Below are 115,343 nucleotides of genomic sequence, written 5' to 3'. Positions count from 1 at the left end.
CCCTTTATCCATCATAATCAGCCTATTCCCAAGATCAAGCGCCTGCTGCATATTATGAGTGACCATTAATGTTGTCAACTTATACGTTTCTACAATTTGCTTTGTCAGCTGCGTAATCAGCTCCGCACGTGATGGATCGAGTGCGGCCGTATGCTCATCAAGAAGAAGGATTTTCGGTTCAGTGAAGGTTGCCATTAATAAAGATAAGGCCTGTCTTTCCCCTCCCGATAATAAACCAACCTTTGCCTCCAAACGATTTTCTAATCCGAGATGAAGTGTTTCTAGCTTCTCTTTAAAAAATTCCCGTCTTGCTTTCGTCACTCCTCTTTTTAACCCGCGAGAGGATATTCTTGAATAAGCAATCGCTAAATTCTCTTCAATCGTCATAGCCGGTGCGGTCCCAGCCATCGGGTCCTGAAAGACGCGGCCAATAAGCCTTGACCTTTTAAACTCTTTCACGGCTGTCACGTCTTTTCCGTCAATAACGACCTTGCCAATATCAGGAATCAGCTTTCCGGATATTAGGTTCATAAGTGTTGATTTCCCTGCCCCATTGCTGCCGATGACAGTCATGAAATCACCGGGCTTTAAGTGTAGGTTCATATGCTGCAAGGCTATTTTTTCATCAGGTGTCCCTTCATTAAAAACTTTATGAATTTGATCTAATTGCAGCAATATGCTCACCACTCTCATTTGCTTTTTGTACAACTTGAGCCATTCTCCGTTTTTTACGCTGTTTTTCACGCTGCTTATCAAGCATCTTCGGCAGAATCAGCGCACAAACAACGATAAAGGCGGTAATCAGCTTCATATCACCCGTCTCAAGAAAATCGACTCTTAATGCCAGTGTGACGATAATTCTGTATAATATAGCTCCGCCAATTACAGCAAATGTAGCCCGGACAATCGTCTTTGCTCCGAAGATCGCTTCCCCAATAATAACGGATGCAAGACCAATAATAATCATTCCAATTCCCATCCCGACATCACTGAAGCCGTTGTATTGCGCAACAAGTGCACCGGATAATGCGACAAGAGCATTGGAAATGCCAAGACCAACAATTTTTAATAAATCAGTGTCCGCTGAGAAGCTGCGGATCATCGTTTCATTATTTCCTGTTGCACGAATCGCTAAGCCAAAATCTGTCTTTAAGAAAAGATCAATCACTACTTTAACAATGATGGCTAATAGAAGCATAATGATGAGAATTCCCCACGTATTTGGAACGAAGCCGGTTGCTGAAAATAATGCTTGAATGCCATTATCCAGCCCTAACCCTTTCCAAAATGCCGTCAATTTTGTGACTACTGTTTCTTCCGATAATAGCGGAACATTTGATTTCCCCATTATTCTTAAATTAATTGAATATAAGGCAATCATCATAAGGATCCCTGATAATAGAGGGTTAATTTTCCCCTTCGTATGAAGAAGGCCAGTCATGCACCCTGCCGCAAATCCGCAAAGGATTGCAATAAACGTAGCTACAAATGGATTTGTTCCCCCAACGATAAGGACTGCAGCCACGGCAGCACCAGTAACGAAGCTCCCATCCACTGTTAGATCAGGAAAATCTAATATTCTAAAAGATAAATAGACTCCTAATGCCATTAATGCATAAATTGCACCTGCTTCTATCGAGCCAAAGATGGCTGTTGGCATCTTCATCTTCCTCTCTGAATTGATATGCGCAAGCGCCTTCGGAACAATCAAAGGACAATTGTTCCTGCGATGTTTATCGCAGAAGCTTTCCTTTGTGCTCACCCCCGACAAGCACAAGACAAGCCTTTTAGAAAGGTGTTCTTTACCTTTCTAGAATAATTGGCTTGTGACCTCGATGTCGACAAAAACGCGACGTCCTGTCGCATTGTCGACACTAGTACGTCCTGTACGTCGGGGGTAGGCGCTGAGCTAGACATTTATTTATTTATTTATTTTTCACCATCGTAAAATTCACCGATTTTTTCCCACTCTTGCTTCACTTCAACGCCTTGTTCTTCAGCTGCTTTTTTATTGATTACTAGCTTTAAGCTGCTTGGCAGTTCAACTGGTAGCTCTGACGCTTTTTTATTTCCCTTCAAAATTTCCGCAGCCATTTTACCAGTTTGGTAGCCAAGATCAAAATAATTAAATCCGCTTGCCGCTACAGCCCCGCGTTTCATAGAGTCAAGCTCACCTACAAAAAGGGGAATTTTTTTGCTGTTTGCTACAGAAATAACCGATTCCAATGCGGAAACAACAGTATTATCAGTCGGTACATAAATCGCATCGACACGTCCAACTAAAGATTCAGCAGCTTGTTTTACTTCAGCAGATGTTGAAACAGTTGCTTCTACAACTTTCGCACCAAAACCTTCTGCAAGCTCTCGAACAGCTTTTGCCTGCACTTCAGAGTTTTGCTCGCCTGAGTTAAAGATGACACCGATGTTTTTTGCACCAACTTCTTCAATCATAAACTGAACCGTTTTTGCTGTTCCATCTGGATGATTATCCGTTGTCCCTGTAATATTATCTCCTGGCTGATCCAATGCTTTTACTAAACCTGCCCCAACCGGATCAGTAACAGAAGTGAAAAGAATTGGGATTTCCTTTGTCGCATTTAATGCACTGACAGCACTTGGTGTCGCATTAGCAAAAATTAAATCCACTTTATCCCCTACAAAATTATTAGCAATCGTTAACGTATTATTCATATCTGCTTGTGCATTTTGCATAAGGAATTCAGCGTTCTCTCCATCTTTGAAGCCTTCATCCTCCAATGCTTTCTTAAATCCTTCTGTCGCCGCATCCAAAGATGGATGCTCCGCAAACTGCGTAATTCCAATCTTATATGTTTTCTCTGCTTCTTTATTAGAACCTTTACTCTCTGTATTTGTCTGATCGCTCCCGCATCCGCTTAGTAATGCTATACTTGCTAAACTAGCCGCAGCGAGTAATTTAACCTTTTTTAACATTATTTATTTTCCTCCCTTATGTTTTAACACTTTGGTGCTTTTATGCTTTTTCGCTTTTATTCACTAAATTATAATTCTATTAATAGTAATAATTCAAGTACTTTTTACTATTTTCAAAAAATTAATAGAAAAGCGGAAGCGCCTTGGTCACCCCCGACAAGCACAAGACGATTGGCTCGGAAAGGTGTACTTTACCTTTCTGGGACAATTGACTTGTGACCTCGAGGGGGTAGGCGCTGGAGCTGGACAATAGAAAAGAACATAGCACAAAAGCCATGTTCTTATCTCCCTTTAAAATTTGGTTTTCTTTTTTCAGTAAAGGCTGCGAGGGCTTCGACGCGATCCTCTGTCGGAATAATGACTTCGTATGCTTTTCTTTCAATTTGCAAACCTGTCTGCAGATCACCATTCATTCCCTGTTTAACAGCAAATTTTGCTTGCTGGAGTGCTAGCGGTCCGTTTGCAAGCATTTGATCTGCTAGTTCAAAACAGACATTTAAGAGATTTTCTTTTTCTGATACCTTGTTTACTAGTCCATATTCTAGCGCTTCCTCAGAGCTTAACCGTTTTGCCGTTAAAATCAATTCCATTGCTTTTGCCTGGCCAATTAATCTTGGCAATCTTTGTGTTCCGCCGGCACCTGGGATTATGGCTAGGCTCGTTTCGGTCAATCCCATGGATGTTCCCGCTGCCGCTATTCGAAAATCACAAGATAACGCTAATTCCATGCCCCCTCCAAAAGCAAAACCATTTATCGCTGCAATCGTTGGCTGTGGAAGCTGGTCAATTAAGGAAAATACTTCGCCAATTTTATAAATATTACGGCGAACCTCCGTTTCAGTCAGCGTTTTTCGTTCTTTTAAATCAGCCCCAACACTGAAAGCCTTTTCTCCTGAACCGGTAAAAATAACAATTCGGACGTCTTGATTCGTGCGTATTCCCTCAACAACAGCTTGCAGCTCTGCTAACGTATCGTAATTAAAGGCATTTAATGCATCTGGACGATTGAGCGTAATAAGTGCAATATGCTCCTTTATCTCTACAACGATTGTACTCATTTGCCTCACCTCATTTTGATATTAACTAGCATTAAGACACTCTAAATAATTCGCTAGGAACTTTGAAAACCCTTTCAAATAAAAAAAGAAAAGAGCATTACTTCTCCGATAAGACTACTTAATATATTCATCACTGACCTTGATAACGGACATTTCATCAGAACTCTGACCAAATTCTGTCCGACCTTACCTTTTTCCATAAAAAAAGCGTTTCCCGTAAGAAACGCTCATGAGCTTAGTAGATTAAGTTTAAAAACTCGTCTTTCGTAATATTCCCGAAATAATATTTAATTTCAATATCTTCAAGTGACTTTTCAATAGCTGATTTTTCATAGCGCTGGCCAGTTAGTTTTCCTTCAAGCTCGGAAACGTCCCCTACCCCGAAGAAGTCACCGAAGATTTTGCAGTGCTTGATCATTCCGCTTTCAACCTCAAGCCGGACATCAATTTGTCCAATCGGAAAGCGGTGAGAGTGCTGTAAATTAAATTTAGGAGATTTGCCATAATTCCAATCCCAGTTTTGATATCTTTCCTTTGAAAGCTGGTGGATTTTCTCCCAATCCTCGGAAGTCAACTTATATTCTTGTATTTCCTTCCCGCCAAAAATATTTTTTAGCAATAATTCACGGAATTCTTCGATCGAGATTTTCTCTGTTAAAAACTCGCTAATATTTGCTACTCGGCTGCGAATGGATTTAATTCCTTTCGACTCGATCTTATCCTTTTTAACCTTTAATGCGGAAACGACACTATCAATTTCTGAATCCAATAGAAGTGTTCCATGGCTAAACATTTTTCCCTTTGTAGAGAATTGCGCATTCCCCGAAATTTTTCTGCCTTCAACAGTCAGATCATTTCGACCGCTTAAATCAGCATTGACCCCAAGTTTTTTTAGTGCATGTACAACAGGTTCTGTGAACTTACGAAAATTATGAAAGCTCTCCCCATCATCTTTCGTAATAAAGCTGAAGTTTAAATTTCCTAAATCATGATAAACCGCACCGCCGCCAGATAATCGGCGGACAACATGGATCCCTTTGTTTTCTACATATTCTGTATTAATTTCCTCAATTGTATTTTGGTTTTTTCCAATAATGATGGACGGCTCATTTATGTAAAATAGCAAATACGTTTGTTCTTTATCTAAATTTTTTAATGCATACTCTTCAATAGCAAGATTAATTCTTGGGTCTGTAATACCTTTATTATCTATAAATAACACGAAATTCACTCCTTATAATGTTACAGACCATTGATAGGAAGCTAGGGAGATCAGTCGGCTGTATTTAGTGGCTGCCTCTTCTTTCAGTTGTTCGATTTGGCCGAAATGAGGCAAATGGGTGAGAAGGAGCTGACGGACATTCGCTTTACTCGCTAAAGTTCCTGCATCCACGCTTGTCATATGTCCAGCATTCTTCCCATTCTGATTCCCATAAAAATTACATTCACATACTAATAAATCTGCCCCGCTGCTAAAGGATACAAGCTCTTCCTTATAGGATGTATCAGCTGTATAGACAATTGATTTCCCTTCGGCTTCAATTCTCATTGCATAGCATGGTACAGGATGGTCTGTCAGTAAAAATTGTACCGTAAAAGGCCCAATTGTTAAAGCTTGATCCGGCTCATAAGCTATCCCTTTTGTAATGTTTTTATATGATAGCTTTGCAAATTCTGCTTCATCTTGCGAATGGCCATAAATCGGAAGACAGTCCATTTCCTTTCCTAGGAATCCTTGTATGAGCCTCGCGTGCTGTAAAACACCTATATCAGCTGTATGATCAGGATGATAATGTGAAAGAATCACTCCGTTAAGATCTTCTGGCTGAAAAAAGCTTTGCATCTTCGAAAGAACACCACTACCACAATCGATTAGCAAATGGAATCCATTATGCTCCAACAAGTATCCCGAACTTGCCTCATTCGCCTTCGGGTAACCGCCCCAGTAGCCAATTACTGTGAATTTCACAAAAATCCCTCCTTTAACTAAAAGCGCAAGCGCCTTGTCCAGTCGCATTATCGACACTAGTACATCCTGTACATCATGGCTAGGCGCTGGAGCTAAATAATTCCTACCAATATTTTTAATATACCCGAAAAAGCCCATTTTTTCATTTTATTCATTTTGTATTGAAACAGTTGTTGACAGACACCATCTGTTATAATACAATGAAAACAAATAATCTAACTAATCAAAAAAATAGGAGGCTTCAAAAAATGATCCAAAACATTTTAGATTTTTTTAGAAATTTACCGGCAAAACAATGTGTTGAGTGTAAGAAGCCTATTGCTGAACAGCATGAATGTTATGGAAATAAATGTGATCATTGTTTAGGTGTAAAAGACATTTAAATGAATCTATCAAAATAGTAAAACCAGCCGTCTAAACGACGACTGGTTATTTTTTTGTTCCAATATTTTATTATCCTATTCTGTTACAGCAGAAAAGCGCTTTTTAAACATACTTGTGAAATAAACAATGGTTCCTGTCGTAAATACGAGAACAAAAATGCCTAATATCCCGGCATTATGCCACATAAACTTGAAATCACCACTTGAAATGATAGCCTTAAATCCTGAAACAGTGTATGTCATTGGCAGGAATGCATTAATTGGCTGTAAAGCTTTTGGTATCAATTCAAGCGGAAAGGTTCCTGCACTTGTTGTCAATTGTAAAATCATAATAATAATCGCTATAAAGCGTCCTGGATCTGCAAAAAGTGTAACAAAAAATTGAACTAAAGCAATAAACGTTAAACTTGTGATGATGGCAAACAAGATGAACAATGGCACACTTTGCACTTCTATTTTCAAACCGACAAGCAAAATAAAGACTGCTATTAACGCTTGAAATACACCAACTCCAGCTAAAGTAAAGAATTTACTTGCAAACCAGCTAACGCCATTGCGTGGAACATCTGCTGGTTCACGTAAAGGGAAAACAATCGATAATAAAAGGGCACCAACGAATAGTCCTAAAGATAAGAAGTATGGAGCAATTCCTGTCCCATAATTAGGAACTTTATTAAGCTTTTCATCCTTAACTTTCACAGGACCGCCCATCATTTCATATGTTTTGTCGGTTGTGTGGACAGAAGATGCTTTATCGGCTCCATCTTTTAGCTTACTAGCCAATTCAGAAGCTCCGTCAAGTAGGGTTATATTCCCTTCTGTAAGTTTCCCTGCGCCTTCTTTCAACAGATCTGTCCCTTCTTTAAGCGCACTTGATCCGTTCTCCAATTGACCTAAACCGCCAGCTAAAACATTGGCACCATTCGCAAGCTCAACAGCTCCTGCTCTCGCTTCAGCAAACTTTTGGCCGAATGTTTCCATTCCTGCTTGAAACTCAATTTCACCTTTTGTTATCTCATTTGCCCCTGCTTCAAGCTTTACGCTTCCTTTTGCCAGCTCGTTTATTCCTTGCTGAAGCTGTTTTTGACCGCTATTTAAATTTCCAATATTAGCTGCTAGCTCTGAGCCGCCTGCAGAAATTTTTCCAGCTGCTCCAGCAAGCTGAGTAGTACCCGTTTTCAGCTGATTTAAAGCCCCTTCTAACTCCAGTCTTTGCGGAGAATTTTCTGGAAGCTGGCTAATGACTCCTTGAAGCTTTTGCTGGAGAATGTCTACTCCATCACTTACTTGTTCAGCTTGTGACTGCCATTGTTGCAAAGAGGCAGATAGTGTTTTTGCACCTGTTTCAATTTGCTCAGTCCCAGAAACAATAGCAGGAAACTTTTCATTCACTGCTTGTAATCCTTCCCTCGTTTGACTTATACCAGTAGCTAATTGTTCATGTCCGCCTTGTAAATGCTTAGCCGCAGTTTCTAATTGCTGATGTCCCTCTTGCAACTGTTCTAAACCGCCAGCAAGAGTTTGTGAACCCTCAGCAAGCTGTTTAGAGCCCGCATTGGCTTTCCCTACTCCTTGGCTGAATTCAATTGATTTTTCCGCTAACAATGAAAACTTATCATGCAATGTTGCAGAACCTTTCTTAAGCTCTGCTGCACCATCTCTGATTTTTGCCGCTCCATCACTTGCGTGCTCCATTCCATCAGCTAGCTCATTTATTTTGTCAAACATTGTTTCAGAATACGTTTCGATGACTTTTTCAGAAACCGAAGCTTTAATTTTTTCCATTGCTTTACTACCTATTTGAGCAGAAAGAAAATTTAAGCCTTCATTTGGTACAAATATCAGCTTTAGCTTTTGCGGATTCTCATCGAGAAGGGTTGTTGAGTTAGTAGAGAAGTCTTCTGGTATTTCTATTAACATATAATACTTCTGATTCTTTAAATCTTGATAAGCCTGTGCCTTATCAAGAATTTTGTAGTTAAAATCATGACTATCGGTTAATTTAGCAACAAGCTCATCACCAAGACGAATGTCTTTTCCCTCAAAGACTGCTCCTTTGTCATTATTTACAACCGCAACAGGCAAATCATTGAGATGGCCATATGGATCCCAAAACGCCCAAAGAAACGTTCCGCTATATAAGACAGGAATAAGCATAACCGCGATAATAGGAATAAGTAGCTTTTTATTACGTAAAATGCCGATTAATTCCTTTTTAATTAGATTATTTTTCAAAACTATCACTCCCCAAAAAAATATTGACCATTTCGTTCATTTAGTCATAATTCACCAAAAAATAAGGACTATCCTTTTGATAATCCTGTAAAAATGTATTGTTCAAATATCCTGGCTATTTCTTCTTTCTCTAATGGCTTATGTCGTTTCTCCCAATCAAAAACTAATGAAAAATACAGCTTAAGCATAATAAAGGCAGTCAACTCAGGATCACATGGCTGGATATTCCCTTTTTCAACTGCAAGAGAAATTTTGTCCTTTAAGTAATGGATGATCGCCTCTTCTAATCTCTCCATTACTTCCATGACAGCTGGAGTCCCCATCTCCCTTGCCTCTTGAATCAATTTAATCGTCAGCTGATGCTTCCTGCGAAATTCCAAAATTTTATAAAGAACACGGTGGACATTTTCATGAAAAGAAAGAGATGGATCGATTACTTCGTCAGCCGTCAGCTTCATTTCATTAATAAGGGAATGAATAATCTCATCGAATAATTCTTCTTTATTCTTAAAGAATGTATAGATCGTCCCCTTTCCTACATTGGCAATTTTCGCTACTTGATCCATCGTTGTCGCCTTATAGCCAAATAAAGAAAAAGAATGAGTCGCGGCTTCAATAATCTGCTGCTTTCGGTCTATCACCATTTCTTCACCTCACATTATGACCAAACGAACAATTCGGTCATTTAGTACGAATATAAAATATCATATAGACAATTAAAAATCAATAAAAAAAGCCGGCAAAGCCCAGCTTTTTATTCTTTATGCTTATTGTTTCAATTCTAAAAAGGATAAAACTTTATCAATGGCCGCTTCTCCTTGATCTATACAATCAGGCATGCCTAAACCTTCAAAGGAGCTGCCGGCAATAAATACGCCGGGAAGCTCATCTTTCAGATGTGCTTTCACTTTTTCAATCCGTTCTTTATGGCCGACAGTATATTGCGGCATTGAATCCTTCCATCTTGAAATAACTGCAAAATCAGGCTCCATCGTAATATTCATCGTTTTGTTCAGGTCCTCTAGGACTACTTTAACTAATTCATCATCTGATAAATCAACGACCGCTTCATCACCCGCCCTGCCGACATAGCAGCGTAGTAGAGCTTTTTCAGATGGAGTGGAATGTGGCCATTTTTTATGTGTCCATGTACAAGCCGTAATTGTGTAATCACTGTTTCTTGAGACAACAAAACCTGTTCCTTCAATCTTTTCAACCGCTTCTATTGGAAAAGAAAGGGCAATCGTCGCCACAGAAGTCGATGGCATTTCCTTAAACAAGTTAAAAAACTGATATTGAGAGAAGATCGATTGCGTTACATGATGTGGGACAGTCATGATGATACTGTCGGCAGCGATCGCTTCCCGACCATGTAGCTCAATGACATATTTCCCTTCCGCTTTTTGTATATTTTCCACTCTGCAGCCTTTTATGACAGAATCCCTTTCTAATTTCGATTCAATGGCATCGACAAAAGATTGCAGCCCTGATTTTATCGTTAAAAAGATGCCTTTATCTTTTTTCTTTTCTTTCCTGCTTTTTGACTCCGGCGGGGTTAATTTCTTCATCCCCAATATTAAACTTTTATATTTTTGTTCAACCTGATAAAACTGCGGGAAGGTTGACATAAGACTGAGTCGATCAATATCACCTGCATAAATACCTGAAAGCAAAGGTTCAATTAAATTTTCAACTACTTCGTCCCCTAATCTTCTGCGAAAAAACCTTCCTAAAGACTGGTCTTCCGCAGGATTCGAACGCGGCAATATAAAGTCTGAAGCTGCCCTAACCTTCCCTGTTAAAGAGAATAATCCTGTCGTCACAAAAGGAGCCATTTGCGTCGGAATTCCCATTACCGATCCCCCAGGCATCGGATGGAGGCGCCCATTAACTAATACATATGATTTACCAGCCGTATTGCTAATAAGCTGATCCTCCATGCCTACTTCCTTTGCAAGTCGCGATGCACTTTGCTTGCGGGCAAGGAATGAATCCGGTCCGCGCTCAATGACAAAGCCACCGCGCACAACTGTTTGCATTTTTCCTCCAAGCCGGTGGGTAGCTTCAATTATTTTGACATCTAAAGGAAGTCCTTTTTCACGTACCTCCTTTTGCAAATAATAAGCAGCTGTTAAGCCTGTAATTCCACCGCCGATAATGACAACACTTTTCTTTTGTGCCGACAAGGTTCTCCCCTTCTTTACATTAGTTTCGCTTATTTTAATTTCTTTAAAATCACATCTGCCATTGCTTCAATAAATTCCGGCTGATCATTTGGCATAGCCGGGCGATAATAATTGGCACCAATTTCATCCGTAACCACTTTACATTCGTAATCATTGTCATATAAAACTTCAAGATGATCAGAAACGAAGCCTACAGGCGTATAAACAAATGCCTGATAACCTTCCTTTTCATAAAGCTCTCTCGTTAAATCTTGAACATCTGGCCCTAACCACGGCTCTGGCGTATTTCCGGCACTTTGCCATCCAACTGCATAGTTTTCCACTCCAGCTTGTGCTGCAATAAGATCAGCAGTCTCCTGAAGCTGCTTTGGATAAGGATCGCCCATTTGCAGAATTTTTTCCGGCAGACTATGAGCTGAGACAATTAAGACAGCCTTTGCTTTTTCCTCTGATGACATGCCTTCAAAAATTTGCTTCACACGGTCCGCCCAATATTGGATGAATTTTGGCTCATCATACCAGCTTTCGACGGAATGAATGATTGGTCCGCCCAGCTTCTCCGCTTCTTCCTTCGCTCTGCCATTGTATGACTTCACGCTAAACGTAGAAAAATGAGGGGCAAGGACAATGCTGACAGCTTCTTGAATGCCGTCTTCATTCATTTGTTTCACAGCGTCTTCAACAAATGGCTCAATATGCTTTAATCCAAGATACATTTGAAATTCATATTCATCCTGAACTTTATTTAAATGCGCTTCAAGAGCTTTCCCTTGATCCACCGTAATTTTTGCAAGCGGGGAAATGCCCCCAATCGCTTCATATCTCCCTCGCAGTTCATCAAGCATCTCCTGGGAGGGCTTCCTTCCTCTACGGATATGCGTATAGTAACGCTCTAAATCCTCTTCCTTGTATGGAGTTCCGTACGCCATAACAAGTAAGCCCATTTTCTTCCTGGTCATTCAATCACCTCTTGAAAAATCTAATACATGTATGAGTAATGTACCTTTATTTACTTAATTTAGAAGCGGAGTATTCATGAACAAAAGCTGTTAATTTCTTTAATGTTTCTGGTTTTACTTCTGGGAATACGCCATGTCCAAGATTAAAGATAAATCCTGGTTGAGCCATACCTTGATCTAAAATCGCTTTCGCTCTTTCTTCAATTACTTCCCATGGAGCAAGCAAAATCGCTGGATCAAGATTTCCTTGAACCGCTTTTGTAATGCCTCTTTCTCTCGCTTCTTGGATTGAAAGTCTCCAGTCAAGACCTACAACGTCTAATGGAAGGTCATGCCATTCCATTGCAAGATGGCTCGCACCAACACCGAACATAATAAGCGGTACATTCTCTTCTCTTAAACTTGAGAATATTTTGTTCATCGTCGGTTTAATGAACTGGCGATAATCCGCCACATTTAAAGCACCAACCCAAGAGTCAAAAATTTGCACGGCTTTTGCCCCTGCTTTAATTTGGGATTTCACATATGTAATCGTCATTTCAGTAAGTTTGTCCATTAAGGCATTCCAAGCTTCTGGCTCGGCATACATGAAGGCTTTCGTTTTATTGTAATTTTTAGAAGGACCGCCTTCAATCATATAGCTGGCAAGAGTAAATGGCGCACCAGCAAATCCAATTAATGGCACATTTAATTGTTCTTGAGTAAGAATTTTAATCGTATCTAATACGTAAGGTACATCTTCTTCTGGATGGATTTCACCAAGTCGGTCAACATCTGCTTTCGAACGGATCGGATTTGCAATGACCGGACCTACTCCAGACTTGATTTCCACATCTACCCCAAGAGCTGGAAGCGGTGACATAATATCTTTATATAAAATAGCTGCATCATTGTTATATTGATCAACCGGCAATTTTGTTACATAAGCACATAGCTCCGGCTGATGAGTAATTTCAAATAAGGAGTACTTTTCTTTAATTGCTCTATATTCTGGCTGAGACCGTCCTGCTTGACGCATATACCAAACAGGAACGTGCTCTGTTTTCTCCCCTCGAGCTGCTCGTAAAAATGTATCATTAAATTTTCTTTCCATGTGAATAAAATCCCCTTTCAAAGACTATCTGAATTCTATTGTAATATATATATTATAATAAGAAAAATTCTGGTAACTTTTCATCCATACTTACTGTATCCCTTTCTACTGCTGTTGTATAGTTAACTATAGGAAATGTCGAAAATTTGACGAATTTGCTAAGCTTTTTTCAAAAAGTAAAAAGAGGTGATGGAATGTATATTTACATGACAAACGGCACATTTGACTTTTTGCAAAAATTAAAAGATAAATATCCGAAAGAAAAGATGCTGCTTATGCAAAATAATGAAGGAGCTGTACTTATACACGAAACCTTCAAAAAAACCTTATTTAGTGCACCGCGCCGTTACGAGGTCATTGAAAGCATAGGCAATTTGGAAAATACCGGTTTTGTCGCATTGCATCATATTCCCGTAACAGATGATGACAAACCAACTTTTGAATATCGTTTCAAAAATAATGCGAAACAGCTTCAGTCATTCCAAGGCTTCACAGCTTTAAGAGTGCTGCGTCCAATAAAATCAAATATGTATGTCGTTCTCACCTTGTGGATCGATGAAAAATCTTATATTGGCTGGGAAAAATCACAAGTATATCAATCATTCTTTCAAGATACGAAAGCTATTTCAACGCAAACAAAAATGTTTATGGGCTCAGCTTATGTAAGTAAATATTATATAGCTGAAGAATAGAAAAGCGGAAGCGCCTTCGGAACAATCAAAGTGCAGATTGTTCCTGCGAAGATTATTCTAAGGGGCTTTCCTAAGTGCTCACCCCCGACAAGCACAAGACGAGCCTCTCGAAAAGGTGAGCTTTACCTTTCTGGGAGGATTGGCTTGTGACCTCGAGGGGGTAGGCGCTCCTCCTAAAAGCTAGCGCTTTTACTCGTGCGATGATTATGCTGCCGAAGCATTCCTTGTGGAGCTAGACATTAATAAAAACAAAGCTGTCCGACTTTTGGTTTACCCATTTGTCTGACAGCTTACTTTTATGTATTAACTAATTGATTTTTCATACAAGAGTACTATTACGTTCTATTTAATCTTTCCTTTGTCGTTTCATAGCAAGTGATGCAAAAGAATACCCAAAAGAAGCCTAATGCAAAGCCAGCTGCCACATCTGATGGATAATGGACGTGCAGAACAATGCGGCTGATTCCCATTAATAGAATGAAAATTCCAGCTGCAATGGCAACGAGCCATTTCAATCCTTTCGATTGCAAAGCACTCATTATAAAATAGGCGATGAATACATAAAGGATCATGCCCATCATCGCATGACCGCTCGGGAAGCTGAAGCTTTTTACGTGAACAAGATGTTCGAGCTCCGGACGGGGCCTTGCTATATAATCCTTTATCCACATATTTAACAGATTGCCAATTGCAATCCCTAGGACGAACACAGCCATCCCTGCATAGTCTCTCTTTTTCCCCCATAATCCAGCAATGACGATTAAAGAGATCATCCCAATTCCAATTGTCGAACCAATTCTATTTAACAATTTAAAAAATGGATAAGAGCCTTCAGTAAATACACTCGTAATAAAATGACTAACATTGCTGTCAAATTGTAAAGGCTCTCCTCTCTTAACGACTATGAAAAAATAGATAAATAAACACGCCGCTAATAGGACAAATATATAAGCAGCTTTAGACTTACTCCAATCCATTTTCATTAAACCTCATTTCTTCATTTTTCCTATTTTACATCAATTTTTAAAAATTTCATAAGCACCACGGAGGGTTTTCATTCCTATTTAATATAAGAATAGTGCTATAATTATTAATGTTCAAAAAGAGAGGAGAGAAGCTAATGCTTAATCAATTATTTGCCAAATTAGAAAATAGTTATGAAGAAATGGTTTCAATCAGAAGGTATTTACATCAGCATCCAGAACTCTCATTTAAAGAAGTTAGAACAGCAAATTATATTAAGACCTATTATGAAAAACTAGGAATTGACGTTAGAGGAAATGTCGGTGGGAATGGCGTTGTCGCAAAAATATACGGGAGTAGGCCTGGTAAAACTGTTGCTTTAAGGGCAGACTTTGATGCCTTACCAATTCAAGACGAAAAGGATGTGCCATATAAATCACTTGTCCCGGGTGTCATGCATGCTTGCGGACATGATGGACATACTGCCACACTGCTCGTTCTTGCCAAATCCCTACATGAAATGCGTGATGAGCTGGAAGGAACATACGTAATGATTCACCAGCATGCCGAGGAATATGCACCAGGCGGAGCGATATCGATGATTGAAGATGGCTGTTTAGAAGATGTCGACGTTATATTCGGCACCCATTTATGGGCATCTGAGCCAACTGGTACAATACAATATCGTGTTGGTCCGATTATGGCAGCAGCAGACCGCTTCGAAATTACGATACAAGGGAAAGGCGGACATGGGGCACAGCCACACAAAACGAAGGATGCAATTGTCACCGCTTCCCAATTAGTCGTAAACTTACAGCAAATTGTCAGCAGAAAAGTAAACCCAGTCGATTCTGCGGTTGTTACTGTTGGTTCCTTTGTTGCTGAAAATGCGTTCAATGTCATTGCCGATAAAGTAAAGTTAGGCGGTACGGTTCGTACATTTAATGAAGATGTTCGTGCTAATATTGAAAAGGAAATTGAACGTATAATAAAAGGAACATGTTATACAGCGGACAGCACATACGATTATCTGTATGCAAGAGGCTATCCAGCTGTCATTAACCATGAAGAGGAAACAGATTTCCTGATTCAATGTGCACAAAATATTGAAGAAGTAAAGGTCATTGAAGAAACGGAACCACAAATGGGCGGAGAGGATTTCGCTTATTATCTTCAGCATGTAAAAGGAACATTCTTCTTTACGGGTGCGAAGCCAGAAAATACTGATGAAAATTACCCGCATCACCACCCTAGATTTGACATTGATGAAAAAGCAATGTTAATCGCAGCAAAAACACTAGGTTCGGCCGCCATGCATTGTCATACAATACATAATGCCGAAGAAAAAGTCAGTGTAATCGAATAATGTAGAAAAGCGAAAGCGCCTCGGTCACCCCGACAAGCACAAGACGAGCCTCTCGGAAAGGTGCTTTTTACCTTTCTGGGAGGCTTGGCTTGTAACCTCGAGGTCGACAAAAACGCGACATCGCACGACCAAAAGCTTCACTTTTGGTCGTGCGATGATTATGCTGTCGAAGCGTTCCTTGTGGAGCTAGACAAGAAAAAACAGCCTCAAGCTAATCTAGCTTTGGGGCTGTTTTCAATATACGTATATGATAGGCATTTTTCGCGGTCTCACCGAGATGCTCCATTAAATTATTATTGGCATAAGCGCCTACAGCGGCCCCAATACCTGGGACTAACTGAAGCATTTTCACAAAATCGATATAATCACGATATTCTTGCTGAAATTCTCTCCAGTCCATTTCCACAATCTCATCTTTTCTCTTTTCCCATTCTTCAACAATCTGTAATGTTTCTTTCCTCTTTTCATCACTTGAAAAAGCCAGCTTGAAAACATGAAGAAGAAACAATCGTTCTTCATATTCATTTGTATCAAAACCGTATATGGATGCTGCTTCAAAGAGAAATTTCATTTTTATTGTTAATAGCAAAGGAAAGTCGGCCAAACCGAGCAGAAATCCCCCTGCTCCAGTCCCTGCCCCTTCAACAATGGCTGTTTTTTTATAAGCCGATAGTTTTTCAGCAAGCTTTTCATCCTTTTCCTCAAGCGTGAGCCTTAAGAATTGGTTTTTTCTTGTTGTTAGATTGGAGCCGACAAGTGTGGCCTTAACCATATTTTTAATACTGTCAGTCAGGATCTGGTGGGCTTTTTCTGGAATTAGGTTATTTACTTTAGACTGTGCCTTTTTTGATAGCCGATTTAATATCCCGGATTTTTTTAATAATTTATATTTCCACTCTTCAATCTCTTCGTATGCCTTTAATTCATACTCTTTCATTTGCCCCCCCACCCTTCTATCATAAATAGTTTCAGTTTTTTACAAATTAAGACTTCAGCTTTTTCGTCACGTAAATATTCGTAAAAATATAAGCAAAGCCACATCCAGCGAGTAGTGTGATAATCGCTGCCAGCCCATCGCCTTTCATAAAAATGGCGATTGCTAAAATGAACGATTGTAAATATAAAACCTGTGATAATAGCTTTTTAAATGCCTTTTCTTTAAACTCCTCTTTGAGCGGATATAATAGGACCCAAAGTTTACTTTGGTGATGATTCCATAGTGGAATGAGCTGAAAGCCGGTTAAATAAATAAAGAGGACAGCAACAAGCGCTTGACCTAAACCGAAGGAAATAAAATAAACTACTCCGATACAAATAAGTGTCAGACGAATAAAAAGGCCTAAATAATCTCCTGCCCGCAAAAAGGTTCTCAAATAAAGGTGATTAAACGTTTCATTTTGACCAAATGGCAGCTTCCCAAATACCCAATCAAGCCATTTACGTCTCTTGACCTCGTTCCTCAACTGTGGAACATCTGTGAACAAATTGGCAAGCCGGTAAAAAGAAGTCATTCGCCTTTCTTCCAACTCAATTAAACGCTCCCATTTTAGCCCTTTTTCCATTATATTCCGATCATAAAAAATTGATAAAACCAATAGGAGAACAACTTCAGGCATAAGAAACATTATTCCCGCACCAGAAAAAAGCAAGAATAAAAAAACCGTATTAATTGCATACCTAACGATGGAATCAAATAGGTGCACCTTAGTTTCCGTAAAGTATAATGTTTTCCAATGTATGGAGATATTTAATGCTTTCATCAAAATCATTGCGAATAAAAATGGCAAGTACTTTTTAAAATCTCCATCATTCACCCTTGCATACATTGGCATAAATACACCAAGACCCATAAATAATAAATATACATGCATACAAAAGCTTACAATGATCGATCGCCTAAAATAATGCGAAAGCTTGTTTTCTAGCGGAAGCAAAAAAATACGGTCAGCGTCTGTAAGAAACGTAAAAATCGGACTGTATGTTAACAATAATGCAAGAATGATTGCCATAATCGGAGCAGCTGGGAAATTGTCAGGAACTGTTTTTAACCACTCCTGATAATAGTACGCAGCTGTTCCTAGTAAAAAAATCATTACAATGACAATATGCCCGTTAAAAATATAACGTGAGTAGCGTGAAATCTCTTTTATTCTTTTATTAAAACGGTCTTTCCAAAGATTCTTCTCATCAAACATAATCTTCTTCCTTTGTTAACTGAATATAAATATCATCAAGAGTTGCTTTAGGCATAGAAAATTGCACTCTCAATTCAGCCAGTGTTCCTTTCGCTCTCACTTTTCCCTCATGTAAAATAACAAACCGATCGCAATATCTTTCAGCGGTAGCAAGAATATGAGTTGACATCAAAATCCCCGCACCGTCCTCTTTCATTTTTTTCATCAGATCGAGTAATGATTGAATGCCAAGAGGATCCAGTCCAACAAAAGGTTCATCGACAATATATAATGAAGGCTGAACTAAAAAAGCGCACATAATCATCACCTTTTGCTTCATTCCTTTTGAAAAGTGCGCTGGGAACCATTTGAGACGCTTTTCCATGCGAAACTCTTTTAAAAGGCGATTCATCCGTTCTTTATATTCTTCCCTTTTCAGCCCATAGGCCATCGCCGTAATTTTTAAATGCTCCTCTAGCGTCAGCTCCTCATATAAAATAGGAGTTTCTGGGACAAAGGTGAATTGCCTGCGATATCCTTCTTTATCTTCGTGGAATTTCCTGCCATTGATCGTTATGACTCCACTATGTGGTTCCATTAATCCAATTACATGCTTAATCGTTGTGCTCTTCCCTGCCCCATTTAGACCAATTAAGCCGACAATTTCTTTTTCATTTACTTGAAATGAAACATCCTTTAACACGGGATTTTTCGTATAACCACCCGTGACATTTTCAATTTGCAAAAGCGCCATATTAAAACGTCCTTCCTTATTTACTAATCCCATTGTAAAAAAACGAATAGATAGTTGTCCAATTTTCCAATTTCAAAATTTCTTTTTGCAATTATGTATATGAGATGGGAAAGCGGGTATTCTAATCTATGAAGGGGAAACAAGCTATTTGATAAAGAATTATCAAATTTTGAAATGAGGTGTCTGTCGCAGACAATGAACATTTCAATATAAGCTGTTAGCTTTCAAACGTTCTAATAATAAGGGGATGGTTACATTGGGCAATGTTCTGATTAACCAAGAAGATCTAAGCGAAAACAACACTTTGAAATGAGGTGTTTGTTAAAGACAATATCCTGCTTTATACGTTTTAACGAAACATATAAAGAAATAGGGGATGGTCAGCTTGAACAAAGATCGAAAGTCTCTAGAAGTAAACACAGATCTCGAAAAATGAGGTGTTTATCAAAGGGAATATCCTGAAATAGACGTCATTGTAAAGCATTCCCCTTCGCAGAAGGCGGGACTCCCATGCGGATCCTGCCTTTTCTCCTTTTATCAATTATGATAATATAGGGAAAAATATGTATATAACCTATTTCGGTAAAAGGAGCGCGAAGTTAATGAGTAATTGTATTTTTTGCAAAATTATAAATGGTGAAATTTCATCCGCAAAGGTATTTGAAAACGAACATGTTCTGGCATTTCTAGATATTAGCCAAGTGACAAAAGGACATACGTTAGTCATCCCGAAATCACATAAAGAAAACATTTTTGATATGGATGCAGAGACGGCAAGAAACCTCTTTGAAGCTGTACCGCAAATTGCTAATGCAATAAAGGACGAGCTGAATCCCCTGGGCATGAACATTTTGCAAAATAGCGGCAAGGATGCTGGACAAGAGGTATTCCATTTCCATTTTCACTTAATCCCTCGCTTTGGAAATGGAGATGGCTTTGGAGCTGTATGGAAAACACACCATTCAGAATATAGCATGCAAGACCTGCAGGAAATCGCACAAGGAATCAATAAAAAAGTGGAATCGAAATAAGTATCATCTACATACATTCAGCCTTCTCTTCCTTTAGAGAAGGTCTTTTTTTATTTTTTCGTAAAATTCTTAATTTACCCTGTACAAATTGAATTTTTTTGTTACCATTATCTCATTACAGCGTTAAGGCAAAATAATGTCAATTTTACTTTTGGGAGGGGCTAAAATGAAAAGAGCACTAAATTTTTATGCAGGACCAGCAGCGCTGCCGCTGCCAGTATTAAAAGAAGCCGAAAAGAACTGGCTTAATTATAATGGCAGCGGAATGGCTGTAATGGAATTAAGCCATAGGAGTAAAGAATATGATGCGATCCATCAAAAAGCTCAAGATTTATTAAGAAGTGTTCTTTCTATTCCAGACAGTTATGAGGTCCTTTTTCTTCAAGGTGGGGCTAGTCTTCAGTTTTCAATGGTGCCGATGAATCTCTTGACTTCGGGAAAAGCAGGAAATTATGTATTAACAGGCGTATGGTCGGAAAAAGCGCTGCAAGAAGCGGAAAAAGTTGGTCAAGTTTGTGTGGCTGCCTCCAGCAAGGAAGAAAATTACCGTCACATTCCTAAAATCAATGAAATTAAGCTTTCCGAAGACGCGGCCTATTTACATATTACGAGCAATAATACGATTTACGGCACGCAATGGGATCATTATCCAACAAATGAAGCCGTACCATTAATTGTTGATATGTCCAGCGACATTATGAGTAAAAGATTAAATATTGAAAACTTCGACTTAATCTATGCTGGGGCTCAAAAAAATTTAGGCCCATCTGGCGTAACGATTGCAATCATCAACAAGAAACTTTTATCTCATTCGAATCCTTCTTTACCGACAATGCTCAATTACAATACATTTGCGAAACACGATTCGCTTTATAACACACCGCCAACACTTGCGATATATCTTTTAAAGCTTGTTCTTGAATGGGCCGAGCAAGAAGGCGGCTTATCTGTCATTGAAAAAAGAAATGAGGAAAAAGCGAAAATCCTTTATAACTGCATTGACGAAAGTGAAGGCTTCTATAAAGGCCATGCCGAAATAGACAGCAGATCTAAAATGAATGTAACATTCACACTAAAAGATGAGGAGACATCGAAACAATTCCTTCAGCAAGCAAAAGAAGCGGGCTTTATTGGGCTGGGTGGGCATCGTTCTGTCGGCGGCTGCCGTGCATCTATTTATAATGCAGTTCCCGTCGAACATGTAGAGCAACTCGCTGAGTTTATGAAGACATTTCAATATAAATATTGACAGAAAATTTTTGATCTAATTATGGGTGTAATATGTTATAATGAATAAAAGTTTCTCGCTGCAGGCTATGAGTGCACTGGAGGAGAAACGAATATTAATAGCTTAGTAGAGCAGAGGAGTAGATGAGAAATGAATACGAAGAATCTTGTGGCCCTTGCCCTTTTAGTTGGTATGGGGGCTGTATTGCACGCAGTAGTTCCTGGTTTTTTCCTTGGAATGAAGCCGGACATGATGTTAACGATGATGTTTTTAGGAATTGTGCTTTTCCCAGATAAGAAGAGTGTTTTGCTTCTTGGTATAACTACTGGACTAATTGCAGCACTAACAACATCATTCCCTGGCGGTCAAATTCCAAATATCATTGATAAACCTGTTTCTGCATTTATATTCTTAGGATTATATTTAGCGGTTAGAAAGTTCAACAATTCGATTGTCAGTGTAGCGATTTTAACAGCTTTAGGCACAATTGTATCTGGAATCGCATTTTTAACATCGGCGTTATTAATTGTTGGTCTGCCTGGACCATTCACTGCATTGTTCGGAGCAGTTGTCTTGCCAGCAGCGGCCGTTAATACGATTGCCATGATCGTTCTTTACCCTGTAGCACAATCAATAATTAAGAGAACAAAATTAAACAAGCAAACGATTATTATTGATGAAAATAATGGTCGGGAACGTAAGTCAATTGATTAATACATCATAAAGAAAACCCGCTAATGCGGGTTTTTTTACGTTAAGAATGCATAAATTATCAACGAAGAAGTTGATTCGATGCAGTTGCCAATTTTAGGAATCAAGTACAACGGACTGGATGTCCTAGTCGGGCGAATGCCACAGGACAAGGAACACTACGGCAGCAATACATCGCACGACCAAAAGCAGAGCTTTTGGGAGGACGTGGCTGCCATGAGCGCGGTAATGCAACTAATCCCCTGTCTCAGCCTTTCCAAGGCTCGTCATTTGGCGAGTTTTCTTTATTTTAAGCTATACATAATGACTCCCAATAACAGCAAAACGGTCCCCCCTGCTCCGAGGGCAGCGGCTCTCTTTTTTAATATATATTTAGGCGGGTAAAATCCAGGCTTCCTCATTGCCAGCATACAGTAAATACCACCAGCAAGGAATACAAACCCGATTGTAAAAAACACTCCTGTCACACTTGACATGCGGCCCCTCCTTTTCTTTCACAAAATGAGTATAAGCCCTTATTATTAATCTTTATGCTTGATTATCGGTCTGTATGTAAATGGATGATCTACGAATGGTTTTGACTCTTCAATCAAGACAGTGGGGCCCCCTCCTCTTGACCCCAGGGACCCATTATTCGGAATCTTTGAAGTAAAGATGATAAACGTAGTAAAATGATGTTAAACAGAAGCAAGAGGTGATCATAGTGAATTCAAAATCATTTCTAATCGGATTAATTGTTGGCGGTGCAGCAGCAAGTATCAGTGCATTATTAACAGCCCCCCATTCAGGCAGGGAAACAAGAGAAAATGTAAAGGCTAATGCTGAATGTATCAAAAATCAAATGGCGGAGCTAAAAAACCAGTTAATTGCTTTAAGTAATTCAGCTGTTTCAGCTACTAAAGAAGGAAAAGAAGCGATTACGGCATTGTCATCTGATATAAAAACGGTTATTACAGAATGGAGGCATGATATACTTCCACACCAACAAAATCTGCAAAATGAAATTAAGCGAATCGAAGAGGCCATCGATAATCTAGAAAAGGTCTTGAAATAAATAATCAAAATTGGCCAGAATTCATTCCCTTATTTCGCTCCAATTTACCGCGTTAAATCGTTTTATCTTTACTATTAGCATAAAATAAAAATAATTTTAAAAAATCCTTCTTTATTTTAAAAAAAAGAAGGATTTTTCCTTTTTTAGCCGAAAATAAATATATTAATAAAGTGTCATTTGCCAATTTTGTAATAGTTATTATATTTATCCGTAAATAAAACAAGCCTTTTACCCTTCTAAAATTGTAAAATAATTTTAGATAAAAATAACTACATGAAGTAATTTCTAAAAATTATGTAAATTTTCTTCTTTATTAATTTTTACTTTATTGGCATAATGAAAGTAGAGAACTAGAAAAGTAGGTGAATTGTTTTATGTCAGACAAATTGTATTCAATGAAGGAAGCGATGCTTTTTAGCCAAAGAATCGCACAACTGAGTAAAGCGCTATGGAAATCAATTGAGAAGGATTGGCAGCAATGGATTAAGCCTTACGATTTAAACATTAATGAGCATCATATTTTATGGATCGCTTATCATTTAAATGGAGCTTCTATTTCCGATGTCGCTAAATTTGGGGTGATGCACGTATCAACTGCATTCAACTTTTCGAAAAAGCTTGAAGAACGCGGATACCTAAAATTTTCAAAAAAGGAAAATGATAAAAGAAATACGTATATTCAAATTACCGCTGAAGGAGAGAACATTTTATTAAAGCTCATGGAGGAGTATAATCCTGACCAAAATGCTGTTTTTACAGGGGCAATGCCTCTTAGGGATTTATACGGGAAATTTCCTGAAGTAATTGAAATTATGGCCATTGTAAGAAATATATACGGAGATGACTTTATGGAGATTTTTGAAAAGTCATTTAATAATATCGAAAATGACTTTGTAGAGGAAGAAGGAAAGCTTCTGAAAAAAGAAACATTTCTTCAAGAATCAGTGTAAATTTCACTGATATTTGCTGAACTCTTCCATAAGTGTCAAGAATAAGCCTTGTCTTTTACATGCTTGTACAACATCTTCTGGCCGAAGCCCGTCATGTAAACCACTTATAAATTTGTTATAAAGCGGATGAAAATAGACAAAACCTTCCGCTTTTTGTTCTTCCAATTCTTTGCTCAACGTTTCACACATTCTATAGAATTTAGTAACGTCCTTCTCACCTAAAGAATGATCAACAATTAATTTGTAAAATTCAAAATTTTTATTATCAATAATTTTTAGGAGAAGCTTTTGATGATACTCTAATTTGCTGATTTTTTCCAAAACTTTATTCATATCCACAAAACCTTCCTCCTCTGACTTTATTTTTAAATATTTCCATTGAAATTAACTATAGCATATTTTCGACAAGAACCATGGTTTTTTCCTATTGATTTTTTTTTACATTCGTCGTAAAGTATCTTAGTAAGTTCGAAGAAAAGAAATTTACAAGATTTAACTAATAAAAATGACTTCTCCTTATGGAGGGATGATACGATGAATACTTGGAAGACGATTAACTTTTCTCGACAGTATGGATCACACAGACTTTTTATCTTGTCTTCCTTAACAATGCTTTTAACGTTTATTTTTGCTTACATTCCTGCCCAGTTTTTATTTAACGCGAAATCATTTCAAGACAATCATTTTGGTTTATTTTTACTTGGGCTTTGGCTAATCTATCCAATTCATAAACTGCTCCACTACTTACCGATTGCACATCAAACAACTAAAGTTAAAAAAGCGCTGTCAATGAAGTTTGGCCTTTTACCAGTCATTCACATAAAGGTTTTCGAGCCGATTACAAAATGGCAATTTATCTTTGCATTATTTACACCATTTATCGTGATTAATTGTATTTTAATTTATGGTTGCTATCTTTTCCCACATTATGCACATTATTTAACCATTTTACTTGCTTTTCATACAGGTCTTTGCTTGCCAGATTTTATTTGTGCAAAGAATGTGCTTTTTGCACCAAATTGTTCATATATTGAAGAGAATGATGATGGAATTGAAATATTGCTGCACAAAATCAATAAGTAAAGTTGGAGGTGTCCAAATATGGATGCCTTTTTCAACTGATAAACTAGATGAATAGTCTTAAAGACTATCTTTTTTCATTAAATTTTGTTATTGTAAAAATATATGATCGGTTAAGGCTGTCTGAAATGCTATCGGCTAAATAGCGCAGACCCTACCTTTTTCTCACAAATGTAAAGGAGGGAATCTTCGGTGATCTCCATCTTTTTTATTATTTTTGCTGTCTTTATCTTATATAATATTAACAAAATGACGAATTCACTTTGTATACAAAAGGAAATCCCTGAGGAACGACAGCCTAAAGTATTTAGAACGATAAATATTTTAATTACCATTCTTCTTATTTCCTCATTTGTTGAAATTCTTTATACGTAAATTAGAAATCGTAAGCGACGATTATGCTGAAAAAGCCTTCTTTGTGGAGCTAGACAAAAAAAGCGGCGGGATTATTATTTCCCGTCGCTTTTTTCCTTATACACGTTAAGAAAGGTGAATCAAAATTAAATGAAGCATGAACAACCAACGATAATTAACAAGATAAACAAAACAACGATTAACGAAAATCCTCCGCCAAATCCTACTCCATCCATATTGTTTTCTCCTCCCTTCATGTTGCTAAAATATACTATTCATGAAACCCTTAATTCGAATAGGCTCATGTCATTGGTATCCTAAAATATATAGCCCAAGTCTTATGCGCATACCCTAATAGTCTATATATATAATATGTTGTAAAAACACTTGCGATTGTCATTTACCTAATTATTTTGCAAATATATAGAAAATTACAATTATTCAACTTCAAAGGTTATTGTTTTTGTTCTCTAAAACATTTATGGTATAGTATGTTTTATGAAAATGGATATTGAAAAAAATTTACCTAGGAGTGTTCAACATGAAGAAGTGGATGGTTGCCCTTACATTATCTACTGGGGTATTAGCCTTAAGCGGCTGTAACAGTACGAATGCGGATAAATCAGATGTTGTTGTTCAAACGAAAGCTGGAAATATTACAAAGGACGAGCTTTACGAGGCAATGAAGGAAAAAACGGGTGAAGCTGCACTGCGCGAGCTAGTTTATGAAAAGGTTCTTTCCGACAAGTACAAGGTGACTGACAAAGAGGTAAATGATCGAATAGCTGAAGTGAAAAAAGAGCTTGGTGCTAATTTTGAAATGGCTCTTTTACAAAATGGCTATAAAAATGAAGATGAATTAAAGGAAACTTTCCGAACAGGCTTAATGCAAGAAAAAGCGGCTATTAAAGATATTAAGGTAACTGAAAAGGAAGTAAAGGAATACTACGAAAAGAATTATAAGTCGGAAATTAAGGCGCGACATATTCTTGTTGAAGATGAGAAAACAGCGAATGAAGTGGAGAAAAAGCTTAAAGAAGGAGCTAAATTTGAGGATTTAGCGAAGGAATATTCAAAGGATCCAGGTTCTGCAGCTAATGGCGGAGACCTCGACTGGTTTGGCCCAGGTAAAATGGTTCCTGAATTTGACAAAGCTGCGTTTGCATTAAAGGTGAACGAAATCAGTGCTCCAATCAAATCCGAGTTTGGTTACCATATCATTGAAGTTACGGATAAAAAAGAAAAGAAACCATTTGATGAAGTAAAAGATAAAATGGAATATGATTTAAAGGTTTCTAAATTAGACCCCGAAAAAATCCAAAAAGCAATGGATCGTGAATTAAAAGATGCCAATGTAAAAGTTGATGACAAGGATTTACAAAATACATTTAAAGACGCTGATGGTTCTAAATAATTTTCTAAAACAAAGCGGAGGCTCCTTGGCCTCCGCTTTGCTTTTAGCATTATTCACCCAAGTGACTGCTGTCCAGCTCTTCTTTCCTTCCTTTCCTTTTCAATTCGTTCCATATAAACTCTTCCTTCCAGCTCAATACTTTCATTTTCGGCTTGGCGTTCCTCTCGGCCAGTTTTGATCGCCATATAAGCGCTTAAGATAATACCAGCTGCCACAAAGAAAACCCAAAAAGGAATAATCATATCATTCATCCTCTCTACGCTAAACGGTTGTCCCATTCTTTAATAAATATGTATGTTTTTTTCATGTAAAATATGAATAAGCTGAATCCTTTATATGAAAAAAATCGCCCTACTGAATAGCAGAAGGACGATATTTCTTACTTATTCATGAAAGATAGGTTTATAGAATGCACGATTATCAAGGGCAAAGACTCTTTCCGTGAACTCACCTGGTTTGACACGGTCAAGCGCCCGATCAAGCATGTTCATCTTTGCATCTAGATTATCAATATAATGAAGAATTTCAGCCTCTTTAATTAGCGGAGGCTTAGGGCTCCCCCATTCAGCTTTCCCATGATGAGAAAGGACTAAATGCTGAAGAATCAAAACTTCCTCTCCAGCTATAGATAGCTCTTCAGCAGCTTTGCCAATTTCATTAACCATGATCGTAATATGACCAAGTAAATTTCCTTCTATCGTATAAACTGTAGAGATTGGACCCGACAATTCAATCACTTTACCTAAATCGTGCAGAATAATGCCAGCATATAAAAGGTCTTTATCTAAGCTTGGATATAGGCTTACGATCGCTTTCGCTAAATCGAGCATGGAAACGACGTGATAGGCTAAACCTGAAACAAATTCATGATGATTTTTCGTCGCTGCCGGATACTCCAGAAATGCCTCCTGATGCTTTTTCACAAGATGGCGAGTAATTCTTTGGACATTCGGATTTTTCATTTCAAAAATATATTGCGTTATTTTGCTCGCCATTTCATCCGTACTTAATGGAGCTGTTTCGAGAAAGTCAGCAAGCTTAACAGGATCGCTTTGGGCAGCCGGCCGTATTTGTCTAATTCTAAGCTGATTGCGTCCCCGATAATTCAAAATGTCACCAGACACTTTTACAATCGTTTCGGGTAAATAGTTTTTCTCATCACCGTCTGAAACATCCCAGAGCTTCGCTTCTATTTCTCCGCTTTGATCTTGAAAAATAAGAGTTAAAAAAGGCTTACCATTACTGGCAATTCCTTTTGTCGCATTTTTTATAAGTAAAAAAAGTTCGATTTGTTCACCAACATCATAATAGACAATTCCTTTAGACATAAATGCGCCGACGCTCCTTTCTATTTACCTAGTATAACATAGACAATTTAACTTCTGATAGAAAACATTCTAGAGGTTTGTCTGTAATTTTAGATAACTAGATTCCTTCGACATAATTGACTCACTTATTTCTTGACCGATTACAAGCACTTGCTCCTCTTGAAAGTAATTCAGCATATGCTTTTGACAAGTAAAGAATAGGATTTGACGCCCTGTTAAGCTCTTAAGTAGCTGAATAACTTTTTCTGTTCTTTTATAATCAAAATTAACAAAGCTGTCATCAATGATAATTGGAAAGGCAAATTTTTCATAAATCGTTACAGCAAGTGCAAGTCTTAACGAAACATAGACTTGTTCAGCAGTTGCTTGACTTAATTCATTCGCCTCAAAGATGAATTGATCCTTCTTTTCTAATAGAAAGCCGCTCCCTTCCTTTTTCGGATAAATTCGCACGTATGCCCCATCCGTTAAAAATAGTAAATATTCTTCTGCTTTTTCCAGCATTTTCGGCAGCCTTGCCTGTTTAAAGCGCTCGATTGTCCTATCTAATATTTCCTTAGCGAGCGCATATTTAGCCCATTCCTTTGCAGCACTTTCAAGTTCCGTTTTCTTTAGCTTAAATAAATGTAAAAGCTCGGTATACGTTCCGCCCTCTTCTAACAGTTGGATTTTATAATAAACCTCCGCAAGGCGACTTTGTAATGAAGGAATCGTTTCCTTTATAGATTCAAGCTTTTCATTTAGCGAGTAAGAAAGTTCATCTAGGTTTTGGACAGTTTTAAAGTCTTCCATCTCTGCCTCTTGAATTGAAAATAGATTAAGCTGTTTTTGCAATTGCTGCAGCTGCTCCTCAAGGTTCCGTTTTTTTTCGTCCAGCTTACCTAATTCACGAAACCATTCTTCATGGATAGCATTCGCCAGCTGGAAGAGCTGTTCCTTTTCCTCTTGAAAATGCTGCCATTCAAGCTGATATTTCCTTCGGTCTTCCGCGAGCTCTGTATGCTTCGCCTTTTTCCCTGCGAGCAATATTTGGTTTTCCGTTTCTTCCTTTAAGCGACTCCTTAACATAAAGGCGGCTTCCTGAACATTTGAAAAAGGCTGGCCTAAACATTCTTTGCTCAAGATTTCTATCGCCTGAGTGATTGCAGTGATTTTTGACGTGAGCAATTGTTGCCTTTCAACAGCTGCTTTGCGTTCCCGATAGAGTTTTTTTAGCTGTTCGATTAATCTAAAAGCTTCCGTTAAATAGGCAAATGCGACGTCCTGTGGTAAATAGAGTCCTTTTCCAAGTTCGATCATTTCCTTTTCCGCCTTCAGCTTTGCCATTTCCCACGCTTCATAGTCCATAATTACTTTCTCGTATTGGCGGTTACTTTCCTTCCACCTCATTTTTAATTGAGATAGCTCGGCTAAAATGTCATCATCTACCTGCAATTTCTCTTCGATAAAATGGTCATCATGCCAAATCGGAGCTTTTATTTTTTGTAAAAGGAGCTTTTCCCTGTCTTCTATTTCAGCTATTTCTTCTTTAATAAAGTCAACATCCGCTTTTGCCGGCTTTTTAGTTAATAAATATAGCGAAAAAAGAATGCCAATGGCTCCGAGAGTAATAATCGGCCAACTGTATTGGACAACTCCCCAAGCAAGGAGAAATAAGAAGAGCAAGGATAAAAACGTATATTGGACTCGTTCCTGTTTTATTTTTTGGCGATCCTTTTTCTCATGATTTACGAGCGTCTTATGTAGTTGCTTCCTTCTCTCCTCAGTCTCATTCAAAGCTGCTTCGAGCTCATGTTTATTTCCCGCTGCATGTAATTTTTCTTCAAGGTCCTTTCTATCTTTTTCAGAAAGAAGCCGTTTTTCGAATGCATTTATACTTTTTTCAATTTCCTCAAGCTCTTGCTTCTCTTCATTAAATTTCTCATCAAGCTCAAGCTTTTTTGCCTGTACTCGCCGATAGTTTTCTTCTGCTGCTACAATTCTTTCCTTCATAAAAACACTTGTATTAACAGACGTTACACTGTCCTCGTCGATGGATAAATAGAGCTTTTCACGTAAGATTGTTTCTTCTTCGTTCATTTGTGCCTGTTTGTCTAGCTGCTCTCTTTCCTCTGCTTGAAGCCTTTCCAGTAAACTCAAATTATCAATGGCAGAGAGAATTTCTTGCTCTTTAAGTAAAATTTGTGTATTTACGGATTGATTCTTGATTTCATTTTGTAACCCGTTTAGCCTGCTATTAATGCTTGAAAGCTGTCCCTCAAGCGGCTTCATTAGTTCTTCAAGGCGTTCAAACCTTGAAATACCATCAATCGGGAACTGCAGATCACCGATATTCGTTAATTCTTCCATTAATGCTTGTTCCTCGATCTTAAGAGGCTGCATGCTTCTCCAAGCCTCAAGCTTTAAATTTCTATTATGTAGCTGCGCTTGTTCTGCTTGTTTATTGGCTATTTCACCTTCTAGCTTTTCTTTTTCCTTAAGAAGGCTCCAATATTGCTCATTTTGCTGCTCTGCACTTTTTAATTCTTTTTGTAGCTGATTGAGTTCTTTAAGCATTTCATTTAATACAGGTTTTCTGCCATTTGGTTTAAAGCGGCTTTCCAATTCCTTTTGCAGCATATTCTCAGCTCGAGTGAGCTTATCTGTTCCTAATGCTCCAGCTGAGAATAAAAACTTGCCAATGTCCTCTCCTTTCATTTGGTGAATATTTTGCAATCCATGCAAATTAAAGGAAAAAATCGACTGAAAAAGTGATTTATCTACTTGCTGCAGAAGTTCTTTCAAAAGCTCTTCGTCACCTGTTGTCCCGTCGTCTAGTAAAACTGTTACATCTCCCGTCGCTTTTCCTTTTACCCGTTCAATGACAACTCTGCCTTTTTCGGGAAAATCAACCGTCAGCTTTCCGCCAAATTTGGACCCCTTTTTCGGTTCATAGGTACGCTCCGTTTGTAGTTTAGTCGGAAAACCGAATAGAATGCTATGAATAAATGACATGATCGTCGATTTACCAGCTTCATTTTCCCCATAAATGACTTGCAGCTCCTGCATATCTGAAATTTCCAAATCAACTAGCTTTCCATAGCCATAAATTTGTAATCCCGTAATTTTCATCCCTTCACCTCCTCATATAATAAATTTACTAATAGGCTTTCCGCTTCTTCAGCAAGCGCTTCCTTCTCTTCATCTGCTATCTTTTGGAGAAGCTTTTTAGCCTCTGGATGATCATACAAAGCGGAGAGGCTGTCATCTAGTCCCTCTAGTTGGCTTGAAGTCTGAAAAAGCTCAGCAAAAAAATCAGAATCCTTTGCTAATTGATCACGGTTCCATTCATTTTTCTCGTTAATCTTGATATCTGAAATCCACACAAATGCTTCTTCGTCTTTTTCCTCATCTTGTAAAACTTCCAGCAGTTCACCATTTATAATGCTTTTCAAATCCTGTTTAGAGAGATGGACTTGGTCAATAATTAAAGATACCATTAAACCTATTTCGTCTTTTCTCATTTCCTGTATGAAATTTCTGCATAAGTGATAGATGTCTTGGAAGGTGGATGCGTGAGAAGCGTCTAGCAATAACTCCTCCCAAATAACCGCTGATGTTTCGATAAATTGGCAATCGGCACTATCATTTGTTAATTCAACAAGATAGCACCCCTTAATCCCTGTTTCTTTGCGGTTCCTTCCTTGAATATTTCCTGCATAAATAATAGGGGGATTTGAAGAGTGTAAAACAGCGCGTTTATGGATATGCCCAAGAGCCCAGTAGTCGAAATCCTTTTCAAGTAAATCCTTTATCGTAAAAGGAGCATATTTATCATGTTCCTTGCTGCCTTCTAAATTTCCATGAAGAATACCGATATGAAAATCTGCCCCTTGTTTTTTTGAATAATGTTGAATCATCCGCTCATACACATGCCGTCTCGGATAGCTGAATCCATATAGGTGGACAGAAGCTCCACCAGCGTGCGAAAACTTTACAGTCTCCACCTCATGAGAGAAGATGTGGACATTATCTGGCATAGATAAATGTGTCCAGCTTCCATCCATATGATCATGGTTTCCATGAACAGCATAGACAGGGATATTGTTCTCCGCCAGGCGTTCCATTTCTTTGAGCAATCTAATTTGGGCGCGAATACTCCGATCTTCCCCATCAAATAAATCACCAGCAAAAATAACAAAGTCAACTCGGTGGCTTAATGCAGCATCAACTATTTTACTTAATGATTGAAAGGTGCTTTCTTGAAGCTGCTTAAAGAGGCTAGCGGGCAAGCTTTTTAAACCAACCATCGGGCTGTCCAAATGCAAATCGGCTGCATGAATAAATGTCACCTTTTTCATTCTAATACCTCACGATTTCCTTTTTCCTTATTTTAACCTATCTGCAATACGAATGCACGTTCGAAAACTTATCCGCAAACACCTATATTATTGCTAATAAACTCTTGTCTCTAATAGGCAGAATTCTTATAAGGACAAACATACTTTTTGCAAATTTTAGATGATTGTCCATTCCCACTGAATCGGGATGAATATAAATATGGTAACAAAGGACATGTAAGGGGGAATGTCTTAATAGAGAACGGGGAGAGAATATAAATGACCTTCGAGATTGGTTTAACTATATTTGTTTTTATCATGACGATGCTAATCATTTTTTGGAGACCAAAAGGGTTGAATGAAGCTTGGCCAGCGTCGATTGGTGCAATTGTGATTTTATTAATGGGCAGCGTATCAAAAGAAAATATTCTTGATATTATTGATAAAATCGGCGGTGCATCGATTACAATTATGGCAACGATTGTCATGGCAGTCATCCTAGAAAGCTTCGGGTTTTTCCATTGGGCTGCTGCTCGGCTTGCTAATTTGTCTAAAGGCTCGGGCTATCGGCTCTATTGGTATATTCAATTGCTATGTTTTTTAATGACCCTATTATTTAACAATGATGGCAGCATCTTAATTACGACTCCATTATTAATCATCCTGCTAAAAAACCTTCAGCTAAAGCCTCAACAAATGATTCCCTACCTTTTAAGTGGAGCTTTAATTGCTACTGCCTCAAGCGCACCAATTGGAGTTAGCAATATTGTCAATTTAATCGCTTTAAAAATTATTGATATGACGCTTTATATGCACACAGCGATGATGTTTGTTCCGGCAACAACGGGTTTATTATTCATGGCATGGATCATGTATCTTGTTGTAAGAAAAAAGTTGCCAAAGGAATTACCTGTTATTAATGATAAAATTGATGAGGTTTTTTTCTCCAGACACTTCCATCCTCTGAAAAAATCATTATCGGTTGAAACGAAGAAGAAAAGAACAAAGTTAATGTTAAAGGTTTTACTATTTGTTTTCATTATGCGCTGTTTGCTATTTGTAGCATCTTATTTTGCTATCCCAATTGAGTTAGTCGCTGTACTTGGGTCGTTCAGTTTACTCTTATGGAGATGGTATCACTTAGGTACAAGCCCAGCAGATATTCTTAAGAAAACACCATGGCATATTCTCATCTTTGCCTTTTCCATGTATGTCATCATTTACGGACTCAATAATGTTGGTCTAACTGCTTTACTTGTGCAGACATTCGAACCTATCGTTAATAAAGGATTGTTTCAGGCAAGCTTTATGATGGGAGGATTAGTCTCCATCCTTTCCAACTTCTTCAATAATCATCCCGCTCTAATGATTGGAACGATCGCATTGACTGAAATGGGCCTGGATCCGATTACATTGAAGACCATTTATTTAGCGAATATTATTGGCAGTGATATTGGATCATTATTACTGCCAATCGGAACACTTGCTTCCCTTATGTGGATGCACATTTTAAGGAAACATAAGATTAAAATTAAGTGGAAGGATTATTTAAAAATAACGATCATTGTCATTCCACTAACAACAATCGTCACTTTATTTCTGCTCTTTTACTGGGTGCAATTGGTGTTTGCGTAAAGAAAAGCGGATACGCCTTCGGAACAATCAAAAGACAGATTGTTCCTGCGAGGATAACTCCAAGGAGCTTTCCTTTGTGTTCACCCCCGACAAGCACAAGACGAGCCTTTCAGAAAGGTGAGCTCTACCTTTCAGGATCGGCTTGTGACCTCGAGGTCGACAAAAACGCGACGTCCGCATCGCTAAGTCGACACTAGTACGTCCTGTACGTCGTGGGTAGGCGCAGAAGCTAGACATGCACAAAAAGGCTCTGCTTTGTAAAGTGCAGAGCCTTTTCACTTTATTCATTTTTCGTAAGCTGCAATGCTTTTTTAATATCTTTAAAGGAGTTCGATCTTCCATACATTAGAACCCCGCCTTTATAAACCTTCGCTCCAAATATAGCGAGAATCACTATAGAGATGATGAGAATTGCCATACCTAATAAAGGCTCCCAAACTGGCAACGAGAGCATCCCTACACGCATAAACATAAGCATAGGCGTGAAAAACGGAATATAGGAAGCAATCGTAATAAAGGTTGTATCTGGCTGGCTAAGACCGAACAAAGCGATCATAAAGCCTGCAACGACCATCATCGTCATCGGCATTATCATTTGCTGTACATCTTCAATGCGGCTAACGAGTGAACCTAGGAAAGCTGCTAAAGTTGCATATAAGAAATATCCTAATAAAAGGAAGGCGAGAGCATATATAATAGTCGAAATTGGAATATGGCTGAAACCGAAAAATTCGAAAAAGCCGCCTTCCATCGTTTCTAAGTTGCTTTTGACAAAATAATAGCCAACAATGAAAAGGACACCCATTTGCGTTAAGCTTAACAAAGCAATTCCGATTATTTTGGCAAACATTTGCTTCACAGGCGCTACACTTGAAATAAGTATTTCCATGACACGTGATGATTTCTCTGTCGCTACTTCCATAGCGATCATATTCGCATACATAAGGACGGAGAAATAAATAATGAATAATAAGACGTAGACAAGTCCTCTTGCCTCATTCAATTCTTCTTCTGTTTTGGCGTTTTCCTCGAGTGCCATTTTACTAAATGCTACTGGCTCATAAAGCTTACTCAATTGTTCTTGCGTTAAATTTATTTTTGAAGCCGTAAGCTCTGTTTTTATCTGTTGCAAATAGTGCTGAAACTCTGATGACAATGTCGTGTCAGCAATGCTTCTCGCTTTATAAATTGCCTCAAAGCTATGCTCCTCATTATAAGATAGTTTAAGCAGGCCATTATATTCTCCCATTTTGACCGCATCTTCCGCCTCTTGTTCTGTACCTGTAAATACTTCTATTTGAATAACACTGTGATTTACTTTAAGCTGTTCCATTAATGGATGAAAGAGCTCTCCAGTTTCGTCTAAAACAGCGATTTTTTCTTTAGCGTCTTTTCCATCATTGAAAAAATCCATAATTTTTGACATATTCGTTAATCCAGCAACAATAACTAGAGAAAGTAATGTCGTAATAATGAATGACTTCGTTTTTAGCTTTGAAAAGTACGTATGCCCGAGGATAATCCAAAAATTACTCATAAGAAGCACCTACCTTTTCAATAAAAATATCGTTCAGTGAAGGTTCTTCTAAAACGAATTTCCGAATGAAACCTTTCCCAACTATTTCGTTTAATATCCCTTCAGCAATCTCTTCTCTTTCAATTTGTAAATGGATGCCCTCTGTCGTTTGCCGTGCCCGAGTTACACCAGGAAAGTTTTCCAAAAAGGCTAAATTAAAATTAGCATGAATCACTAAATTCTTTTTGCCAAAAGAACGTTTAATTTCTTTCAATGCCCCTTGAACAACTGGCTTTCCTTTATGCATAATACATAAATGCTCACACATTTCCTCCACATGCTCCATTCGGTGTGAAGAGAAAACAATCGTTGTCCCCTTACCCTTCAATTCGAGAACTGCATCTTTCAACTGCTCGACATTGACAGGATCTAAACCACTGAATGGTTCATCAAGTATTAACAGCTTCGGGCGATGAATCACCGCAGTAATGAATTGGATTTTTTGCTGGTTTCCTTTGGAAAGCTCCTCGACCTTTTTATTCGCATATTCAGGCACTTTAAAACGTGTAAGCCAATAGTCTAGCTCCTGTAAGATATTTTGCTTCTGCATTCCTCTTAGTCTAGCCAAATAAACAATTTGATCCTTAACCTTTAGCTTCGGATATAATCCTCGTTCTTCAGGCAAATAGCCGATTATCGGACTTGTTGAATAATCAATCTCTTTTCCGTCCCAAGTGATTTTTCCTTCACTTGGATCAATTAAGCCCAGGATCATTCGGAAGGTTGTTGTCTTCCCAGCTCCATTCGCCCCAAGAAATCCAAACATTTCCCGATCCGGAATAGCGAGTGAAAGATCATCAACTGCAGTAAATTTACCGAAGCGCTTTGTCACATGTTCTAACATCAATCCCATAAGTAATTCCTCCTATCCACTCCCTTATACGATTGGCATTGGAAAAAGGTTCAAATTTTTTTATAAAATGTAGAGAAAACTTTGCACAAATCTAAAAATTATGAAAAAATACTAGTACTATCAGATTTTTTTCATAAGGGGGGGAAGAAATTAAAATGAAAACATATAAACTAACGGTTTTTGAGAAAAGCGGGGAAAAGTTGCTTGATGAAGCCTTTCAAGCGGGGGATGATGCTGCCGCCAAAGGAAGCGGGAAACAGATGCTAACAGACAAAGGCTATGAAGAAAAAACATACCGCTGTACTTCACCTGCCGGAAAACTTATTTTGTTTCAGTCCTAATTATTTATTCGGAACATGTCAAATAGAAATGCGAAAAGCAAAGAGAAACCTCTTTGCTTTTTGCATTCCCTTATCGCTTTATTCGTTCATTTCTGTTAATTCTTTATGGACTTGATCTCTCAATGCCATCTTTAGAAACTTGCCGACTGATGTTTTTGGAATTTCATTTAAAAATAAAATCTCGTCTGGGAGCCACCATTTGGCAAATTGCGGTTTTAAGAATTCAAGCAGCTCTTGTTTGTCTGTTTTTCCTTTAAAGGCGTCCTTTAAAACAACACAAGCGACAGGACGCTCCTGCCATTCCTCATGCGGGACAGCCACAACTGCCGCCTCGAAAACAGCTTCATGTGCCATTAACGCATTTTCCAGGTCAACTGAGGAAATCCATTCCCCGCCGCTCTTAATCAAGTCTTTTGTGCGATCAACTATTTTCATAAAGCCTTCTTCATCAATAGTAACCACATCCCCAGTGTAAAGCCAGCCATCTCGGAATCCATCCGCCGTTCTTTCATCCTTATAATATTCCGATGCAATCCATGGGCCACGAATGGCTAGCTCACCCATTTCCTTTCCATCCCAGGATGCCTCTCCATCTTTTCCGACGATTTTCATTTCAAGTCCAGGGACTAGAATACCTTGCTTTGACTTAAGATCAAGGCGCTCTTCATAGCTAAGCTCTTCTTGATAGCTTTTTAAAGTCGAAATGACAACGAGCGGACTTGTTTCTGTCATGCCATATGCATGCATGAAAGGAATATTATGCTTCTGCTCAAAGGCTTTAATCATTCCTTTCGGCGCAGCAGAGCCGCCACATAGAATAGAGCGTAACGACCTCATGTCATATTCGTTCTCATCTAATTCTTTTAACAATCCGAGCCAAATGGTTGGAACACCGGCAGTAATCGTAACTTTTTCCTCCTGAATTAATTCCGCTAATAGCTTTGGTGTAAAGTACGGACCAGGCATGACTAAATTTGTGCCAAACCACACCGCCGCAAACGGCAAGCCCCATGCGTTGACATGGAACATCGGTACTACAGGCATAGCAATATCCTTTTCACTCACGCCGGCACTGTCAGCCATGCCAAGTGCCATACTGTGGAGAACGATACCGCGATGAGAATAAATAACTCCCTTCGGATTCCCTGTTGTGGCAGAAGTATAGCACATTCCGGCAGGGGAATTCTCATCGAGATCATCAGGAAACTCATAGTCTCCCGTTGCCTCAGCTAGTAATTTTTCATAATGATAGACAGGCGAAAGACTTGTTTCAGGGAGCTCTTGATCATCAGTCATAATGATGAACGCTTTAACACTAGATAGTTTATCTTTAACGGCTTCAATTAGTGGAACAATATCTGAATCTATTAATAACACTTTGTCTTCCGCATGATTAATAATATAGACAATATGCTGAGGAGAAAGGCGAATATTTACCGTATGAAGAACAGCACCGCTGCATGGAATGGCAAAATACGCCTCCAAATGACGATGGTGATTCCAGGCAAGTGTCCCTACCTTATCTCCTCTTTCGACTTCAAGCTTTTGCAAGGCTTCGGCAAGCCTCCTTGTCCGCTCGGCTATTTCCTTGTATGTAAATCGCTGAATGCCGCTAGCTGTTCTTGAAACTACTTCTTTCTTCGGAAAAAACCTTTCCGCCCTCTTAATCATTTGCGTCATTGTCAAAGGTGTTTGCATCATCATAACGATTCCTCCCTTTATTAAAACGCTTACACTTCATTAAAGAAGTGTATGATCTTTTATACCTAAAACATTCTATCTATTTTTAGAAAACCCTTTTTTATTTTTTGTAATATTCTTAAAATAACCATAAAAAAATCCCAGCCTTTTAAGCATGGGATTGATTAGTAGCAAATAATTCACTTAATATCTTCAATTTATCTTCTGTATATTTTTCAAAGCTTTCATTGTATGTTTTCGGATCTTTTGGATTAGCAAAGTGGGTAATCTTTCCTGTTAATGGATCGACAAATTTACTTGCTGCTCCACAACCAAGACCTATGATCGTTTGCTGCTCCTCCATAATCATAATATTATAGATGCTATCTTGATTTGGCAGCGAGTAGCCAACATTTTCAAGGTTGCCGAGAATATTTTTTTGTCGATATAAATAATATGGAGTGTAGTTATGCTCCTTCGTCCACTTCTCAGCCATTTCCATCATTTTTTCAATTTCCCCGCGGTCTGCTACTTTATATTTTTCCTTGTTTTTCGTCATTTCCGAGGCACGTTTGAAAGAGAGTGTATGGACAGTAAGTGATTCAGGCATGAGTTTTTCTGTTTCATTAAGCGTGTGAGTAAATTCTGGCACGCCTTCACCTGGAAGTCCGATAATTAAGTCCATATTAATATTATTCATGCCCATTTGACGAGCCAAATGGAATTTTTCTATCGTTTCTTCAACCGTATGATGTCTGCCAATGGCCTTCAACGTCTCTTGAATATAGGACTGCGGATTAACGCTGATTCGATCAATTTTCCACTTTTTCAACACTTCCAGCTTTTCTGGTGTAATCGTATCTGGTCTGCCCGCTTCAACCGTAATTTCCCGGATTTTATCAACATCTGGGAAAGAAGTGTACATTTCTTCATACAGCATATCCATTTCTTCCGCTGTAATACTTGTTGGTGTGCCCCCACCGTAATAGACAGTCGTAATTTTTATTTTATTTTCTTTCAGCCATTCGCCTACTCTTCTCATTTCGTAATGAAGACCGCCGAGGAATGAATCAACCGATCCTTGTCGTCCATTGATGGCATATGCCGGGAATGTACAATACGCACATTTTGTCGGACAAAAAGGAATGCCGATATAAATGCTTACTTCATTTTGAAGCTCATATAAATCAGGGACAACAGCCAGCTGTCGATCAACAATTTGCTGCATAAGATGAATTTTTTCATCTGTAATTAAATAGTCCTCTTTTAACTGTTGATGAGCAACCGCTTTTGGCGTTTTTTTCTGCATATGGCGATGGAGCAGCTTTGTTGGTCGGATCCCCGTTAAAATGCCCCATTTTTGGGTAATACCGGTCCATTCTTGAAGCACTTTTAAATAAACATGAGAAACAGCATATTTAATTTGTTTAAACTGCTCCTTCTCAGATTCAGACGCTATTACTAATGTTTCATAGAAAGCTGACTTCTCAATTTCTTCCTTATCTAATAGCAGTGCATTTACACGAATCGATGACCCAATTTCGAGGTCAATAGTAATCTGCACATCCACATTTTGCTGAGCATGAAGATAAACTTCGCTTTCTTCAAAAAATAAATTGGCTATTAACTGAAGCGGACGCTGAAATCGTTCATCTTGTAATCCTAAAACTGAAATTTGCAATGCAATCACCTTTTAATAAATATAGTAAAACCATCAAACTTATAGGATGGAAGTAGAGTTTTATCATAGTAAAGCTTATATCAGTTTACAGAAACAGCAGTATAAGGTCAATAAATTGTAGATGGTATAAAAATTAAAAAAAGAGCTAATCATATGAGATCAACCCTTTCGATTTATATTATTTTAATAAGTTCATTTTACGCAAAAATTCGATTGGCTGCTGCTTTCTGAAATGCTCTTTCACCATATAGGCGACACCGTGCTGATTATTCGGACGGGTAACCCAGTCAGCTGCTTTTTTTACTTCGGTAGGGGCATTGCCCATTGCGACCCCTAATCCAGCCTCTTCTATCATGCCAAGATCATCAATTCCATCCCCAATTACGACCATCTCACTGCGAGCTATTTCTAAATGATCGGCCAAGTATAATAAGCCATTTAACTTTGATACGCCTGCTGGCATGATGTCGATCCGATACTTATTTAATTGAAGAACTTCAATTTCATGGAACATCCCTTTTATAGCCGCCTGAGCATCTAATAAATCAGTCTCATCTTCAAAATACACTTCAATTTTTGGCGGATTGACTGGATCGTCAAGAATCGTATCGCTTAATGAATCGACAAACTGCTGCGAGTAAAAAATTGGATCCCCTGATGAAAATACTGTTTTTGCTAATAAATTATGATTAAGTCTTGACTTATTGGCAAGTGAAAATTTTTCATGAACTAAACGAATTTGGCAGGAAAACCCTTCAAGCAGCCGGACAATCTCATATGTTACTTCCTCCGCAAGTCGCCTAACAAAAATTGGTTTATCACGTGAACTAGCAATATAGGCACCGCTATGGGCGACAATTAATGAATCTAGCTTTAATGCCTTTGCTACTTTTTTTGCAGAGGGAAAGCTTCTAGAAGATACTAATGTTACGTAGATTCCTTTTTGCTGAACATATTCAATGGCTTCTTTTGCAGATTTATGAAGTCTTCCATTTGATTGGAGAAGAGTACCGTCAATATTTATCGCCAATAGCCTGTATATCATCGTATTGCCCCCTATTCGTGGAGTAAAAATTGTCCTATTACACTTTTATGAAAAAAGAAAAAGGAATAGAACAAACCGTGTAAAAACTTCACTCTATATGCTTATTGAACAATATTAATAAAACTCGCGGCTCGATTTGTCCGTTAAAACAGCGAAAACCGCCCCTAATTACATAAGGAGCGGTTTCCAAATTAAGTATTATCCTAGTGGTCCGTAAAGCTCTTCAAGCGGCTTCATAATTATTTTATTTAGCTCGGCAATTATCATGCTCATTCTTTGTTCTGCTTCCATCAGTTTTGATATTTTGGCATTTTGCTGAACAAGTGCTACTGTATGTTGTGCCTGCTCCACTTCTGCTTGAGAGATATCCTGTCCCATCATTTGCTTTTGCTGCAGCTGCATTTGGATTCTTCTAAAGTTATCAAACATCGCTTTTGCCGAAGGATCAGCATTGACCTCATCATACGCTTGCTTCAAAATTTTATATTCATTGCTTTCTCTAACTGCTTTCTCAAGTTCATAGGCGGAATCAAATAAATTAACGGCCATTTTCAAACTCCTTTCCGAATTAGGCATTCACCCTACTATAACAAAATATGCCACTCATTGCGAAGCGTGTATCCGAAAATTGGTAAACTACTCTAAAGCACAACGGCTAAAATCCCTTGAAAGAGCCCAATAAACCCACCGATCATTGCCCCTAATAAAGTAATCATTTTTAATTCGCTATTTATAATGGTTAGAACCATTTCTTCCAGTCTCTCGACAGGGAATGCTTCTACTTGCTCCCGAATAATTTCTTGTAATCGAAGCCTTTCCATTAACATGTCTACGCGGCCTGTTAGCCATCCTCCAAACAACTCAGTACTCCTAGGCACCATTGTATCAATGATTTCTGCCCGGTAAGCTTCACTCCATTTAGAAATCGGTGCATGAAATAATTGTTCTAATTTTAGTATATTGCTAATGCTTTTCTTCACAAAAGAAAGGACATCTTCTTTATTAAATTGCTCTTCAATCTTAGCCGCTTCCCATTCAAGAATTTTATCCCATTCTTTTTTTAATAGCTCAGTGATAATATCAGCTGTACCCTCATTCTTTAAAAACTTGATAATTTCCGGCTGTATCCTATCTGCAATTTTGATGTTCCCCATAAACATTTGCATCATGCTTCCAAGGACCCCGCTTCGTTCCTTTAAAAAATCATCGGCCATTTTTTGAATCCGCAGATTTCCTTCAAGGCTTGAAAAATAATCGATCCCTTTTTGAAGAATAAACTTGCTGATTTCAGGGATTTTTCCATTAACCGTTTCAATCACCTTTTCAGGGATAAACATTTTTAATGGCTGATGTCGATATTTCTCCAGCACACTTTCAAATTTTTGCTCAACAACCTCATTCAAATGCTTTTCCGTTTTCTCGTGGACATTTTTTATCCCTAAGCTATCCAATAATTGTGCTGGGCTTTTCTCACTAATTAAGAAATGATCCAGTTCCCTTTGAACAACTCCTGTCATTTCCTTTTGAAAATTTTCATTTAAAAATTTCCTTTTAATACTTTCAGGTGTTAAAAGATGGTTAACGACCATCTTCCCCATTTGTACTGCAAGCTCGTCTCGGCGTTTTGGGATTAAACCAGGAGTAAATGGAACTCTCCACTTTCCAATATATAAAGCTTTATGGGGCCTAAAGAGCATTTTTATAGCAAGGTAATTGGTGAACCCATTAATAACAGCCCCAATCGTTACCATTAATAAAATTGTCAATAAAATTTTCATATGATTGAACATCTACCTTCCTTCGAGACTACCGAACCATTTTAAGCTTTTTTACATACGATACTTTATCAGCTTTTGCCTAATTTTTCATTATTAATGCACCATAAATTTTTTATAAATGAGGAATGATCATGACTTTATCATTATTACCAATTACGATTGTTCCGACTAAATCGTTTCAAAAAAAGGACATTTCGATAAAATTTAGCCATTCTCTCGTTGATTACTGGAGAATAAACACGAAAAAACCATTAATCATCGCCGCCGGTACTCATCAAGTGTTAGTGAATATAGAGACTGCTGCTATTACAAAGGATGAAATCTTCGTTAGTGATGACGTGCTCAATGAGCTCATGCTTCCACTACAAGAAAGAGCCTTTATAGCTCATTTCATTCATAAAGAAAATATGTTATTTATCGGTCCGATCATTGGTTTATTAACTGAGGTGCATTTATCTGATGATGGTGAGCCGCATTTCCGGTCTATTCACGGCTTTTGTAAGGAATTGCAAGACTTAGTATTAGAAGTTGGCGGCTTTTTCTATGTTTTTTCACTTAATGATTATTCAAATGGAAAAATAGCAGGCTATACTTTACAAAATGGAAGATGGGAAAAATCTGAAGTTCCTCTGCCGGATGTCATTTATAATCGCATCCATTCGCGAAGATTGGAAGCCAGCGGGATTTCCCAACAATTCAAGGATTATGCAATAGCTCAACAAATACCCATATTTAATCATCAATTTTTGTCTAAAGAAAAAGTTCATTCCTTTTTATTTTCTGAGGAATTTTTACTTCCATATCTTCCTGAAACCATGCAGGCTGATGAAGCTTCACTAAAAATATTAAGCCAAAAACATGAAGTTATATTTATTAAACCCATTCATGGAAGCCAAGGAAGGAATATTATTAAAGTTTCTAAAGATGATGAGAACCTACTAGCACAATTATCCTCAGCCAATGGGTCTGACAGCTCTTACGTCTTTCATGATTATAGTCAATTTTATAAGTGGATTCACCCATTTCTTACAAAGCGAGCATATATTGCTCAAGCCGGAATTCCACTTATGAAATACAAGAATAATCAGCTTGACTTTCGGATCCTCTGTCATCGAAATTTTCAAAACAGGTGGAAAGCTACATCTGCAGTAGCGAGGATTTCTGCTGATCACCATTTTGTTTCTAACATTGCTAGAGGCGGCGAACTAATGAAGCCTGTACAATTATTATCCACATTTTCCAATCGGCAAACTGCCATACAGCAGCTTGCTCTTATGAAGGAGCTAGCCGTGGAAACCGCAACGATTATTAGCCAAAATACGGATGGTTACGTTGGAGAGCTTGGAATCGATATTGGCGTAGACGAAGGCGGAAAGCTTTGGATTATTGAAGTAAATGCAAAGCCATCGAAAAACTTTGAGGAGCCGGACAAAAAGATTCGTCCTTCCGCAAAGGCTTTATTGGAATACTGTACATTTTTAGCCTTTTCCAATAAAGAGAAATATAGATTTTAGGATGACTATGACGTCTAACTGCAGGAGGTATATTAAATGCTTACATTCGGTCTGATGACATTACAAATTACGAATGAAAAAACATATTTTTATGAAATTGCCAAAAGAGCACATCAACTTGGCATCGCTTGTTATCGATTTGTTCCGTCAGATATCAATCCAATTACTGAAAATGTAAAAGGAGACCGTTTCAATCCGCATACAAATGATTGGGAGTCGTCTGAATTTCCGATCCCCAATATTCTTTATGACAGATGCTTTTACAGAGATGATACGTTCTCAAAACAATGTCAAGCAATCGTTAAATGGCTAAAAACAAAGAAAGACATCGTATTTTTAGGCTATGGACTGCCAAATAAAATGGATTTATATGAAGCCCTTTCCCAATCCTCATTGACACCTTATTTGCTCAAATCACAGCTTGTAAATTCTGGAGGCAGTGTCATTCGGCAACTCATGCCCCATAAACCCCTTATGATGAAACCAGTAAATGGCTCCCAAGGAAGGGGAATATACTATTTAGAAAAAAAAGATCAAGAAATTGTCGTGCAAACAGATAAGGCAAATAAGACGGTCACCCGAAGATTCCCATATGACGAAAAAGCCGTTGCCTGGATTGATTATCTCATTAAGGATAGAAAATACCTCATTCAAGAGTATAAAGAGCTTACTAATAGTAATTATCAACCCATTGATATTCGTGTGCTGATGCAAAAAGATCCAACTGGAAAATGGAAAGTAATTTCAAGAGGAATCCGCACAGGAAAAGAAAAAGGAATTGTGTCAAATATTAGTGCTGGAGGAACAATTTCTGCCTTCAATGATTGGCTTGCAAGTCAGCCCCTTTCGAAAAGCACCTATCTTTACAATGAAATCAACGATATTCTGATTAATTTGCCAATAGTTTTAGAACAAAACTTCCCAGCTTTGTTTGAATTAGGTGTCGATATTGGAGTAAGTAAAGATTTTTCCATTTGGATATTGGACGTGAACTCTAAACCTGGCAGAAAGGTCGCCTTAACAGTTGATCCATCCTTAGAAGATCAGCTCTACACCTCCCCCCTGCTTTATGGAAAAAAACTGTATTTTGAAAGGAGTCAACTCGATGAGAAAACAATATCAGGTTGAAATTCTTGATGACATCTCCGGTAAAGTTTATATCCCAAGAGAAGCTAGCCAAATAACGAAATTATCAAAGATTGCTTTCGGGACTCAATCACTTGATACATTAATAGAAAATCAGCCAAATAGCAGACCTATCATTAGTTTAAGCAAAGATGTAGCTGAAGAGTTAAAGTTTCCTAACATAGCAATCCCTCTTCATCTTTTCATTGCAGATGAAACATTATATATCGGCCCACTCGTTGGCATATTCACATCAGGCTTTACACCTTTTCCTATTCGCCCTATTGGTGACCGTAGTATTTTCTTTACCAAGCTGCTTTCCGTAAAGAAGTCTGTTGGCGCCATGGCTTTTGTATTTGGAGAACAGCATATTAATTGGGAGCAAGGAACAATAAACGGATTATTTTTTTATCAAAATGGGTGGAAGACGATTGAAGTTCCTTTTCCTAATGTCATATATGATCGGCTGCCAAATCGAAAAAGCGAAAGAGTGGCTGAACATAAACAGATTAAAGACCGGCTCCAGTCCGAATATTTAATTCCTTGGTATAATCCAGGCTTTTTCAATAAGTTAGAGATTAACGATCGGCTCATTCAAGATGACAATTTAGCTAAACTTTTGCCAGAAACACACCCATTTGTTTCCTATTCTGAAATAGAAAGAATGCTTAGCCATTATGGGCATGTGTTCATTAAACCGATTAATGGGAGTCTAGGTTTAGGAGTTCATCAAGTAATTTATGATAAAGCGGAAGGGTGTTACTATTGTCGTTTCCGTAATCAACAGGGTGAAAATAAGCTGCAAAAATATAACAGCTTAGAACGATTAATGAAGCATGTGTTTGCTAGCAAAAACCTCAATCGAATGCTCGTGCAGCAAGGTATTCATCTAATGAGAATCGATCAGCGGCCAATCGATTTTCGTATTCACACAAATAAAAATAATCATGGAGATTGGATTGTGACAGCCATCGCCGCAAAAGTTGCGGGGTCAGGAAGTGTTACTACACATGTAAAGAGCGGCGGCGTCATCAGAACCATTGCTGAGGTTTTCCCAGAAATCGAGGAACAGAAGCGTGTAGAAGCAAAACTAGCAAATGCTGCGCTATTATTAAGTAAAGCGTTAGAGGAGAATATGGAAGGAATTATTGGGGAAATTGGCTTTGACCTTGGTATAGATCGAAATGGAAATGTATGGCTCTTTGAAGCAAATTCAAAACCAGGAAGATCTATTTTTAAACATCCTGAGCTAAAGGAATTCGATCTTCTGACAAGAAAACTATCCCTCTCCTTTGCTGTTTTTTTAGCCGAAAGGGCCATTACGAGTCCAGAGGAAGTATTTAAATGATTCAATATTATGATCCAGAACAAAAAACTTGGCTCAACATGGCCACCAATGAAGATATGCCGGTCATTGGCATATTAACTGGGAGCAAAAAAGACAATAAAATAACGGGGAATGGACGTTTATTTAGGGAGCTTCAAAAAGAAATCAGCAAAAACGGCGGGCTATCCGTCGTTTTTACTCCTCAGAAGATTAAGGATCAGTCCATTGACGGTTATATGTATGAACCCAATAAAGATAAATGGTACACGGCGATTTGCTCCTTCCCACATGTTATTTATAATCGGGTTCCCTTTCAAAAATTAGAAAAATCAAAACCCTATCAAGAGGCACTCCAATTATTTAAAAATAAACAAATTCCATTTTTTAATTACGGTTTTCTTAATAAGTATGAATTATTTCAAATTTTTTCAAGAGACACTTTTTTTCAGCCGCTGTTTCCGAAAACAATTACCATTCATGCTAAACCTTCTCTCCATACATTTTTGGAAAAACATGGGCAATTATATTTAAAACCAGCCAATGGTTCAAAGGGGAAAGGCATTTATCTCCTTCATCTAAATAACGATGGCTCCATTCGTTTAGAGGGCCAGAAAGAAGAACGAATATATCATGATTTTCACTCTTTTTGGATTAAGCGGAGCCACATTTTATTGAAAAAATCCTATATCGCACAAGAAGCTATTTTGCCGTTCTTATATAATGGCAAGCGGTTTGATTTTCGTATTCTCGTTCATTTTCAAAACAATCATTATGAAGTAATCGGCATTGGCATTAGGCAAGCAAAGGAGCAGGATATCACTACACATATTCCTAACGGTGGGGTCATCATCCCGTACGAGGAAGTGCAAACGTTGGAGCATGATCAATTCATTTCAGAAGTGGCAAACAAAGCAGGAAGACTTTTATCAAAAGAAATTGGCTTTTTTGGAGAATTTTCAATTGATGCCGGAATTTCAGAAGATGGCCGCTATATTATTTATGAAATTAATTCTAAACCGATGAAATTTGATGAAAAGGAAATAGAAGAGAAACGAATTCAATCATTAGTACGTTTATTTTTTGAATTAGCAGGCTTGAACAAAAAGGTGTAAGATGATGAAAAGGAGGCAAGGATTATGCTTACCCATTTTCAATTCAAACCTTTATATGAAAACAAACAATTGCCTGGCTGGAGGTTTTCTTTTTATTTTAACAAACATAAATTCGATGGTATTTATCATCAAAACGGGAAAATTGAATGGACATCAGCTGCCCCTAACGGTGAGGATGAAATAAAATTATTGGAGCAAATTCATGAATTAATGCTTTTCCATGTATATGATCAATGAAAATAGAAAAGCGGAAACGGCTTGTTCTGCCCCGACAAGCATAAGACGCTTTATGGAGGAAGGCGTACTTTGCCTTCATTCATAAAGTGGCTTATGACCTCGAGGGGCTAGCCGTTGGAGCTAGACAAATAGAAAAGCGGAAACGGCTTCGGAACAATCAAAGTGCAGATTGTTCCTGCGAAGATCATTCTAAGGAGCTTTCCTTAGTGCTCAGCCCCGACAAGCATAATACGAGCAAGTGAAAAGGTTGTATTTTAATCTTCTTGATGGTTTGGCTTATGACCTCGAGCCCCTAGACCCTGGAGCTAGACATGTATGATTTCCTTCCTCCTTTGGAAGAATAAATTGCATATCATCTTTCCAAAGGAGGAAGAAAACTTGTCAGATCAAAAAAATGCCCAAGAAGATTTACATCATGAAGGCAGAGACAAAGTTTATTTAGACATCGATCGCATGATTAATGAAGGAATGTCCGGCGGTTCTGTCCATATGAGAGAAGAAACGACAAATATTGAAGAAGCTAGAGACCTTCACGAAGAAGATCCGCCTTATACGGTTGAATAATTGGCGGAGAAAATCAGCACCTTCTCAACTTGGGAAGTGCTGATTTTTTTTACCAGTATTATTCTTTTATTAAAGTAACTTCTTGATTTCCGCAAACTGGGCATTTTAAAAAATGTGGGCACTCCTTATTCGCGTAATCATTCGGATAGCCATCCTCCAGTTTCATTAGATCAATTGGCATATATGCACTATAAGCACCGTAATAATCCATAATCCTGCCTTGATCCAAAGCGAGATTTCCGCATGACGTACATTTTTTCTTTATTTCTTCAAACCCATTACAGATTGGACAAATAGCCATTTCAATGACCCGCTCCATTCTCTATATAAAAATTTCAATAATCTTATCGTTCGTCAATTTATCAACAGATATGTGAAAACAAATAGGAAACAATTCCCACTAAAAATATAGAATAAGAGAAGCGAAAAACTCCATAATAAAGAGTAAACAAACATCAACGAGATTTCACAAACAATCTCAGAGTATTATTATACCGATGGGTTAAACCAATTAGAGGTACAAGTTAAGCTTGGGCCGGTGCAATTCCGGCTAACCCAACCATATTTCCAAAAAAAACATTATGAGGAGCGATACTTTATGGATCAAAACACATCAAACAGAAATTCCTCAAATCAATTAGTAGTGCCTGGTGTAGCACAAGCACTAGACCAAATGAAATTTGAAATCGCAAACGAATTTGGCGTTAACTTAGGTGCTGATACGACATCTCGTGCCAATGGATCTGTTGGAGGAGAAATTACAAAGCGCCTTGTTCAAATGGCTGAACAACAACTTGGCGGTTACCAACGATAATATTTGATACAAAAACTTAATAAGATATGGCTCTGACCCCCTTTTATTAAGGGGGTCTTTCTTTTTTGTCTAGCTTTAGCGCCTTTCCCCGAGGTCACAAGCCAATCCTCCCAGAAAGGTAAAGGGCGCCTTTCCGTGAGCATCGTCATGTGCTTGTCGGGGGTGAGCACTAAGGAAAGCTTCCTTGAATAATCCTTACAGGAACAATCTGAACTTTGATTGTTCCGAAGGCGCTTCCGCTTTTCTTTTTACTCATACCATCTTAGAAGGATCGACCCACTCATTAAATTGATCTGCAGTAATATAACCTGTTTTTAAAGCCGCTTCCTTAAGTGTGAGATTTTCTTTAAAGGCCAGTTTGGCAATCTCAGCAGCTTTTTCATAACCTATATGTGGATTAAGTGCAGTTACAAGCATGAGCGATCTTTGGACATGTTCGGCAATGACTTTTTCATTCGCCTCTAGACCAACTATGCATTTTTCATTAAAAGAAACCATTCCGTCCGTTAAAAGGCGAATCGATTGAATAAGGTTATGGATAATAACCGGTTTAAAGACATTTAGCTCAAAATTTCCTTGACTCGCTGCAAACCCAATTGTGGCATCATTGCCAAAAACTTGACAAGTAATCATCGTTAACGCCTCGCTCTGGGTCGGATTCACTTTCCCTGGCATAATCGAGCTTCCTGGCTCATTTGCAGGTATCGATAGCTCGCCAATCCCGCTCCTCGGTCCACTAGCTAGCCATCTGACATCATTGGCAATCTTCATTAAGTCGGCTGCAAGTGCCTTTAATGCTCCGTGCACATGAACAATTTCATCATGGCTCGTTAATGCTTGAAATTTATTTTCCGAGGATTGAAAAGAATGGCCCGTCAGAAAAGAAATTTCCTTGGCTACCTCGTCCCCGAATGCTTGGTCCGCATTAATTCCTGTACCAACTGCAGTTCCCCCAATAGCAAGATCGAGCATGTATCTGATTGCCTCGGAAATCATCTTCTCATTTTTATCTAGCATCGCACGCCAGCCACTAATTTCTTGTCCTAATGTCAATGGGGTGGCATCTTGCAAATGGGTCCTCCCAATTTTCACAATTTGATTGTATGCTTGTTCTTTTTGGTTAATTGTCTTTTTCAAACCGCTAAGGGCAGGAAGAAGCTGTTCAGCAATTTCGATATAGGCTGCAATATGCATCGATGTCGGAAATGTATCATTCGAGCTTTGGGACATATTGACATCATCGTTCGGATGAACATTATTTTGAGCATCACCGTTCTTTTGCAGCAATTCATTTGCCCTTCTTGCGACCACTTCGTTGACATTCATATTAGTTTGCGTTCCGCTTCCTGTTTGCCAGACGACGAGCGGAAAATCCTCATCAAACTTCCCTTGCAAAATTTCAGCTGTTGCTTGAACGATTGCATTCATTTTGGCCTCAGATAATTTTCCTAATCTATGATTAACAATCGCAGCGGCATGTTTGATTTTCGCAAAAGCATAGATCACTTCCATCGGCATTTTCTCGATACCTATGTGAAAATTCTCCTTGCTTCTTTGCGTTTGTGCTCCCCAATACTTTTCAGCCGGAACCTTTACTTCTCCAAGTGTATCTCTTTCAACCCGATAACTAGTCATTACATTCCTCCTTGGATAAAAAAATCCTTCAATTATATTCTATTCCCTATTTCCTAGCTTTTATGGGTATCTTTGTATAATAAAAAAAACTGCTTTGCATGAAGCAAGCAGTTTTAATGTTTAATAATTGTATATCCTAAAAAATACCCAAGTACCATAATACTCGCAATCACCAAGGTAACAGATAGCTGTTCCATTCCTAGTCCCCCCACATAGTTTATACCTTTAAAATAGCATAAATGGTGGGAAGGTTATTTGATTAGATAGGTACATTTCGTGACAGGGAATTGACATTTTTATGAACGATTTTTATTGGCTTAATCATCTTTTTTACCTTTTTTCTTTTTCATTTTCTTTTCCAACTTTTTACGTTCTTTTTCTATTTTCTTTTTCCATTTATCTGTATTCTTTTTATTATTATGATGAAGACTCTTTTCTTCCTGTTTCTTTTTTTCGATAAATGAAGCGATATGCGGCACATTGAAAGATACATTCTCTTGATTTTGCAATGCTTTCGTCATTATTTCTTTAAAAATCGGCGCCGTACCAACTCCGCTAGTCGTCGTTAAATAATGATTTTTATCTGTTTTGTCATAGCCAACCCAAACCGCCCCAACTAACTGAGGGGTATAGCCAACAAACCATTGGTCTTTCACCCCGTTGACCCCTTCAATTGGCACCTGTGTTGATCCCGTCTTTCCTGCTACTTCCCGCCCTGGAATTTGCGCTGCTTTCCCAGAACCTAATTCCACAACTCCAAGGAGCATGGTCGTAATTTTATCTGTTACTTCTTTCGTCGTCACTCTCGTGCTCTTGCCATCCCGCTCTGCGACAATATTTCCAGTTGAATCAACTATCTTTACGATGGAATGAGCTTCAGATTTTTCTCCGCCATTGGCAAAAACAGTGTACGCTTCTGCCATATTTAAAGGAGACACGTTTTTCGGTGTTCCTCCTAGTGCCAGAGCAAGATTTTGATTAATCGCCTCATCTGGAATGCCAAACCTTCTCGCGGCTTCAATTCCTTTATCAATTCCAATTTCATTAAGGAGCCATACAGCTGGTATATTGAGAGAATCCTTAACAGCTTCATACATTGGCACTTGACCGCGGAATTGGAAATTATAATTATTAGGCTCATAATCGCCGAATTTCATTTTTTCATCCTTCAGCACGTCCGTAATATTCCAGCCATTTTCAAGTGCCGGTGTATAAGGAACAAGAGGCTTCATTGTTGATCCAGGCTGGCCGACCGGATGGATCGCTCGATTATGCCCAAGTAGGGTATGCTCCCCCCTTCCGCCAACTAATGCACGTACCCCTCCGCTTTTCGGTTCGATCAAGATGGCTCCGCTTTGAACGATTTGATCCTCTGTGCCCGCCGGAAACATTGAATCATTCTGATAAGTCTCTTCGACAGCTTGCTGCATGGAAGGATCAAGCTCGGTATAAATTTGATATCCACCCGTCAATAGTTCATCAAGGGAAAAACCATATCTTTTCATCCCTTCCTCTAAAACGTAGTCTACGTAATAAGGGTATTTTCCTTTAAAGGGGTCTCCCCCATGATCATCGAACACTAAATGTTCATTCTTTGCCTTCGTATATTGCGCCTCTGTAAGAAAACCAAATGATTTCATTTGTTCCAGAACGAGGTCTCGGCGCTCAAGTGCTTTTTTTTCATTTTTATAAGGATTTATTGCTGAAGGGGCATTAATGATGCCAGCTAATAATGCCGACTCACTTATCGATAAATCCTTCACATCTTTCCCATAATATTTCATGGCCGCACGTTTTATCCCCCAAGCACCCTCCCCAAAATAAATATGATTTAAATACATTTGGAGGATTTCGTCCTTTGTATATATTTTTTCAATTTCTCTCGCTAGAAAGAATTCTTCTATTTTGCGCTTATATGTTTTCTCTGGCGATAGCAAGGCATTTTTCGTTAACTGCTGTGTAATCGTGCTTCCGCCTTCTAAAATATGCCCTGCTTTAATATTACGAAAAAACGCTCTTCCAATACTTGTCACATCAATGCCGTTATGTTCGTAAAAGCGGTGATCTTCAATCGCCATAACCGCTTTTTTTAAATGATCGGGAATTTCCTGAATTGAGGCTCCTTCAATTTTATTAGCGGTTATTTTGCTGGCAATCTCGCCATTTATATCATAAATAACAGTAGATTGGTCTAGCCCTGCGTCTAAGGCACTTATATTGGCATCGTTAGCGAAAAAATAAAAAAAGCCCAAAAATGCTAGGACTGCGGTTGATGCAGTTAAAATAGCAATTTGAGTTAAATGCTTCTGCTTCCAAAATCTCAGAAATTTATTAACAATAGACTGTTTCTTACTCATAATTCCTCCAAGTCAAATTCAAGATGCTTAAAATTATGGATGATTGATACAGTGAAACTTCATTCAGTGTGGGCGGTTTATCCCCGCTGAATGTTAGTTAAACTTATCACGCTCACAGCACCACGTCCAGTGGCTTTCGCCTTACTAGAACATCGTGTCCATCGTCGGGCGTTTACGGGCTGTTAGATCTCCCACATAGAAGCTTTTTGTATTCTCAACTTCTTGGAGTGGGAGTCCTACACCCCGTTAATCTGCGGTAAAGACATTCGGCTGGGAAGGGATTTTTATGCGGGTTATAAAAGGAAAAGACAGCGGAAAGGCAAAAAGGAAAAAGCCACACGGACTAGCTAATTCCTTCTTTACATTTATCCCCTGTTTCTTTCGTGTACGAGCTCTGCAAACCTTTCTTTAGAAGACTCTTCATCGAAGCTGCTATAAATACGGAATAGGTCTTCATCAATAATACGATAATGCTGGCTGATTAAGTTTTGCTGAAGCAATATTCCGTTTTGCTTGTCTACTTCTCTCCACCAAATTTTTCCGCCCAATGTTTTTTCTTTACGATAGTCAATTCCTTCACGAGCAATCGTTTCCAAAACCTCAATGGGCTCATTTCCAAATAAAAAGCGGACCGTTTCCGTTTCCCGAAAAAGGGCACAAACAGCGACAACTGTTGACCAGCTCGCTTCTGCCCGCCCCTTTTCAATTTGTACAAGGGTTTTCTTTGACACACCAATAATTTCCGCCATTTTGTCTTGAGTGTAGCCAGCTTCTGTCCGGATTAGGCGGATTTTTTCAGATACTTTTTCAATAATTTCTTCACGAGTCAATTTCCGATTCATTCCTTTATGTTCGGCTAAATTGGTGCTTATAGTTGATTATATAAAAAAGCCATATATTTAAGTGTATTTTTACACCGCTTCTTCAATTATAAAAGAAGTAATCATAAAAAGACAATAATTAATACATAGGATAAACAGAATTCGAGATAAATGACAAAGATAGAGTAGTCTCGAAGAACTGTTTTTCCATTCGCTAAAATTTGACAAAGGAATTTAGCAAAAAAGGTAGAAATGTATATATCTACGGAAAAAGTTATCTTATCGTAAGGAATGGAGAGAAAGATGTTTACGAAATCAATGAAACCAGTTGTCGAGCTATTGCACAAGGAAAAAGACGAAATGCTACAAGAATGGGAGAAGAATATATTAGTTTCTACGAAAGATCCTTTCAAAGATCGCATGAAGGAAAATGGCGAAGTAATGTTTTATCTTCTTATTAAAGCTTTCTCTAGCAATGAGGAGGATTTATTGAAAACTCTCCGAAAGTTCGCTATTTCTCTTGCAGATCAACGATTAAAAGCCGGAATTAATATTGGTGAATTCGTTTATAATGTCAATCTTGGACGATCTATCTTCCAAGATAGGCTTTTGAATATAAACATTGAATGTCAAGACCAAAAGGAATACGTTCAGAAAGTACAGTTTTGTTTTGATCAATTTCTCTATTTTTGTGTCACTTATTATAGTGATGCTAAAAATCAAATAATTGAAGAAAAAACACAGTTTATTGATACAAGCCATAAAGACAGGCTTACTCTGCTAGGGCAAATGACCTCTAGCTTCATCCACGAATTTCGTAATCCGCTAACCTCTGTACAAGGCTTCATTCAATTATTAAAGACTGAGAATCCAAACTTAAAATATTTAGATATCATTTCAATCGAATTAGAACAGCTAAACTTTCGCATCTCCCAGTTTCTTTTATTATCAAAGAAAGAATTGATTGGAAAAGAGAAAATATATTTTTCCCTGAATGAAATAATTGAAGAAGTATTAATCTTCCTATACCCGAGTATTTTAGATGGGAAGGTAAAAATCCGGAAAAGTTTGGAAGATGATTTTTTCCTCCTAGGCTATGCAGACGAGATCCGCCAAGTATTGATCAATATTATTTTTAATGCAATTGATGTTTTACATACGTATACGTCGGAGCCATTCATCGAAATTACAAGTCATCTTGTCGAGAATTCTTGTATTAAAGTTGAAATCGCCAACAACGGGCCGAAAATTCCACAGCATCTTGTGAAATCAATTTTTGAACCATTTGTTACAACTAAATCTCTCGGTACAGGTCTTGGATTATTTGTTTGCAAAGAAATTATTGAAAAACATAAAGGAAAATTGGAATGCGAAACAAAAGCTGATTTAACAATATTTAGCATTACCCTGCCAATCTCAAATAAACAATTCGTTGACACCTACGCTTCCATTTAATTGAGTCAGTCGTATGCTTATTTATTGCAATTTTTCTGTATACTTCCTCCGTGTTATCGCTTAAAATTGGAAATTATCATATATTAAAAGGGAGAGTTTCCAATGTTTGTATTAAAGGTAGATCAAGACATCGAGCTTCAGTTGTTTCAATTGCATCATTGTGAGGAATTATTTCAATTAGTGGATCATAATAGAAATCATCTTAGAGAATGGCTCCCATGGGTCGATAATATGACCTCCCCCATTCAATATCACGAAATTATTCCTATTTGGCTGAAAGCATTTGCCGAAAATAATGGGATTAATGCTGGAATCCGCTATAAAGGTCAGCTTGCCGGATGTATCGGTTTCCATCAAATCGATTGGACAAATAAACAAACAAGCATTGGTTACTACCTTGGAAGAGGCTTTGAAAGAAAAGGGATTATGACGAGAACGGTTCAGGCGCTTGTAAATTATGCATTCCTGGATTTAAATCTAAACCGCCTTGAAATTCGCTGTGGAGTTGGCAATAAAAAGAGTCGAGCAATTCCGGAAAGATTAGGTTTTGTCCAAGAAGGAATTATTCGTGACGGAGAATATCTATATAACCATTATCACGATTTAGTAGTCTACGGAATGCTAGCCCGCGATTGGGGAAATAACGACTGAAGGTCCTTCTCAATGGACCTTTTTTATTTTTGATTAAATATCTTTCGCCACAGAAAATTAAGTAAGGTTTAGTTTAGATGGATAAAAGGTATGATTATTAAGAAACCACCTCAATAAATGGCTAGTTTTTCTAATAATTATTAATACATTCGGGTAAAGTAACCTTTAGAGGAGGTGAAGGCGCCTTGCATTTATTTGTGAGGACATAAACATGGCACTCAATTTATTCCTTCTATTTATTTTAATTGCTTTAACTGCTTTTTTTGTAGCATCCGAATTCGCAATGGTTAAAGTTCGCACATCACGGATTGACCAATTAATTGCCGCGGGAAACTCGAAAGCTCATGCTGCAAAAAAAGTAACCTCCAATCTTGATGAATATTTGTCTGCGTGCCAGCTCGGAATAACGATCACTGCCTTAGGCCTTGGGTGGCTCGGTGAACCTACAATCAAAAAATTATTAGAGCCTATATTTGCTCATTTACACTTACAGCCATCGATCACAAAAGCACTTTCCTTTGTCATCGCCTTTTCAATTGTCACCTTCTTGCACGTTGTCATCGGAGAATTGGCGCCAAAATCATTTGCCATTCAAAAAGCAGAAGCAATTACACTACATTTCTCGCAGCCGTTAATCTGGTTTTACAAAATTTTGTTTCCATTTATTTGGACACTTAATCACTCGGCTAGATTTGTTGCCAGTTTGTTCGGTTTAAAACCGGTTACTGAGCATGAAATAGCCCATTCTGAAGAAGAATTGCGAATTATTCTTTCTGAAAGCCTGAAAAGCGGCGAAATCAACCTATCGGAATATAAATATGTTAACAATATCTTCGAATTCGACAACCGTATCGCCAAGGAAGTCATGGTGCCGCGGACTGAAATTGTCAGCTTAGACGAAAACGCAACACTTGCGGAAGTACTTGATGTCATTATGAATGAAAGGTACACAAGATACCCGATCACAGGCGGTGATAAAGATACGATTCTTGGACTCATCAATGTGAAAGAAATTTTAACTGACTGCATTCGGCAAAAATGTAAAGAAGAGAAAACAGTTGTTCAATATATTAAACCAGTCATTAAAGTAATTGAAACAATTCCTATTCATGACCTGCTCTTAAAGATGCAAAAGGAACGGTCTCATATGGCCATTTTATTTGACGAATACGGAGGAACTGCTGGTTTAGTAACAGCAGAAGATATTTTAGAAGAAATTGTTGGTGAAATTCGTGATGAATTTGATACAGACGAGCTTCCTTTCGTGCAAAAGCTTGACACGAATCATTATATTTTAGATGCAAAACTGCTTATTTCAGAAACAAATGATTTATTAGGTACCGACCTTGATGAAGATGAGGTAGACACGATTGGCGGCTGGATTCTTACGCAAAAATTCGATCTTGTCCAAGGAGACGCTATTGAGCATAGTGGCTATGAGTTTATCATAAAAGAAATTGAAGGTCATCATATTATCTATATAGAGGTAAAAAAGCTTAAAGCAGAAATACGTGAATAGACCTAGAATAGAACATACTGGTTTTGTTCTATTCTAGGTCTATTCGATTGATGTTTTTCTGAAAATTCTATACATAACTTTTATTGGCTAAAAATAAAATAAAGTATTAAACTATTACGTTTGACTGTATGCTTTTAACTAACATATAATAAAATTAGGGTTCTGTACCTAATTTTTTTATTTAAAGGAAATAATCCTTTCAAAAAATTAATTTGGAAATATTAGGCCAGCCCAAATTCTTTTATTTTTATTAGTAATGGGGTGATACGATGGGGCAGTTTATCGGATTGGTGAATTAGCAAATTTGGCGAATGTATCAAAGCGGACGATTGATTACTACACAAATATTGGACTAATTCAAGCCGAGCGAACGAAATCAAATTACCGCATGTATTCTGAAGATGTTCTTGCAGATCTTCGATTTATTGAAAACTGCAAAACTATGCATATTCCATTAGACGAGATTAAAAGAAAACTAGAGTTAAGGTCAACAACTGTCATGCATACAAAGGATGTTGAGCGTCAAATTGATACGGTATCACAACAAATTAAACAGCTTCATAATGAAATTGCTGTCCTTCTGCCGCTCATTAATCACTTAAATGAAGACCAAAAGATTGACCTTTCAAAAAAGCTGAATATAGAAGGGACAACATTAATAAAGTCTCTTGTGAGCTTAACTAATTAAACTATATTTTCATTATTTCAGGAGGTGACTCCTTACCCGTAGACTCGGGCTAAGGAAACTTATTTGGACATATTAAACTTGGTTATTATAGCCATTTTAATTGCTTTGACGGCATTTTTTGTAACGTCAGAATTTGCAATGGTTAAAATAAGAAGTTCGAGAATTGATCAGTTAATTGAAGAAGGAAATAAAAGTGCTATACCTGCTAAGAAAGTGATTAGTAATTTGGATGAATATTTATCTGCCTGCCAATTAGGGATAACCATTACTGCTCTTGGAATCGGTTGGCTTGGAGAACCGACCATTGCACATATGCTTCATCCTCTTTTTGATAAGCTGAATGTACCAAATTCTGCATCACATATTCTTTCAGTCGGAATTGCCTTTGCGATCATTACCTTCTTGCACGTTGTTGTTGGAGAATTGGCGCCGAAAACGCTAGCAATTCAAAAAGCTGAAAAGGTTACATTGTTAACCGCCCGCCCATTAATTTTGTTCTACAAATTAATGTATCCGGCTATCTGGGCTTTAAATGGATCTGCTCGCCTATTTTCAGGATTATTTGGATTAAAGCCTGCTTCCGAACACGAATTAGCCCATTCAGAAGAAGAACTTCGCATTATTTTATCTGAAAGCTATGAAAGTGGCGAAATCAACCAATCTGAGTTTAAGTATGTAAATAAAATCTTTGACTTTGACGACCGTATTGCAAAAGAGATTATGGTTCCAAGAACAGAAATCGTTTCATTCTCAAAAGATGATACGATTGATAGCTTTTTACAAACGGTTTATGAAGAAAAATTTACACGATATCCGATTATCGATGGTGATAAAGACCATATTATTGGAATCGTAAATATTAAAGAAGTCATGACAGATCTGATTAAGAACAGGCAAGTCGTTTCTAGCATGCTCGAATCATATACAAGGCCCATTATTCGTGTAATTGATACGATTCCCATCCATGATCTTCTCCTTAAAATGCAAAAGGAAAGAATTCATATGGCCATCCTTATGGATGAATATGGCGGTACTTCAGGTCTTGTAACTGTTGAAGATATCATTGAAGAAATCGTCGGTGAAATTCGCGATGAATTTGATATGGATGAAGTTCCAGAAGTTAGAAAAATAAACGAAGAGCATTATATTATTGATTCAAAAATGCTTGTAAGTGAAGTAAGTGATTTGCTTAATATCGATATAAATGATGAAGATGTCGATACAATCGGCGGGTGGATATTAACAGAGAATTATGAAGCGAAGCAAGGTGATATTATCCACTTAGATTCATATGCCTTTAAGATTATCGACATGGAAGATCATCATATAAAGTATATTGAAGTAACAAAAATTACCGAAAATGAGCAGCCACAAGCCCTACCTTTAACGGAAACGCAAGTGGTTTAAATTAGAAAAGCGGAAGCGCCTTCGGAACAATCAAGAACGGATTGTTCCTGCGATGATTATTCTTAGGCGCTTTCCTTAGTGGTCACCCCCGACAAGCACAAGACGATCCTCTCGGAAAGGTGAGCTTTACCTTTCTGGGAGGATTGGCTTGTGACCTCGAGGGGGTAGGCGCTGGAGCTAGACATCTTTACGAAGGGTCAGATTCGCCTGAATAAAGGCAGATCTGACCCTTTCTTATTTCGGAAAGGTAATTGTGAATTTAGTTCCTATTCCTTTCTCACTGCATACTTCTATTTTTCCATTATGCAGCTGAACAAGCTGTTTAACGATGGATAGCCCGATGCCAAACTCCCCAAATGCTTCACCCGTTCGTGAAACATCAGCCTTATAAAAACGATGCCAAATCGATTCAATTTCTTCCGGATCAATGCCAATACCAGTGTCCTCAATTTCAATCACCGTTTTAGTCTCATTCTCGATTCCTCTAAGGAAAATAAGTCCATTTTCCGTAAATTGATTACTGTTTTTGACGATATTGATTATGATTTGGATAATCCGATCATAATCAGCAAAAATCATTATATGTTCATCACATTGAACCAAGATTTGATTGCTTTTATCTACTGCCTGTATATTGAGCTGTTCTTTGACTACTTCAAGGACTTCCAATAAATTAATTTCAATTTTATCAAGCTTGAGCTGATTGGAGCGGATTTTTTCATAATCAAGATTTTCGTTCACTAATCTAATTAATCGTTTTGCTTCTCGATCAATTAAGATCATCCCTTTTTCGATTTCCTTTTCGGGGATTAACTGATTTTTAATCCCTTCCGCAAGACCGCTAATTGTTGTTAACGGCGTTCTCATTTCATGGGAGACGTCGGCAATAAACTTTCTGCGCCGATTTTCCAGCCGCTCAATTTCTTCATGGGATTCCTTTAATTTCGCTGCCATTTTATTAAAATCTCTTGCTAGCTGGCCAATTTCATCAATCGATGACTCCGGAACATTTACATCGTAATTGCCAGCTGAAATCATTGAAGCCGCATTGCGAATATCTTTTATACGTTTAATTAAAGTTTTTGAGAAAATGAGACTAATTAATATAGATGCTGATAACGAGATGACAATCGTATATAAAAGAAATTTATTTAACTGTGTGATCATCTTCATCGTCCCAGTAATCGGGGACAATAATAGAATTCCTCCTGTAAGATGATCTCCTTTCATAAGCGGGATCGCTACAAGGGATACTTCTTGGCCAAAACGCTTTATATCATGTTTAACTGACACTTTATTTCCTTTATAAATTTCTGCCCATTCTGCTTCAGTTAACTGGATTAAAGGGGAGCTTTGTAATTTTGGATAGATGACCTTCCCTTCATAATTGAAAAGAATATACTTAATATGCCTCGTATCAAGCAGATGAGTATATTCTGCTAAAAATTGTTCATTTCCTTCCATTCTTACCGTTAATTCTGTTAAAATTTGATCCCCGTATCCCTCAAGCTCTTCCACTTTATTCTGAAAAATATAGCTTTCTACAAAATGCGAAAATGATAAGCTTAAAATTAGAAAGGCGAGAATGAGAATACTAATATGGCTAATTAATAGCTGATAAAAAAACCTAATCCTCATTCCCTGCCACCATTTCATCAAATTTATAGCCTATGCCCCACACTGTTTGAATAAAAGGCTGGTCGTGTGTTCCAATCTTTTTTCTTAACCGTTTAATGTGCACGTCGACTGTCCGTTCATCTCCATAAAACTGATAGCCCCAAACACGATCTAAAAGCTGCTCTCTAGTAAAAACCTGCTTTGGATGTTTAACAAAATAATAAAGCAAATCAAATTCCTTTGGTGTGAGGTTGTTAAGAAGCTGGTCATTATAATATACCTCTCGGGAATCTTTACTTATTTTAAAATATTGACTTGTAATGAGATTCACTTCTTCTTGCTCCACAGCTTCTGAATGATATCGTCTTGTCACCGCTTTAATTCTAGCCATTAAGGCAAGTGGGCTAAACGGCTTTGTCACATAATCATCAGCACCCATTTCAAGTCCGAGCACTTGATCCGAATCGCTATCCTTTGCTGTCAGCATAATGATCGGTACTTGGCTAAGCCCGCGAATTTTTCTGCAAAGTGTTACCCCATCCATAATCGGCAGCATCCAATCCAAAATAACAAGATCCCAATTTTCTTTATTAAAACGGTCAAAGCCATCTTGCCCATTATGAACGAAAACTCCTTCATATCCTTCTTTCATAAAAAACATCTCAAGCATTGAACAAACACTTTCATTATCTTCAACTACGAGAATTCTCATAAAAAATGCACCTTCCCATTTCTAAACCTTATCTTTAATGTAATCGAATCCTTCCCTATTTTACAATAAAGTGAAACTTCTTTCAGTGGGAGGCTTTTTTCCCACTGAAAGTTAGTTGCGGCCCACAGGATGTGGGTCACGCAGACGTTGCCACAGGACGTGGCGCTCTTAGTCTGCGTTCCTTAAATCGGGCCTTTACGGGCAGTTGACCCTCCACTTATTCTTCATTATACTCCAATCTTTGAAGTGAGGGTCTTACTGCCCGTTAATCTGCGATAAATATCGCTTTTATCTTAGCATTTGCGTACGCGGCCAATTTTTCCCACATGAATTTACTTTTTATGGACATGCTAACTTATGACATATTTATAAAAGGAGAGTGCAAATAATGAAAAAGATTTTAGTGAAAGTATGGTTTATTAGTTTTGTTATTTTTGGATTAACCTTTGTACAAACAGCTAGTAGTGCATACGCAAAATTCCATAATGAACATTTTGACGGTCATAGCCATCATCACCATATCATTAGTGATGCAGAATTGGTGAGACTTTTAGATCAAGGATATTCTAAAGGGGAAATTCTAAAAGCGGCTCATATTGCCAAATTCGCCAATAAAAAGGTTGATGATGTTCTTAAAGTCTATAAGGAAAATGATTCCTCTTGGGAAAAAACAGCTAAACATTACGGATTAGATTTAGAAATGCTGAAAAAGAAACACCATGAACATAAGGAAAAGTTTCTACAAGAACATAAAGAAGTAGTTATAGCAAATGTGGCGAAGTACTTAGGGAAAAAGAAAGAAGACATTCAAGCATTGGCGGATGAAGGGATTCCACTTCGCTTTATTATTGCCGGTGCAGCTATGTCAAAAATAAGTAATAAAGATTTAGCCGAACTGATAAAGTTGAAAAAGGAAGGAAAATCCTTTAAAGAAATTAAGGAAATCTTAAATATTGATCGCCATCAAATGTATACTGAGATGAAAACATTAATGATGAAAATTAAAGAGGACATTAAAAAATAATTCATTTAAAAACGGCTGCCGAGGCTTTCAAGGCAGCCTTTTTAATAGAAATTCCTACAATTTCGCATATTTTGAGTCTCTCTTATTCATATCACATTTTTTGATTTTGTATGCGAACACCCAACCGTGCGTATCATAAAATGTTATAATTATCTAGATAGGCATTTTAAGTAATTTTTAATCAAGGAAAAATGGGGGAAACTATATGATCGATATACCAGAAACTGTTGCTATTCAATCAATGCATAAAGGATTATCGAAACCAAAAGTTGCAAAAATAATATTTTTTATCTGTTTTGGTTCTGTATTAATGGGAGTAGGAATTGAAGAGTTTTTAGTTCCGAATCAAATATTAGATGGAGGAATCACTGGGATCTCCATCATCCTTTCACACTTAACCGGGATGAAATTAGGTTTATTTATCTTCATTTTGAATATCCCCTTTTTCTATATCGGCTACAAACAAATTGGTAAAACCTTCGCATTATCCACTCTCTTAGGAATTACCGTTCTCTCTATTTCAACCGCGCTTCTTCATGATGTGCCCGTTTTTACAAAGGACCCGCTTCTAGCAACTGTATTTGGAGGGATGATTTTAGGAGCTGGCGTTGGAATTGTCATTCGTTATGGCGGTTCTCTCGATGGTACTGAAATTTTGGCCATCCTTGCCAATAAGAAGCTGCCATTTTCTGTCGGGGAAATTGTCATGTTTTTCAACCTTTTTATCTTTACTTCAGCAGGATTCGTGTTCGGCTGGAATCGAGCGATGTATTCAGTCCTCGCCTATTTTATTGCTTATAAAACAATCGATATCGTCATTCAAGGACTTGATGAATCGAAATCAGTGTGGATTATTTCTGAAAATCATCGAATCCTCGGAGATGCTATTTTAGCAAGACTCGGCCGTGGCGTCACTTATTTAAATGGCGAAGGCGCCTATACTGGAGATAATAAACAAGTCATTTTCTGCGTAATTACCCGGCTTGAAGAAGCCAAATTAAAGACCATTGTCGAGGAGCTTGATCCCCACGCCTTTTTAGCCATCGCTAATATTACTGAAGTTCGCGGAGGCCGCTTTAAGAAGAAGGCGATTCATTAAAAAAGCAATTCTTTCAACCTGAAAAGGTGCCCCTTTGGCACCCTTTTCTACTTTTGATATAGATTATTAAACATCCGTTTCATGAAATAATCATCCTCGCATTTTTCACGGATAAAGGGAATTTTCTTCCCTCGCTCTACCTTTTTGTCCTTTACAATCCAAGCATTTCCACTTTCCTCCAAATGAATGGCAATATTTTGATGTTCTAAATCCTTATAAAAAATATAAGCCGCATCCGGATTCCCATGGAAAAAATAGATCCGTTTCTCCCCTAATGATTCTCCGCTCAAATGCTCCTTCAGACTTTCTATTTGTGAGTCCCGCTTACCCGCAACAACCGTATATTTCATTAAATCAATAAAATTTAAATACATACTTTGATCAACAATTTCATCATACTTGTGACCAAAGCTAGAGAAAATATCCTTCATTATCGCTTCATTAAAGGCTTTATTTCTCATATCTTTTTTCTCTGCACAATCAATTTCTTGCTTATCAGAGCTTAATGCTAACACCAAATTATCTGCAGCTGTAAAAAAAAGAACAAATGTCATACCAAGATAAAAAATTAATTTCTTCAATTTTTCTCACCTCATCTATATTCTTCCAGTGAGAAAAAGAAATATTCCCATTCACCATTCATTCAAACAATAAAAAAAACAACGACAAGCAATTCCTGTCGCTGTTAATTAGTTCTTTATAAATACTTCCGATGAATCCCTTTTCCATCATACGTAAATAGCATATTCTTTCCTTCCACGATTGTTTCGAGGTGGACACTTCTACCCCACAGTTGTTGGACATATGGGAGGACTTTTTCTAAATATTTGAGGTCGAGCTCAACGCCTTCAAACCAGTGCTTTAAATAGAGCTCGCCATTTTTTAAATAATCTCCGTCATTTACAGTTAGATATGGAAACCCTCCATTAACGCGCATATTCACGAGCTGATCGCGGACATGTTCCCAATTCTTATCGACGACTTTATAGTCTTTACCTTGCTTTTGGAATAGATACATATCTTCTCTCAATACTAAATCTTTAGTTAAATAGTTACGGAGGAAGGAAATGTCTGATTCAATTTCCCGCACTTCAAACATTTTCTCGCGGCCCGATCCTGGCTGAACGCCACGCTGTTTCATCTTTTCTGTCGGATTATTATATCGCTCTTCAATATCCTCAAAGATTTTTAGGCCAAGATAATATGGATTAATACTTGTGCGTGAAGGCTGAACAACGCCTGCATTTAATTTTGCGAACTCCAATGCCTCAGCACTCGTTAAATCCATTTCCCTAAGGATGCGCTGATGCCAATACGATGCCCAGCCTTCGTTCATGATCTTAGTTTCCAGCTGCGGCCAGAAATAGAGCATCTCTTCGCGCATCATTGTTAAAATATCACGCTGCCATTCGGAAAGCTCTCGGCTGTAACTTTCAATAAAGAGCATTAAATCCTTTTCTGGCTGAGGAGGGAGTTTCTTTTTCTTCTTTACTCGCTCAGACTTCCCTTTATTTCGGTCATCAAGCTTCCATAAATCATCATAAGGAGAGACTACTTCAGGATCCTCATCCTCATACTCCTTATCATCTAAATTCCAGACAAGCTTTGGCCTCATTAAAGATGGATCAATATGCTCTTCGATAGCTAGAACGGCATCGAGGAAGGTTTCCACTTCTTTTTTTCCATGCTCAATTTCATATTGTCTAATCCGCTCTGCCGTCGCTGCCATGCTTTCAACCATATCGCGCTTTGTGTTCTGAAACCTTACATTGTTTTTGAAGAAATCGCAATGAGCCAGTACATGGGCGACAATTAGTTTATTTTGAATTAATGAGTTAGAGTCGAGCAAAAAGGCGTAACACGGATCTGAATTAATGACAAGCTCATAGATTTTTGAAAGACCGAGATCATAATGGAGCTTCATTTTGAAAAACTGCTTTCCAAAGCTCCAATGGGAAAAACGCGTGGGCATCCCATAGGCACCGAAAGTGTAAATAATATCGGCTGGACAAATTTCATAGCGCATCGGATAATAATCTAACCCAAAGCCTTTTGCGATTTCCGTAATTTCCTCTATCGCATAATGCAGCTTTTGACGATCCTCTTCCATCATTCACCATTCCTCCTTTTTGTTCTTATCACAATCTATGAAAAAATGGGCAGAATGATGAATTGGAGTTAACACAAATTAGAAAAGCGGAAGCGCCTTGATCACCCCCGACAAGCATAAGACAAGTTGGCAGGAAGGCTGCATTTTACCTTCATGACAAATTGGCTTATGACCTCGAGGTCGACAAAAAAGCGACGTCCTGTCGCATTGTCGACACTAGTACGTCCTGTACGTCGGGGGTAGGCGCTGGAGCTAGACAAAAAAAAGCGGAAGATTCTTTTCTCCCGCTTTTTTCACCTTAATCATCATATTTTACATTTAAAACTTTCCCAGAAACCGCATCAATGTCAACATCAACTTCGCCTTTACTAGTTTGTAGTTCGATTTCGTAAATTAGCTCATTGTCGTCATCATCACGGTCGATTTCCGTTACTTTTCCGTTCACTGCCTTTTCAGCAATCTCAATCGCCTTTTGAGTAGAAATGGAAACTTTTTGATTGGATTGAGCTTGTTTTTCAAAATTATCATTGTCATTCACGTCTTGATCTTCTTTCACTGAAAGAACGGTTCCTTTTAGTGAATCAACATGGACTTCAACTTCTTTTACGCCATTTTTGATTTCAACGTCATAATAGCTTTTGCCCATTTTACTTTCTAATTCAACACTCTTTACATTTCCCTCTGCTTTTGTTAAAGCAATCTTGACGGCTTCGTCATGAGAAATCATCTTCTGTTCCGTTTGTTGCAGTTCATTTTTCTGAAGCTCAGATTTTGTGTTATCATTTTTTGTTGCTCCTGCAGCAACTGCTCCTCCTAAAATGATTGCTGCTGATACAGCGCCAATTAATAATTTACCTTTCATTAATAATTCCTCCATAAAATCTTTATCTCTTCGGTACATTTACAATATACCTTGGGAAGATTAAAGAAAAAGGATAGGAAGATTAAAAATTGATGAGAATTAACAAATGCGCAAGCGCCTTCGGAACAATTACAGATCAAATTGTTCCTGCGATGATTATGCTGCCTAAGCGCTCCTTTTGGAGCTGAACGTCAGTTAATCATCCGATGTGATCGATATAACTTCACCGGTAATCGCGTTAATTTGGACAGTTACTTCTTTATCGTCTTTCGTTTCAATTTCTACAAGATAATAATTGAGCGAGCCGTTAGATTCTAAATTGACATCATCTATTTTTCCTTTTATTTGTTTTAAAGCAATTTTTATAGCCTCTTCCTTTTTAATAATAACCTTTTCTTCTTTTTTAGGCTTTTCCGGAAGTTTCGGGATCATTTCATCTAGATTTTCTTTATTTTGATGTTCTTGATTTGAACCGATTACAGAAGAGTTTCTTTCACTAAATGAGATGATTTTTCCATTCTTAGCATTTAAGTTAATCTCATAATTGCTCTTATTTCGTTTCATCTCTATTTTATATTGATTATTGTGAAGCTCCATTCCTATTACTTCTCCGCTGTACCTTTCCTCTACTAAAGCTTTTGCTTCTTTTTCCGACAAAATTTCAGCAGCCGGCTTTAATTGAGGGCCCCATTGTTGAAAGATAATAAAAAGTATTACTGCTGCCAATAAGGTAATCAATATCCAAAAAGTTCGTTTCTTTTTCATTTGTTTAACACCCCACCTTCTATACTCCCTCCATTTTCCTATATGAAAATGAGAAAAAGATGAGAATTCATTAACTTTTTGATTTCATGTATAAAGTCACAGTTGTACCTACAGATACTTGGCTATCAATGTGGATACGGACACCAATAGCATCGGCAATTTCTTTTGATAATGCAAGTCCGAGACCTGATCCGCCGCTTTTTCTGTTTCTTGCTTCGTCGACACGGTAAAAACGATCAAAAATCCTTGGCAATGCACTTTCAGGAATTCCGATTCCTTTATCAATTATTTTGACAAAAGCACCGTGAGGCTCCTTGCCAACAACAATAATGATTTTTTCATCACTATATTTTCTAGCATTATCAAGAAAGATAAATAACAGTTGCTTCAGCTTTTGCTCATCTGTAAATACAAAAAGCGAATCTGATTGCTCACCTTTAATTACAACATCCCGGTTATAAGCATTTTGATATCCCTTCGCTGTTTGTTTCAATACATCTATCAGATTTACGTCAGTGAACTTTAAGTTCCATTGTTCATGATGCTTCGCAAGCAGCAGGAGCTGTTCAGTCATTTCCCTCATCCTAATTGACTCTGACAGGATCGCATCGACCGATTCAGCAAAAACTTTCGGCTCCTTTAAGCCTCTTCTTTTTAACAAGCTTGCATAGCTTTCGATAATCGTTAGAGGTGTTTTAAGCTCATGGGATGCATTGGAGACAAACTGTTTCTGCTTTTCGAAATTTGCCTCCAGCAAATCAATCATATGATTAAAAGTTTCCCCCATTTGAAAGAGCTCGTCCTTTGACTTTTCCTTTAATGATAGCCTTTTAAATTCACCGCTCTCTTTAATTTCCCTCATCGTTTTAATCATGCTAATAACGGGGTTAATCATTAGATTGCTTAGCACACGGCTTGAAATAAAAACTGGTATTAAAGCAAGAATGGTAACGATTAGCAGCACGATCCTAAGTGTGTGCAGATTTTCGATAGCTGTATCCAAGCTTTTTGTAATTTGCAGGTTCGCTACCTTTCCATCTGGGAGAATAATGGGCATTGAATTAAAAGCATAAATATGATCTTCTATCTTGAGTTTTTCGCTTATTTCTCCAGAATAAAATTCCACATTCCTCTTCCTTAATACTTGTTCATTTAAGGACGTGACAGATGGTGCCTTCTTATAATCAGGTCTGACAATTCGAATCATCCCATCAATTGGAAGGTAAGCTCTAAGTAGTTCATCCGCCGGGATTGTTCCTATATTTTGGTTAATCATCTTTGACGTCAATTTCATTTCATCTGAAGCCAGTTCCAGTTCACTATTAACAACTAAATTGCTAAATAGAAGATAAATGGAAATATTCATCAATACGAGCAAAACTGTAAATAGAACAGCGGTATTTAAATTAATCTTATTCCGTAGATTCATTTTGCTTCCTTCAGCACATAACCCACACCACGAATCGTATGAATTAATGGCTGTTTTTCAGGCAGATCAATTTTTTTCCTTAAATAGCGAATATACACATCAACGACATTTGTGTCGCCCAAAAAATCATAGCCCCATACCGCTTCTAATATTTGGTCGCGATTTAGTACCTGCAATTTATTTTTTAATAAGTAAGCAAGAAGATCATGCTCTCTTGGCGTTAACTCGATTTGATCTTCACCTCTTAGTACTTCTCTTGTTTTTTCATTAAGCTTTAAATCGGCAATTTTAAGCCAGTCAGCTTCTTCTTCTGTTTGTTCAGCTGGTTTAAATCTTAATGCGGTACGAACCCTTGCAAGCAGTTCTTCGATTTGAAAAGGTTTTGTTATATAATCATTTGCTCCTAAATCTAAACCAGAGACTTTGTCCTCAACTGAATCCTTTGCTGTTAATAACAGTATAGGGGTATGACTGTCATTCATACGAATCCGCCTCAGTAATTCTATTCCACTTAAACCAGGAAGCATAACATCTAATAAAATCAAATCCCATTCTTTTGTTCGATACTCTTCTAGAGCTATAATCCCATCAAATACCTTTGTTACTTCATATCCCTCATATTCAAGCTCTAGTTCAAGAAGCCTGGCAATTTTTTCTTCATCCTCGACAACTAGAATTGATTCTTTATTCAACAAGGTTTCCTCCCTATTATCAAATGAGCTTTACTATTAAGGTTAGCAAAATATTGAAAGATAAAAGAGAAGAAGGGATAAGAGAGAATCAATCGTCTCTCTTACCCCTTTTGCTCTTCTACTATTAGCTGAAGAAGCTTTTTATTTTTTAAACTATGGGAAACTCTCACTGTTACCTTGACAGGCTGATTATTTTCTTTCACTTGAAATATAAAGGAGTCTATTACGTCTGTTTCAGATAATTTCTGTCTGCCAGCGTATTCATAATCGACGACATCGATGCCAGGATAATTCTCTTTCACAACTGAAATGGCAATTCGGCCGTATTTTTCATAATCGGGGGCTTGGTTTTCCGCAGATGCAAAAATATTGGCGTTCAAAAATAAGCCAATCGTTAATAATATGCAAAATAGCTTTTTCATTTTCTTCCTCCCAATTTTGTTCTTTCACCTATTATTTGCGATGACTTTTTATTTTATGTATGATGTTTTACTCGTTAACGATCGCTCTTTTATGCAGGTAAAAATTGATAATCCCAACATGACAATATGTCCAACATTTACACCGTAATTTTTCATCGCAAAATCATATGCTAAAGTCAACTCCTTAAAGAGGAGGAAAGGACAAATGAATAAACTTGATTATGACCGTGCGTTATATTATACACACCGTTCAGAATGGGATAATTTGCTAATTCTAATGGTCAGAACAGAAGATCAGTTTCTTTCCAAAAAAATTGAGCATTTTCTTCATGCCTACAACTTTGAAAAAGATTATTCCGTTATAGAACGACATTTATATTCTTTACTCAGATACATCGACCATGCAAATACCAACACTGCTGTAGATATTCAAGAGGAGCTTTTTCAATTACAATGAAACGAAATGCGGAAGCGCCTTCGGAACAATTACAGATCAATTGTTCCTGCGATGACTATTCTAAGAAGCTTTCCTTAGTGGTCACCCCCGACAAGCACACAACAATCCTCACGGAAAAGTGAACTTTCCTTTCTGGGAGGAATGGCTTGTGACCTCGAGGAGGTAGGCGCTGAAGATAGACAATTCCACCAAAAAACACGGTTCGAGAAAGGAACCGTGTTTTTCAAGTTTTGTCACATCTCATTAATCAATTTTTCCGTTAATTTCTCTTAAAAAATGTGCCTAAAAAGTTTTAACCCTTCATTTGAACATACATATTCGTATACATTTGTAGATCATTCATTAATTGATCTACTTGTTTCGCTGGCTCTTCGAAAAGCCAATCGTTTTCATAATCGAAGCAGTCCGGATCTAAAACGAGTTGTCTAGGGATTACATTAGCATAGACGCCTCTGCCCACGATTCTCATATTCGAGAGAGCATTGATGCCGCCTTTTCCTCCCCCTGCTACTACAAGCAATGCGACAGGTTTATTAGCAAATTGCTCATTTCCTAAGAAATCAAGAGCATTTTTTAATGCTCCACTCATTCCGCTATGGTACTCAGGAGAGGCAAGAATAAATCCGTCTGCGTTTGCGACCTTTTCGCGTAACGCTTTAACAGCGGGCATTTGATATTGCTCTTCTTCTCCATTATATAAAGGAATCTCCCCGATGCTTAAATCAATTAGCTCCACTCCGTATTTCTTGGCGATAAATCTGGAGGCAATCCCTGTTCTGCCTTTTTTTCTTGGACTGCCATTAATAATTAACAGTTTCAAAATCATCATCTCTCCTTTTGGTTTTTTCCATGATTTAATGAAATACATATGTCAATCTCAGCGCTTGTTAATATTTTTGCGGAATGGGAGAGAGTGTAACTTATTTTTACGTAAAGTGAACATTATTTTATCGCAGATTAACGGGCAGTAAGACTCCCACCTCAAAACTTTAGATGAATCGGAGAAGCTTAGGTGGGAGATCAACTGCCCGTAAAGGCCCGATAAGTTCAACTAACATTCACTGGGGGAAAAAGCCCCCCACTGAATGAAGTTTCACTTTATTATGCCATTTCTTACTGCATATAGCGCAGCTTGAGTCCGGTCAGAAAGAGCAAGCTTAGATAGAAGATTTGACACATGGGTTTTAACTGTTTTCTCCGTAATGAAAAGATCTGCGGCAATTTCTTTATTACTTTTTCCCTTGGCAATCTCCTGTAAAACTTCAAGCTCCCGTTTCGTTAGCTCATCTAGCGGCTTTTTTTCAAATTGGTTTTTAGCTGATAAATGGGTTAATAAATGAGTCGTTGCTTTTGGATGAAGCTGATTATTTCCACTCATTAATTGGATGATCGCTTTAACAAGCTCATCCGGCTCAATATCCTTTAATTGATAGCCTGAAGCACCAGCTTCAAGGGCTGGAATAACATGATCTTGATCTGAAAAGCTCGTTAACATCATAATTTTTATGTCTGGACATTGTTTTTTTATTTCCCTCGTTGCCTCAATGCCATTTAATACGGGCATTTCTAAATCCATTAACACAATGTCCGGCTGAATCTGAATGGCAAGTTCAACTGCTTCCTGTCCATTTTTAGCTTCACCAACGATTTCTATCTCCGCCTGCGTTTTTAGAAAAAAAACTAATCCGCGCCTAACAACATGGTGATCATCTGCAATTAACACACGTATAGCCATTTTTCTCCCCCTAAACTGGTATACAAATTTCAATGGAAGTCCCTTGCTTTTCAGAGCTTTTTAGATTAAACTGTCCATTTAAGAATTCAGTTCGATCCTTCATGCTCTTTAAGCCAAGAGTCGGAATATCTTTAAGACTCTCATCGCAGTGAAAGCCACAGCCATTATCCGAAATAACCATCTTAACTTGATTTTTTTCTACAGTTATCATCAAATCAACTTTAGATTGCTGAGAATGCTTTTTACAATTTGCAAGCGCCTCTTGCCCAATTCGCCACATTGCCTCTTCTACTATCCCAGGCAGTGAAACAACTCCTGTTACCTTTGTTTTCACTTCTAAATCAAGCATTTCTCCATAATTAATTAGTGCACTTATAATGCCATTTTCCAAACCTCTCGGCCGCAGTTGCCATATTAATGCCCGCATTTCACTCAAAGCTTCCTGTGCTAAATCTTGAATATATGCGAATGTTTCTTTTGTTTCCTGTTCTCTTGTGAGCGCTACTCCTCCCTTTGCTGTCAAGCTTAAGGAAAACAGAAGCTGATTGACGGAGTCGTGTAAGTCCCTTGCTAAGCGGTTTCTCTCGGCTGTAAGAGCGTTTTCCTGCTCACGTTCTGTTAGCTTAATTCTCTTTATGGCAGTACCAATTTGAAAGGCAATGGATTCCAGTAAAGCTAATTCTTCATGAGAAAAATGCGTCTTATGCGGGGCCCCTACATTAAGAATGCCGAACTTTTCCTCCCCTGCCCGAAGTGGAACGGTGGCATGATGTGTTAAATTGTTTGTGTCTGCTCTTTTTTCAAATAAGGCATCCTCAATTCTTTTGCACTCAATAATATTTATTGCTTTGTACAATCTTCCATTGTTATAGCGATCAATGCACCAGCAGTCTCCTTTGCACATTGGCGCACAATTGCTATGTGACAAGGCGGGCGGCAGATTTTCCATTGCAGCTAATTCATAGCTCCCATCTCGTTCCATTAAAAAAATCCATCCCGTTTCAAGTCCAGTAACATGAAGTAATTTAGCAAGAACCTCTGATAAAAGGCCCTTCATCTCGGTCCCTTCATTTAACAGTTCAGCAATTTCTTTTAATATCCATATCTCCGAATGGCGGTTTTCCGATGACACCTATATTCCTCCGTCTCGTCCCAATATCCTTTAAATCCATTATAAATCTTTTTCAAGCTTTAAGCCTTAGCAATTGGAATGAGAAAATCTACGACTAAAGTTGTAGATTTCAGAAGTAAAAAACACCGAAGCTATATTCTTCGGTGCTAACATTTTTTTATTGAGCAGTAGTTAAATTTAACTTCTCGTCAACAATCGCCATGAAATTCTGTTTAATTGACTGTAGTTTTTCCTTACTTTCCGTTTCACTTAACCCGTTAATACCAAAATAAAATTTAATTTTCGGCTCTGTTCCTGATGGTCTTAAGCAAATCCAAGATTCGTCCTCAAAAAAGTATTTAATTACATTTGACTTTGGAAGGTTTATGGTTTCCTTAACACCATTGCTTTTAGTACGTATGCCAGTTAAATAATCCTCAATCGCTGTTACTTTTAAATCACCTAATTGCTGCAGAGGATTAGAACGGAAGGATGATAATGTTTGCTGAATTTGCTCTGCACCAGCCTTCCCTTTCAACGTAATGGACTCAAGGTCCTCTAGATAATATCCATATTGCTCGAATAAAGCCAATAGGCCTTTGTATAAAGTCATTCCTTTTTTCTTATAGTAGGCTGCCACTTCAGTAGCTAAAAGAGCTGCTTGCACCGCATCTTTATCGCGGGCAAAATCTCCTATTAAATAGCCATAGCTTTCTTCATAACCGAATAAAAACTGATATTCACCTGATTCTTCATACGTCTTTATTTTTTCGGCAATGAATTTAAACCCTGTTAAAACATCCTCAGTTTTAAGTTCAAAGGAAGAAGCAATTTTTCTGCCAAGCTCTGATGTCACAATTGTTTTTAAGACGATGCCATTTTCCGGAAGGGTATTCTTTGCCTTTTTCTGAGATAAAATATAATGCAGAAGGAGCGCTCCCGTTTGGTTTCCAGTTAAAAGTACAAATTCTCCAGAATGATTTCTAACAGCAATCCCTAATCTGTCTGCATCAGGATCAGTTGCAATTAAAAGATCCGCTTTCTTCTCTTCTCCAACCTTTATCGCCATTTCGAAAGCCGACTTTTCCTCTGGATTCGGACTTTTCACAGTAGAAAAATTAGGATCTGGCAGCTCCTGTTCTTTCACAATATGTACTTTATATTTCAATGCTTGTAACGCATCCCGTACCGGTTTATTGGCTGTTCCATGTAATGGCGTAAATACGATGGAAAGATCCACTTCATTGCCAAGCTCAGGATTTTCAGAAATAGTTAATAGGTGCTCTACATATTTTTTGTCTATTTCTTCGCCTATGATTTTTATTAGCCCTTGCTTTTTTAATAAAATCTCATCATTTACTTCTATCAAAAGTTCATTTTCAATTTCATTAACTTTTGAAATAACGAGATCTGCCGCTTTTGGTGGGAGCTGGCCACCGTCAGCCCCATACACTTTATAGCCATTATATTCAGGCGGATTATGGCTGGCAGTTATCACAATACCTGAATATGCTTGTAAGTACCGGACAGCAAAGGATAGTTCAGGCGTCGGTCTTAATTCATGAAAAACATAAACTTGAATCCCTTTTGACGCAAGCGTCTTTGCCGCTTCCATGGCAAATTCCTTTGACATATGACGGGAATCATAGGCGATGACAACCCCTTGTTTTTTCGCTTTTTCTCCATTTTCTTCTATGTAAGCGGCTAAGCCAGCTGATGCTTTTCTCACAGTATAAATATTCATGCGATTAGTCCCGGCGCCGATGACTCCACGCATTCCGCCAGTACCAAACTCTAAATCCTTATAAAAAGCATCCTCTAGCTGCCTTTCATCGTTTTTCAATTTTTGAAGTTCCTCTTTTAAGTGCAAATCTAATTTTTCATACTCCATCCATCTAGCTGCTTGTTCTTTCCAGTTCACGTAATTCCCTCCTAAATTAAAAAGCCATCCATCATTCTATTTCAATAAATAGAGAATATTCCCTTTTAAAATTTTTCTTGTTTTTATGACAAAAATATCTGATGAATTTTTTGATATTAAGATAAGCTCATGACAAAATTATGACGGAATTTAGAATAAAAAATGATAAAATCCGTAAATAATTTACAAAGCTAATCGTTAAGTACTATAATTTATTAATCATCAATTTGAAGGAGTACATTATGAGCAAACCTCAAAAAGATAATCGGGAATCTATATTATTTATATCTTGGGCTGCCTCTGTGATAGCGATGTTTGGAAGCCTTTATTTTTCAGAGATTCGCCAGTATGAGCCATGTACACTATGCTGGTACCAAAGAATCCTTATGTATCCCTTTGTTATTTTACTAGGGATGGCTGTTATAAGAAAGGATTATCGAATCGCCATTTATACAATGGTCCTCTCTGGAATTGGTGCCTGTATTTCCATTTATCATTATTCCATTCAAAAGGTCTCCTTTCTTGCAGACCATGCTGCTTCGTGCGGGAGGGTTCCTTGTACTGGACAATACATAAACTGGTTAGGATTTATCACGATTCCTTTTTTAGCTTTAATTGCGTTTATCACTATTTTTATATGCAGTTACTTATTATGGAAAAAAACGAAAGAGGTAAAATAACATGAAAAAAGTAGTAATTTTTCTTGCTGTCATTGTAGTCCTATTTGGGGCTGTAGGCTTTTTGACAAAAATGCAAAACGAAGAAAAGGTTTCTGAGGATAATAAATATAAAAAAGATACACTCCATCCAGAGACTATTGCACAACTAGATGATCCTAACTATCAAAACTTAATCCTTCCCGAGGAATTAGATAAAAAACTAAAAAATAAAGAGGATGTTACTGTTTATTTTTATAGTCCAACTTGTTCACATTGCCAAAAAACAACACCTGTTGTTGCCCCACTTGCTAAAGATATAAACGTCGATCTTGTCCAATTTAATCTTCTTGAATTTGATAAAGGCTGGGATAAATATTTAATTACGCAGACACCAACCATTGTTCAATATAAAAACGGAAAAGAAGTAAATCGTATTACAGGGGAACAAGACGAGGCTGTATTTAAGCAATGGTTTAGCGAAAATAGTCAAAAGTAGTAAAAAACGCCAGCAATTCACTTTGCAGGCGTTTTCATATTATATTAATAATTCATTCGCAGCTTTAGTATAAATGCTCAGCATATCTTCCTTCATCATTTTTTCTTCACAAAAATGACTATAAGAGAACGGGAAACATAGTCCAAATGATTGCAATGTATAAACATTCTTTTCAAATAAGCTCACATATCTTTCATCTAAATTGGAAGATTCTAATATGGAAATAATCGTTTGTAAACTAGAAATCACTTGGTAAGCTTCTTTTAATGTTGTAAAATTTTCTGAATGCCTCGATGTAGTATGTAATACTTGCAAGCGCTCAAATTGTTTAATTTCTTCATCAGGAAAATATTGCGGAAAGATATTTGAAAATAAACTTTGGACAAGTTCTTCAATTTTCTGCACTTGTTCAGGAGTTGATGCAAAAACAACCTTCACATAAATAACCACCTTTTAATCATTAACCTTTTCGTGAAATATACCAATAGAATACCATATTCACTAGGTAATATAGGGTGGTAATTAAAGGCATAATAAGATCATTTTTACGATAGTTAGGAGAAAATTATGATAAAATCCAAAAGATACGGAGATTGGTTTGAATTAACTGTTCCCCTTGAGTGGGAAGGATTTACTATTGATAAAATCCTTAGAAATATTTGGAATGCACCAAAGAAACAAATACATCAGATGAGAATGGATAAAGATATTAAAGTAAATGGGGAGTTCACTCCTTGGAATGCTCCATTAAAGAGCAATGATAAGCTGCAAATTAAAATGTTTTTTGAAGAAGCTGCTGGGGGGGTGCCGGCCTTTCATCCTCTTGAAGTTCTATATGAAGATGACCATATAATGGTTTTAAATAAGCCGGCACATATGGATACGCATCCGAACGATTCTAGTCAAACAAATACATTATTGAATGCTGCAGCATACTATTTACAATCTGAAGGCGAATATCAGAAAGTAAGGCATGTCCACAGACTTGACCGCGATACTACTGGCGCCGTCCTCTTTGCAAAGCATTCCCTTGCAGGCAGTATTTTGGATCGGATGCTGGAAGAAAGATTAATTAAACGAACGTATCTTGCTCTCGTCCATGGCAAGATTAAAACAAAAAAGGGTAAAATTGAAGAGCCCATTGGCCGTGATCGCCATCATGCGACGAGACGGCGCGTATCGGCTAGCGGACAGCCCGCGATTACACATTTTCAATTATTGAAAACGTATGAAAAAGAAAATTTATCATTAATCAAATGTCAATTAGAAACTGGACGTACACATCAAATTCGTGTCCATTTTAGCCATATTGGCCATCCATTAGCAGGAGATCGTTTATATGGAGGAAAGCCCTTGTTTGACCGACAAGCTTTACATGCAGCTAAATTGGAGTTTATCCATCCTTTTACTTTAGAAAAGATAATCTGCCATGCTCAATTGCCTGAAGAAAATAAATCCTCAGTCCTTTCAAATCTATTGAATGTTGAAAAGTTTGAACTATAAAATGAAAATGGCCGATTCTTCGTCGAAATCTCGACTTAGAATCGGCCATTTGTGATTTATCAAAGCGCATATACTTTCCTAATTGTCTAACCTAAAGGCGCATTCGCTTTTCGGTCAATCCGTTGTTCTTCTAAAAGCTCGCATAATAAGGCTTAACAGAAAGACGAGCACTACGGCGCCTATTAATGCTGGGATAATGGCAAAGCCGGCGATATCTGGACCCCAATGTCCGAAGATGGCAGATCCTAGCCATGCCCCTACAAATCCAGCAATAATATTGCCAAACACTCCACCAGGGATATTTCTGCCTACAATCATACCGGCAATCCAGCCTATAATTCCACCTATAATTAATGACCATAAAAAACTAAACATTATATCACTCCTTGCTGTTTTAATATTAGTTTTTCTTCATCTTTTTTCTTCTATACAAAAATCCAAATACCATTTTATGCAAATAAAAGCTTTGATACAAGCTTTATTCTTAAAGGTAACTTACCCACCATCGAGCATAATTACACATTTTTTTAAAAAACATGGTCTATTCATAAGCAAAGCGATTGCTTCATGCAATCGCTCAATTAATATAAACGGCTAATGCCTTGATTTTATGTAATAAATATCCGCTCTCAATTCGTCCAAAACTGGGCAATTTACAAAAAAATTATAATCTCATAATATTTTCACATACTAAGTGAAAGGTATTGGATTCATGAAAATCCCGCTTTAATTTCTCAATTTTTACTAAAAATAGCTAGTTGTATTAAACTTTTTTAGATATTTTCAACTTTTTACGACTAAAAACTATCTAATTCGCCCAATTTCGTATAAAATTAACTTCGTTTGGGTGAAATTTTTTGTATGGAGGTTTAAAAGATGGCTTTAAAAAAGAAAGATAAGTTTATGTCACTGTTAAGTAACATAGCGATGAATGTGAAAGAGGGAGCAAATTACTTTGCCGATTATAAACTAAACAATGTGAGCGATTTAAAACCCTTTTCAGAAACGATGAAGGACTATGAGTCTAAAGGGGATACATATGTTCATGAAGTAATAAAAGAGTTAAATAACGCTTTTATTACACCTATTGAGCGTGAAGATATTCTTGCTCTTGCGATGAGTCTTGATGATGTCATTGATGGAATTGAGCATTGTGCAGCTTTATTTGAAATGTATTCCATTACGCAAGCAGATGATTATATGCTGAAGTTTGTCGATGCCATTAAAAACTGTTCATATGAAATTGAGAAGTCCATCGAGCTTCTTGCAAGTAAAAAATTGCTACAAATCCGTGAGCATGCAATCAAGATTAAAGATTATGAATCAAAATGTGATGGCGTCCTTCGCCAATCCATTAAGCATCTTTTTACTGTTGAGAAGGATCCAATTAGAATTATTCAGTATAAAGAGATTTATGAGAACATGGAAAATATTGCTGATAGCTGCCAAGAAGTAGCTAACACATTGGAAACCATTATCATGAAAAATGCGTAAGGAGCCGTAACATATGGATGGATTTTTGATATTAACAATCTTAATTGTCGTAGCTGCCTTAGCATTTGATTTCATTAATGGTTTCCATGATACAGCCAATGCGATAGCTACGGCTGTTTCAACGAAGGCGCTTAAGCCGAGACATGCCATTTTATTGGCAGCTGTCATGAACTTTGTCGGTGCAATGACCTTTACAGGAGTTGCTAAAACGATCACGAAGGATATTGTTGACCCGTTTACATTGCACAATGGATCATTAGTTATTCTGTCTGCATTAGTTGCAGCAATTTTTTGGAATTTATTAACATGGTATTACGGAATACCGAGCAGCTCTTCCCATGCACTCATAGGTTCAATTGCTGGTGCAGCTATCGCTGCTTCTGGATTTGCTGCTATCCATTACCAAGGATTCCTCAAAATTCTAGAAGCGCTCATTTTCTCACCAATCCTCGCCTTTGTTATTGGATTTATTGTTTATAGTATTTTTAAAGTAGTATTCAAAAATAATAATTTACCGAAAACGAATCGGAATTTCCGTCTCATTCAAATATTCACTGCAGCCCTGCAATCATATACACATGGGACGAATGATGCCCAAAAAGCAATGGGAATTATCACAATGGCACTAATTGCAAATAATTATGTCACAACTACAGATATCCCATTCTGGGTACAATTCTCCTGTGCATTGGCAATGGGACTTGGTACATCTGTCGGAGGATGGAAAATCATTAAAACAGTCGGTGGAAAGATTATGAAAATCCGCCCTGTCAATGGAGTCGCAGCTGATATAACTGGGGCCATGATTATTTTCGGTGCAACATTTATCCATTTACCAGTCAGCACGACTCATGTTATTTCGTCTTCTATTTTAGGAGTGGGTTCTGCTCATCGCCTTAAAGGGGTTAAGTGGGGAACTGCGCAAAGAATGTTGATTACATGGGTCATTACATTACCTATTTCTGCAACGATTGCAGGTCTTGTTTATCTTCTGCTAAATGCAATTTTTGGTTAATTAAGCATTAAGAGGAAAGGAGCATTCCTAACCTCTTAATGCTTTTTTTAAAAACTTCCCGGCAGAGAATCAATTCTCCAGCCTTTATCTGTATTGCGAAAAACAATATGAACTGTTTCAGTCACTAGACCATCACCAAGAGGAACTTTTAAATCGAATTCCTTCTCTGGGCCTAAATCCTTTGTTAAAAAAACACTGGCCCTTTTAAAGTCGGCAATCGAGCCACCATCTGCATTCGGTTGAGCAAGCTTTCCATTATGCTCAACGATTCCAGCCATCTCCATATATTGATGAATTGCTTTAGAAGTGAAAGTGCTTGAAAGTAGATCAACCACTTTTTCTTTTGTATCTAAATCGCTTCCCATATACCGATAATCCATATCGTTAAATGTAAAGCTTTCGATTAAACCGTCTTCCATTTTTCCACCACTCGTAATGTACCAATAATTCTTTTCGGCTGTTTGGACCATCTTTAGCAAATTCTGCTCTTCTAGACTTTTCAATTTCTCAAAATAAGCTCCTGGCCTTATACTCGAAATGATTTTGTTAGTCATATCTTTTGCCGTTTGACTATGATCATTTTCATGCTTCCTTATTCCATATATAAGGGTGTCAGTCTCGAATAGACGGGATAAGCCATAATCTTCTATAGTCTCTATCCAATCCTTTTGATAAACTTCAACCGTAAATAAAAAACTAAGGTTCTCGTTTTCCAATGCAGAATAGACATTGACAATAAACTGATTATTACTTCCCGCCTCACTTTTCAAAATTAGATTAGCAGCCAGGCTTTTCGGTACTGCCAACGTGAAATCTGCTTCCTTCACATAATAGTTAACAGTTTCACCTTCTTGATGTAGCCGCTCCTCAATTTCCCTTTTCAGTTTTTCAAATTCCGCACTTGACGGAATCGTCGCTTTCAAATTCATTCCCCTCTGAATGGCTTGGAGTGCTTGTTCAGGATGACCTTCTTTTAGTCTTGCTTCAGCAAGATAATACCAATAATACGAAGCATTCGGGACAGCTTGAGCCCTTGCCTCATAATATTCAGCGACTTTAGAGAAATAAGCAGGATAAAAGCTATAGTCTTGTTGAAAGCCTGTTCCAGGGTCCCACCTGACAAGTTCAGTTGAATATACATCTGCCATCTCTCTCTGCCAAATAGCAATTCTTGCTTGTGAATCTTTTTTGTTCTCAGGATAGAGGATTTCCATTTCATGATAATTAAGCTGTGTTAATTTTTCCAATCCGCCTTTTTGAGAGTCCCATGTAAAAATATCTAGCACATTTCCGGCAGATGCACCGATTTTCCAGCCTAATAATAATTCTTGCTTGCCATCACCTGTAATATCTGCACTGCTTGCCCAGCTTATTTCATACCCTGTTCCCTTTATCTCGGTTACCTCTTCCCACTCGTCTTTTACCTTTTTTAAAATTAATGCTCCTGGTTGCTCCTGCTTTCCAATCGATTGGTATAGAATAACCATTTCATTATTCCCGTCCCCATCTAAGTCCACTTGAAAAAACGGATCCCCGCCAACCGGCTGACTTGCCGCTGCATAGATCGTTCCGGCAGGCAAAAGCTCTTTTGTTTTTATTAATAAGTCATCTGATGCCTCCGCATATTGTGGCGCTTTAATTAAAGTGGCTGGCTCTGGTACAAAGTTACATCCTCCAAGTAATACCGCACTGCACAATATGAATAATACTAAACGTAACATATCCCGCTATTCAACCTCCAAAACTTGACGATTTATCCTTCTTAACCTGCAAGGTAATGATTGCTTTAGTTCCTTTGCCAACCTCGCTTTTTAATTCAAGATTCCCGTTATGTGCTTTGAGAATTTCCTGACAGATTGCTAGTCCGAGACCGGTTCCCGCCTCACGGAATCTTCCTTTATAAAACTTTTTCTTTATCACAGGCAAGTCTTCAGGTGGGATCCCCTTTCCCGTATCGGTAATTTCAATGATTGTCAAATGCTTAGTCTGTTCAAGCGCCATTGTAATCTGTCCATTCTGAGGAGTGAATTTTAGAGCGTTATCCAAAAGATTAATAAGTACTTGCTTCATTCTATTCCTGTCCAAGCGAACGATTAGTTGCTCCGGTATTGAAAGGGTGATTAATTCAACTTGTTGCCTTTTTGCACGCGGAAGGAGCTGTCCAGCTACTTCTTCCACTAATTTTGGTAAGTCTACTAAGGTAAATTTGTATTCCACTTTGCCTGTCGATAGGCTGGATAAATCGAGTAAATCACCAAGCATTACATTTAAACGATCGCTTTCATTTGAAATGATTTCTAAGCCTTCTTTGAACATTTCATCATCTGTCATCGAATGTAAAGTGACTGCCCATCCTTTGACAGATGTTAACGGGGTTCTTAATTCATGGGAGATGGAAGCAATAAATTCATTTTTCAACTGTTCATGCTTTTCAACTTCCCGTGCCATGAAGTTTAATGTTTCCGCAAGCTTCCCGATTTCATCATCTTTTTTCTTCGGAATTATTATCGTAAATTTTCCTGACGCCATTTGTAGAGCAGCTCCCGTAATCTCACTTATTGGCTTTGTAATCGTACTCGCCACAAAATAGCTCATCAAAGCAGCAAGCAAAATAACAATAGCTCCAATGCCTGCTAAATGCAGCGTGTTTTTCAGAAAAACAGATTGTAAATAATCGAGAGAAGTAATAAAACGAATTGTTCCAATTGGTTCGTTTTGGACAAAAATTGGCTGTGTGACCGCGAGCAGCCTTTCACTGCCATTATCTCCTGTCCAATACCCAGTCGTTCCATTTAACCCAGCTTTCACATCTTCAAGTGTGCTCAAATTTAAAGGTCCTTGTTCAATTGTATTGGCGATGACACTCCCATCTACATCAATCATTTGCACTTGAGCAGCTATGTTAAAATTATATTGTTTAAGGAGCTGTTCAGCTTGATCTTCTAGCCTCCCCGCTTCAAAATATTGTTCATAAAAGGTGGAAAACATGGAGCCTTGATCTCTCAGTGCTTGTTTTACTCCTCCCATATAATAAGAGTGAAGGGCGGTAAGAATGATAGACTCATATAACACGACAGTAAAAATAATTAATAATAAGTAACTCCAGACAAGACGCTTTTTAATCCCTTTTTTCATCCAAGCTTCTCACTTTCCTGAAAACAATACCCTAATCCCCAAATGGTCTTTAAATATAATGGATTGGAGGGGTCATCTTCGATTTTCTCTCTTAGCCTGCGAATATGCACATCAACCGTTTTGGGGTCACCAAAATAATCCAACCCCCATACTTCATCAAGGAATTCATCCCTTGTGATCGGCATATTCAATCTTTCGAAAAAAAATTTCATTAACTGAAATTCACGGGGAGTAAGCTTTAATAATTTCCCAGACTTATAGACTCTTTGCGTTTTTAATTCCAAAACATATGGGCCGGATTCTATTTTTTCGACCTTTACTAGCTGGGACGAGAGCTCAGTTCGCCTTAATACAGTTCGCACTCTTGCGACAAGCTCTAATGGATTAAACGGCTTTACAATATAATCATCAGCACCAAGTTCTAATCCCAGAATTTTGTCCATATCCTGTCCACGTGCGGAAAGAATAATAATCGGCAACAAAGGATTCTCCTCCCTTATCGTCGTGCATATTTCAAAGCCATCCATATCCGGAAGCATAAGATCCAGTATGACTAGTGAAGGGCTTTGCTCTTTAACAAGCTGGAGGGCGATCTTCCCTTCAGCTGCCTCAATCACATCAAAGTTAGAACGCTGTAAATTAAATGCAACTAATTTCCGAATGGATTTTTCATCTTCAACAATTAAAATTTTTCCATTTGCCGTCATTTCTTCCACCCTATAATGATATTTTTGAATTTGCCCTATCTAAAATAGACGTTAAAAACTGGCGATTGTCACATCTTTCCATTATATTTTCATCATCATAAAAATTCCCTAAAAACCTTCTTTATTCCTCTTTTATTTATTGGCTCTTTCTGTAAAATAGAGGTAAATAAATCATTGTAGGAGGGCATAACAATGCCTGATTGGTCCTATCATCCTTTATTTAAGCAATGGATTAACAGGCTCCCAAATGCAGCGGGGAGAGAGTTTATTCATAGGGGAATGAATTTGATTGCGGGAGTTCCAGGCGGTAAACGTATTATTGATTTTTTAGGCCATATGGAGCCATCTAAAGCCTTAAGCAAAAATTATTTCAACAGTACTTTCATTAGCCCAATCGGCTTAAGCGGAAAAATAGATCCTAATATTTCAGGTACGAAAGCCTTCTCTCATTTAGGCTTCGGTTTTATTGAAATTGGTCCTGTTTCGCTTTTTCCTAGTGCTGCGGATAAACATGCGCATTTTGATCTTAGAACAGAGTCGATTTGTTTTCCAAAGCCTCTGGCATCTATCGGACTTGAACAGACTTTGCAAAAACTTAATAAGCAAAACCTAGATACTCCTCTATTTATTCGACTAAGCTTGAATCCATCTGAAAAAATGAATGATCTATTAAAGCTGGCGAAATCATTGCGGCCTTTTGCAGCTGCTTTTGTGATTGAATGGAGTGGGGGCAATCATAATCTTGAATTTATCGAGCATTTTGCAAAAGAAAGCGAAATGCCGCTTGTCCTTGCCATCGCTCATAATACAGTGAAAGCAGTTCTGCCACATTTACAGTTACTAGTCAGCATAAACGCCATTCATGGGATAATCATTGAAGAAGCCGATGGTAACCTGGATCAATATCAACAAACGAGTGGAATTGCTGATGCATTAATGTTATCCATGAAGAATGGGATTCATAGCATCCCTGTAATCACGTCAGGAGGCGTATATGAGCCTGAGGATGCTTTATTGTTCCATGAGCTTGGGGCAGACCTTATAATGCTATCTGGCGGCTATGTTTCAACAGGGCCCGGTTTGCCGAAAAGAATAAACGAAGCGCTTGCGGATGAACTAATTAATGAAAAGGAAATTAAGGAAATTCAAGGCTGGAAATGGTATTGGCTTTTTGGCCTTATTATTTTATGCGGGGGATTTCTTGCTTTATTTTTCAGTATGACGAGAGTCATTCTACCGTATGATGAAAGATTCATCCAAATGACGAGAGATGAACTAATCGCCCTCAATCCAAATATAATAAAATTTATGGCGCATGACCGAATGACTCTAGCTGGAACGATGATTTCCGGGGCCATTATATATATGCAACTCGCCAAACATGGAGTGCGATTTGGCTTGCATTGGACGAGGAAAGCATTCAATATCGCGGCCATCTCCGGCTTTTTAGGAATCCTGCTTTTTATTGGTTACGGCTATTTTGATTGGCTGCATGGATTATTTTGGCTCATTCTTCTTCCCTTTTTTCTTTGGGGTGTTTTTACGACAAAGAAAGCCATCCACTCCCCTCGATCAAAAAATCGGAAAAACACTAGGAGCTGGAAAAAATCTCTTTGGGGCCAGCTTTGCTTCGTTGTTCTGGGATTTTCATTCGTTATTGGAGGAATTGTTATTTCTACGATAGGGGCAACAAGCATTTTCGTCCCGACAGATATTGGGTTTATTTGCTTACCGCCAGAAATCCTGCATGAAATCAATAACCGCCTTATTCCAGTCATTGCCCATGATCGGGCTGGTTTCGGCAGTGCCTTATTTAGCGTAGGTCTGCTTGTGCTTATGGTGGCATTATGGGGATTTAATCAAGGCGCCAAATGGGTATGGCACACCTTCCTGTTAGGAGGGATTCCTGCTTTCTTAGCTGGCATTTTGACACATTTTTTTATCGGCTATACAACATTTATTCATCTACTACCAGCTTATTTTGCTTTACTTCTTTATGTGGCCGGGCTTGTTTTATCTAGAGAGTTTTTATTAAACATGCAAAAATAAAAATCGGCAATGCCAGGTTGGCACTGCCGATTTTTTACGTTCAGCTCCAGCGCCTACCCCCTCGAGGTCATAAGCCGTTCCACTCAGAAAGGTAAAGACCACCTTTCCGTGTGGAACGGCTTATGCTTGTCGGGGGTGATCAAGGCGCTTCCGCATTTGTTAATTAAACTTCAGCTTCAATTTTTTCATTCATATTATTATATACACCAGAATCGATTTCACCAGTGGCTCTACTTGTTAATATACCAGCTGTCATCGAGCCGCTAACGTTAAGTGCAGTACGTCCCATATCGATTAGCGGTTCAACAGAAATTAATAAACCAGCTAATGCGACAGGTAGGTTTAATGCCGATAATACTAGGATAGCGGCAAATGTCGCACCACCGCCAACACCCGCTACACCAAAGGAGCTAATGGCAACAATAGCGATAACAGTTGCGATAAATGATGGAGTTAAAGGATCAATTCCAACAGTTGGTGCAATCATAACCGCAAGCATCGCTGGATAAATTCCAGCACAGCCATTTTGCCCAATGGAAAGACCAAATGATCCTGCAAAGTTAGCAATTCCCTCAGGTACGCCAAGAGATTTCTGTGTCTTAATATTTAATGGCAAAGCCCCTGCACTTGTACGTGAAGTAAAGGCAAATGTCAGTACAGGAAATGCCTTTCTTATATACGTAACTGGATTCAATCCCGCGAAAGTAAGTAACAATAAATGGATACCAAACATGATTAGCAATGCTACATAAGAAGCAAGCACAAATTTTCCAAGTTTTAAAATCGCGTCGATGTCACTTAAGGCAACCGTCTTTGTCATAATAGCGAGAACCCCATATGGAGTCATACGTAAAATAATGGTTACAACACGCATAATAACTGCATAAAAAGCATCCACAATTTTCGAGAAAAATTCAGCTTGCTCTGGCGCTTTTCTTCTCACACCGAGATAAGCCATTCCGATAAATGCTGCAAAGATAACTACAGAAATCGTTGATGTTGGGCGTGCACCCGTTAAATCTAAAAATGGATTAGCTGGCAATAAATCAAGAATTTGCTGTGGCAAATCCCTACCGCCTAACTCAAGATTCTTTTGCTCAAGCATTTCTCCACGGGCAACCTCTGCATCTCCTTGCGAGATTTGCACCGATTCTAAATTAAATCCTAAAGTTGTGGCGATCCCTACTGCAGCAGCAATGGCTGTTGTCGCAACAAGCAAGCCAAGAATTAGTGAACTGATTTTTCCAATATTATTGCTCAACTTAAGCCTAGTAAAGGCTGTTAATATCGAGATAAACACTAAAGGCATAACAATCATTTGTAAAAACTTCACATAGCCTCCGCCGACAATATTGATCCAGCCTGAAGATTTGGCCACCACTTCAGATGTTGGTCCATATATAAACTGTAAGGCAAAGCCGAAAACAATCCCTAATCCTAATGCAGTAAACACACGTTTAGAAAACGAAATATGCTTTTTTTGCATATAAAAAAGACCAATGATTAGTAATAACATGATTGCAATATTCAAAATAACAAGCCATGTTGTCGTCATAGATGTATCCTCCCAAAATAATAATCTTCCATATTGATAAAAATATATCCCATATATTCCTATGAGTCAAGTAGGGATTAAAAATATTTTTTAAAAATATTTCACATAAGACTAACCAACCCTAAACAAAATTTCCCAATAAATTATTATATCCTATGGACATCCTTTCCCATTCCAATAAGAATTTTGTCGTTTTTTTAAAATGCAAAATACTTTTTTTATTTAGAGGTTTATTTTACAATTAAAAGGATATATTCTTGTAATAATCGATAAATTCATACATGAATGGGATGGTGTAAAAGATGGCAGATAGCAAAAAGGACAAACACGAGAAAAAAGATGTAAATATTGGTTCTAATGTTTCCCTAAATGGTCTTGTCACTGCTGTTTTTGACAACATGGTACATGTCCAAATTGGGGCAAAAATTGTTACTGTTCATATGAAAGACTTGTACTCTGGTCTTAATCAAACCTTATTGAAAAATTAGGCTATCATCTCGATAAATGTATACGTAAAGGGCAGCAATCAACTGTGGATTCCTGCCCTTACCTTTGCAATAAATCTAGCATTTATTCAATTCCGTCCTCCTGCTGGATTTCAATAAAGTGCTTCAAAATTCTAGCCGTTAATCCCCATATCACTTTATCTTCGTAATAATAGAAACACTCCTCCAAATTTCTTATTTGCCAATTATACTTTTCTCCGCCAATAATCTGATCAAAAGGGAAATTTTCTTCTGGCTCGACTCTATAACGAATTTGAAAAACTTCCGGTTTTGTCTTTTTGAAAAATGATAGTGGGACGGTGAAAATCTTCTCTACTTCGCTACGATTATAGTTTATTTCCTCTGATGCCTTAATAAAACCAACGAATGGATAAATGATCGTCCCAAAAGGCGAAATCATATAGTCAAGCGGAAAAACATGTTCAATGCTAGATTCTTTGATCCCCAACTCTTCTGAAGTCTCTCTGATTGCCGTGTATTGCTCATCTCTATCACTCTTATCAACTCTGCCCCCAGGGAAACAAACCTCACCGGGCTGTCTTCTTAATTGAATGGAGCGAACTTCAAATAGAATATGAATATCATCCCCTATTTGAAGAAGAGGGATTAATATCGCATATTTAACGAATTTCTCACTTCCAAGAATCGCAGGTGTGCGATTTTTAAATTTTTTTATGATATTTTGCGGATTCATGTAAGCACCACCATTCGATATTATCGGCTTTTCTTTTCCAAATAATCCAAAATCCCCATTGAGCAAACCGATAAATCAAGCTGTATGATATCAGTAATGTCCCCTTCTAAACTAATATTTTTTTCCGCTAGATAATGACTTACTTGATCAAATAAAAGCCGAAATAAAGCTTGCTGCTTCAATGCTATTGAATCAGATGACCTTTCACTCATAACCTTTTCTCCAGAAGCGATAAAAATTGGCAGCCAATATTGGATTTGCTCATACACATGACTTGGATTGGCTGACATACCGTAATGACCGAAGAAAATTCGTTCAACAGCAAGGGCCTTAATTTTTTCCATTGATTCTAGCATGACATGTGGGTCAAATTGATTTGGAGAGGTAGAAGGCAAAAAAAATTCAAGCCCCATATCAAATAATTGCGGATACGAAACTCCTATCGTATCCCCGGTAAAAATCCCATTGCTTTTTGAATCGTGAATAGAAAAATGATGCTTCGCATGTCCGGGTGTATCCAAAAATGTAAGGATACGCCCTTCACCGATTTGCAGCGTTTCGCCATCCTCCTTTATTATTAGGCGCTCCTCTGGTACAGGCAATATTGGATGAAAAAGAGCGTCGAATTGCTCTCCATATACCGCCTTCGCTCCTAAAATTAGTTTCGCAGGATCCGCAAGATGGCGTTTTCCCCTCGGGTGAACGATAACTTTCGCATTTGGACAGCTAGTAAGAAGTAGCCCCGCTCCCCCAGCATGATCGAGATGGATATGGGTAACAATAATATTTTTTACTTGTTTCGGATCAATCCCTAATTCATCCAGGCCTTTTAGTACATATGGAATGGAAGGACTTGCACTTGTTTCAATAATCGTTAATTCCTCTTCATGTAGAACATAGGAGCCTGTTCGTCGTTTTTTGCCTAAATCAAATGTATCAATGAGAGAAATATTATGACCTAAATCTGTTGCATTCAAAATAAATTCCACCTTTCCAAAATTTCATGATTCCCATGTTGAGATTCTTCGATGATGAAAGGTGAAAATCCTCTTTCTCAAAAAAATCAGCCCCCTATTTTTAAATGGGGCTGATCATATTAGGCGAGTATTTTATCCTCTTCCTTCTTGAAAAAGCTCTTCATCGCATGGAATACATCGGCTTTTTGTTTGAGGATATAATAACGGAAGTCATCATGTTTGATGTTTTTATACGCGGACATGAGGGTTGAATGTCTGTTGTACTGGTTAACCTCTCCATAGCCAAACATATTGGAAACCTTCATTAATTCCTCGACTAACTTTACACAGCGGGCATTGTCTGAGGTTAAATTATCACCGTCTGAGAAGTGGAAGGGGTAAATATTAAATCTTTTGGGATTATATTTAGCATCAATGAGCTCAAGCGCTTTACGGTATGCAGATGAACAAATTGTACCTCCGCTTTCTCCTTTAGAAAAGAAATCTTCCTCTGATACAACCTTAGCTTCTGTATGATGCGCAATAAACTCAATTTCTACTTTTTCATATTTCGTTCTTAAAAATCTCGTCATCCAGAAGAAAAAGCTCCTAGCCATATACTTTTCCCAAATCCCCATCGATCCACTCGTATCCATCATAGCTAGAACAACGGCTTTTGATTCCGGTTTATTCACTTCATTCCACGTTTTGAATTTTAAATCTTCCTTAAAAATCGGATGGAAGCTTGGCTTTCCCGTCATCGCATTTCTCTTAAAAGCAGTCATCATCGTGCGTTTCTTGTCGATATTCCCCATTAGTCCCGTTTTTCGGATGTCATTAAATTCAATATTTTCAACAAGAATCTCCTGCTGCTCTTTTCTTTTCAAATTAGGCAGCTCAAGCTGCTTAAAGAGCGCTTCTTCAATTTCCATTAAGGAAACTTCGGCTTCAAAATAATCTTCACCAGGCTGATCGCCTGCTCCTTGGCCTTTTCCTGGTCCTTTTTGATTGCTTGATCCATCACGGGCCACTACATCACCAATGCGGCTGTCTCCATCTCCTTGCCCAACATGTTTGTTTTTATCATAATTATAACGGATTTTATATTCGTCCAGTGAACGAATCGGGATTTTAACAACTTCCCGACCATTCGACATTACAATACTCTCTTCTGTTATAAGATCAGGTAAATTGTTTCGAATGGCATCTTGTACTTTTTCCTGATGGCGCTGCTGGTCATCATGGCCTTTTCGATGGAGGGACCAATTTTCTTGAGAAATCACAAACTGATGGTCATTGTTATCGGTCACAATAAGCCCTCCTTTATAAAGTTTTCGCGCACACTTTTAAGTTAACCACATACATTATCGAGAGTGTCAAAAGATAAAACTGATCCTGTCTAGCTTCTTAAAAACAACCAAAACCCTTAAACAATCCTTTGGACAACTTGAGTAGAAGAATGTTTATTACTCTATCCTATGCAACAACTTAAAATAATTTACAAATAATTTCTATAATAGGGCGCTTTACTTATAAAGTAGGACAAGCCTTTTTTTTTGAATTCATATACTGAAATGCCCGATAATAAACTTTACTGTAATCATTAATAATTGGGGTGAAAAAATGAGCGAATTTCTTTGCTGTGACCAATGTGGGGATCTATCAATGTTTGATAGTACCCAATATATTAATGACAAACCAATTTGCCCAGCTTGTTACAACCAAGATGGAAATCAGCCTGAGACTTATTTAAGCACCGAAAAATAGCTTCTAATTTGGTAATAAAAGGACTGACAGTATTCGCTGTCAGTCCTTTTATTTTTTTCTTATCGATTTAATAGGCTTCCAACATAGCGCAGCAATTCATTAGCTGATGTTGAATTGTATCCATGCTCATCAATTAAACGAGCGACAACTTCATTCACCTTTTTCAGCTGTTGCTCATCAGGTGTTTTTGTGGAAGTAGTAATTTTGACAACATCTTTAAGATCAGCAAACAGTTTCTTTTGGATAGCTTCACGAAGACGATCATGGGAATTGTAGTCGAACCGCTTTCCTTTACGGGCATAAGCAGAAATGCGGATGAGAATTTCTTCGCGGAACGCTTTTTTCGCATTTTCAGAAATGCCGATTTGTTCTTCAATCGAACGCATTAGCTTCTCATCTGGGTTAATTTCTTCACCCGTCAGAGGATCACGAAGCTTTGATTTATTGCAATATGCCTCAACATTATCCAGATAATTATCCATAAGTGTTTTCGCAGATTCTTCATAAGAGTAAACAAATGCTTTCTGAACTTCTTTTTTCGCAATATCGTCGTATTCCTTACGGGCTAAGGAAATGAAGTTTAAATAGCGCTCTCTTAACTCAGTTGTTATCGACGGATGTTGATCAAGTCCTTCCTTTAAAGACCTTAAGACATCGAGTGCATTAATCGAAGTAATCTCTTTTCGTATGATCGTTGAGGAAATACGGTTGATCACATAACGCGGGTCAATTCCGCTCATCCCCTCATCTGGATACTCTTTTTTCAACTCATCGACGTCCGCTCGATTGTACCCTTCTACACTTTCCCCATCATATAGACGCATTTTCTTAACAAAATCGATATCGCCTTTTTTCGGTTCCTTCAAACGGGTTAAGATCGTAAACATTGCGGCCACCTTTAAAGTATGTGGCGCAATATGCACATTATATACATCACTTTCGCGAATCATTTTGTCGTAAATTTTCTCTTCTTCTGTCACCTTTAAGTTATACGGAATCGGCATGACAATGATCCTTGAATGTAGGGCCTCGTTTTTCTTATTCGAGATAAATGAGCGATATTCTGTTTCATTCGTGTGAGCGACAATTAATTCATCGGCAGAAATTAACGCAAACCGGCCTGCTTTAAAGTTCCCTTCCTGTGTTAAGGATAATAAATGCCATAGAAACTTTTCATCACATTTCAGCATTTCCTGGAACTCCATCATTCCTCGGTTCGCCTTATTTAGCTCCCCATCAAAGCGATAGGCTCTCGGATCAGACTCTGAGCCATATTCCGCAATAGTTGCAAAATCGATGCTCCCTGTTAAATCGGCAATATCTTGTGATTTCGGGTCGGATGGACTAAATGTTCCGATTCCTACCCTGCGATCCTCTGAAAATAGAATTCTTTCGATCAATACATCTTCAATTCGGCCACTATATTCTTGCTCAAGCCGCATCATATTTAGCGGGGATAAATTCCCTTCAATTCTGATTCCATATTCTTCATTAAAATCTTTTCTCAGGTGGTGCGGGATTAAATGTAACGGATCCTCATGCATCGGGCAGCCTTTAATGGCATAAACCGCTCCCCGATCTTGATGGGAATATGCTTCTAACCCTCTTTTTAGCATTGTGACTAATGTAGATTTCCCTCCACTAACAGGTCCCATTAATAACAGAATTCTTTTGCGGACATCTAACCTCTTGGCTGCAGGATGGAAATATTCTTCAACAAGTCTTTCTAACGCCTCCTCTAAGCCGAATAATTGATTAGAAAAAAACTGATATCGTTTCTGCCCTTTTTCTTCTTCTACACCGGCATCTTTAATCATATTATAAACCCGGGAATGAGCTGACTGGGCAACCCATGGCTTCTCTTTAATGATTTCTAAATACTCTCCAAAAGTCCCTTCCCATTTAAGCTTTTCCTCTTCATGTCGGTACATCTCAATTTTTTTTAGTATATCCATAAGGACCTCCCCCTCATCGCTTTTCAGAGACGATTAATATACTGTATGCGCTCCTGTAAATGAACATGCAAATCATAGATTAGATTCGGTTGTCCTTTTTATGATTGAAACGCAAATTGGCCGTAGCGGAAATAAATTTATAAAATAGGAAGTGTTATAAATTTTCCACAAAGTTTGTTCACACTTTAATTCTATTGGGCTATAATAAGCTTATATGCTCGATAAATTTACTATTAAAGAAAAAGGAGGATTACATACATATGGGTACAGTGCTCATTCTTGGGGTTATGGTTACATTCTTAGCTGCTATTTTCGCATCTGGTTATGAAGATAAGCCTGGAGTAAATAAAAAATAATAAAAAAGCTGCTTTTGGGCAGCTTTTTTATTATGGACAATTTGCATATGTACACATTTTCATTAAATTAATCGCAGATAAAATCAGGTTCGGATACACACAATCAATTAAGTTTCATTCCGACACTTTCAACAAATTCCTTCATATACATTCTTGTTTTTCTTTCTAGCATATTGGCCATTTGACCAGTCCATGTGTCGTTCCTAGCCCCGTTTGTTCTGTCTGAATAATACTCAGAAATGATTTGATTATAAATGTTCAGCTGCTCTCGATCTTCTTCCATATTTTGCTGATATTCATTTTCATGATAAATCTCTTGAAGCGGAAGTCTTGGCTTTTTGTCCGTCATTTGTGCGGGAAAACCAACGGCCATCCCGAATAATGGAAGGACGCGTTTCGGCGTTTTTAGAAGTTTGCATACTTCTTTAAGATTGTTGCGAAGACCGCCAATATAACAAATACCAAGCCCCATTGATTCCGCTGCAATTGCAGCGTTTTGAGCAGCCAATGCCGTGTCAATTAAAGCGACCATAAATTTTTCGGTACTTTCAATGGATGGAAGCACATCTTTATTTTCCATTTCTCCAATCCGTTCATGACGTGCTAAATCAGCACAAAAAATGAAAAAATGTCCGTTATTCGCTACATAGCTTTGCTCCCCCGCCACTTCTGCTAATTTCTTTTTCTTCTCCGGATCTGTTATGCCAATAATCGTATATGCTTGAATAAAGCTTGATGTTGATGCTGCCTGTGCACATGTCACGATTGCCTCAATTTGTTCCTTCGTTAATGGCTTGGCCTCAAATTTTCTGACAGAGCGATGATTCATAAGCAGCTCTATATGTTCATTCATTTTATCCCATCCTTTCATAGCATTATTGTAACTGGATTGACTTATATATCCAAGTAGAAATGCGGAAGCGCCTTGATCACTCCCGACAAGCACAAGACGAGCCTCACCGAAAGGTGAGCTCTACCTTTCAGGCTTGGCTTGTGACCTCGAGAGTCGACAAAAACGCGACGTCCTGTCGCATAGTCGACACTAGTACGTCCTGTACGTCGGGGGTAGGCGCTGGAGCTAGACAAAAGAAAAGACCTAAACGAAGGCTAAGGTCTACTTTAGGTCTAAATAATCTTGCTGGCGCAGTGCTTCATAAATAAGAATGGCAGCTGTATTGGATAAATTTAAGGAGCGTATATGCTCGTTCATAGGTATCCGCAGTGCGCGATCTTTATTGTTCTCAATAATATCTTTTGGCAAACCAGTCGTTTCTTTGCCAAAAATAAAATAATAATCCTTTTCCTTTTGACTATAATCAAAGGTAGAATGCGGCTCCCTGCCAAACTTAGTTAAGTAAAAATATTCTCCACCTGCTGTTTTTTCAAAGAACTCATCGATGGAGTCGTAATAAATAATGTTAACAAATTCCCAATAGTCTAGTCCCGCTCGTTTTAGCATTTTATCATCCGTTGAAAAGCCGAGTGGGCGAATGAGATGCAGGGTCGTACCAGTCGCTGCACAAGTACGAGCGATATTTCCTGTATTTGCTGGGATTTCTGGTTGATATAAAACTACATGCAATGCCACGTTTTTCACCTCAAAATTAAAATATATGGGCTATTATACCACTGAATTTGTAACGTCTGTAGGAAAAGGTTACTGATCGTCTACAACAGTAAGAAATTTATATTTAATATTCGGGGTATATGCGGTCGAATCTTCATATGCCCAATACCTCATCCGGCTGTTTGTCGTATGCGCATTTACGAGCGGCATCCCGTCAGCATCCTTAGCTGTCACAATGGTTGTATGATCAAACCGCCCATCACCTTGGAAATCATAACAAATGACATCTCCTAGATGCAACTCTTGTGGACTTGAAACAGCTTTTGCGCGAAGCCCTTTATTCGCATTAGGCAGATGATTCCTCAATGAATTAGCTACTGACCAGCTATAGCTCCAGTTTCTATTCAGCATCCACCAGCCGGCCCCTCTATTCGGGTATCCTCTCATAGGACCACCGCCAGAGTGCAGACATTGTGAAATATAGTTGGTGCAATCAACCTCAAATGTTTCATACGCTGGATTATAAGTATTCCACCATCTTTCTGCATATTGGACCGCTCTTAATCGGTCATATTCGTAAACAATTCTTTCATCAAGTTCTTGAATCTCAACTTTTTCCGTGGGCGATTCCGTTAACTCGTAGTAACGATTCCTCTCTTGATCCTCCACTAATATTCCTTTATAAAATTCCGCCCTTCTTTCCTCGATTTCTTCTTCCATAATGAACATACCCTTATGCTTAATTAAATATTTAAAGTGGACATTGTATTGAACAGAACTTTTTTCGTCATCCTGGCTTTTATCAAAAGACAGGATTTTACCCGTTGCCTTCGCTTTAATAATTTCACCTGAACGCTTGAGGAGCCCTTCTTTTTTTTGCTCAATTTTCGGGCATGAACGAGTCGAACTTCTATTCTTATGAGAAACACATTGTTCAGTTCTTTTTTCTAATAGCTCTTGAAGCTGTTCCCTCACTGCAAACACTCCTTTCCTCCATATGTATATGAAAGGAGCTAGATGATTTTGCAAAATGAAAGACAAAGGCGCTGGAGCTAGACAAAAAAAAATGAGGTAGCCATTTATTGACCAACCTCATCTTTACAGAAAAACGATAATCCTTTATCAATTTCATTCAATACTTCTTCATCTTTTTCTACTTGTTGAGCCTTTTCCAATGCAAGATTTGCAGCCTCTCCTCCAATTTTTCCTAAAGCCCACGCAGCCGTACCACGAATAACAGGGCGTGAATCAGAGTTCATGACTTGAATAAGCTCATCTACAGCTGTCTCGTCTTTAAAATGGGTAAGGGCAATAATCGCATTACGTTGAATTGGCTTTTTCCCACGCCATGATCCAGACAATGGGCCAAATTTTTCTTTAAATTCTCGATTGCTTATTTGGAGTAGTGATCTTAACAGCGGCTTAACGATTTCGGGATCTGGCTCCATTTCTTCATGGAAATGAAAATCCATTCCTTTATTTACCGGACAAGCCGTTTGACAAGAATCACAGCCATATATCCGATTGCCTAATTTTTCACGGAATTCATCTGGTAGAAATCCTTTTGTCTGCGTAAGGAAAGCGATACATCGATTTGAATCTAGCTGTCCGCCTTGGACTAAAGCTCCAGTAGGGCAAGCGTCAACGCATTTATTGCATGTTCCACAGCGATCCTCCATCGGCGTATCTGGTTCAAAAGGAATAGTCGTAATCATTTCACCTAAGTACACATACGAACCAAACTCTGGTGTAATAATGGAACAATTCTTCCCGCTCCAGCCAATCCCAGCTCTTTCGGCTACTGCCCTGTCCACTAATTCTCCCGTATCTACCATTGATTTGCATTTAGCATGTGGAACTTTTTCTTTAATAAATTCCTCAAGTAAATGAAGTCGGTCCCGTAAGATATGATGATAATCTATTCCCCATGAAGCACGGCAAAAGATCCCTCGTCTCTCTCCTTTTTTGCTAATTGTTCTATTCGTCATTTTTGAAGGATAAGCAAGGGCGATGGCAATAATTGAACGAGGTTCGTCTAGAAGTAGTGCAGGATTTACCCTTTTTTCAATATCTTTTTCTTCAAACCCTGATTGATATTGCAGCTCTTGCTGACGAATAAGCCGATTTTTCATTTCAATAAATGGATCTGCTGTCGTAAAGCCAATTTTATCAATGCCAATTTTTTTACTGTATTCAATGATCTCCTGTTTTAGTTGAGCTGTATTCATTGAACCCCTCCTTTCTCTGAAGGTGTATATAAAGGTCCTTAATATTATTTAATCAACCTTTATTATGATAAACTATTTTAAAGTAATTTTGGAGGTGGAAAGGTTGGAAATTAGTATTTCTACAGAGCTTTGCGAACATATTCCAAATTTTAAAGTCGGTGTCATTCGGTATGATGGCATCGAGGTAGGCGAATCGCCGCAAATGGTGAAGGGACGTCTTCAACTGTTTCAGGAGTCGATTTACTTCGACTTAGATGATAAAAATGTAACAGACTTAGAGGGCATTAAAGAATGGAGACAAATTTTCAAAACGACCGGTAAAGACCCGAACCGCTATCGCCATTCAGCTGAGGCTTTATACCGTAGAGTCAAAAAGCAAAACTATTTACAGCCGGTTAATAGTGCCATTGACATCAATAACTTTTTTTCTCTGCAATATCAAATTCCAATCGGCGTCTATGATATGGACAAGCTCCAAGGAAATATAACGATTGAAATCGGCAAAGAAGGAGAAGAATACTTTGGATTAAATGGAAGACCAAATTCTGTTCAACATTTAATTGTATCAAGTGATGAGGCAGGAGCCTTTGGTAGCCCTTTTGTCGATTCAGAAAGAACATGTGTTACCGAAAACACAAAAAATGCCCTACATATTGTCTATTTACGCCCTTCTTTAGAAATGAATGAAGCTAAAGAAATGGTGGAATCCCTAATGAATATGTTTGTTCAAATACATGGAGGTAAAGGGAATGTGAACATCATAGGGTGCTAAATTTGCACCACTGTTGAATATGAAAAAACGCAATACCTCGTTCTCTTTTTGAAACGAAACACTGCGTTGATATGTATGGAGCGGGTGATGGGAATCGAACCCACGACAACAGCTTGGAAGGCTGTAGTTTTACCACTAAACTACACCCGCATTTATTAAGATTATATAAATAAATTTGTATTACGCTAAATCATGCCTCTTCCTCTTCTAGCATATTCGAGGATGTAAATGCGTCGAGGCAACTCGTAGAAATTTCATGGAAGCGTTGCTCGTGGCTGTAGTTTTACCACTAAACTACACCCGCATTTTTATTAAAAATAAAAAACAGGTTTCCCTGTTAGATTATATTTCTGATTATTAACAACATATTTAATAATACAACCTTTTTAGCTTTTTGTCAAGTTTTTTAGGGGAATTTGTCGAAACTTATACCTTTTTTGAAAAACCAGCAAAACATTTAAATTCTGCTGGTTTTTCTTTAGCATGTCACCTACGCATCTATATTCTTTTTCGATTTAACTTTTTGCAGCTGAATACATCGGCGATCCCGATTATTTAATTTTTCCAGGGCTGCGATTTCCTCATATGTAAATATCCCTTCTCCTGTTTTTGTTCCTAATTTCCCCTGACCTGCCAATTCTCGAATGATTTCAGGGGCTCCCTTACTCTCGTCCAAATCTGGGGCAACATTGTCAAATACACGCTCCCATGTATCGAGCCCGCCAAAATCGGCAATTTCAATTGGACCGGTAAAAGCCCATCTGAAACCAGGACCCGAAGTAACCGCCGTATCAATATCCCGTGCACTTGCTACGCCTTCCTTCAATAAATAAAATGCTTCGCGCATTAACGCCGTTTGTAAACGATTAGCAATGAAACCATTCATCTCTTTTTTTAAGAGAACAGGTGACTTTCCAATACCTTTTATAAGATCAATTGTTTTCTCAACAACTTCTTTCTTTGTTTGATCATGCTTAACGATTTCAACTAAAGGAACTAAATGAGCTGGATTGAAAAAATGAGTAATGACCATTCGATCGGCAAAATTAGTCTTCTCCATTAGCCGTGATATGAGGAGCGTGGATGTATTAGAAGCTACGATCGCTTCTGGTTTCATCATTTGTTCTAGTTTTTGGAATAGTTCCCACTTGAGCTCTATTACTTCAGGAATTGCTTCTATAATAAAGTCAGCCTCCGAGACAGCAGCCTGCAAGTCAATTGAATAGTTTATTTTAGATAAAGCCTTTTCCTTATCCTCTTCTTGAAAAACGCCTTCCTCAACGAGTACTGATAAATTTTCTACAATCCTGTTCTTTGCTTTGGATAAGAACTCTTCCTTAACATCGTTAAGCATGACAAAATAACCGTTTACTGCAAAAGCTTGAGCAATGCTACTACCCATAACCCCTGAACCGATCACCGTAATATTCTTAATCATTCCCCTTCTCCTCCATTAATGTTCTTATAGGATATATTCGCAATTATTTTCTTTTTTCCTTTTATTGAGTTACCAATCGCATCATAATCATTAAATCAAGGAATAGAGTGTAAAGAAAAACAATCTAAAAGGAGGCTATCTATGAAAATACATATCGTTCAGCATGGTGAAAATCTGTGGTTAATTTCACAGCGTTATGGCGCAAACATTAATCAAATTGCCTCGGCCAATCAGTTGGATAATCCAAATGTTTTAGTAGTCGGGCAGGCATTGGTTATCCCAACACCTTATCAAACCTATGTAGTTCAGCGAGGGGATACCCTTGGAGCTATCGCAAGACGATATGCAACAACGGTAGAAGCAATTGCCGAAGTTAATCAAATTACAGACCCCTCAGTTATTTATATAGGGCAAGTTTTAACAATTCCTGTACTATTCCACACCGTTAAGTCGGGAGAAGCACTTTGGCTCATTGCCCAGAATTACGGAACAACTATAGAGGCAATTGCAAAATTAAACCAACTTTCAAATCCTTCATTTATTTATCCCGGTCTGGTGCTGAGAATCCCAGAGCGAAAACGACCTATAATAGAGGTCAATGCTTATACAACCAAAACAAATGAAGAAAGCCGTCAAGAGGTTTTAACCTTAGGGAAATATTTTACCTATCTCTCCCCCTTCACCTATGCAATTAAAGAAGATGGGACAATTACAGCCATGAATGAGGAAGCACTAATATCAGCTGCCTGGTCAAGACGTGTAGCTCCTCTCCTTTGTCTCACAAATTTTTCGGGAAATAAATTCAATTCCGATCTGGCCGCAACCATTCTTCGAAATCCAGAGCTACAGGAAACATTAATTACTAATATTCTTCGTACAATCAAAACAAAAGGCTATACGGGATTAAACATGGATTTTGAATATGTACATCCAGAGGACCGCGAAAACTATAATGCATTTTTACGGCGTGTTGTCGCGAGACTCCGTCCAGAAGGACTTTCTGTTTCTACAGCTCTTGCACCAAAAATCAGCGCTGATCAAAAAGGACTGTTGTACGAAGCTCATGATTATAAAGCCCACGGAGAAATCTTAGATTTCGTCGTACTCATGACGTATGAATGGGGATGGGCTGGCGGCAAGCCATGGGCAATTTCTCCAATTAATGAAGTAAAGCGAGTATTAGATTACGCCGTCACTGCGATTCCGCCTAGTAAGATTCTCATGGGCTACCCCCTTTACGGGAGAGATTGGAAAATCCCGTGGGTACAAGGGACCTTTGCTAAAACAGTCAGTCCTAAACAAGCCATTCGACTTGCAGCTAAATACGGTAGTGCGATCCAATACGATCAAACATATCAATCCCCATTTTTCCGGTATACAGACGAAAACGGTCAGCAGCATGAAGTTTGGTTTGAAGACGCACGTAGTGCACAGGCCAAATTCGATACTGTTAAAAAATATGGGCTAAGAGGAGTTAGTTATTGGGTACTTGGAAGCCCATTTCCGCAAAACTGGCTTGTGCAAGAATGGAACTTTAGTGCACGGAAATTATTATGATTTATCATTTTAAAATCCCTTAGTTTGGATGCTAAGGGATTTTGGTATAGATAACTATTAACACATATGGTCATTCTTTCTTTTTTAAAACGGCACGGACCGGGCTTCCATCTGCCTCTGCAAGTGGCAGTGGGATAGCTACAAGCTCATATTCCCCTGGGTTAATATGATCAAGAACAAGCCCTTCAAGAATATGAACTCCGTGGCGTGTAAGTTCATGATGCGCAGTTAGCTCCTTGCTGTTCAGCGGATCAACGGACGGCAAATCAAGACCAATTAGCCGAACTCCCTTCTGTGACAGGTATGCTGCCAATTCTGGCTCAATATAAGGAATGCTTTCGGGGAAAACAGCTCGATTTTTCCAAGCCCCAGTATTGATTAGCAGACGGGTCACCCCAGTTAAATCAACTGTACTCACTTCATCCACACCAATGCTGTCTTTATTCGCCAAATGTATGACAAGAGCTGGACCAATATACAAATCTAAATCCAGATCGATTACTCTTTTTCCTTCATTGTCAAAATGGAAAGGTGCATCAATATGTGTACCAGTATGTGTGCTCATCGTGATTTGCCCGACATTTACAGATCCGCTATCTTCTTTGCTCCAGTTGACCTTATAGGAAAATGGAGTATCTCCGGGCCAGACAGCCACCTTTTCATCCAATTGTTGTGATATATCAATCCATTTACTCAAGTCACAATCTCCTTTATAGCTTCGTTCTTAAGCTCAATAATTCCGGAAAGAATTGGTGGTCAAGAACCCTTTTTAAATAAGGAACACCTGAAGAGCCACCAGTCCCCTGCTTATGACCAATAATTCTCTCCACAGTGTTCATATGATGAAACCGCCAAGCCTGCTGTTGACTTCCGATATCAACAAGCTTCTCTGCTAATTCGTAAAGATCCCAATACTGCTTCACATCTCGATAAACAGTCAGCCACGCTGTTTCTACACTTGCATTTGGCTCGTAGTTTTGTGACCAGTCTCTCTCAAGAGCATCTTGATCGATTGGCAATCCGCGAATAGCAAGAGCATGAATCGCCGCATCATAAATACTTGGCTTATTTAGAGCCTTGTTCATTGTTTCGAAAAGCTCCTTTTGATGCTTATAAACTGCTAGTGAAGAGGCATTTTTATGTCCTAGTGCAAATTCAATTAAGCGGTTTTGGTATGATTGAAAACCAGAAGAAGACCCTAGCTTGTCACGAAACTCTAAGTATTCTGCTGGAGTTAGCGTAGACAATACATTCCAAGATTGAATCAATTGCAGTTGGATTCTCGACACACGAGCAAGCATTTTAAAAGAAGTCTCTAAGTTATTTTCGAGAATACATTCTGTCGCAGCTGAAAGCTCATGTATGATGAGCTTCATCCATAGTTCACTTGCTTGATGAATGATGATAAAGAGCATTTCATCATGATGGTTGCTCAATCGATGTTGACTAGAAAGGATTTGATCAAGATGAAGATAATCCCCATATGACATACTTTTTTGGAAATCAGTATGTATCGTTTTTTCGAGATTATGTTCCGTACTAGCTTCATTTGTGGGTTTTTGTTCCATTCTCGCCCTCACCTTCTATTAATCCATAATCACTGCAACTTAATAACTAAACCGTATCAAGAATAGTACCTTCAGTCAATAAAAATTCCAAATATTATAAAAACTATTGAATCTCATATTTTTAATAAACGCCTTTCGTTTTTGTAAAAAGCCTTATATGCTTAATATATATAAAACGACTAGGAGGTAAAATGGTGATAGAAAACGAAGCCATTGATAAACGTCATTTGCGTTCCGTGATAACGAGAGAAAAGTTGCTAGAGGCGGCTAAAGAGGTATTTGTAAAAGAAGGATATCAAAAAACGACCATTTCTCAAATTATTAAAAAGGCAAAGGTAGGATATGGGACTGCGTATGTTCACTTTGAGGGGAAAGATGATATATTAATTGTTTTGATGGAAGATGTAATGCAACAATTCTATCAAATTGCTGAGACACCTTTTTTCCCACAGACAAAAGAAGAAGCGGAAGAAATCATTCAAACACAAGCATATTCCTTCTTAAAATTAGCTGAGAAAGAACGACCTATGATGCGTGTATTTCATCAAGCCATCGGTTTCTCCACTGCCGTATCTAATAATTGGAGGAAAATTCAAACTAAATTTATCCAGGGGATCTCAAAGGATATTGCCTACTCTCAGCAAAGTGGAATTGCCGGCAAGGGGTTGAATCATGAAATTGTAGCTCGAGCATGGTTTTATACGAATGAAATGTATTTATGGGAAATTGTTCGGGACGAGAACCTAGCTACAGTTGAGGAAATTTCTAAAACTATAACATCTATTTATACTTCTGGTCTATATAAATAAGCGGTTTACATTAAAATGAACTAACGAAAAACGGGCGAACATCTTCAGAATCGCCCGTTTTTTTCTCCATTTCTAATATTTGAATTTTTTAAATATTTGACTTAAATAATATTGACACCATGTCAGTTTCTAATATATTCTTTTAGTAACATACTAGAAAGGATGGTTATCTCTCTAATGAAATCGGATACATTTCTACAAACTAAAGAATATGCACAACAATTAGATCGCGGCAGTTGGACCTTCAGGGAAGAGTTTTATATAAAAGAAGGTACATATTATATGGACGGAAACTCTTTAGGACTGCTTTCTAAACGAGCAGAAAAAACATTGCTTCTTAGTTTAGATGATTGGAAGAATCTAGGTATAGATGGATGGACTTCAGGGCATCAGCCTTGGTTTGATTTTTCGGAGAAATTAGGCGCATTGACTACCCCCTTAATCGGAGCAAAACCGGAGGAGACAATTGTTACAGGCTCCATCACGACAAATATTCATCAACTATTCGCTACCTTTTACAAACCTGAAGGAAAACGGACAAAAATAGTAGCTGATGAATTGGACTTTCCATCTGATATTTATGCGATAAAGTCCCAATTACAGTTACATGGGCTTGATCCAAACGAACATTTAATATTAGTAAAAAGTCATGATTCACGCACCATTAACGAAGCCGATATCATTTCTGCCATGACAGACGAGGTCGCTATCGTTTGGCTGCCATCTGTGTTATATCGAAGTGGACAGCTACTTGACATGGAACTTTTAACGCAAGAAGCCCATAAAAGAAATATTTTAATAGGATTTGACTTGGCCCATTCCATTGGAGCCCTTCCGCATTCCTTGCATGATTGGGATGTCGATTTTGCAGTCTGGTGTAATTATAAGTATTTAAATAGCGGTCCAGGCGGAGTTGGAGGTTTATTTGTACATAAAAGACACCATGGAAAAGCCCCTGGTCTAGCAGGTTGGTTTAGTTCAAACAAAGAAAAACAATTTGACCTTGAACTGGATTTAACACATGCTCATTCGGCTGGTGCCTTTCAAACCGGCACTCCACATATTTTAAGTACTGCCCCGCTCTTAGGGTCCCTTGAAATATTTGCTGAGGCTGGAATCGAAAATATCCGAAAGAAGTCTCTTGAAATGACTGAATATATGATGAATTTGATTGAGGCTGAACTATCTGATTTTGGATTTGATATTGGAAACCCAGGTGAAAATGAGCACCGTGGAGGACATGTTTGTTTAGAGCATCGTGAAGCGGCAAGAATCTGCAAAGCTTTAAAAGATCATCAAGTCATCCCTGATTTCCGAGCCCCAAATGTTATCAGGCTTGCCCCAATCGCTTTATATACAACTTTTGAAGAGATATGGGAAACCATTCAAATTATTAAAAGAATTATGGTAAACGAAGAATATAAAAATTATGAAAATGCTAGAAATGTAGTAGCTTAGTTTCCAATTCAGACCTGAAAAAATAAAGGAGAATTTGCATGAAGCAAAATGGGAGCTTTCAACAAATTGTAGAACGAGAAAAAGGTCTCAGTAAAGGGTTAACAACTGGGCAAATTTCAATGATTGCGATTGGTGGAGCAATTGGAACAGGTCTTTTTCTTGGGAGCGGCTTTGCAATTGGACAAGCTGGACCAAGTGTCATAATTAGCTATGCCATTGGTGCTTTAATTGCCCTATTACTAATGGGGTGTCTGGCTGAAATGACTGTTGCTCACCCTACTTCTGGGTCATTCGGCGCCTATGCTGAGCACTATATCAATCCATGGGCAGGCTATCTTGTGCGCTATTCTTATTGGGCTTGTATCGTTGCGGCTGTTGGTGTGGAAGTAACTGCAGTAGCTGTATACATGTCCTACTGGTTTCCAAGTGTCCCTGGAACTGTATGGATTGTTGTCTTTTCAGCCATTTTAATTTATGTAAATGCAACGAGCGTAAATTTATTTGGTTCCGTTGAATATTGGTTTTCCATGATTAAAATTATCGCGATTGTCGGGTTTATTTTAATTGGAAGCTATGTCGTCTTTGGAGGAAACAATCCGGAAATTGGCTTCCAAAACTACATAAACGATGGCGGCTTCTTTCCAAACGGATGGTCAGGCATGTGGATTGCGGTCGTCATTGCCTTATTTAGTTATTTAAGTATTGAGATGATTGCTGTAACAGCAGGTGAGGCAGAGGATCCGCAAACAGCAGTCCCTAAAGCGTTGAAAGCAACAGTTTTCCGTTTGATTTTCTTCTATCTTCTTACTTTAACGCTTATGCTTGCCATTGTACCGTGGGCCGGGGCAGGCATCGAAAAAAGCCCATTTGTTAAAGTCATTGAATTTATGCATTTCCCTGGCGCTGCCGGAATCATGAATTTTGTTGTCTTAGTCGCAGCCCTATCAGCAATGAATAGCCAGCTATATATCACCACACGGATGATGTTTTCACTTTCAAGAGCAGGCTACGCACCATCTCGTTTTGGAAAATTAAATAAGAAGAACGTCCCTGTTTATTCCTTATTGCTTTCTACAATTGGGATTGCCGTTGCAGCCGTGATCCACACCATCGTGCCAGATCAAGCCTATCTTCTTATGATGGGAATCTCGATGTTCGGTGCCATGTTCACATGGCTGATGATTTTTGTCACCCATTATTTTTTCCGTAAAAAATATAGCGGCGAGAAGCTGGCAGTAAGAATGTGGGGCTTTCCTTATTTAACTTTATTAGGAGCACTCCTTATGCTTAGCCTGCTTTTCACCACATGGTTTGTCTCTTTCTTTAAAGCAACTTTAATGGTCGGAATCCCTTGGTTAATTCTATTATCTCTTGCATATTACTTGCATCAGAAGAAAAATAAAGACGTGAAAAGTGATATTCATTCAAAATCGGTTTAGACTTAAAAACGCCGTAGGCTTTCTCTTTTAGAAATATTAATTGAGAAAGCCTATTATTTTTGTTTAGATATACTAACTCTATGGTGATCCCATTGTGTAAGCAAATAAAAAACATCTTCCTACAATTTGTAGAAAGATGTTAAAATTAATGCGATTTTGCTGTTTTAAAAATACAAATTCTCATTATAATACAACGCTTACAATTACTGCTGACAAAACACTAACTAATGTTGCACCATATAATAGTTTCAGACCAAAACGAGCAACTGTATTTCCTTTCTGCTCGTTTAAGCTCTTAACAGCTCCGGATATGATTCCGATAGAAGAGAAGTTTGCAAACGAGACAAGGAAAACTGAGATAATTCCTAATGTTCGCGGGCTGAAGCTATCTTGCATTTTTGCTAAATCCATCATAGCGACAAACTCATTTGTCACAAGCTTTGTTGCCATAATTCCGCCTGCTCGAACTGCTTCTTTAAATGGAATCCCCATGATAAAAGCAAAAGGAGCAAAAATATATCCTAATATCTCCTGAAACGAAATACCAAAAATTAAATCAAAAACGTTATTAATTCCTGCTATTAACGCAACAAATCCAATTAGCATGGCGCCGACGATAATAGCGACTTTAAACCCGTCAATGATATATTCACCTAACATTTCAAAGAAGCTTTGCTTTTCTCCTTGAACAACCAATAAATCTTCTTCAGGTTCCACTTTATATGGATTAATAATGGATGCAATAATAAATCCGCCGAATAAGTTCAGTGCCAATGCTGTAACTACATATTTGGGTTCAATCATTGTCATATAAGCACCAACAATGGACATTGAAACAGTGGACATAGCTGAAGCACATAAAGTATATAGACGGTGTGCCGGCAAATGGCCAAGTTGCTTTTTAACCGTAATAAACACCTCTGATTGTCCAACCATTGCCGATGCAATAGCATTGTATGACTCTAATTTCCCCAAACCATTTACTTTACTTAACAGCAAACCAATTCCTTTCATAATGAAAGGTAGTATCTTAAAATACTGGAGTATGCCTATTAACACCGAGATAAATACGATTGGAAGCAGAACGTTTAGAAAAAAGGACATTTCCCCTTTATTTGCTAGGCCTCCAAAAACAAAGTCAATTCCACTAGCGGCATAGGCTAATAATTTTGTAAAGACGTCTGAAAACGCTGTAATTAAGACAAATCCAAATTTCGTATTTAATAATAAGCCTGCTAATAAAAATTGGATAACAACCATAATAATTATCGGTTTAATCTTTATTTCTTTCCGATTATTACTAAATAAATAAGCAAGTGCCAAAACAACAAGCAATCCAAACAAAGCAATAATGTATTTCATAATTCCTCCAATGATGTGTTATTTCTAGAAGTAGATTTGTGCAAAAGTACACAATAAATTATTTTAACATAAATATATAAGTTTTTTGAATAAAAAACTCAACTTTATCAATTTATCTCAAAGGATACTTTTTACACTTATAAAACTTCACATGGTTTTTATCTTATTTTCATCCTCCCCATAATTAAACAGGCTTAGTCATGACAATGTCTTGTAGATCCACAATTCAAGGGATTGGCCCATTAATATATTTTTTTGAACAATCCCCCAATTTTGGAGTATATGAAAGGAATCCGATGTAATGCTGAGAATGATAGGAGCAGGAAGTTGCTGATGCTGTCATATACTCCATATATTTCAATTATGCCCATATACGCCATTTGTAAAAGGCTATTAATACCAATATAGTAATAATAGCAATAGAATATTTTAAAATTTCAAAATATAGAAAAGGGGGTAAGACGAAAGAATAAAGCTAGATAATCATGTTATTAAGATCTACCTTTAGCTTTATTAATTTAAAAGGAAAACATACTAAGGAGGAAAATTAACAAATGACCATTTCAAAAAAACTCATTGGAATCATTGCTGCTTCGTTATTAGTGACCGGGCTAGCTGGTTGTAATAGGGATAATAAAAAGGCGACTGCAGATGGTGCCGAGAGTATTGATACAATTGGTGAACAAGTAAAATATAAAATTACCGGTATTGAACCTGGATCTGGGCATATGCATGCAACGGAAAGGGTTCTCGAAGAATATGATTTGGCAGAATGGGAAGTTACTACAGGAAATGGGGCTGCCATGACTGCTGCTTTAAAAAAGTCATATGACAAGAAAGAGCCAATCATTGTAACTGGCTGGAGTCCACACTGGAAATTTGTTAGATACGATTTGAAATTTTTAGATGATCCAAAATTAGTGTATGGAGGCACTGAGGAAATTCATACGATTGGCCGTATCGGGTTAAACGAAGATTTTCCGGAAGCGTATGAAATTTTTCAACGATTTAAATGGGATGTAAAAGATATGGAAGAGATAATGGTTGAAATTGAAGAAGGTACTGAGCCTGAGGAAGCTGCCCAACATTGGATCGATAAGCATAAAGCTAAGGTTGATAAGTGGACAGAGGGCGTACGAAAGGTGAAAGGGGTTCAAATAAAAATTGCTTCTACCGTTTGGGACAGCGAAATCGCAAGTCACCATATGATGAAACTTGTTCTTGAAGATATGGGTTATGATGTTAAATTAATGTTTGTAGAATTAGGTCCGTTGTTCGCAGCTATTGCTGACGGAAGTACAGATGTTTCATTTGCACCATGGCTTCCTAATTCGCATAAACCGTACGTTGAAAAGTTCGAGGGCAAATTTGATGATATTGGCGTAAACATGGAAAATGTTCGGCAAGGATTAGTCGTTCCTTCTTATATGGATATTGATTCTATTGAAGATTTAAAGTAGTAGATAAGATTGTTGTTTTTCAAATGTAATAAAGCCAAAAATATGAAATTTATTATTTTAAACATGCATATTTTTGGCTTAAACAAAATTGAAATTAAATAAATTCACGTTTTTCTTGTTCTATTTTGGAAGATTTAGCTGCCATGAAACTCCGAATTGATCATTTAACCAACCAAATTTTTTACTGAAACCATAATCACCTAAAGGCATAAGTGCTTGTCCACCTTCGCTTAGTTTTTGATAAAGATTATCCAGTTCTTCTTCTGTATTACAAGTAACAAAAATTGAAAACGAAGGTGTAAAGGTAAATTGATGTTTTATATTACTATCTATACACATAAATTCTTGCCCTTTTAATGTAAATGTGGCCTGCTTTATAGTGCCTTCATCTCCAGGTTCATTTGCTCCATATTTAGCAATATTCGTTATTTGTGAATCCTCAATAAGGGATGTGTAATAGTTCATCGCTTTTTCAGCCTTACCGTCTTGAAACATTAAAAATGGCGTTACTTTTTCCATAATAAATTGCCCCCTACACAAATTTTTCCTACTAAATATTATTTAATATTTAATTATCCCAATTCTAAACTAAACTGTTATGATTATTCAATTATTTACGGGCTGGTCATTATACTATCCTTAATCAAAAAACACTCACAAACATTGCTTTAACAACATTTGTGAGTGTATTTAGGTGGTCGTTTCCTATTTCATATACAAATTGCTAAACTACTCTTCGTCACTTCCTCGGTAGCGCTTGTATGGAAGAGTGTTCCATACTCGATATTGCAGGTCCTCAGCACGTAGAGGTGACGGGATATCGTCGAAGATTTTACGAGCTACTTCTAGTTCGCGCTCTGCTTCGCCCTTATCTTGATACATAAATTCATCCGATGCCTGGTTAGGTGCATTATCCACCTTTTCTTCTAAATACTCAACAACCATTTCTTGTTGTTTGTAGATAGATTCGCGAGCAGCCGCGACCCAATCAGGCTGTGTCGTACGAAGCGTGTCCGCAACATAACTAAACTCTTCAAATATGCCTTTATAAATCTGATCAGCATTTGACCGAACATCCATAATTGCTGCTTCTAGGTCTTCGATTGTCAGTTGTTCTACCTCAAGAGGCGTTTTTCGCTTTGGCCCACCTAGTCTAGAACGAGTCAAATAATATGGGAAAATACTTTTTATCGTTTTGCCAACTGGTGCGATAGCCTGGTTGTTCTCATCAATACCTTTTGGCTGAACACCTTGCATCGCAATTCGAGCTGATTCTGGTCTGACAATTTCCTTCGGTGGCAACACACCGTAACGCAGTAATTCCCTAATACCTGTACCAGAAATATTAATTCGATACTTCAAATCATGAGGACATGTTTGGTCGCTTGCAAGACTATCACAACGAGTACAGTAAAATACTTCATGGAACAATCGAATATCAATTCCTAATTCATCTGCGGTAAACTCATCAAAAATGGTATGACTAGCATATTTATCATAATAGTCACCAACTCCCGCATGATCCCGTCCAATAAGTGCATGAGTACAACCATAGTTTTTCATAATTAAGGCATGAAGTACCGCTTCACGAGGACCAGCGAAAATGTACGTAACTCTTAGTGGTGCAAGTATTGTTCTTTCTTTCGGATAATATGTATCCAGAACACTTCGGTAGGATAACATCCGAAACTCATGACGAGTATATTCACGTTTTGCCAGCTCTACTAGTGGCTGAACAAACAAACCATCCAACTCTTCTAATGCATTTCTATGTATGTACTCATGTCCGCGGTGTAAAGGATTTGCTCCAGTGATAAACCCTCCAACTGATTTAAACTTCTTCTTCTCGTAAAATAGTTTCCACGTTTCTTTTGGCTCCATTCTTATACTTTCAAATGGCCCCCAATGAACCCGGCGAAGCAATTGAATTGGACCACCTAAAGCAGTATCACCCATCCGTCGGTAAATGGCATCTACACCCGGATGGTTGCGGTCAGTCGTACCGAAAAGATGCGTTGCACGGAAATCCCTATCATAATAAAAAATATCATCCAACTTAAGAATGGCGACCGGCTCACTTGTTTCATCTACAAGAGCCACATCATCCCCGACTGACAATGACTGAATAACCTGTTTGTTTCGGTCACCAATAGGCGCAAAACTTAGCGGCACAGGCCAAACGAGTCCGTTCTTTAATCGGCCATTCAAAAGAACTGATTTATAATCCTCCTCAACCATAAAACCTTTATGTGGCGACAATACCCCTGTCGCGATCATTTCAAGGGTAATAACAGCCTCCAAATCCACCATAATCATTGGCAGCTGCTTCGCTCTTTCCATTGCTTCATCACATTCTATACCCGTAAGAACACGATTAACTAATTTCCCCCCATGCGGTTGTTGTGGGTAACTCGCTAATTTCTTTTCGTCCAATACATCAGTATTTTGATTCATTATATCTCCCTCCCGATATCACTTATATTCTACAAATATCCCTAAAATCCTCTGTGTTTTTAGAAGATTTAGATAATTATTAAGATAATCTTTTAGACTTATACGGACAGGTTTCATGACCTTATTTAGCGGGGAACTTCAACTCCCCCTTATCTCTCAATAATTAAAAAAGCCTCACTTTCCTATGAACTAAGAAAACGAGGCTTTTTGTTACGCACGACCATTTAATAAGTCAGTAAACGAAAAAAGAACTTACGTTAGTAAGTTCAGTCTTTTCGCGAATTTTAATACCGGTGGTCGGGGTCGAACCGACACTCCAGAAGGAACACGATTTTGAGTCGTGCGCGTCTGCCAATTCCGCCACACCGGCGTATTAAGTTTTAAGAAGTGCCGAGGACCGGAATCGAACCGGTACGGTAGTCACCTACCGCAGGATTTTAAGTCCTGTGCGTCTGCCAGTTCCGCCACCCCGGCATATATAAAAACATTAATTTTAAAATTGGAGGCGGCAACCGGATTTGAACCGGTGATCAGGGTTTTGCAGACCCATGCCTTACCACTTGGCTATGCCGCCTTAGATTAAATTGGAGCGGAAGACGGGATTCGAACCCGCGACCCCCACCTTGGCAAGGTGGTGTTCTACCACTGAACTACTTCCGCAAATGGCTGGGCTAGCTGGATTCGAACCAACGCATGTCGCAGTCAAAGTGCGATGCCTTACCGCTTGGCTATAGCCCATTAAATAATTAATGTTTTTTTATATGTTTATTTATTAAATAATAACACAATTCATTTTATTATTAAATATAAAAGTAAAATCTAATATGTTTATGGGGCGACTGATGGGAATCGAACCCACGAGTGTCGGAACCACAATCCGATGCGTTAACCACTTCGCCACAATCGCCATAATTCTTAATAATTTAAAATAATAATATGGGGCGGCTGATGGGAATCGAACCCACGAGTGTCGGAACCACAATCCGATGCGTTAACCACTTCGCCACAACCGCCATAATTAATGGCAGGGGTAGTAGGAATCGAACCCACATCAAAGGTTTTGGAGACCTTCGTTTTACCATTAAACTATACCCCTATAGGAATGGTGGTGGGGGACGGATTCGAACCGCCGAACCCAAAGGGAGCGGATTTACAGTCCGCCGCGTTTAGCCACTTCGCTACCCCACCGTATCTCTAAATTATTAATGTATTGTAGTATATAAACCTGCTCCAAATCCCTGCGTGATTTGTCGCAAAAATTTAAAATTACCATTCATTGAAGAGTAGCTTCGAAGTTGTAATTTTAAATTTTTGGTGCCGGCCAGAGGACTTGAACCCCCAACCTACTGATTACAAGTCAGTTGCTCTACCAATTGAGCTAGGCCGGCATATTGTTTATATAAATGGTGGCTCAGGACGGAATCGAACCGCCGACACAAGGATTTTCAGTCCTTTGCTCTACCGACTGAGCTACTGAGCCAAACTTAAATGGCGGTCCGGACGGGACTCGAACCCGCGACCTCCTGCGTGACAGGCAGGCATTCTAACCAACTGAACTACCGGACCATATTGCGGGGACAGGATTTGAACCTGCGACCTTCGGGTTATGAGCCCGACGAGCTACCGAACTGCTCCACCCCGCGATAATAATATTTATTAACTTTTCCATGCTGCTTATAAATCAACATGGTGGAGGATGACGGGATCGAACCGCCGACCCTCTGCTTGTAAGGCAGATGCTCTCCCAGCTGAGCTAATCCTCCAATGGTGACCCATACGGGATTCGAACCCGTGTTACCGCCGTGAAAGGGCGGTGTCTTAACCGCTTGACCAATGGGCCAGTATGTAATATTAAATGGCGGAGAGCAAGGGATTTGAACCCTTGATACGCGGTTGCGTATACACGATTTCCAATCGTGCTCCTTCGGCCACTCGGACAGCTCTCCATATGGCTCCGCAGGTAGGATTCGAACCTACGACCGTTCGGTTAACAGCCGAATGCTCTACCACTGAGCTACTGCGGAACAATCTAAATGCTTGGCGACGTCCTACTCTCACATGGGGACAGCCCCAAACTACCATTGGCGCTGAGAAGCTTAACTTCCGTGTTCGGGATGGGAACGGGTGTGACCTTCTCGCTATCGCCACCAAGCCTATATTTATTAAAGACAATATCTATTATACCGTCTTTTTTATTTTTTTCAAGAGATTTTTTTATTCTCTCAAAACTAGATAATGTTGAAGAAGAATTCGAGTAATCTTAAATGTGGTTAAGTCCTCGACCGATTAGTATTTGTCAGCTCCACGTGTCGCCACGCTTCCACCTCAAACCTATCAACCTGATCATCTTTCAGGGGTCT

General features: G+C 38.1%; 108 protein-coding genes, 18 tRNA genes and 2 rRNA genes (1 of these 128 running past the window's edge). 42 read left to right on the top strand and 86 right to left on the bottom strand.

The annotated features are described in order from the left end of the window. The 6 genes from F7731_RS05870 to F7731_RS05845 all read right to left on the bottom strand — a co-directional run. A protein-coding gene (locus F7731_RS05870) for an ABC transporter ATP-binding protein (protein ID WP_151533839.1) crosses the window boundary here: on the bottom strand, nt 1-675 show its 5' portion. It extends 120 nt beyond the left edge of the window; the window shows 675 of its 795 coding nt (coding positions 1-675); its start codon is at nt 673-675; its stop codon lies off the left edge, out of view. Beyond that, entirely contained in the window at nt 650-1,660 is a 1,011-nt protein-coding gene (locus tag F7731_RS05865) for an ABC transporter permease (RefSeq protein ID WP_151533838.1), read from the bottom strand. The genes F7731_RS05870 and F7731_RS05865 overlap by 26 nt, the downstream gene beginning before the upstream one ends. A gap of 269 nt (nt 1,661-1,929) precedes the next feature. Continuing rightward, on the bottom strand, nt 1,930-2,952 hold the full coding sequence (locus F7731_RS05860; RefSeq protein ID WP_151533837.1) for an ABC transporter substrate-binding protein: 1,023 nt from the start codon (nt 2,950-2,952) through the stop codon (nt 1,930-1,932). 281 nt (nt 2,953-3,233) lie between these two features. Further along, the gene (locus F7731_RS05855) at nt 3,234-4,010 is read right to left on the bottom strand and encodes an enoyl-CoA hydratase-related protein (RefSeq protein WP_151533836.1); all 777 of its coding nucleotides are present in this window, start codon (nt 4,008-4,010) and stop codon (nt 3,234-3,236) included. A gap of 235 nt (nt 4,011-4,245) precedes the next feature. After that, on the bottom strand, nt 4,246-5,232 hold the full coding sequence (gene lplA, locus F7731_RS05850) for a lipoate--protein ligase (RefSeq protein WP_151533835.1): 987 nt from the start codon (nt 5,230-5,232) through the stop codon (nt 4,246-4,248). A gap of 12 nt (nt 5,233-5,244) precedes the next feature. Further along, on the bottom strand, nt 5,245-5,979 hold the full coding sequence (locus tag F7731_RS05845) for an MBL fold metallo-hydrolase (RefSeq protein WP_151533834.1): 735 nt from the start codon (nt 5,977-5,979) through the stop codon (nt 5,245-5,247). A 248-nt stretch (nt 5,980-6,227) separates the two neighbouring features. Here F7731_RS05845 and yhfH point away from each other — a divergent pair, with 248 nt between their 5' ends. Then, entirely contained in the window at nt 6,228-6,362 is a 135-nt protein-coding gene (gene yhfH, locus F7731_RS05840) for a protein YhfH (protein WP_151533833.1), read from the top strand. A gap of 75 nt (nt 6,363-6,437) precedes the next feature. Here yhfH and F7731_RS05835 read toward each other — a convergent pair whose 3' ends face one another. The 5 genes from F7731_RS05835 to hemE all read right to left on the bottom strand — a co-directional run bounded on the left by F7731_RS05835 (nt 6,438) and on the right by hemE (nt 12,835). Next, entirely contained in the window at nt 6,438-8,597 is a 2,160-nt protein-coding gene (locus tag F7731_RS05835) for a YhgE/Pip domain-containing protein (protein WP_151533832.1), read from the bottom strand. Nucleotides 8,598-8,665: 68 nt separating this feature from the next. Continuing rightward, nucleotides 8,666-9,241 carry a TetR/AcrR family transcriptional regulator gene (locus F7731_RS05830; RefSeq protein WP_151533831.1) on the bottom strand — a complete coding sequence of 192 codons (576 nt, stop codon included), beginning with the start codon at nt 9,239-9,241 and terminating at the stop codon, nt 8,666-8,668. A gap of 123 nt (nt 9,242-9,364) precedes the next feature. Beyond that, entirely contained in the window at nt 9,365-10,783 is a 1,419-nt protein-coding gene (hemY, locus tag F7731_RS05825) for a protoporphyrinogen oxidase (protein WP_151533830.1), read from the bottom strand. A 29-nt stretch (nt 10,784-10,812) separates the two neighbouring features. Further along, nucleotides 10,813-11,742, bottom strand: coding sequence for a ferrochelatase (gene hemH, locus F7731_RS05820; RefSeq protein ID WP_151533829.1), 930 nt, complete (start codon nt 11,740-11,742; stop codon nt 10,813-10,815). A gap of 46 nt (nt 11,743-11,788) precedes the next feature. Further along, a complete protein-coding gene (gene hemE / locus F7731_RS05815; protein WP_151533828.1) occupies nt 11,789-12,835 on the bottom strand; it encodes a uroporphyrinogen decarboxylase in 1,047 nt (348 codons plus the stop codon). Nucleotides 12,836-13,029: 194 nt separating this feature from the next. On the opposite strand from hemE, the gene F7731_RS05810 reads away from it, so the two are divergent. Then, nucleotides 13,030-13,527: an antibiotic biosynthesis monooxygenase family protein gene (locus F7731_RS05810; protein ID WP_151533827.1), complete on the top strand. Its 498-nt coding sequence runs from the start codon at nt 13,030-13,032 to the stop codon at nt 13,525-13,527. A gap of 335 nt (nt 13,528-13,862) precedes the next feature. On the opposite strand, the gene F7731_RS05805 is transcribed toward F7731_RS05810, so the two are convergent. After that, on the bottom strand, nt 13,863-14,504 hold the full coding sequence (locus F7731_RS05805) for a phosphatase PAP2 family protein (protein ID WP_151533826.1): 642 nt from the start codon (nt 14,502-14,504) through the stop codon (nt 13,863-13,865). Between the two features lie 143 nt (nt 14,505-14,647). Here F7731_RS05805 and F7731_RS05800 point away from each other — a divergent pair, with 143 nt between their 5' ends. Continuing rightward, on the top strand, nt 14,648-15,856 hold the full coding sequence (locus F7731_RS05800; protein ID WP_151533825.1) for a M20 family metallopeptidase: 1,209 nt from the start codon (nt 14,648-14,650) through the stop codon (nt 15,854-15,856). 211 nt (nt 15,857-16,067) lie between these two features. Here the strand turns inward: F7731_RS05800 and F7731_RS05795 are convergent, their stop codons facing one another. From F7731_RS05795 to F7731_RS05785, 3 genes are read right to left on the bottom strand one after another with little or no spacing between them, the layout of a single operon-like run. Then, nucleotides 16,068-16,793: an EcsC family protein gene (locus F7731_RS05795; RefSeq protein ID WP_151533824.1), complete on the bottom strand. Its 726-nt coding sequence runs from the start codon at nt 16,791-16,793 to the stop codon at nt 16,068-16,070. 46 nt (nt 16,794-16,839) lie between these two features. Beyond that, entirely contained in the window at nt 16,840-18,051 is a 1,212-nt protein-coding gene (locus F7731_RS05790) for an ABC transporter permease (RefSeq protein WP_151533823.1), read from the bottom strand. Further along, complete coding sequence (locus tag F7731_RS05785; RefSeq protein ID WP_151533822.1) at nt 18,044-18,784, bottom strand: ABC transporter ATP-binding protein; 741 nt, start codon at nt 18,782-18,784, stop codon at nt 18,044-18,046. The genes F7731_RS05790 and F7731_RS05785 overlap by 8 nt, the downstream gene beginning before the upstream one ends. Before the next feature lie 602 nt (nt 18,785-19,386). On the opposite strand from F7731_RS05785, the gene F7731_RS05780 reads away from it, so the two are divergent. From F7731_RS05780 to F7731_RS05770, 3 genes are all read left to right on the top strand, one after another. Next, nucleotides 19,387-19,815 (top strand): HIT family protein, encoded by a 429-nt coding sequence (locus tag F7731_RS05780; RefSeq protein ID WP_151533821.1) that lies wholly within the window; start codon nt 19,387-19,389, stop codon nt 19,813-19,815. 166 nt (nt 19,816-19,981) lie between these two features. Beyond that, a complete protein-coding gene (serC, locus tag F7731_RS05775; protein WP_151533820.1) occupies nt 19,982-21,064 on the top strand; it encodes a 3-phosphoserine/phosphohydroxythreonine transaminase in 1,083 nt (360 codons plus the stop codon). A 129-nt stretch (nt 21,065-21,193) separates the two neighbouring features. Next, nucleotides 21,194-21,757, top strand: a complete 564-nt coding sequence (locus tag F7731_RS05770; RefSeq protein ID WP_151533819.1) for a tryptophan transporter — start codon at nt 21,194-21,196, stop codon at nt 21,755-21,757. A gap of 281 nt (nt 21,758-22,038) precedes the next feature. On the opposite strand, the gene yhzF is transcribed toward F7731_RS05770, so the two are convergent. Further along, complete coding sequence (yhzF, locus tag F7731_RS05765; RefSeq protein ID WP_151533818.1) at nt 22,039-22,230, bottom strand: membrane protein YhzF; 192 nt, start codon at nt 22,228-22,230, stop codon at nt 22,039-22,041. Between the two features lie 227 nt (nt 22,231-22,457). Between yhzF and F7731_RS05760 the strand changes: the two genes are divergently transcribed. After that, nucleotides 22,458-22,808, top strand: a complete 351-nt coding sequence (locus tag F7731_RS05760; protein ID WP_151533817.1) for a YtxH domain-containing protein — start codon at nt 22,458-22,460, stop codon at nt 22,806-22,808. 374 nt (nt 22,809-23,182) lie between these two features. Continuing rightward, nucleotides 23,183-23,758 (top strand): HTH-type transcriptional regulator Hpr, encoded by a 576-nt coding sequence (locus F7731_RS05755; RefSeq protein WP_151533816.1) that lies wholly within the window; start codon nt 23,183-23,185, stop codon nt 23,756-23,758. Nucleotides 23,759-23,761: 3 nt separating this feature from the next. Here the strand turns inward: F7731_RS05755 and F7731_RS05750 are convergent, their stop codons facing one another. Beyond that, nucleotides 23,762-24,091: a DUF1878 family protein gene (locus F7731_RS05750; protein ID WP_246197160.1), complete on the bottom strand. Its 330-nt coding sequence runs from the start codon at nt 24,089-24,091 to the stop codon at nt 23,762-23,764. Between the two features lie 201 nt (nt 24,092-24,292). Here F7731_RS05750 and F7731_RS05745 point away from each other — a divergent pair, with 201 nt between their 5' ends. After that, complete coding sequence (locus F7731_RS05745) at nt 24,293-24,841, top strand: DUF3267 domain-containing protein (protein WP_151533814.1); 549 nt, start codon at nt 24,293-24,295, stop codon at nt 24,839-24,841. Between the two features lie 189 nt (nt 24,842-25,030). After that, nucleotides 25,031-25,213, top strand: coding sequence for a hypothetical protein (locus F7731_RS05740; RefSeq protein ID WP_151533813.1), 183 nt, complete (start codon nt 25,031-25,033; stop codon nt 25,211-25,213). Between the two features lie 125 nt (nt 25,214-25,338). Here F7731_RS05740 and F7731_RS05735 read toward each other — a convergent pair whose 3' ends face one another. Continuing rightward, nucleotides 25,339-25,428, bottom strand: coding sequence for a YjcZ family sporulation protein (locus tag F7731_RS05735; RefSeq protein WP_151533812.1), 90 nt, complete (start codon nt 25,426-25,428; stop codon nt 25,339-25,341). A 305-nt stretch (nt 25,429-25,733) separates the two neighbouring features. On the opposite strand from F7731_RS05735, the gene F7731_RS05730 reads away from it, so the two are divergent. Further along, the gene (locus F7731_RS05730; RefSeq protein WP_151533811.1) at nt 25,734-26,606 is read left to right on the top strand and encodes a peptidylprolyl isomerase; all 873 of its coding nucleotides are present in this window, start codon (nt 25,734-25,736) and stop codon (nt 26,604-26,606) included. Nucleotides 26,607-26,659: 53 nt separating this feature from the next. On the opposite strand, the gene F7731_RS05725 is transcribed toward F7731_RS05730, so the two are convergent. From F7731_RS05725 to F7731_RS05710, 4 genes are all read right to left on the bottom strand, one after another. Further along, the gene (locus F7731_RS05725; protein ID WP_212031152.1) at nt 26,660-26,848 is read right to left on the bottom strand and encodes a sporulation YhaL family protein; all 189 of its coding nucleotides are present in this window, start codon (nt 26,846-26,848) and stop codon (nt 26,660-26,662) included. A gap of 141 nt (nt 26,849-26,989) precedes the next feature. Next, nucleotides 26,990-27,934, bottom strand: a complete 945-nt coding sequence (gene yhaM / locus F7731_RS05720) for a 3'-5' exoribonuclease YhaM (RefSeq protein WP_151533810.1) — start codon at nt 27,932-27,934, stop codon at nt 26,990-26,992. A gap of 69 nt (nt 27,935-28,003) precedes the next feature. Then, nucleotides 28,004-31,045, bottom strand: a complete 3,042-nt coding sequence (locus F7731_RS05715) for an ATP-binding protein (RefSeq protein WP_151533809.1) — start codon at nt 31,043-31,045, stop codon at nt 28,004-28,006. Then, complete coding sequence (locus tag F7731_RS05710; protein ID WP_151533808.1) at nt 31,042-32,274, bottom strand: metallophosphoesterase family protein; 1,233 nt, start codon at nt 32,272-32,274, stop codon at nt 31,042-31,044. The genes F7731_RS05715 and F7731_RS05710 overlap by 4 nt, the downstream gene beginning before the upstream one ends. A gap of 258 nt (nt 32,275-32,532) precedes the next feature. Here F7731_RS05710 and F7731_RS05705 point away from each other — a divergent pair, with 258 nt between their 5' ends. Next, complete coding sequence (locus F7731_RS05705; protein ID WP_151533807.1) at nt 32,533-33,888, top strand: arsenic transporter; 1,356 nt, start codon at nt 32,533-32,535, stop codon at nt 33,886-33,888. A 280-nt stretch (nt 33,889-34,168) separates the two neighbouring features. Here F7731_RS05705 and F7731_RS05700 read toward each other — a convergent pair whose 3' ends face one another. Continuing rightward, nucleotides 34,169-35,425 carry an ABC transporter permease gene (locus tag F7731_RS05700; protein ID WP_151533806.1) on the bottom strand — a complete coding sequence of 419 codons (1,257 nt, stop codon included), beginning with the start codon at nt 35,423-35,425 and terminating at the stop codon, nt 34,169-34,171. After that, complete coding sequence (locus F7731_RS05695) at nt 35,418-36,317, bottom strand: ABC transporter ATP-binding protein (protein WP_151533805.1); 900 nt, start codon at nt 36,315-36,317, stop codon at nt 35,418-35,420. The genes F7731_RS05700 and F7731_RS05695 overlap by 8 nt, the downstream gene beginning before the upstream one ends. A gap of 155 nt (nt 36,318-36,472) precedes the next feature. Here F7731_RS05695 and F7731_RS05690 point away from each other — a divergent pair, with 155 nt between their 5' ends. Next, nucleotides 36,473-36,658 (top strand): YhzD family protein, encoded by a 186-nt coding sequence (locus F7731_RS05690; protein WP_151533804.1) that lies wholly within the window; start codon nt 36,473-36,475, stop codon nt 36,656-36,658. Nucleotides 36,659-36,736: 78 nt separating this feature from the next. Here F7731_RS05690 and F7731_RS05685 read toward each other — a convergent pair whose 3' ends face one another. From F7731_RS05685 to F7731_RS05665, 5 genes are all read right to left on the bottom strand, one after another. Further along, on the bottom strand, nt 36,737-38,359 hold the full coding sequence (locus tag F7731_RS05685) for a long-chain fatty acid--CoA ligase (RefSeq protein WP_212031159.1): 1,623 nt from the start codon (nt 38,357-38,359) through the stop codon (nt 36,737-36,739). A gap of 148 nt (nt 38,360-38,507) precedes the next feature. After that, nucleotides 38,508-40,019, bottom strand: coding sequence for a coproporphyrinogen III oxidase (locus F7731_RS05680; RefSeq protein ID WP_151533802.1), 1,512 nt, complete (start codon nt 40,017-40,019; stop codon nt 38,508-38,510). Between the two features lie 178 nt (nt 40,020-40,197). Then, nucleotides 40,198-41,064, bottom strand: coding sequence for a Cof-type HAD-IIB family hydrolase (locus F7731_RS05675; RefSeq protein ID WP_151533801.1), 867 nt, complete (start codon nt 41,062-41,064; stop codon nt 40,198-40,200). A gap of 198 nt (nt 41,065-41,262) precedes the next feature. Next, nucleotides 41,263-41,613 (bottom strand): YlbF/YmcA family competence regulator, encoded by a 351-nt coding sequence (locus F7731_RS05670; RefSeq protein ID WP_151533800.1) that lies wholly within the window; start codon nt 41,611-41,613, stop codon nt 41,263-41,265. Between the two features lie 92 nt (nt 41,614-41,705). Next, entirely contained in the window at nt 41,706-42,842 is a 1,137-nt protein-coding gene (locus F7731_RS05665; RefSeq protein ID WP_151533799.1) for a DUF445 domain-containing protein, read from the bottom strand. Nucleotides 42,843-42,973: 131 nt separating this feature from the next. On the opposite strand from F7731_RS05665, the gene F7731_RS05660 reads away from it, so the two are divergent. From F7731_RS05660 to F7731_RS05635, 6 genes are all read left to right on the top strand, one after another. Further along, nucleotides 42,974-44,356: a YheC/YheD family endospore coat-associated protein gene (locus tag F7731_RS05660; RefSeq protein WP_151533798.1), complete on the top strand. Its 1,383-nt coding sequence runs from the start codon at nt 42,974-42,976 to the stop codon at nt 44,354-44,356. Between the two features lie 36 nt (nt 44,357-44,392). Beyond that, nucleotides 44,393-45,484 (top strand): YheC/YheD family endospore coat-associated protein, encoded by a 1,092-nt coding sequence (locus tag F7731_RS05655; RefSeq protein WP_151533797.1) that lies wholly within the window; start codon nt 44,393-44,395, stop codon nt 45,482-45,484. After that, nucleotides 45,462-46,829: a YheC/YheD family endospore coat-associated protein gene (locus F7731_RS05650; protein ID WP_151533796.1), complete on the top strand. Its 1,368-nt coding sequence runs from the start codon at nt 45,462-45,464 to the stop codon at nt 46,827-46,829. Before F7731_RS05655 ends, F7731_RS05650 begins: the two co-directional genes overlap by 23 nt. After that, nucleotides 46,826-47,920 (top strand): YheC/YheD family endospore coat-associated protein, encoded by a 1,095-nt coding sequence (locus F7731_RS05645; protein WP_151533795.1) that lies wholly within the window; start codon nt 46,826-46,828, stop codon nt 47,918-47,920. Before F7731_RS05650 ends, F7731_RS05645 begins: the two co-directional genes overlap by 4 nt. A gap of 24 nt (nt 47,921-47,944) precedes the next feature. Then, nucleotides 47,945-48,157 (top strand): YheE family protein, encoded by a 213-nt coding sequence (locus F7731_RS05640; RefSeq protein ID WP_151533794.1) that lies wholly within the window; start codon nt 47,945-47,947, stop codon nt 48,155-48,157. Nucleotides 48,158-48,535: 378 nt separating this feature from the next. Further along, a complete protein-coding gene (locus F7731_RS05635; RefSeq protein ID WP_151533793.1) occupies nt 48,536-48,721 on the top strand; it encodes a hypothetical protein in 186 nt (61 codons plus the stop codon). Nucleotides 48,722-48,779: 58 nt separating this feature from the next. Here the strand turns inward: F7731_RS05635 and F7731_RS05630 are convergent, their stop codons facing one another. Then, complete coding sequence (locus tag F7731_RS05630) at nt 48,780-49,022, bottom strand: hypothetical protein (RefSeq protein WP_151533792.1); 243 nt, start codon at nt 49,020-49,022, stop codon at nt 48,780-48,782. Between the two features lie 297 nt (nt 49,023-49,319). On the opposite strand from F7731_RS05630, the gene F7731_RS05625 reads away from it, so the two are divergent. Further along, nucleotides 49,320-49,535, top strand: a complete 216-nt coding sequence (locus F7731_RS05625) for an alpha/beta-type small acid-soluble spore protein (protein WP_151533791.1) — start codon at nt 49,320-49,322, stop codon at nt 49,533-49,535. A 252-nt stretch (nt 49,536-49,787) separates the two neighbouring features. Here the strand turns inward: F7731_RS05625 and fumC are convergent, their stop codons facing one another. The 3 genes from fumC to F7731_RS05610 form a co-directional block, all read right to left on the bottom strand. Then, on the bottom strand, nt 49,788-51,170 hold the full coding sequence (gene fumC / locus F7731_RS05620) for a class II fumarate hydratase (protein ID WP_151533790.1): 1,383 nt from the start codon (nt 51,168-51,170) through the stop codon (nt 49,788-49,790). Between the two features lie 317 nt (nt 51,171-51,487). Next, nucleotides 51,488-53,527 carry a transglycosylase domain-containing protein gene (locus F7731_RS05615; RefSeq protein WP_151533789.1) on the bottom strand — a complete coding sequence of 680 codons (2,040 nt, stop codon included), beginning with the start codon at nt 53,525-53,527 and terminating at the stop codon, nt 51,488-51,490. A gap of 365 nt (nt 53,528-53,892) precedes the next feature. Further along, entirely contained in the window at nt 53,893-54,357 is a 465-nt protein-coding gene (locus F7731_RS05610) for a helix-turn-helix transcriptional regulator (protein WP_151533788.1), read from the bottom strand. Nucleotides 54,358-54,651: 294 nt separating this feature from the next. On the opposite strand from F7731_RS05610, the gene F7731_RS05605 reads away from it, so the two are divergent. From F7731_RS05605 to F7731_RS05585, 5 genes are all read left to right on the top strand, one after another. Continuing rightward, the gene (locus F7731_RS05605) at nt 54,652-55,803 is read left to right on the top strand and encodes a histidine kinase N-terminal domain-containing protein (RefSeq protein WP_151533787.1); all 1,152 of its coding nucleotides are present in this window, start codon (nt 54,652-54,654) and stop codon (nt 55,801-55,803) included. Nucleotides 55,804-55,905: 102 nt separating this feature from the next. After that, a complete protein-coding gene (locus tag F7731_RS05600) occupies nt 55,906-56,454 on the top strand; it encodes a GNAT family N-acetyltransferase (protein ID WP_151533786.1) in 549 nt (182 codons plus the stop codon). 211 nt (nt 56,455-56,665) lie between these two features. Further along, nucleotides 56,666-57,973: a hemolysin family protein gene (locus tag F7731_RS05595; RefSeq protein WP_151533785.1), complete on the top strand. Its 1,308-nt coding sequence runs from the start codon at nt 56,666-56,668 to the stop codon at nt 57,971-57,973. Between the two features lie 286 nt (nt 57,974-58,259). Then, entirely contained in the window at nt 58,260-58,661 is a 402-nt protein-coding gene (locus tag F7731_RS05590; RefSeq protein ID WP_151533784.1) for a MerR family transcriptional regulator, read from the top strand. A gap of 63 nt (nt 58,662-58,724) precedes the next feature. Continuing rightward, nucleotides 58,725-60,068, top strand: coding sequence for a hemolysin family protein (locus F7731_RS05585; protein WP_151533783.1), 1,344 nt, complete (start codon nt 58,725-58,727; stop codon nt 60,066-60,068). 234 nt (nt 60,069-60,302) lie between these two features. On the opposite strand, the gene F7731_RS05580 is transcribed toward F7731_RS05585, so the two are convergent. Both F7731_RS05580 and F7731_RS05575 read right to left on the bottom strand, forming a co-directional pair. Further along, entirely contained in the window at nt 60,303-61,706 is a 1,404-nt protein-coding gene (locus F7731_RS05580; RefSeq protein ID WP_151533782.1) for a sensor histidine kinase, read from the bottom strand. Then, a complete protein-coding gene (locus F7731_RS05575) occupies nt 61,696-62,397 on the bottom strand; it encodes a response regulator transcription factor (RefSeq protein ID WP_151533781.1) in 702 nt (233 codons plus the stop codon). Before F7731_RS05575 ends, F7731_RS05580 begins: the two co-directional genes overlap by 11 nt. 388 nt (nt 62,398-62,785) lie before the next feature. On the opposite strand from F7731_RS05575, the gene F7731_RS05570 reads away from it, so the two are divergent. Together F7731_RS05570 and F7731_RS05565 are read left to right on the top strand one after the other, a co-directional pair. Beyond that, complete coding sequence (locus F7731_RS05570) at nt 62,786-63,421, top strand: hypothetical protein (protein WP_151533780.1); 636 nt, start codon at nt 62,786-62,788, stop codon at nt 63,419-63,421. 241 nt (nt 63,422-63,662) lie between these two features. After that, nucleotides 63,663-64,520, top strand: coding sequence for a YitT family protein (locus F7731_RS05565; RefSeq protein ID WP_425481988.1), 858 nt, complete (start codon nt 63,663-63,665; stop codon nt 64,518-64,520). A 47-nt stretch (nt 64,521-64,567) separates the two neighbouring features. Here F7731_RS05565 and F7731_RS05560 read toward each other — a convergent pair whose 3' ends face one another. The 7 genes from F7731_RS05560 to F7731_RS05530 all read right to left on the bottom strand — a co-directional run bounded on the left by F7731_RS05560 (nt 64,568) and on the right by F7731_RS05530 (nt 70,800). Continuing rightward, nucleotides 64,568-65,101 carry a hypothetical protein gene (locus F7731_RS05560; RefSeq protein WP_151533778.1) on the bottom strand — a complete coding sequence of 178 codons (534 nt, stop codon included), beginning with the start codon at nt 65,099-65,101 and terminating at the stop codon, nt 64,568-64,570. 116 nt (nt 65,102-65,217) lie between these two features. Next, a complete protein-coding gene (locus tag F7731_RS05555; RefSeq protein ID WP_151533777.1) occupies nt 65,218-66,633 on the bottom strand; it encodes a SpoVR family protein in 1,416 nt (471 codons plus the stop codon). Between the two features lie 295 nt (nt 66,634-66,928). Then, a complete protein-coding gene (locus F7731_RS05550; protein ID WP_170289640.1) occupies nt 66,929-67,492 on the bottom strand; it encodes a PepSY domain-containing protein in 564 nt (187 codons plus the stop codon). 195 nt (nt 67,493-67,687) lie between these two features. Next, a complete protein-coding gene (locus F7731_RS05545) occupies nt 67,688-68,257 on the bottom strand; it encodes a PepSY domain-containing protein (RefSeq protein WP_151533775.1) in 570 nt (189 codons plus the stop codon). A 70-nt stretch (nt 68,258-68,327) separates the two neighbouring features. After that, nucleotides 68,328-69,686: a sensor histidine kinase gene (locus tag F7731_RS05540; protein ID WP_151533774.1), complete on the bottom strand. Its 1,359-nt coding sequence runs from the start codon at nt 69,684-69,686 to the stop codon at nt 68,328-68,330. Then, entirely contained in the window at nt 69,683-70,378 is a 696-nt protein-coding gene (locus F7731_RS05535) for a response regulator transcription factor (RefSeq protein ID WP_151533773.1), read from the bottom strand. The genes F7731_RS05540 and F7731_RS05535 overlap by 4 nt, the downstream gene beginning before the upstream one ends. 101 nt (nt 70,379-70,479) lie before the next feature. Beyond that, the gene (locus F7731_RS05530; protein WP_151533772.1) at nt 70,480-70,800 is read right to left on the bottom strand and encodes a DUF3889 domain-containing protein; all 321 of its coding nucleotides are present in this window, start codon (nt 70,798-70,800) and stop codon (nt 70,480-70,482) included. Between the two features lie 205 nt (nt 70,801-71,005). On the opposite strand from F7731_RS05530, the gene F7731_RS05525 reads away from it, so the two are divergent. Beyond that, nucleotides 71,006-71,257 carry a YhdB family protein gene (locus tag F7731_RS05525; RefSeq protein WP_151533771.1) on the top strand — a complete coding sequence of 84 codons (252 nt, stop codon included), beginning with the start codon at nt 71,006-71,008 and terminating at the stop codon, nt 71,255-71,257. Nucleotides 71,258-71,549: 292 nt separating this feature from the next. Here F7731_RS05525 and F7731_RS05520 read toward each other — a convergent pair whose 3' ends face one another. The 4 genes from F7731_RS05520 to F7731_RS05505 all read right to left on the bottom strand — a co-directional run bounded on the left by F7731_RS05520 (nt 71,550) and on the right by F7731_RS05505 (nt 76,024). Continuing rightward, nucleotides 71,550-72,077, bottom strand: coding sequence for an NADPH-dependent FMN reductase (locus F7731_RS05520; protein WP_151534407.1), 528 nt, complete (start codon nt 72,075-72,077; stop codon nt 71,550-71,552). 273 nt (nt 72,078-72,350) lie between these two features. Continuing rightward, nucleotides 72,351-72,992 carry a response regulator gene (locus F7731_RS05515; RefSeq protein ID WP_151533770.1) on the bottom strand — a complete coding sequence of 214 codons (642 nt, stop codon included), beginning with the start codon at nt 72,990-72,992 and terminating at the stop codon, nt 72,351-72,353. Between the two features lie 10 nt (nt 72,993-73,002). After that, entirely contained in the window at nt 73,003-74,124 is a 1,122-nt protein-coding gene (locus F7731_RS05510; RefSeq protein WP_151533769.1) for a GAF domain-containing sensor histidine kinase, read from the bottom strand. A 157-nt stretch (nt 74,125-74,281) separates the two neighbouring features. Continuing rightward, the gene (locus tag F7731_RS05505) at nt 74,282-76,024 is read right to left on the bottom strand and encodes a phospho-sugar mutase (RefSeq protein ID WP_151533768.1); all 1,743 of its coding nucleotides are present in this window, start codon (nt 76,022-76,024) and stop codon (nt 74,282-74,284) included. 242 nt (nt 76,025-76,266) lie between these two features. On the opposite strand from F7731_RS05505, the gene F7731_RS05500 reads away from it, so the two are divergent. Continuing rightward, on the top strand, nt 76,267-76,704 hold the full coding sequence (locus F7731_RS05500) for a disulfide oxidoreductase (RefSeq protein WP_151533767.1): 438 nt from the start codon (nt 76,267-76,269) through the stop codon (nt 76,702-76,704). 1 nt (nt 76,705) lies between these two features. Then, nucleotides 76,706-77,179 carry a thioredoxin family protein gene (locus F7731_RS05495; RefSeq protein WP_151533766.1) on the top strand — a complete coding sequence of 158 codons (474 nt, stop codon included), beginning with the start codon at nt 76,706-76,708 and terminating at the stop codon, nt 77,177-77,179. A gap of 39 nt (nt 77,180-77,218) precedes the next feature. Here the strand turns inward: F7731_RS05495 and F7731_RS05490 are convergent, their stop codons facing one another. Beyond that, the gene (locus F7731_RS05490; RefSeq protein ID WP_151533765.1) at nt 77,219-77,617 is read right to left on the bottom strand and encodes a YhcU family protein; all 399 of its coding nucleotides are present in this window, start codon (nt 77,615-77,617) and stop codon (nt 77,219-77,221) included. Between the two features lie 132 nt (nt 77,618-77,749). On the opposite strand from F7731_RS05490, the gene F7731_RS05485 reads away from it, so the two are divergent. Continuing rightward, nucleotides 77,750-78,682, top strand: coding sequence for an RluA family pseudouridine synthase (locus F7731_RS05485; RefSeq protein ID WP_151534406.1), 933 nt, complete (start codon nt 77,750-77,752; stop codon nt 78,680-78,682). Between the two features lie 114 nt (nt 78,683-78,796). On the opposite strand, the gene F7731_RS05480 is transcribed toward F7731_RS05485, so the two are convergent. Then, nucleotides 78,797-79,057 carry a GlsB/YeaQ/YmgE family stress response membrane protein gene (locus F7731_RS05480; protein ID WP_151533764.1) on the bottom strand — a complete coding sequence of 87 codons (261 nt, stop codon included), beginning with the start codon at nt 79,055-79,057 and terminating at the stop codon, nt 78,797-78,799. Between the two features lie 501 nt (nt 79,058-79,558). On the opposite strand from F7731_RS05480, the gene F7731_RS05475 reads away from it, so the two are divergent. Together F7731_RS05475 and F7731_RS05470 are read left to right on the top strand one after the other, a co-directional pair. After that, nucleotides 79,559-80,176 (top strand): DUF47 domain-containing protein, encoded by a 618-nt coding sequence (locus F7731_RS05475; protein ID WP_151533763.1) that lies wholly within the window; start codon nt 79,559-79,561, stop codon nt 80,174-80,176. Between the two features lie 13 nt (nt 80,177-80,189). Continuing rightward, nucleotides 80,190-81,191, top strand: coding sequence for an inorganic phosphate transporter (locus tag F7731_RS05470; RefSeq protein WP_151533762.1), 1,002 nt, complete (start codon nt 80,190-80,192; stop codon nt 81,189-81,191). A 47-nt stretch (nt 81,192-81,238) separates the two neighbouring features. Here the strand turns inward: F7731_RS05470 and F7731_RS05465 are convergent, their stop codons facing one another. The 3 genes from F7731_RS05465 to F7731_RS05455 are packed head-to-tail and all read right to left on the bottom strand — an operon-like array spanning nt 81,239 to nt 85,033. Beyond that, nucleotides 81,239-82,912, bottom strand: coding sequence for a DL-endopeptidase inhibitor IseA family protein (locus tag F7731_RS05465; RefSeq protein ID WP_151533761.1), 1,674 nt, complete (start codon nt 82,910-82,912; stop codon nt 81,239-81,241). A gap of 10 nt (nt 82,913-82,922) precedes the next feature. Beyond that, a complete protein-coding gene (locus tag F7731_RS05460) occupies nt 82,923-84,326 on the bottom strand; it encodes a sensor histidine kinase (RefSeq protein ID WP_151533760.1) in 1,404 nt (467 codons plus the stop codon). Further along, on the bottom strand, nt 84,323-85,033 hold the full coding sequence (locus F7731_RS05455; protein ID WP_151533759.1) for a response regulator transcription factor: 711 nt from the start codon (nt 85,031-85,033) through the stop codon (nt 84,323-84,325). The genes F7731_RS05460 and F7731_RS05455 overlap by 4 nt, the downstream gene beginning before the upstream one ends. A gap of 192 nt (nt 85,034-85,225) precedes the next feature. Here F7731_RS05455 and F7731_RS05450 point away from each other — a divergent pair, with 192 nt between their 5' ends. After that, the gene (locus F7731_RS05450; protein WP_151533758.1) at nt 85,226-87,082 is read left to right on the top strand and encodes a beta/alpha barrel domain-containing protein; all 1,857 of its coding nucleotides are present in this window, start codon (nt 85,226-85,228) and stop codon (nt 87,080-87,082) included. A gap of 163 nt (nt 87,083-87,245) precedes the next feature. Here F7731_RS05450 and F7731_RS05445 read toward each other — a convergent pair whose 3' ends face one another. Next, a complete protein-coding gene (locus F7731_RS05445; RefSeq protein ID WP_151533757.1) occupies nt 87,246-88,637 on the bottom strand; it encodes an L-cystine transporter in 1,392 nt (463 codons plus the stop codon). 302 nt (nt 88,638-88,939) lie between these two features. Here F7731_RS05445 and F7731_RS05440 point away from each other — a divergent pair, with 302 nt between their 5' ends. Continuing rightward, the gene (locus F7731_RS05440) at nt 88,940-89,125 is read left to right on the top strand and encodes a hypothetical protein (RefSeq protein ID WP_151533756.1); all 186 of its coding nucleotides are present in this window, start codon (nt 88,940-88,942) and stop codon (nt 89,123-89,125) included. Nucleotides 89,126-89,207: 82 nt separating this feature from the next. Here F7731_RS05440 and F7731_RS05435 read toward each other — a convergent pair whose 3' ends face one another. From F7731_RS05435 to yhbH, 3 genes are all read right to left on the bottom strand, one after another. Beyond that, on the bottom strand, nt 89,208-89,837 hold the full coding sequence (locus F7731_RS05435) for an NUDIX hydrolase (protein WP_151533755.1): 630 nt from the start codon (nt 89,835-89,837) through the stop codon (nt 89,208-89,210). Nucleotides 89,838-89,857: 20 nt separating this feature from the next. After that, nucleotides 89,858-90,817: an MBL fold metallo-hydrolase gene (locus F7731_RS05430; protein WP_151534405.1), complete on the bottom strand. Its 960-nt coding sequence runs from the start codon at nt 90,815-90,817 to the stop codon at nt 89,858-89,860. A gap of 116 nt (nt 90,818-90,933) precedes the next feature. Continuing rightward, a complete protein-coding gene (gene yhbH / locus F7731_RS05425) occupies nt 90,934-92,103 on the bottom strand; it encodes a sporulation protein YhbH (RefSeq protein ID WP_151533754.1) in 1,170 nt (389 codons plus the stop codon). Between the two features lie 313 nt (nt 92,104-92,416). Here yhbH and F7731_RS26355 point away from each other — a divergent pair, with 313 nt between their 5' ends. Then, entirely contained in the window at nt 92,417-92,560 is a 144-nt protein-coding gene (locus tag F7731_RS26355) for a hypothetical protein (protein ID WP_170289639.1), read from the top strand. A gap of 59 nt (nt 92,561-92,619) precedes the next feature. Here the strand turns inward: F7731_RS26355 and F7731_RS05420 are convergent, their stop codons facing one another. The 5 genes from F7731_RS05420 to queG form a co-directional block, all read right to left on the bottom strand. Beyond that, nucleotides 92,620-94,515 carry a PrkA family serine protein kinase gene (locus F7731_RS05420; RefSeq protein ID WP_151533753.1) on the bottom strand — a complete coding sequence of 632 codons (1,896 nt, stop codon included), beginning with the start codon at nt 94,513-94,515 and terminating at the stop codon, nt 92,620-92,622. A 459-nt stretch (nt 94,516-94,974) separates the two neighbouring features. Further along, the gene (nfsA, locus tag F7731_RS05415) at nt 94,975-95,724 is read right to left on the bottom strand and encodes an oxygen-insensitive NADPH nitroreductase (protein WP_151533752.1); all 750 of its coding nucleotides are present in this window, start codon (nt 95,722-95,724) and stop codon (nt 94,975-94,977) included. Between the two features lie 261 nt (nt 95,725-95,985). Beyond that, complete coding sequence (gene trmL, locus F7731_RS05410; protein ID WP_151533751.1) at nt 95,986-96,468, bottom strand: tRNA (uridine(34)/cytosine(34)/5-carboxymethylaminomethyluridine(34)-2'-O)-methyltransferase TrmL; 483 nt, start codon at nt 96,466-96,468, stop codon at nt 95,986-95,988. 60 nt (nt 96,469-96,528) lie between these two features. Then, complete coding sequence (locus tag F7731_RS05405; RefSeq protein WP_151534404.1) at nt 96,529-97,413, bottom strand: amidase domain-containing protein; 885 nt, start codon at nt 97,411-97,413, stop codon at nt 96,529-96,531. 104 nt (nt 97,414-97,517) lie between these two features. Continuing rightward, nucleotides 97,518-98,666: a tRNA epoxyqueuosine(34) reductase QueG gene (gene queG, locus F7731_RS05400; RefSeq protein ID WP_151533750.1), complete on the bottom strand. Its 1,149-nt coding sequence runs from the start codon at nt 98,664-98,666 to the stop codon at nt 97,518-97,520. Nucleotides 98,667-98,769: 103 nt separating this feature from the next. Here queG and F7731_RS05395 point away from each other — a divergent pair, with 103 nt between their 5' ends. Then, complete coding sequence (locus F7731_RS05395) at nt 98,770-99,438, top strand: B3/B4 domain-containing protein (RefSeq protein ID WP_151533749.1); 669 nt, start codon at nt 98,770-98,772, stop codon at nt 99,436-99,438. A 76-nt stretch (nt 99,439-99,514) separates the two neighbouring features. On the opposite strand, the gene F7731_RS05390 is transcribed toward F7731_RS05395, so the two are convergent. Further along, a tRNA-Gly gene (locus tag F7731_RS05390) sits at nt 99,515-99,588 on the bottom strand. A gap of 340 nt (nt 99,589-99,928) precedes the next feature. Continuing rightward, complete coding sequence (locus F7731_RS05385; RefSeq protein WP_151533748.1) at nt 99,929-100,876, bottom strand: 3-hydroxyacyl-CoA dehydrogenase family protein; 948 nt, start codon at nt 100,874-100,876, stop codon at nt 99,929-99,931. Nucleotides 100,877-101,017: 141 nt separating this feature from the next. Between F7731_RS05385 and F7731_RS05380 the strand changes: the two genes are divergently transcribed. Then, a complete protein-coding gene (locus F7731_RS05380; protein ID WP_151533747.1) occupies nt 101,018-102,433 on the top strand; it encodes a LysM peptidoglycan-binding domain-containing protein in 1,416 nt (471 codons plus the stop codon). A gap of 70 nt (nt 102,434-102,503) precedes the next feature. On the opposite strand, the gene kynB is transcribed toward F7731_RS05380, so the two are convergent. Together kynB and kynA are read right to left on the bottom strand one after the other, a co-directional pair. Further along, nucleotides 102,504-103,130, bottom strand: coding sequence for an arylformamidase (kynB, locus tag F7731_RS05375; RefSeq protein WP_151533746.1), 627 nt, complete (start codon nt 103,128-103,130; stop codon nt 102,504-102,506). A 13-nt stretch (nt 103,131-103,143) separates the two neighbouring features. After that, entirely contained in the window at nt 103,144-104,001 is an 858-nt protein-coding gene (kynA, locus tag F7731_RS05370; protein WP_151533745.1) for a tryptophan 2,3-dioxygenase, read from the bottom strand. Nucleotides 104,002-104,192: 191 nt separating this feature from the next. Between kynA and F7731_RS05365 the strand changes: the two genes are divergently transcribed. The 3 genes from F7731_RS05365 to F7731_RS05355 all read left to right on the top strand — a co-directional run bounded on the left by F7731_RS05365 (nt 104,193) and on the right by F7731_RS05355 (nt 107,707). Next, nucleotides 104,193-104,810: a TetR/AcrR family transcriptional regulator gene (locus tag F7731_RS05365; protein ID WP_151533744.1), complete on the top strand. Its 618-nt coding sequence runs from the start codon at nt 104,193-104,195 to the stop codon at nt 104,808-104,810. A 177-nt stretch (nt 104,811-104,987) separates the two neighbouring features. Then, nucleotides 104,988-106,268 (top strand): kynureninase, encoded by a 1,281-nt coding sequence (gene kynU / locus F7731_RS05360; protein WP_151533743.1) that lies wholly within the window; start codon nt 104,988-104,990, stop codon nt 106,266-106,268. Between the two features lie 38 nt (nt 106,269-106,306). Then, nucleotides 106,307-107,707, top strand: coding sequence for an amino acid permease (locus F7731_RS05355; protein WP_151533742.1), 1,401 nt, complete (start codon nt 106,307-106,309; stop codon nt 107,705-107,707). 183 nt (nt 107,708-107,890) lie between these two features. Here F7731_RS05355 and F7731_RS05350 read toward each other — a convergent pair whose 3' ends face one another. Next, nucleotides 107,891-109,069 carry a NupC/NupG family nucleoside CNT transporter gene (locus tag F7731_RS05350; RefSeq protein WP_151533741.1) on the bottom strand — a complete coding sequence of 393 codons (1,179 nt, stop codon included), beginning with the start codon at nt 109,067-109,069 and terminating at the stop codon, nt 107,891-107,893. A 560-nt stretch (nt 109,070-109,629) separates the two neighbouring features. On the opposite strand from F7731_RS05350, the gene F7731_RS05345 reads away from it, so the two are divergent. Beyond that, nucleotides 109,630-110,529, top strand: coding sequence for a glycine betaine ABC transporter substrate-binding protein (locus F7731_RS05345; RefSeq protein WP_151534403.1), 900 nt, complete (start codon nt 109,630-109,632; stop codon nt 110,527-110,529). Nucleotides 110,530-110,649: 120 nt separating this feature from the next. Here F7731_RS05345 and F7731_RS05340 read toward each other — a convergent pair whose 3' ends face one another. The 21 genes from F7731_RS05340 to F7731_RS05240 all read right to left on the bottom strand — a co-directional run. Further along, nucleotides 110,650-111,048 (bottom strand): VOC family protein, encoded by a 399-nt coding sequence (locus tag F7731_RS05340; protein WP_151533740.1) that lies wholly within the window; start codon nt 111,046-111,048, stop codon nt 110,650-110,652. 210 nt (nt 111,049-111,258) lie between these two features. Beyond that, nucleotides 111,259-112,983, bottom strand: coding sequence for a sulfate adenylyltransferase (locus F7731_RS05335; protein ID WP_151533739.1), 1,725 nt, complete (start codon nt 112,981-112,983; stop codon nt 111,259-111,261). Between the two features lie 288 nt (nt 112,984-113,271). Continuing rightward, nucleotides 113,272-113,353 (bottom strand) — tRNA-Leu (locus tag F7731_RS05330). 18 nt (nt 113,354-113,371) lie between these two features. Beyond that, nucleotides 113,372-113,457, bottom strand: a tRNA-Leu gene (locus F7731_RS05325). Nucleotides 113,458-113,483: 26 nt separating this feature from the next. Next, a tRNA-Cys gene (locus F7731_RS05320) sits at nt 113,484-113,557 on the bottom strand. Between the two features lie 11 nt (nt 113,558-113,568). Then, nucleotides 113,569-113,643, bottom strand: a tRNA-Gly gene (locus tag F7731_RS05315). A 3-nt stretch (nt 113,644-113,646) separates the two neighbouring features. Beyond that, a tRNA-Gln gene (locus F7731_RS05310) sits at nt 113,647-113,721 on the bottom strand. Between the two features lie 93 nt (nt 113,722-113,814). After that, nucleotides 113,815-113,890, bottom strand: a tRNA-His gene (locus tag F7731_RS05305). 30 nt (nt 113,891-113,920) lie between these two features. Next, nucleotides 113,921-113,996 (bottom strand) — tRNA-His (locus F7731_RS05300). 9 nt (nt 113,997-114,005) lie between these two features. Continuing rightward, nucleotides 114,006-114,079: transfer RNA gene (locus F7731_RS05295), tRNA-Trp, on the bottom strand. A gap of 7 nt (nt 114,080-114,086) precedes the next feature. Further along, nucleotides 114,087-114,171: transfer RNA gene (locus F7731_RS05290), tRNA-Tyr, on the bottom strand. Between the two features lie 124 nt (nt 114,172-114,295). After that, nucleotides 114,296-114,371, bottom strand: a tRNA-Thr gene (locus F7731_RS05285). Between the two features lie 16 nt (nt 114,372-114,387). Next, a tRNA-Phe gene (locus tag F7731_RS05280) sits at nt 114,388-114,463 on the bottom strand. Nucleotides 114,464-114,472: 9 nt separating this feature from the next. Next, nucleotides 114,473-114,549 (bottom strand) — tRNA-Asp (locus F7731_RS05275). A 3-nt stretch (nt 114,550-114,552) separates the two neighbouring features. After that, nucleotides 114,553-114,626, bottom strand: a tRNA-Met gene (locus F7731_RS05270). Nucleotides 114,627-114,670: 44 nt separating this feature from the next. Beyond that, a tRNA-Val gene (locus F7731_RS05265) sits at nt 114,671-114,746 on the bottom strand. 2 nt (nt 114,747-114,748) lie between these two features. Further along, nucleotides 114,749-114,823: transfer RNA gene (locus tag F7731_RS05260), tRNA-Glu, on the bottom strand. A gap of 16 nt (nt 114,824-114,839) precedes the next feature. Then, nucleotides 114,840-114,929 (bottom strand) — tRNA-Ser (locus tag F7731_RS05255). Nucleotides 114,930-114,932: 3 nt separating this feature from the next. Next, nucleotides 114,933-115,007, bottom strand: a tRNA-Asn gene (locus F7731_RS05250). A gap of 11 nt (nt 115,008-115,018) precedes the next feature. Then, nucleotides 115,019-115,135: ribosomal RNA gene (gene rrf, locus F7731_RS05245) — 5S ribosomal RNA — on the bottom strand. A 114-nt stretch (nt 115,136-115,249) separates the two neighbouring features. Then, nucleotides 115,250-115,343: ribosomal RNA gene (locus tag F7731_RS05240) — 23S ribosomal RNA — on the bottom strand; the annotation flags it as partial.

The sequence above is a fragment of the Cytobacillus depressus genome (assembly GCF_008923245.1).
Classification (GTDB): domain Bacteria; phylum Bacillota; class Bacilli; order Bacillales; family Cytobacillaceae; genus Cytobacillus; species Cytobacillus depressus.
This window is presented reverse-complemented; position numbering and strand designations above follow the sequence as displayed.

Excerpts from the sequence above, each read along its gene's own strand:
- F7731_RS05625 (WP_151533791.1), top strand. The coding sequence starts at position 49,320 with ATGGATCAAAACACATCAAACAGAAATTCCTCAAATCAATTAGTAGTG.
- F7731_RS05745 (WP_151533814.1), top strand. The coding sequence starts at position 24,293 with ATGAATACTTGGAAGACGATTAACTTTTCTCGACAGTATGGATCACAC.
- F7731_RS05665 (WP_151533799.1), bottom strand. The coding sequence starts at position 42,842 with ATGAAAATTTTATTGACAATTTTATTAATGGTAACGATTGGGGCTGTT.
- F7731_RS05830 (WP_151533831.1), bottom strand. The coding sequence starts at position 9,241 with ATGGTGATAGACCGAAAGCAGCAGATTATTGAAGCCGCGACTCATTCT.
- F7731_RS05420 (WP_151533753.1), bottom strand. The coding sequence starts at position 94,515 with ATGGATATACTAAAAAAAATTGAGATGTACCGACATGAAGAGGAAAAG.
- F7731_RS05735 (WP_151533812.1), bottom strand. The coding sequence starts at position 25,428 with ATGGATGGAGTAGGATTTGGCGGAGGATTTTCGTTAATCGTTGTTTTG.
- F7731_RS05715 (WP_151533809.1), bottom strand. The coding sequence starts at position 31,045 with ATGAAAATTACGGGATTACAAATTTATGGCTATGGAAAGCTAGTTGAT.
- F7731_RS05335 (WP_151533739.1), bottom strand. The coding sequence starts at position 112,983 with ATGAATCAAAATACTGATGTATTGGACGAAAAGAAATTAGCGAGTTAC.
- F7731_RS05600 (WP_151533786.1), top strand. The coding sequence starts at position 55,906 with ATGTTTGTATTAAAGGTAGATCAAGACATCGAGCTTCAGTTGTTTCAA.
- hemH (WP_151533829.1), bottom strand. The coding sequence starts at position 11,742 with ATGACCAGGAAGAAAATGGGCTTACTTGTTATGGCGTACGGAACTCCA.
- F7731_RS05630 (WP_151533792.1), bottom strand. The coding sequence starts at position 49,022 with ATGGCTATTTGTCCAATCTGTAATGGGTTTGAAGAAATAAAGAAAAAA.
- F7731_RS05470 (WP_151533762.1), top strand. The coding sequence starts at position 80,190 with ATGGATGGATTTTTGATATTAACAATCTTAATTGTCGTAGCTGCCTTA.
- F7731_RS05810 (WP_151533827.1), top strand. The coding sequence starts at position 13,030 with ATGTATATTTACATGACAAACGGCACATTTGACTTTTTGCAAAAATTA.
- F7731_RS05580 (WP_151533782.1), bottom strand. The coding sequence starts at position 61,706 with ATGAGGATTAGGTTTTTTTATCAGCTATTAATTAGCCATATTAGTATT.
- F7731_RS05530 (WP_151533772.1), bottom strand. The coding sequence starts at position 70,800 with ATGAAAAAGCTATTTTGCATATTATTAACGATTGGCTTATTTTTGAAC.
- F7731_RS05785 (WP_151533822.1), bottom strand. The coding sequence starts at position 18,784 with ATGGCGCTTTTGCAAATTGAAAATGTCACGGGTGGTTATACGAAAAAT.
- F7731_RS05570 (WP_151533780.1), top strand. The coding sequence starts at position 62,786 with ATGAAAAAGATTTTAGTGAAAGTATGGTTTATTAGTTTTGTTATTTTT.
- F7731_RS05805 (WP_151533826.1), bottom strand. The coding sequence starts at position 14,504 with ATGGATTGGAGTAAGTCTAAAGCTGCTTATATATTTGTCCTATTAGCG.
- F7731_RS05445 (WP_151533757.1), bottom strand. The coding sequence starts at position 88,637 with ATGACGACAACATGGCTTGTTATTTTGAATATTGCAATCATGTTATTA.
- F7731_RS05660 (WP_151533798.1), top strand. The coding sequence starts at position 42,974 with ATGACTTTATCATTATTACCAATTACGATTGTTCCGACTAAATCGTTT.
- F7731_RS05750 (WP_246197160.1), bottom strand. The coding sequence starts at position 24,091 with ATGAATAAAGTTTTGGAAAAAATCAGCAAATTAGAGTATCATCAAAAG.
- F7731_RS05435 (WP_151533755.1), bottom strand. The coding sequence starts at position 89,837 with ATGAATCCGCAAAATATCATAAAAAAATTTAAAAATCGCACACCTGCG.
- F7731_RS05475 (WP_151533763.1), top strand. The coding sequence starts at position 79,559 with ATGGCTTTAAAAAAGAAAGATAAGTTTATGTCACTGTTAAGTAACATA.
- F7731_RS05800 (WP_151533825.1), top strand. The coding sequence starts at position 14,648 with ATGCTTAATCAATTATTTGCCAAATTAGAAAATAGTTATGAAGAAATG.
- F7731_RS05705 (WP_151533807.1), top strand. The coding sequence starts at position 32,533 with ATGACCTTCGAGATTGGTTTAACTATATTTGTTTTTATCATGACGATG.
- F7731_RS05670 (WP_151533800.1), bottom strand. The coding sequence starts at position 41,613 with ATGGCCGTTAATTTATTTGATTCCGCCTATGAACTTGAGAAAGCAGTT.
- F7731_RS05545 (WP_151533775.1), bottom strand. The coding sequence starts at position 68,257 with ATGAAAAAGAAACGAACTTTTTGGATATTGATTACCTTATTGGCAGCA.
- F7731_RS05575 (WP_151533781.1), bottom strand. The coding sequence starts at position 62,397 with ATGAGAATTCTCGTAGTTGAAGATAATGAAAGTGTTTGTTCAATGCTT.
- F7731_RS05555 (WP_151533777.1), bottom strand. The coding sequence starts at position 66,633 with ATGATGGAAGAGGATCGTCAAAAGCTGCATTATGCGATAGAGGAAATT.
- F7731_RS05655 (WP_151533797.1), top strand. The coding sequence starts at position 44,393 with ATGCTTACATTCGGTCTGATGACATTACAAATTACGAATGAAAAAACA.
- F7731_RS05605 (WP_151533787.1), top strand. The coding sequence starts at position 54,652 with ATGTTTACGAAATCAATGAAACCAGTTGTCGAGCTATTGCACAAGGAA.
- F7731_RS05730 (WP_151533811.1), top strand. The coding sequence starts at position 25,734 with ATGAAGAAGTGGATGGTTGCCCTTACATTATCTACTGGGGTATTAGCC.
- F7731_RS05795 (WP_151533824.1), bottom strand. The coding sequence starts at position 16,793 with ATGAAAGAGTATGAATTAAAGGCATACGAAGAGATTGAAGAGTGGAAA.
- F7731_RS05650 (WP_151533796.1), top strand. The coding sequence starts at position 45,462 with ATGAGAAAACAATATCAGGTTGAAATTCTTGATGACATCTCCGGTAAA.
- kynA (WP_151533745.1), bottom strand. The coding sequence starts at position 104,001 with ATGGAACAAAAACCCACAAATGAAGCTAGTACGGAACATAATCTCGAA.
- F7731_RS05480 (WP_151533764.1), bottom strand. The coding sequence starts at position 79,057 with ATGTTTAGTTTTTTATGGTCATTAATTATAGGTGGAATTATAGGCTGG.
- F7731_RS05755 (WP_151533816.1), top strand. The coding sequence starts at position 23,183 with ATGTCAGACAAATTGTATTCAATGAAGGAAGCGATGCTTTTTAGCCAA.
- F7731_RS05340 (WP_151533740.1), bottom strand. The coding sequence starts at position 111,048 with ATGGAAAAAGTAACGCCATTTTTAATGTTTCAAGACGGTAAGGCTGAA.
- F7731_RS05455 (WP_151533759.1), bottom strand. The coding sequence starts at position 85,033 with ATGACGGCAAATGGAAAAATTTTAATTGTTGAAGATGAAAAATCCATT.
- F7731_RS05860 (WP_151533837.1), bottom strand. The coding sequence starts at position 2,952 with ATGTTAAAAAAGGTTAAATTACTCGCTGCGGCTAGTTTAGCAAGTATA.
- F7731_RS05355 (WP_151533742.1), top strand. The coding sequence starts at position 106,307 with ATGAAGCAAAATGGGAGCTTTCAACAAATTGTAGAACGAGAAAAAGGT.
- F7731_RS05460 (WP_151533760.1), bottom strand. The coding sequence starts at position 84,326 with ATGAAAAAAGGGATTAAAAAGCGTCTTGTCTGGAGTTACTTATTATTA.
- F7731_RS05495 (WP_151533766.1), top strand. The coding sequence starts at position 76,706 with ATGAAAAAAGTAGTAATTTTTCTTGCTGTCATTGTAGTCCTATTTGGG.
- yhaM (WP_151533810.1), bottom strand. The coding sequence starts at position 27,934 with ATGTCTAAAGGAATTGTCTATTATGATGTTGGTGAACAAATCGAACTT.
- F7731_RS05855 (WP_151533836.1), bottom strand. The coding sequence starts at position 4,010 with ATGAGTACAATCGTTGTAGAGATAAAGGAGCATATTGCACTTATTACG.
- F7731_RS26355 (WP_170289639.1), top strand. The coding sequence starts at position 92,417 with ATGAGCGAATTTCTTTGCTGTGACCAATGTGGGGATCTATCAATGTTT.
- kynU (WP_151533743.1), top strand. The coding sequence starts at position 104,988 with ATGAAATCGGATACATTTCTACAAACTAAAGAATATGCACAACAATTA.
- F7731_RS05675 (WP_151533801.1), bottom strand. The coding sequence starts at position 41,064 with ATGATATACAGGCTATTGGCGATAAATATTGACGGTACTCTTCTCCAA.
- serC (WP_151533820.1), top strand. The coding sequence starts at position 19,982 with ATGAAAAGAGCACTAAATTTTTATGCAGGACCAGCAGCGCTGCCGCTG.
- F7731_RS05465 (WP_151533761.1), bottom strand. The coding sequence starts at position 82,912 with ATGTTACGTTTAGTATTATTCATATTGTGCAGTGCGGTATTACTTGGA.
- F7731_RS05540 (WP_151533774.1), bottom strand. The coding sequence starts at position 69,686 with ATGAATCTACGGAATAAGATTAATTTAAATACCGCTGTTCTATTTACA.
- yhfH (WP_151533833.1), top strand. The coding sequence starts at position 6,228 with ATGATCCAAAACATTTTAGATTTTTTTAGAAATTTACCGGCAAAACAA.
- F7731_RS05595 (WP_151533785.1), top strand. The coding sequence starts at position 56,666 with ATGGCACTCAATTTATTCCTTCTATTTATTTTAATTGCTTTAACTGCT.
- F7731_RS05640 (WP_151533794.1), top strand. The coding sequence starts at position 47,945 with ATGCTTACCCATTTTCAATTCAAACCTTTATATGAAAACAAACAATTG.
- F7731_RS05865 (WP_151533838.1), bottom strand. The coding sequence starts at position 1,660 with ATGCCAACAGCCATCTTTGGCTCGATAGAAGCAGGTGCAATTTATGCA.
- F7731_RS05565 (WP_425481988.1), top strand. The coding sequence starts at position 63,663 with ATGCATAAAGGATTATCGAAACCAAAAGTTGCAAAAATAATATTTTTT.
- yhzF (WP_151533818.1), bottom strand. The coding sequence starts at position 22,230 with ATGTCAAGTGTGACAGGAGTGTTTTTTACAATCGGGTTTGTATTCCTT.
- F7731_RS05380 (WP_151533747.1), top strand. The coding sequence starts at position 101,018 with ATGAAAATACATATCGTTCAGCATGGTGAAAATCTGTGGTTAATTTCA.
- F7731_RS05350 (WP_151533741.1), bottom strand. The coding sequence starts at position 109,069 with ATGAAATACATTATTGCTTTGTTTGGATTGCTTGTTGTTTTGGCACTT.
- F7731_RS05615 (WP_151533789.1), bottom strand. The coding sequence starts at position 53,527 with ATGAGTAAGAAACAGTCTATTGTTAATAAATTTCTGAGATTTTGGAAG.
- F7731_RS05500 (WP_151533767.1), top strand. The coding sequence starts at position 76,267 with ATGAGCAAACCTCAAAAAGATAATCGGGAATCTATATTATTTATATCT.
- F7731_RS05780 (WP_151533821.1), top strand. The coding sequence starts at position 19,387 with ATGAGTAATTGTATTTTTTGCAAAATTATAAATGGTGAAATTTCATCC.
- F7731_RS05365 (WP_151533744.1), top strand. The coding sequence starts at position 104,193 with ATGGTGATAGAAAACGAAGCCATTGATAAACGTCATTTGCGTTCCGTG.
- F7731_RS05790 (WP_151533823.1), bottom strand. The coding sequence starts at position 18,051 with ATGTTTGATGAGAAGAATCTTTGGAAAGACCGTTTTAATAAAAGAATA.
- F7731_RS05695 (WP_151533805.1), bottom strand. The coding sequence starts at position 36,317 with ATGGGATTGATGTTAGAACATGTGACAAAGCGCTTCGGTAAATTTACT.
- hemE (WP_151533828.1), bottom strand. The coding sequence starts at position 12,835 with ATGGAAAGAAAATTTAATGATACATTTTTACGAGCAGCTCGAGGGGAG.
- F7731_RS05645 (WP_151533795.1), top strand. The coding sequence starts at position 46,826 with ATGATTCAATATTATGATCCAGAACAAAAAACTTGGCTCAACATGGCC.
- F7731_RS05710 (WP_151533808.1), bottom strand. The coding sequence starts at position 32,274 with ATGAAAAAGGTGACATTTATTCATGCAGCCGATTTGCATTTGGACAGC.
- F7731_RS05725 (WP_212031152.1), bottom strand. The coding sequence starts at position 26,848 with ATGATTATTCCTTTTTGGGTTTTCTTTGTGGCAGCTGGTATTATCTTA.
- F7731_RS05700 (WP_151533806.1), bottom strand. The coding sequence starts at position 35,425 with ATGAGTAATTTTTGGATTATCCTCGGGCATACGTACTTTTCAAAGCTA.
- F7731_RS05770 (WP_151533819.1), top strand. The coding sequence starts at position 21,194 with ATGAATACGAAGAATCTTGTGGCCCTTGCCCTTTTAGTTGGTATGGGG.
- F7731_RS05440 (WP_151533756.1), top strand. The coding sequence starts at position 88,940 with ATGGCAGATAGCAAAAAGGACAAACACGAGAAAAAAGATGTAAATATT.
- F7731_RS05385 (WP_151533748.1), bottom strand. The coding sequence starts at position 100,876 with ATGATTAAGAATATTACGGTGATCGGTTCAGGGGTTATGGGTAGTAGC.
- F7731_RS05690 (WP_151533804.1), top strand. The coding sequence starts at position 36,473 with ATGAAAACATATAAACTAACGGTTTTTGAGAAAAGCGGGGAAAAGTTG.
- fumC (WP_151533790.1), bottom strand. The coding sequence starts at position 51,170 with ATGACTAGTTATCGGGTTGAAAGAGATACACTTGGAGAAGTAAAGGTT.
- F7731_RS05525 (WP_151533771.1), top strand. The coding sequence starts at position 71,006 with ATGAATAAACTTGATTATGACCGTGCGTTATATTATACACACCGTTCA.
- F7731_RS05450 (WP_151533758.1), top strand. The coding sequence starts at position 85,226 with ATGCCTGATTGGTCCTATCATCCTTTATTTAAGCAATGGATTAACAGG.
- queG (WP_151533750.1), bottom strand. The coding sequence starts at position 98,666 with ATGAATACAGCTCAACTAAAACAGGAGATCATTGAATACAGTAAAAAA.
- F7731_RS05515 (WP_151533770.1), bottom strand. The coding sequence starts at position 72,992 with ATGGCTATACGTGTGTTAATTGCAGATGATCACCATGTTGTTAGGCGC.
- F7731_RS05550 (WP_170289640.1), bottom strand. The coding sequence starts at position 67,492 with ATGAAAGGTAAATTATTAATTGGCGCTGTATCAGCAGCAATCATTTTA.
- F7731_RS05685 (WP_212031159.1), bottom strand. The coding sequence starts at position 38,359 with ATGATGCAAACACCTTTGACAATGACGCAAATGATTAAGAGGGCGGAA.
- nfsA (WP_151533752.1), bottom strand. The coding sequence starts at position 95,724 with ATGAATGAACATATAGAGCTGCTTATGAATCATCGCTCTGTCAGAAAA.